This is a genomic window from Pseudoalteromonas sp. NC201 (genome assembly GCF_002850255.1).
Classification (GTDB): domain Bacteria; phylum Pseudomonadota; class Gammaproteobacteria; order Enterobacterales; family Alteromonadaceae; genus Pseudoalteromonas.
Window position 1 is genome coordinate 2,876,101 of the sequence record NZ_CP022522.1, and the last position, 115,343, is coordinate 2,991,443.

101 protein-coding genes (2 of these 101 only partly in view) are annotated in these 115,343 nt (G+C 43.1%); 53 read left to right on the top strand and 48 right to left on the bottom strand.

Features of this window, described 5'->3' with window-relative positions; all coding sequences use genetic code 11:
- Together PNC201_RS12465 and PNC201_RS12470 are read left to right on the top strand one after the other, a co-directional pair.
- Positions 1-138, top strand: the final stretch of a protein-coding gene (locus PNC201_RS12465; protein ID WP_010606597.1) for a hypothetical protein. The gene continues 300 nt to the left of window position 1, outside the view; 138 of the gene's 438 nt are visible here — the last part of the coding sequence; its start codon lies beyond the left edge, outside the window; it ends in the stop codon at positions 136-138.
- A complete protein-coding gene (locus tag PNC201_RS12470) occupies positions 122-376 on the top strand; it encodes a hypothetical protein (protein ID WP_045989359.1) in 255 nt (84 codons plus the stop codon). The genes PNC201_RS12465 and PNC201_RS12470 overlap by 17 nt, the downstream gene beginning before the upstream one ends.
- Positions 377-404: 28 nt before the next feature.
- Here the strand turns inward: PNC201_RS12470 and PNC201_RS12475 are convergent, their stop codons facing one another.
- The 6 genes from PNC201_RS12475 to PNC201_RS12500 form a co-directional block, all read right to left on the bottom strand.
- Entirely contained in the window at positions 405-2,357 is a 1,953-nt protein-coding gene (locus PNC201_RS12475; protein WP_102057238.1) for a response regulator, read from the bottom strand.
- 113 nt (positions 2,358-2,470) lie between these two features.
- On the bottom strand, positions 2,471-2,920 hold the full coding sequence (locus PNC201_RS12480; RefSeq protein ID WP_010606594.1) for a response regulator: 450 nt from the start codon (positions 2,918-2,920) through the stop codon (positions 2,471-2,473).
- Entirely contained in the window at positions 2,910-4,394 is a 1,485-nt protein-coding gene (locus PNC201_RS12485) for a sensor histidine kinase (RefSeq protein ID WP_102057239.1), read from the bottom strand. The genes PNC201_RS12480 and PNC201_RS12485 overlap by 11 nt, the downstream gene beginning before the upstream one ends.
- Positions 4,391-4,606 (bottom strand): histidine kinase, encoded by a 216-nt coding sequence (locus PNC201_RS12490; RefSeq protein ID WP_010606592.1) that lies wholly within the window; start codon positions 4,604-4,606, stop codon positions 4,391-4,393. The genes PNC201_RS12485 and PNC201_RS12490 overlap by 4 nt, the downstream gene beginning before the upstream one ends.
- Before the next feature lie 15 nt (positions 4,607-4,621).
- The gene (locus tag PNC201_RS12495) at positions 4,622-6,025 is read right to left on the bottom strand and encodes a sigma-54-dependent transcriptional regulator (protein WP_029215868.1); all 1,404 of its coding nucleotides are present in this window, start codon (positions 6,023-6,025) and stop codon (positions 4,622-4,624) included.
- Between the two features lie 80 nt (positions 6,026-6,105).
- Positions 6,106-7,716: a diacylglycerol kinase family protein gene (locus tag PNC201_RS12500; RefSeq protein ID WP_102057240.1), complete on the bottom strand. Its 1,611-nt coding sequence runs from the start codon at positions 7,714-7,716 to the stop codon at positions 6,106-6,108.
- A gap of 360 nt (positions 7,717-8,076) precedes the next feature.
- Here PNC201_RS12500 and PNC201_RS12505 point away from each other — a divergent pair, with 360 nt between their 5' ends.
- A complete protein-coding gene (locus tag PNC201_RS12505; protein ID WP_102057241.1) occupies positions 8,077-8,316 on the top strand; it encodes a hypothetical protein in 240 nt (79 codons plus the stop codon).
- A 108-nt stretch (positions 8,317-8,424) separates the two neighbouring features.
- On the top strand, positions 8,425-9,006 hold the full coding sequence (smrA, locus tag PNC201_RS12510; protein ID WP_010606588.1) for a DNA endonuclease SmrA: 582 nt from the start codon (positions 8,425-8,427) through the stop codon (positions 9,004-9,006).
- Between the two features lie 27 nt (positions 9,007-9,033).
- Here the strand turns inward: smrA and PNC201_RS23625 are convergent, their stop codons facing one another.
- Both PNC201_RS23625 and PNC201_RS12515 read right to left on the bottom strand, forming a co-directional pair.
- The gene (locus PNC201_RS23625) at positions 9,034-9,168 is read right to left on the bottom strand and encodes a hypothetical protein (protein WP_010378895.1); all 135 of its coding nucleotides are present in this window, start codon (positions 9,166-9,168) and stop codon (positions 9,034-9,036) included.
- A gap of 136 nt (positions 9,169-9,304) precedes the next feature.
- Positions 9,305-10,231, bottom strand: coding sequence for a 2-hydroxyacid dehydrogenase (locus tag PNC201_RS12515; protein WP_102057242.1), 927 nt, complete (start codon positions 10,229-10,231; stop codon positions 9,305-9,307).
- A gap of 116 nt (positions 10,232-10,347) precedes the next feature.
- On the opposite strand from PNC201_RS12515, the gene PNC201_RS12520 reads away from it, so the two are divergent.
- From PNC201_RS12520 to PNC201_RS12550, 6 genes are all read left to right on the top strand, one after another.
- Entirely contained in the window at positions 10,348-12,069 is a 1,722-nt protein-coding gene (locus PNC201_RS12520; protein ID WP_102057243.1) for a GNAT family N-acyltransferase, read from the top strand.
- Between the two features lie 83 nt (positions 12,070-12,152).
- A complete protein-coding gene (locus PNC201_RS12525) occupies positions 12,153-12,635 on the top strand; it encodes a TlpA family protein disulfide reductase (protein WP_102057877.1) in 483 nt (160 codons plus the stop codon).
- Positions 12,636-12,744: 109 nt separating this feature from the next.
- Positions 12,745-14,808: a TonB-dependent receptor plug domain-containing protein gene (locus tag PNC201_RS12530; protein ID WP_102057244.1), complete on the top strand. Its 2,064-nt coding sequence runs from the start codon at positions 12,745-12,747 to the stop codon at positions 14,806-14,808.
- 60 nt (positions 14,809-14,868) lie between these two features.
- Complete coding sequence (locus PNC201_RS12535; protein ID WP_010378882.1) at positions 14,869-15,147, top strand: peptidylprolyl isomerase; 279 nt, start codon at positions 14,869-14,871, stop codon at positions 15,145-15,147.
- Positions 15,148-15,437: 290 nt separating this feature from the next.
- Positions 15,438-15,701, top strand: coding sequence for a GrxA family glutaredoxin (locus PNC201_RS12545; RefSeq protein WP_010378880.1), 264 nt, complete (start codon positions 15,438-15,440; stop codon positions 15,699-15,701).
- Positions 15,702-15,830: 129 nt separating this feature from the next.
- Positions 15,831-17,645: a DEAD/DEAH box helicase gene (locus tag PNC201_RS12550; RefSeq protein WP_102057245.1), complete on the top strand. Its 1,815-nt coding sequence runs from the start codon at positions 15,831-15,833 to the stop codon at positions 17,643-17,645.
- 67 nt (positions 17,646-17,712) lie between these two features.
- On the opposite strand, the gene PNC201_RS12555 is transcribed toward PNC201_RS12550, so the two are convergent.
- Entirely contained in the window at positions 17,713-18,543 is an 831-nt protein-coding gene (locus tag PNC201_RS12555; protein WP_102057246.1) for a M90 family metallopeptidase, read from the bottom strand.
- 303 nt (positions 18,544-18,846) lie between these two features.
- Here PNC201_RS12555 and PNC201_RS12560 point away from each other — a divergent pair, with 303 nt between their 5' ends.
- Positions 18,847-21,183 (top strand): helicase-related protein, encoded by a 2,337-nt coding sequence (locus PNC201_RS12560; protein WP_102057247.1) that lies wholly within the window; start codon positions 18,847-18,849, stop codon positions 21,181-21,183.
- Between the two features lie 296 nt (positions 21,184-21,479).
- Here PNC201_RS12560 and PNC201_RS12565 read toward each other — a convergent pair whose 3' ends face one another.
- The 3 genes from PNC201_RS12565 to PNC201_RS12575 all read right to left on the bottom strand — a co-directional run bounded on the left by PNC201_RS12565 (position 21,480) and on the right by PNC201_RS12575 (position 30,474).
- Positions 21,480-24,395, bottom strand: a complete 2,916-nt coding sequence (locus tag PNC201_RS12565) for a TonB-dependent receptor plug domain-containing protein (protein WP_102057248.1) — start codon at positions 24,393-24,395, stop codon at positions 21,480-21,482.
- Positions 24,396-24,888: 493 nt separating this feature from the next.
- Positions 24,889-27,756 carry a TonB-dependent receptor domain-containing protein gene (locus tag PNC201_RS12570; protein WP_010606579.1) on the bottom strand — a complete coding sequence of 956 codons (2,868 nt, stop codon included), beginning with the start codon at positions 27,754-27,756 and terminating at the stop codon, positions 24,889-24,891.
- Between the two features lie 381 nt (positions 27,757-28,137).
- Positions 28,138-30,474 (bottom strand): DNA polymerase II, encoded by a 2,337-nt coding sequence (locus PNC201_RS12575; RefSeq protein ID WP_102057878.1) that lies wholly within the window; start codon positions 30,472-30,474, stop codon positions 28,138-28,140.
- Between the two features lie 167 nt (positions 30,475-30,641).
- Between PNC201_RS12575 and dinG the strand changes: the two genes are divergently transcribed.
- The 7 genes from dinG to PNC201_RS12610 all read left to right on the top strand — a co-directional run bounded on the left by dinG (position 30,642) and on the right by PNC201_RS12610 (position 36,347).
- Positions 30,642-32,711, top strand: coding sequence for an ATP-dependent DNA helicase DinG (gene dinG / locus PNC201_RS12580; protein WP_102057249.1), 2,070 nt, complete (start codon positions 30,642-30,644; stop codon positions 32,709-32,711).
- A gap of 2 nt (positions 32,712-32,713) precedes the next feature.
- Positions 32,714-33,493 carry a TSUP family transporter gene (locus tag PNC201_RS12585; RefSeq protein ID WP_010606576.1) on the top strand — a complete coding sequence of 260 codons (780 nt, stop codon included), beginning with the start codon at positions 32,714-32,716 and terminating at the stop codon, positions 33,491-33,493.
- Positions 33,490-34,089 carry a primosomal replication protein gene (locus tag PNC201_RS12590; protein WP_010606575.1) on the top strand — a complete coding sequence of 200 codons (600 nt, stop codon included), beginning with the start codon at positions 33,490-33,492 and terminating at the stop codon, positions 34,087-34,089. Before PNC201_RS12585 ends, PNC201_RS12590 begins: the two co-directional genes overlap by 4 nt.
- On the top strand, positions 34,089-34,994 hold the full coding sequence (locus PNC201_RS12595) for a histone deacetylase family protein (RefSeq protein ID WP_102057250.1): 906 nt from the start codon (positions 34,089-34,091) through the stop codon (positions 34,992-34,994). Before PNC201_RS12590 ends, PNC201_RS12595 begins: the two co-directional genes overlap by 1 nt.
- A 27-nt stretch (positions 34,995-35,021) precedes the next feature.
- Positions 35,022-35,294 carry a late competence development ComFB family protein gene (locus PNC201_RS12600; protein WP_010606573.1) on the top strand — a complete coding sequence of 91 codons (273 nt, stop codon included), beginning with the start codon at positions 35,022-35,024 and terminating at the stop codon, positions 35,292-35,294.
- Complete coding sequence (locus PNC201_RS12605) at positions 35,291-35,452, top strand: DUF2496 domain-containing protein (protein WP_010606572.1); 162 nt, start codon at positions 35,291-35,293, stop codon at positions 35,450-35,452. Before PNC201_RS12600 ends, PNC201_RS12605 begins: the two co-directional genes overlap by 4 nt.
- 100 nt (positions 35,453-35,552) lie before the next feature.
- On the top strand, positions 35,553-36,347 hold the full coding sequence (locus PNC201_RS12610; protein ID WP_010606571.1) for an NPP1 family protein: 795 nt from the start codon (positions 35,553-35,555) through the stop codon (positions 36,345-36,347).
- A 62-nt stretch (positions 36,348-36,409) separates the two neighbouring features.
- Here the strand turns inward: PNC201_RS12610 and PNC201_RS12615 are convergent, their stop codons facing one another.
- A complete protein-coding gene (locus PNC201_RS12615; protein ID WP_102057251.1) occupies positions 36,410-36,874 on the bottom strand; it encodes a hypothetical protein in 465 nt (154 codons plus the stop codon).
- A 285-nt stretch (positions 36,875-37,159) separates the two neighbouring features.
- On the opposite strand from PNC201_RS12615, the gene PNC201_RS12620 reads away from it, so the two are divergent.
- From PNC201_RS12620 to PNC201_RS12635, 4 genes are all read left to right on the top strand, one after another.
- On the top strand, positions 37,160-40,270 hold the full coding sequence (locus PNC201_RS12620) for an efflux RND transporter permease subunit (protein WP_102057252.1): 3,111 nt from the start codon (positions 37,160-37,162) through the stop codon (positions 40,268-40,270).
- 14 nt (positions 40,271-40,284) lie between these two features.
- On the top strand, positions 40,285-41,358 hold the full coding sequence (locus PNC201_RS12625) for an efflux RND transporter periplasmic adaptor subunit (protein WP_102057253.1): 1,074 nt from the start codon (positions 40,285-40,287) through the stop codon (positions 41,356-41,358).
- A gap of 138 nt (positions 41,359-41,496) precedes the next feature.
- Complete coding sequence (locus PNC201_RS12630) at positions 41,497-42,252, top strand: Nif3-like dinuclear metal center hexameric protein (RefSeq protein ID WP_102057254.1); 756 nt, start codon at positions 41,497-41,499, stop codon at positions 42,250-42,252.
- 21 nt (positions 42,253-42,273) lie between these two features.
- Positions 42,274-43,077 (top strand): methyltransferase domain-containing protein, encoded by an 804-nt coding sequence (locus PNC201_RS12635; protein WP_102057255.1) that lies wholly within the window; start codon positions 42,274-42,276, stop codon positions 43,075-43,077.
- Positions 43,078-43,089: 12 nt separating this feature from the next.
- Here PNC201_RS12635 and map read toward each other — a convergent pair whose 3' ends face one another.
- From map to PNC201_RS12660, 5 genes are all read right to left on the bottom strand, one after another.
- Positions 43,090-43,860 (bottom strand): type I methionyl aminopeptidase, encoded by a 771-nt coding sequence (gene map / locus PNC201_RS12640; protein ID WP_017216249.1) that lies wholly within the window; start codon positions 43,858-43,860, stop codon positions 43,090-43,092.
- Position 43,861: 1 nt separating this feature from the next.
- Positions 43,862-44,062, bottom strand: a complete 201-nt coding sequence (locus PNC201_RS12645) for a ParD-like family protein (RefSeq protein ID WP_010606564.1) — start codon at positions 44,060-44,062, stop codon at positions 43,862-43,864.
- Between the two features lie 381 nt (positions 44,063-44,443).
- Positions 44,444-46,717: a TonB-dependent siderophore receptor gene (locus PNC201_RS12650; protein WP_102057256.1), complete on the bottom strand. Its 2,274-nt coding sequence runs from the start codon at positions 46,715-46,717 to the stop codon at positions 44,444-44,446.
- Between the two features lie 396 nt (positions 46,718-47,113).
- A complete protein-coding gene (locus PNC201_RS12655) occupies positions 47,114-47,488 on the bottom strand; it encodes a rhodanese-like domain-containing protein (protein WP_102057257.1) in 375 nt (124 codons plus the stop codon).
- Positions 47,485-47,973, bottom strand: coding sequence for a hypothetical protein (locus tag PNC201_RS12660; RefSeq protein ID WP_102057258.1), 489 nt, complete (start codon positions 47,971-47,973; stop codon positions 47,485-47,487). The genes PNC201_RS12655 and PNC201_RS12660 overlap by 4 nt, the downstream gene beginning before the upstream one ends.
- Before the next feature lie 113 nt (positions 47,974-48,086).
- On the opposite strand from PNC201_RS12660, the gene PNC201_RS12665 reads away from it, so the two are divergent.
- Both PNC201_RS12665 and PNC201_RS12670 read left to right on the top strand, forming a co-directional pair.
- Positions 48,087-48,605: a hypothetical protein gene (locus PNC201_RS12665; RefSeq protein WP_010606560.1), complete on the top strand. Its 519-nt coding sequence runs from the start codon at positions 48,087-48,089 to the stop codon at positions 48,603-48,605.
- 415 nt (positions 48,606-49,020) lie between these two features.
- Entirely contained in the window at positions 49,021-50,649 is a 1,629-nt protein-coding gene (locus PNC201_RS12670; protein WP_102057259.1) for a methyl-accepting chemotaxis protein, read from the top strand.
- 124 nt (positions 50,650-50,773) lie between these two features.
- On the opposite strand, the gene PNC201_RS12675 is transcribed toward PNC201_RS12670, so the two are convergent.
- Complete coding sequence (locus PNC201_RS12675; protein ID WP_010606558.1) at positions 50,774-52,201, bottom strand: serine hydrolase domain-containing protein; 1,428 nt, start codon at positions 52,199-52,201, stop codon at positions 50,774-50,776.
- A gap of 138 nt (positions 52,202-52,339) precedes the next feature.
- On the opposite strand from PNC201_RS12675, the gene PNC201_RS12680 reads away from it, so the two are divergent.
- Positions 52,340-53,857, top strand: a complete 1,518-nt coding sequence (locus PNC201_RS12680; RefSeq protein WP_102057260.1) for a winged helix-turn-helix domain-containing protein — start codon at positions 52,340-52,342, stop codon at positions 53,855-53,857.
- Positions 53,858-53,882: 25 nt separating this feature from the next.
- Here the strand turns inward: PNC201_RS12680 and PNC201_RS12685 are convergent, their stop codons facing one another.
- Both PNC201_RS12685 and PNC201_RS12690 read right to left on the bottom strand, forming a co-directional pair.
- Positions 53,883-54,728, bottom strand: a complete 846-nt coding sequence (locus tag PNC201_RS12685; RefSeq protein WP_102057261.1) for a PD40 domain-containing protein — start codon at positions 54,726-54,728, stop codon at positions 53,883-53,885.
- A 114-nt stretch (positions 54,729-54,842) separates the two neighbouring features.
- Entirely contained in the window at positions 54,843-55,385 is a 543-nt protein-coding gene (locus PNC201_RS12690) for a hypothetical protein (protein WP_010606555.1), read from the bottom strand.
- 216 nt (positions 55,386-55,601) lie between these two features.
- Here PNC201_RS12690 and PNC201_RS12695 point away from each other — a divergent pair, with 216 nt between their 5' ends.
- The 5 genes from PNC201_RS12695 (at position 55,602) to PNC201_RS12715 (ending at position 60,287) form a co-directional block, all read left to right on the top strand.
- The gene (locus PNC201_RS12695) at positions 55,602-56,351 is read left to right on the top strand and encodes an SDR family oxidoreductase (RefSeq protein ID WP_010606554.1); all 750 of its coding nucleotides are present in this window, start codon (positions 55,602-55,604) and stop codon (positions 56,349-56,351) included.
- A gap of 116 nt (positions 56,352-56,467) precedes the next feature.
- Positions 56,468-56,815, top strand: coding sequence for a phasin family protein (locus tag PNC201_RS12700; RefSeq protein WP_102057262.1), 348 nt, complete (start codon positions 56,468-56,470; stop codon positions 56,813-56,815).
- 62 nt (positions 56,816-56,877) lie between these two features.
- On the top strand, positions 56,878-58,644 hold the full coding sequence (gene phaC / locus PNC201_RS12705) for a class I poly(R)-hydroxyalkanoic acid synthase (protein WP_102057263.1): 1,767 nt from the start codon (positions 56,878-56,880) through the stop codon (positions 58,642-58,644).
- A gap of 360 nt (positions 58,645-59,004) precedes the next feature.
- Complete coding sequence (locus tag PNC201_RS12710; RefSeq protein ID WP_102057264.1) at positions 59,005-59,685, top strand: glycine-rich domain-containing protein; 681 nt, start codon at positions 59,005-59,007, stop codon at positions 59,683-59,685.
- 113 nt (positions 59,686-59,798) lie between these two features.
- Positions 59,799-60,287, top strand: a complete 489-nt coding sequence (locus PNC201_RS12715; protein ID WP_029215865.1) for a hypothetical protein — start codon at positions 59,799-59,801, stop codon at positions 60,285-60,287.
- A gap of 3 nt (positions 60,288-60,290) precedes the next feature.
- Here PNC201_RS12715 and PNC201_RS12720 read toward each other — a convergent pair whose 3' ends face one another.
- A complete protein-coding gene (locus tag PNC201_RS12720; protein WP_010606549.1) occupies positions 60,291-60,761 on the bottom strand; it encodes a DUF4920 domain-containing protein in 471 nt (156 codons plus the stop codon).
- Positions 60,762-60,899: 138 nt separating this feature from the next.
- Here PNC201_RS12720 and PNC201_RS12725 point away from each other — a divergent pair, with 138 nt between their 5' ends.
- A complete protein-coding gene (locus PNC201_RS12725) occupies positions 60,900-63,128 on the top strand; it encodes a TonB-dependent receptor domain-containing protein (protein ID WP_102057265.1) in 2,229 nt (742 codons plus the stop codon).
- A 75-nt stretch (positions 63,129-63,203) separates the two neighbouring features.
- Here PNC201_RS12725 and PNC201_RS12730 read toward each other — a convergent pair whose 3' ends face one another.
- The 4 genes from PNC201_RS12730 to PNC201_RS12745 all read right to left on the bottom strand — a co-directional run bounded on the left by PNC201_RS12730 (position 63,204) and on the right by PNC201_RS12745 (position 69,337).
- Positions 63,204-64,934 carry a hypothetical protein gene (locus PNC201_RS12730; protein ID WP_102057266.1) on the bottom strand — a complete coding sequence of 577 codons (1,731 nt, stop codon included), beginning with the start codon at positions 64,932-64,934 and terminating at the stop codon, positions 63,204-63,206.
- Between the two features lie 256 nt (positions 64,935-65,190).
- Positions 65,191-67,155, bottom strand: a complete 1,965-nt coding sequence (locus tag PNC201_RS12735; protein ID WP_102057267.1) for a pre-peptidase C-terminal domain-containing protein — start codon at positions 67,153-67,155, stop codon at positions 65,191-65,193.
- Between the two features lie 11 nt (positions 67,156-67,166).
- Positions 67,167-67,838, bottom strand: coding sequence for an Lcl C-terminal domain-containing protein (locus tag PNC201_RS12740; RefSeq protein WP_102057268.1), 672 nt, complete (start codon positions 67,836-67,838; stop codon positions 67,167-67,169).
- A complete protein-coding gene (locus tag PNC201_RS12745) occupies positions 67,835-69,337 on the bottom strand; it encodes an ethylbenzene dehydrogenase-related protein (RefSeq protein ID WP_102057269.1) in 1,503 nt (500 codons plus the stop codon). The genes PNC201_RS12740 and PNC201_RS12745 overlap by 4 nt, the downstream gene beginning before the upstream one ends.
- A 184-nt stretch (positions 69,338-69,521) precedes the next feature.
- On the opposite strand from PNC201_RS12745, the gene PNC201_RS12750 reads away from it, so the two are divergent.
- The gene (locus PNC201_RS12750) at positions 69,522-71,360 is read left to right on the top strand and encodes a di-heme-cytochrome C peroxidase (protein ID WP_102057270.1); all 1,839 of its coding nucleotides are present in this window, start codon (positions 69,522-69,524) and stop codon (positions 71,358-71,360) included.
- Positions 71,361-71,426: 66 nt separating this feature from the next.
- On the opposite strand, the gene PNC201_RS12755 is transcribed toward PNC201_RS12750, so the two are convergent.
- Together PNC201_RS12755 and PNC201_RS12760 are read right to left on the bottom strand one after the other, a co-directional pair.
- Positions 71,427-72,536, bottom strand: coding sequence for a GNAT family N-acetyltransferase/peptidase C39 family protein (locus tag PNC201_RS12755; RefSeq protein WP_102057271.1), 1,110 nt, complete (start codon positions 72,534-72,536; stop codon positions 71,427-71,429).
- Positions 72,536-73,984 carry a RimK family protein gene (locus tag PNC201_RS12760; protein WP_010606541.1) on the bottom strand — a complete coding sequence of 483 codons (1,449 nt, stop codon included), beginning with the start codon at positions 73,982-73,984 and terminating at the stop codon, positions 72,536-72,538. The genes PNC201_RS12755 and PNC201_RS12760 overlap by 1 nt, the downstream gene beginning before the upstream one ends.
- A 334-nt stretch (positions 73,985-74,318) precedes the next feature.
- On the opposite strand from PNC201_RS12760, the gene PNC201_RS12765 reads away from it, so the two are divergent.
- Positions 74,319-75,146 (top strand): hypothetical protein, encoded by an 828-nt coding sequence (locus PNC201_RS12765; protein ID WP_010606540.1) that lies wholly within the window; start codon positions 74,319-74,321, stop codon positions 75,144-75,146.
- A 985-nt stretch (positions 75,147-76,131) separates the two neighbouring features.
- Positions 76,132-76,269 (top strand): class IIb bacteriocin, lactobin A/cerein 7B family, encoded by a 138-nt coding sequence (locus PNC201_RS12770; protein ID WP_102057272.1) that lies wholly within the window; start codon positions 76,132-76,134, stop codon positions 76,267-76,269.
- Between the two features lie 1,111 nt (positions 76,270-77,380).
- Here PNC201_RS12770 and PNC201_RS12775 read toward each other — a convergent pair.
- Positions 77,381-78,349: an AraC family transcriptional regulator gene (locus PNC201_RS12775; RefSeq protein WP_102057273.1), complete on the bottom strand. Its 969-nt coding sequence runs from the start codon at positions 78,347-78,349 to the stop codon at positions 77,381-77,383.
- A 121-nt stretch (positions 78,350-78,470) separates the two neighbouring features.
- Between PNC201_RS12775 and PNC201_RS12780 the strand changes: the two genes are divergently transcribed.
- Positions 78,471-79,319: a sterol desaturase family protein gene (locus PNC201_RS12780; RefSeq protein ID WP_102057274.1), complete on the top strand. Its 849-nt coding sequence runs from the start codon at positions 78,471-78,473 to the stop codon at positions 79,317-79,319.
- Between the two features lie 2 nt (positions 79,320-79,321).
- On the opposite strand, the gene PNC201_RS12785 is transcribed toward PNC201_RS12780, so the two are convergent.
- Positions 79,322-80,233, bottom strand: coding sequence for a LysR family transcriptional regulator (locus tag PNC201_RS12785; protein WP_102057275.1), 912 nt, complete (start codon positions 80,231-80,233; stop codon positions 79,322-79,324).
- 96 nt (positions 80,234-80,329) lie between these two features.
- Here PNC201_RS12785 and nfsB point away from each other — a divergent pair, with 96 nt between their 5' ends.
- From nfsB to PNC201_RS12805, 4 genes are all read left to right on the top strand, one after another.
- On the top strand, positions 80,330-80,989 hold the full coding sequence (gene nfsB / locus PNC201_RS12790; protein WP_102057276.1) for an oxygen-insensitive NAD(P)H nitroreductase: 660 nt from the start codon (positions 80,330-80,332) through the stop codon (positions 80,987-80,989).
- Positions 80,990-81,376: 387 nt separating this feature from the next.
- The gene (locus PNC201_RS12795) at positions 81,377-82,489 is read left to right on the top strand and encodes a M35 family metallo-endopeptidase (RefSeq protein ID WP_102057277.1); all 1,113 of its coding nucleotides are present in this window, start codon (positions 81,377-81,379) and stop codon (positions 82,487-82,489) included.
- A gap of 133 nt (positions 82,490-82,622) precedes the next feature.
- Positions 82,623-83,684 carry an endonuclease/exonuclease/phosphatase family protein gene (locus PNC201_RS12800; protein ID WP_010606244.1) on the top strand — a complete coding sequence of 354 codons (1,062 nt, stop codon included), beginning with the start codon at positions 82,623-82,625 and terminating at the stop codon, positions 83,682-83,684.
- A gap of 129 nt (positions 83,685-83,813) precedes the next feature.
- On the top strand, positions 83,814-83,993 hold the full coding sequence (locus tag PNC201_RS12805; RefSeq protein WP_199539707.1) for a hypothetical protein: 180 nt from the start codon (positions 83,814-83,816) through the stop codon (positions 83,991-83,993).
- Between the two features lie 293 nt (positions 83,994-84,286).
- On the opposite strand, the gene PNC201_RS12810 is transcribed toward PNC201_RS12805, so the two are convergent.
- The 4 genes from PNC201_RS12810 to PNC201_RS12820 all read right to left on the bottom strand — a co-directional run bounded on the left by PNC201_RS12810 (position 84,287) and on the right by PNC201_RS12820 (position 88,277).
- Positions 84,287-86,155 carry a DUF885 domain-containing protein gene (locus tag PNC201_RS12810; RefSeq protein ID WP_102057279.1) on the bottom strand — a complete coding sequence of 623 codons (1,869 nt, stop codon included), beginning with the start codon at positions 86,153-86,155 and terminating at the stop codon, positions 84,287-84,289.
- A 255-nt stretch (positions 86,156-86,410) separates the two neighbouring features.
- The gene (locus tag PNC201_RS12815) at positions 86,411-87,097 is read right to left on the bottom strand and encodes a transposase (RefSeq protein WP_102057280.1); all 687 of its coding nucleotides are present in this window, start codon (positions 87,095-87,097) and stop codon (positions 86,411-86,413) included.
- A gap of 410 nt (positions 87,098-87,507) precedes the next feature.
- Positions 87,508-87,681 (bottom strand): hypothetical protein, encoded by a 174-nt coding sequence (locus tag PNC201_RS23265; protein ID WP_157782802.1) that lies wholly within the window; start codon positions 87,679-87,681, stop codon positions 87,508-87,510.
- 131 nt (positions 87,682-87,812) lie between these two features.
- Positions 87,813-88,277: a CreA family protein gene (locus PNC201_RS12820; RefSeq protein ID WP_102057281.1), complete on the bottom strand. Its 465-nt coding sequence runs from the start codon at positions 88,275-88,277 to the stop codon at positions 87,813-87,815.
- Between the two features lie 339 nt (positions 88,278-88,616).
- Here PNC201_RS12820 and PNC201_RS12825 point away from each other — a divergent pair, with 339 nt between their 5' ends.
- The 3 genes from PNC201_RS12825 to PNC201_RS12835 all read left to right on the top strand — a co-directional run bounded on the left by PNC201_RS12825 (position 88,617) and on the right by PNC201_RS12835 (position 93,726).
- Positions 88,617-91,064, top strand: a complete 2,448-nt coding sequence (locus PNC201_RS12825) for a TonB-dependent receptor (RefSeq protein ID WP_102057282.1) — start codon at positions 88,617-88,619, stop codon at positions 91,062-91,064.
- 54 nt (positions 91,065-91,118) lie between these two features.
- Positions 91,119-92,603 (top strand): tetratricopeptide repeat-containing sulfotransferase family protein, encoded by a 1,485-nt coding sequence (locus tag PNC201_RS12830; RefSeq protein ID WP_102057283.1) that lies wholly within the window; start codon positions 91,119-91,121, stop codon positions 92,601-92,603.
- Positions 92,604-92,667: 64 nt separating this feature from the next.
- A complete protein-coding gene (locus PNC201_RS12835) occupies positions 92,668-93,726 on the top strand; it encodes a hypothetical protein (protein WP_102057284.1) in 1,059 nt (352 codons plus the stop codon).
- A 6-nt stretch (positions 93,727-93,732) separates the two neighbouring features.
- Here PNC201_RS12835 and PNC201_RS12840 read toward each other — a convergent pair whose 3' ends face one another.
- Positions 93,733-94,314 (bottom strand): YqaA family protein, encoded by a 582-nt coding sequence (locus tag PNC201_RS12840; protein WP_102057285.1) that lies wholly within the window; start codon positions 94,312-94,314, stop codon positions 93,733-93,735.
- A gap of 156 nt (positions 94,315-94,470) precedes the next feature.
- Here PNC201_RS12840 and PNC201_RS12845 point away from each other — a divergent pair, with 156 nt between their 5' ends.
- On the top strand, positions 94,471-95,067 hold the full coding sequence (locus tag PNC201_RS12845) for an acyl carrier protein phosphodiesterase (RefSeq protein ID WP_102057286.1): 597 nt from the start codon (positions 94,471-94,473) through the stop codon (positions 95,065-95,067).
- Positions 95,068-95,240: 173 nt separating this feature from the next.
- On the opposite strand, the gene PNC201_RS12850 is transcribed toward PNC201_RS12845, so the two are convergent.
- Positions 95,241-96,686 carry a serine hydrolase domain-containing protein gene (locus PNC201_RS12850; RefSeq protein ID WP_102057287.1) on the bottom strand — a complete coding sequence of 482 codons (1,446 nt, stop codon included), beginning with the start codon at positions 96,684-96,686 and terminating at the stop codon, positions 95,241-95,243.
- 104 nt (positions 96,687-96,790) lie between these two features.
- A complete protein-coding gene (locus tag PNC201_RS12855; protein WP_010606234.1) occupies positions 96,791-97,174 on the bottom strand; it encodes a rhodanese-like domain-containing protein in 384 nt (127 codons plus the stop codon).
- 232 nt (positions 97,175-97,406) lie between these two features.
- On the opposite strand from PNC201_RS12855, the gene PNC201_RS12860 reads away from it, so the two are divergent.
- Positions 97,407-98,288, top strand: coding sequence for a LysR family transcriptional regulator (locus PNC201_RS12860; protein ID WP_102057288.1), 882 nt, complete (start codon positions 97,407-97,409; stop codon positions 98,286-98,288).
- Here the strand turns inward: PNC201_RS12860 and PNC201_RS12865 are convergent.
- Positions 98,266-98,652 carry an MmcQ/YjbR family DNA-binding protein gene (locus PNC201_RS12865; RefSeq protein WP_010606232.1) on the bottom strand — a complete coding sequence of 129 codons (387 nt, stop codon included), beginning with the start codon at positions 98,650-98,652 and terminating at the stop codon, positions 98,266-98,268. The genes PNC201_RS12860 and PNC201_RS12865 overlap by 23 nt on opposite strands.
- 132 nt (positions 98,653-98,784) lie before the next feature.
- The gene (locus PNC201_RS12870; RefSeq protein ID WP_102057289.1) at positions 98,785-99,795 is read right to left on the bottom strand and encodes a hypothetical protein; all 1,011 of its coding nucleotides are present in this window, start codon (positions 99,793-99,795) and stop codon (positions 98,785-98,787) included.
- A gap of 155 nt (positions 99,796-99,950) precedes the next feature.
- Here PNC201_RS12870 and PNC201_RS12875 point away from each other — a divergent pair, with 155 nt between their 5' ends.
- From PNC201_RS12875 to PNC201_RS12890, 4 genes are all read left to right on the top strand, one after another.
- The gene (locus PNC201_RS12875) at positions 99,951-100,268 is read left to right on the top strand and encodes a hypothetical protein (RefSeq protein WP_010606230.1); all 318 of its coding nucleotides are present in this window, start codon (positions 99,951-99,953) and stop codon (positions 100,266-100,268) included.
- 32 nt (positions 100,269-100,300) lie between these two features.
- Positions 100,301-101,035 (top strand): helix-turn-helix transcriptional regulator, encoded by a 735-nt coding sequence (locus PNC201_RS12880; RefSeq protein WP_102057290.1) that lies wholly within the window; start codon positions 100,301-100,303, stop codon positions 101,033-101,035.
- 117 nt (positions 101,036-101,152) lie between these two features.
- Entirely contained in the window at positions 101,153-101,707 is a 555-nt protein-coding gene (locus PNC201_RS12885) for a hypothetical protein (RefSeq protein ID WP_102057291.1), read from the top strand.
- 312 nt (positions 101,708-102,019) lie between these two features.
- Positions 102,020-102,307 carry a hypothetical protein gene (locus tag PNC201_RS12890; RefSeq protein ID WP_010606223.1) on the top strand — a complete coding sequence of 96 codons (288 nt, stop codon included), beginning with the start codon at positions 102,020-102,022 and terminating at the stop codon, positions 102,305-102,307.
- Between the two features lie 128 nt (positions 102,308-102,435).
- Here the strand turns inward: PNC201_RS12890 and PNC201_RS12895 are convergent, their stop codons facing one another.
- Positions 102,436-103,392, bottom strand: a complete 957-nt coding sequence (locus PNC201_RS12895) for a GlxA family transcriptional regulator (protein WP_010606222.1) — start codon at positions 103,390-103,392, stop codon at positions 102,436-102,438.
- Between the two features lie 94 nt (positions 103,393-103,486).
- Here PNC201_RS12895 and PNC201_RS12900 point away from each other — a divergent pair, with 94 nt between their 5' ends.
- Together PNC201_RS12900 and PNC201_RS12905 are read left to right on the top strand one after the other, a co-directional pair.
- Positions 103,487-103,894, top strand: a complete 408-nt coding sequence (locus tag PNC201_RS12900) for an MAPEG family protein (protein WP_010606221.1) — start codon at positions 103,487-103,489, stop codon at positions 103,892-103,894.
- Positions 103,895-104,074: 180 nt separating this feature from the next.
- Complete coding sequence (locus tag PNC201_RS12905; protein ID WP_233525173.1) at positions 104,075-105,556, top strand: sensor domain-containing diguanylate cyclase; 1,482 nt, start codon at positions 104,075-104,077, stop codon at positions 105,554-105,556.
- Positions 105,557-105,559: 3 nt separating this feature from the next.
- Here PNC201_RS12905 and PNC201_RS12910 read toward each other — a convergent pair whose 3' ends face one another.
- On the bottom strand, positions 105,560-105,742 hold the full coding sequence (locus tag PNC201_RS12910) for an alternative ribosome-rescue factor A (RefSeq protein ID WP_010606219.1): 183 nt from the start codon (positions 105,740-105,742) through the stop codon (positions 105,560-105,562).
- A gap of 212 nt (positions 105,743-105,954) precedes the next feature.
- Here PNC201_RS12910 and PNC201_RS12915 point away from each other — a divergent pair, with 212 nt between their 5' ends.
- Together PNC201_RS12915 and PNC201_RS12920 are read left to right on the top strand one after the other, a co-directional pair.
- Positions 105,955-106,962: an alpha/beta fold hydrolase gene (locus PNC201_RS12915; RefSeq protein ID WP_102057293.1), complete on the top strand. Its 1,008-nt coding sequence runs from the start codon at positions 105,955-105,957 to the stop codon at positions 106,960-106,962.
- 249 nt (positions 106,963-107,211) lie between these two features.
- Positions 107,212-108,756 (top strand): basic secretory protein-like protein, encoded by a 1,545-nt coding sequence (locus tag PNC201_RS12920; protein WP_102057294.1) that lies wholly within the window; start codon positions 107,212-107,214, stop codon positions 108,754-108,756.
- An 87-nt stretch (positions 108,757-108,843) separates the two neighbouring features.
- Here PNC201_RS12920 and PNC201_RS12925 read toward each other — a convergent pair whose 3' ends face one another.
- The 5 genes from PNC201_RS12925 to PNC201_RS12945 form a co-directional block, all read right to left on the bottom strand.
- Entirely contained in the window at positions 108,844-109,161 is a 318-nt protein-coding gene (locus PNC201_RS12925; RefSeq protein WP_010606216.1) for a hypothetical protein, read from the bottom strand.
- A 9-nt stretch (positions 109,162-109,170) separates the two neighbouring features.
- Entirely contained in the window at positions 109,171-109,893 is a 723-nt protein-coding gene (gene bla / locus PNC201_RS12930) for a subclass B1 metallo-beta-lactamase (RefSeq protein WP_102057295.1), read from the bottom strand.
- A gap of 120 nt (positions 109,894-110,013) precedes the next feature.
- Entirely contained in the window at positions 110,014-111,144 is a 1,131-nt protein-coding gene (locus PNC201_RS12935) for a sodium ion-translocating decarboxylase subunit beta (RefSeq protein WP_102057296.1), read from the bottom strand.
- Between the two features lie 10 nt (positions 111,145-111,154).
- Positions 111,155-112,936 (bottom strand): sodium-extruding oxaloacetate decarboxylase subunit alpha, encoded by a 1,782-nt coding sequence (gene oadA, locus PNC201_RS12940; RefSeq protein WP_102057297.1) that lies wholly within the window; start codon positions 112,934-112,936, stop codon positions 111,155-111,157.
- A 12-nt stretch (positions 112,937-112,948) separates the two neighbouring features.
- Positions 112,949-113,197 carry an OadG family protein gene (locus tag PNC201_RS12945; protein WP_010606212.1) on the bottom strand — a complete coding sequence of 83 codons (249 nt, stop codon included), beginning with the start codon at positions 113,195-113,197 and terminating at the stop codon, positions 112,949-112,951.
- Between the two features lie 311 nt (positions 113,198-113,508).
- Here PNC201_RS12945 and PNC201_RS12950 point away from each other — a divergent pair, with 311 nt between their 5' ends.
- Positions 113,509-114,150, top strand: a complete 642-nt coding sequence (locus tag PNC201_RS12950; protein WP_233525174.1) for a YcxB family protein — start codon at positions 113,509-113,511, stop codon at positions 114,148-114,150.
- Positions 114,151-114,227: 77 nt separating this feature from the next.
- Here PNC201_RS12950 and csrA read toward each other — a convergent pair whose 3' ends face one another.
- The gene (gene csrA / locus PNC201_RS12955; protein WP_010375935.1) at positions 114,228-114,413 is read right to left on the bottom strand and encodes a carbon storage regulator CsrA; all 186 of its coding nucleotides are present in this window, start codon (positions 114,411-114,413) and stop codon (positions 114,228-114,230) included.
- Between the two features lie 90 nt (positions 114,414-114,503).
- Positions 114,504-115,343, bottom strand: the 3' portion of a protein-coding gene (locus tag PNC201_RS12960) for an aspartate kinase (RefSeq protein ID WP_102057298.1). Its footprint extends 384 nt past the window's final position; only the last 840 of its 1,224 coding nucleotides appear in the window; its start codon lies off the right edge, out of view; its stop codon occupies positions 114,504-114,506.

Consider the following 115,343-nt stretch of genomic DNA (forward strand, 5'->3'; position numbering starts at 1 on the left):
CTGACTATCAATATCGCGATGATTTATTACCTAATCATAACAGGGCTGAAGCTCTTTAATAATAGTATTAACGACCTGACGTCTGGGTTTTATACCCCAGTTGCGAAGCAGGAGGCTAGCAATGACGAAGCTCGCTGAATTCATCACTGATAAGTTGCACCAAGAAGTGGTGATTGAGAAGAAAAAGCTCATTACCGCTAAACATTTTAATCAACTTACCCAAGTGAAAGCCAAGAAGGTATTCACCGGCGCGATTAGCTCTCCTCAAGGGTTGGGCTTCATGTTTATGTTTGGCGCACTCAGCGCTAAATATGGCAAGTTTGGCGCACTAAGAAAAATCGTACTTTTACAAAGAATAGCTCAAGGTATCATTTAACTCCTTGAGCTATTCTTTGGCTCTCTATCTAAACTAGCTTTTCTTTAATTTCTTTCAAATCCACAAGTGTAATTGGCTTTAATAACACTTCATCCACTTGCGACTCAGCCAACTTTTCCGGCTCTGGATCAAAACCACTAGCAATCACAATATGCTGATTAGGATCTTGTGCTTTAATTTCTCGAGCAAGCGTAAGCCCGGACTTATCGGGCAGACCTATATCCAGTAAAATCGTGTCAAAGCGCTCAGAACCAACAAAATGCTGCCAACAAGTTTGCGCGCACTCTGCCGTAACCACATTCACTTGCAGTGAATTAAGTAACAGCTTAAGCAGATTGCGTGTATCTGCGTCGTCTTCTACCACTAAAAACTGCAATGTGCCGCTAGCTTGCTCTACGTCATTGCTAGAAGCTACCAACTCCCCGCTCAAGTAGTGTGTTAAACATTCTCCTAACTCAGAGACATTAACAGGTTTGCTCATCATATCGCTAAAGCCTAATGCCATTAACTCCTCTTTTGTGCCTTTTTGAGCTGCTGCTGTCAGTGCGACAACAGGTAAGTCAATACCACGCTCTCTGAGTGCAACAATCGTGTCTCGGCCATCCATTCTAGGCATATGCAAGTCCATAAAGACTAAGTCATACTTATCAGGGTTATCCTTTAGCATCGCAAGCGCTTCAATACCATCACCCGCAATTTCAGCGGTTGCGCCAGTTTGACCAATCAAGGTACGCATTAACATTTGGATCTCACTGATATCTTCAACGATAAGGATATGCCCTTTCAAATCAGATGGAAGCGAGTTATTAGCCGCGTTGTGGGTCTTATCAAGCATTAATGGCGCCAGAGTCATTTCATCGATAGTATCAAGGTCAATACTAAAGCCAAATTCACTCCCCTCTCCCAAAGTCGACTCAACCGCCAGCTCCCCCCCCATCAATTTAATGAGTGCCGAGCTAATAGCCAAACCAAGACCTGCACCTTCGTCTGTACGAGTCGTAACATTTTGTACTTGTTCAAAAGGTTTAAATATACGTTTTAACTTCTCGCAAGGAATACCAATACCCGTGTCAATCACCTTGAATTCAAGTTTTGCATCCGCTTGTAGTGTTATCTCAACCTTCACAAAACCGGAGCTTGTGAACTTAATCGCATTATAAATAATGTTGATAAGTACCTGCTTCAACCGCGTCTTATCTACTTTTACATCCTGCGGCAATGGCGTTTTAGCCTCGATACTAAAACTCAAGCCTTTCTTAGCTGCGGCCATTTTAAACAAACTATACAAATCACTTAAAAAGCTACTCAAACACGTGTTTTGTTTATTGAGCTGTAACCGATTTTCATTTAGCTTGGATAGGTCAAGCACATCGTTTAACAGGTTAAGTAAGTGCTCACTATTATTATTGATAATAGAAAGCTCAGGCTTAACATTCTGCAATTCTTCCCGAGATAGGAGGAGATTAGTGTAACCTAAGATAGAAGTTAAGGGTGTTCTCAACTCATGGCTTAAATGGGCCAAAAAGCGGTCTTTTGCTCGACTATCAGACTCTACACGCAATCGCTCTAGGCGCTCACGTTCAAGCTCTTTGCGTGCCAAAGCGTAGCGAATGGAACGAATAAATCGTGCGCTACTGATCTCTGACTTAAGTACAAAGTCTTCAGCACCAGCTTTTAGGGCTTCGTTATCTAACACTTCGTCTGATTGCCCCGTCAGCATGATTATCGGTGTATGGACCTGTCTTGCTCGCGCTTCTTTTAACACGCTCAAACCGGTTTGTGGGCCTAATTGATAATCCAATAAGCAGAGATCGAAGCCATTGCTCTCAAGTGCTTCTAGCGCTTGATGGTATTGGCTTTGCCAAACGAGATTAAATTTAAAGTTAGGAATAGACTGTAAATAATCTAAGGTTAAAATATAATCGTCTTCGTCATCTTCAATGAGTAGCACATTGACTTCACTGACCGACTCCTTTGTCATACTGGCCTCCACAAATGAAGTGATACTAATTCGTTTAGGTCGCCACGTTATGTTGATACAGATATAGGGCGACTTGGGGTGAGGTAGCGCTTGCTTGCACAAGCGCGATAGGATTAGTTTGGCAACTCTACTATTTCAATCCAGTACTTGCCTAAATGTTTCATCAAATCAACTAAACCATCAAAATCAACAGGTTTAGTAATATAAGATGCAGCGCCTGAGTCATACCCTCTCAATTTGTCCTCTTCTTCCTTTGAGGTCGTTAAAATCACCACAGGAATAGAACGTAGTATCGGGTCTTTTTTGATTTCTTGTAGTGCTTCTCTACCATCCATTCTTGGCATATTCAGGTCAAGTAAAATAAGGTTAGGTCTTGGGTACTGTTGCTTATCAGTAAACTGGCCCTCATTTCTCAAGTATTCCAAAAGCTCAACCCCGTCTTTAACAAACTGAAACGCATTGAGTACTCGGCTCTCTTCTAGAGCATCTTGAGCCAATAAACGATCATCTTCGTCATCATCCGCCATCAAAATATGGATCGGCTGAGTTTTCTTATAGTTCATTCTTCAATTCCTGAATAATTGGTGTTGGTTCAGCGAGTAGTGTTATCGTGAATTTAGCACCTTTACCATCTTCACTGGTCGCTGAAATCGTTCCGCCGTGTCGCTCAACAATACGTCTACACACGGTTAAACCAATGCCAGTACCAGCATATTTTTTTCTGTCATGCAGTCGTTGAAAAGGCGAGAATATTTTCTCAGCGTATTCAACGTCAAAGCCAACGCCATTATCTTCCACTACAAAGGTATAGGCATCTTGACTCATCAATTGACTGTTTTCAACCGCGATTGTAATAATCGGATTGCGCCCTTCTACTCTGAATTTAATTGCATTGGAAAGTAGATTTAAAAACAACTGATGTATTTGACTGGCATCACATTTTATTGTCGGTAACACATCCGAGTTTACGCTCGCTCTACTGTCATGAACTGCTATTTCTAAATCATCCAACACAAACTGTAAAACTTGATTAAGATCCTGATCTTCAAAAGGCTTTGCTCTGGTGGTAACTCGGGATAACTCAAGCAAGTCAGTGATAAGCGTTGACATCCGTTGCGCGGCGCTCGTCATTCGAGCCAGATAATCTCTGCCCTTATCATCAAGGTGTTCGCCATAATTCTTTTCGATGCGATCGCCAAAAGCACGGATCTTTCTCAGCGGCTCTTGCAGATCGTGAGAGGCAACAAATGCAAAGTCTTCTAGCTCACGGTTACTACGGTTTAACTCTTCAGCATAATGTTCTAACGCTTCGGTACGCGCTTGTACCTTTTCTTCCAGGTGATCGTTCGCTTTTTCTAACTCATTCTTTGCTTTCTTTGCGCTGCGTAGATTGACAACTAAAAGTACCAAAATGGCAAAAATCATCACGGCGCTCAGCAAAGTAAATACAACGATATTCATTTGTGCTTCTTTGCGGACGCGTTTTAACTGATTAAGCTGAATGGTTCGAATATCCACTTCTGCGGCCATGATTTGAGTAAACTCTTCTCGTAGGTCGCCACCAGAGTCCGCAGCTCGGTCAAGTAATAAGTTTTCATTACCTGTATCGGTGTTACGCGCAACGATTACCGTACTTTGTAAAGTTTTAAATCGCGCTTTTACACCTTCAACATAACGATTGATTTTTTGCTGCTGTACTTCACTTTCAGAGTGATTACGATCAACCCTAGATAGACTTTCATCAAGGTTTTGCAACGCCTTTCTAAAAGGTGCCAAATCGCTTTCTTTATTTGAGATTAAAAATGCTCGTTGTCCAGCCTCTGCATTTAGCATCGCAATATGCAGCCTGTCCAATGACATCATCACTTCGCTGGTGTTACGGATACTCTCTTGAACTTGGTTTAATTCTTTAACATTGTTAAAACCGATTAGGGCATTGGACGCGACAAGGCCAACGCTCACAACCACCGCAAACCAAATAAAATTAAGCTTACTACTCAAATTCATAAAGTAATTCGACTTTGTTTCATTGTTCACTCATCATTTCCTTGCTCCACCAGCGTTTGTAACAACTCGCTGCACTCTTTGGTTGCCTTAATAATCGTATTCGCTATCTCGATCACCTGTTGCTGAGAACCAGGCTGTTCAGCAATAAGCTTAATCAACTCTGAGTTCATTGAAATTTGATTCAAAGGTTTGCGTGCATCGTGTACTAGCTTCGCGAGCTCACCTTGATCATGTTGTGTCATTGTTCCTCCCCGAAATTATGACTGTGTTTCTCCCTCATAGGCGTTTAAACGGTTGTAGAGCGTTTTTGTACTGATCCCAAGCATTCGCGCGGCCAGCGTCTTATTACCTTCTACTGATTCTAACGTTTGATAGATCAATTCTCTTTCTACTTCTTCAATCGTTTTACCAGGCTTCATTTCAGGCGTTGGTACTTGAATCGCATTTGCTCTGCTTGAAGTCCCCACCTGTGGTGGAATTGGAGTACGATTAAGCTGCGCATGCTCCATCATACGTTTAGCCTGTGCGAATGGTGAAGCGAAGTTCGCATCAAATACTAAGCTATGGTCATCGTGATCTGCCATAATATAGGCACGATGAATTGTGTGCTTGAGTTCACGCACGTTACCAGGCCAGTCATATTCAACCAAACGGCTCATATCCGCCGCCTTGATCACATATTGGCTATTACCTTTTTTATTCAAGCCTTGGAGAAAATGCTCGGCAAGCAATGGAATGTCTTCTTTTCTCTCTCTCAGCGGTGGAATATGGATTGGAAATACCGCCAATCGGAAATAAATGTCTTCTCGCAGTACATCATTGGTAGCAATATCTTCAACGCTACGGTTAGTCGCTGATATTACCCGACAGTTTACTTTTATCGGCTTTGTGCCACCGACCCGTGTCACCGTATGCGTTTCAAGTACACGTAACAAGTTTGGCTGTTGCTCTATTGGCATTTCGGTTAATTCATCTAAAAACAAAGTGCCATTTTCTGCTTGTTCAAATACTCCAACTTTTTGAGCATTTGCTCCCGTAAACGCGCCTTTTTCGTGACCGAATAGTTCGCTACCGATCAAGTCTTTCGGAATTGCACCACAGTTTACGTTAACCAAGTCCCCTGTCACTGTGCTGGCATTGTGAATTGCGCGGGCAAACATTTCTTTACCTACACCGCTTTCCCCCATCAACATCACATTAGCATCAGTACCCGCAACGCGCTCTATCATCTTATATAGATGTTTCATTTTGGCAGACTCGCCCAGCAACACACCAAAATGTGCTTGACTCTCGGTTCGCTTGGCTTTGTTCTTAGAAGGGCTTAATGCGTTTCTAAAATCGTCTGCATCAACTGGTTTAGTGAGATAATTTAACCCATCATGACAAAGCTGCGACAATGCTGATTTTACTGATGGATGTCCCGTAACCATAGTTATTGGTGTACGGATCCCTGCAGCTCTGATTTCATCAACTAAATGTAAACCACTGCCATCTGGCAGCATAAAATCAAGAAAGATATGATCAAAACTTTGTGTTTCTAGCCATTGTCTGGCCGACGCTAAGTCATTCGCTAAACACGCGTCATGGCCTAAGTATTCGACAATGCGACAGGCCAGCTCTGCAAAATCATGATCATCATCTACTAATAAAACGGTTTTCAATTGAGTCCCTCTCTCAATACTCCAATAGTGTTTCCACTTTTGATTTTTATCTCGCACACTAATGAATGGCCGCAAAATACCTAATTCGGAACCATTACGTTCAGCGCGTGTTTCTGGATCACTATCTCAATACTTTTTGCACTAAGCACTTCACCATCTAGTGCAAAGTGTTGTTCTTGTTCAAATTCTATGTTTATCTTTTCGCACTGCTCGGTGCGAATATTAGAAGGTTTGCCGTCCAATTTAGGTAAAATAAGTTCGGCTACCGTAAGATTCTGCGCACCATCCGGCTCAACCGGTAAAATCGTAATATCTAGTTTGCCATCGTCATAGATTGGCTCTCCATGACCTTGAGCAAGAATTGTGGTTTTTGGTGCTGCATTCGCTACAACCAGACTAACACATTCTATTTGAGATTGCTCAGCGCCATCAAAGCTCACTTTAAAATTAAGAGGCTTATTCTCACTTACCGCCTGCCAAAGGCCTCGAATATAGGCTAATTGCCCCGAGTTATTCTTTTCTTCACGCCCAGCCTTTTCGATCATTTCCTGACCAAAGCCAACGGCTGCTGCTAAAAGCGCGGTGCGGCCATTACAGTTCATTATATCAATAGGCTTAGTTTTACCCGCTAAAATTGCTTCACAGGCACGGTTAATGGGATCTATTTTGGACAGTGAACCAAGTAACACGGTCGCTAAGGAATTGGCAGTACCTAAAGGCAATATACCAAACTGTACATCACTTTGATGAACACCATGAGCAACACTTGCTAATGTGCCATCACCACCTCCTGCGATGATGATATTTGGCTGTTTATCAGACATGATTTGTTTAGCCAAAGCCGCGACATCTGTCTCTTTCTCTGTAAAGTGAATGGATAAGTTATATTTTTCCGTCAGCATACCCACAATGTCGTTTTCATAGGTAAACCATTTACCCGATCCTGATACAGGGTTAATGACTAATGCCGCCTGCTCACTATGGGTAAAATTTTGACTGTGATGTAGCTTTGTCAGCCCTTTTAGCTGATGCTTGTTTAACCTTGCTGTTTCACGGCGGTTTTGAATTTTTTCAAGTGCTTCACGGACGGTATAATCGGGGTTGGTTGCAAGTAAATAAGCAGTACAAAAGAACACTGAGCGTCCTCGACCTAACGCACAATGCACCACAACCTTTCGCTTTAATTCGTGCTGCGCCGCTATCCATGCCATGCCATGCGCTAACTGCTCTGAGGTAGGCGCTTGATGATCTAACACTGGAATATTGAGGTAGTGTAAGCCTTGCTGTTCTGCTGACCAGTTTAACCCATCAAACTCCGCAGTTACGTCTAAAATGGCTTCAATCCCTTCCGCCTTAAGCATATCCACATCGCTTGGAAATAACCGACAAGCAACAAATAAATCATCGGTAAGCGGCTGAAATGCATCAACAACATCTCTACCTCTTTCAATTGCATTGTATAAATGTACACAGCCTAAATAAGGCCAAAATAGCCAAGTTATATACCAAGGAATTTTGCCTGTACCGTGCTTTCTAAATATGTGCGGATAGTTGGTTGCATAAGCAAAAGTAACTAAAGAAATAGAGACGGTAAACCACGCAAGCGGCAACATTAGCCAAGATCCAATACTGTGGATCGTGAGTGCGGCTAAACAGAGACTTGCAAACAGGTAGTACTTGAGCATTTTCATTGCCTTTCCTTAATTATTTTTGTCGCCTACGGCTTTTTATTATCGCCTTATGCGGAACTCTCTTAGGTTTGTACATATGTAACTAAGTATAGGTATGCATTTCTTAATCTGCGCTGATTCATCAACTTGTTTATGATAATCATGAAGATACTTAACTATAGCTGAGACTATTCACAAAGAAATAAAAAGTGCGTCTGGGTATTTGTAACGACTTATGCAAGCGCTGCTACATAAGTATTCAGCCACCATTAATCCATTAAAATTTCTAATGTGAAAATCATAAAATTTATCAGTTGAATGAAGCATAAATGATCACCATAATGGCGATCCTTTAAACGCATTTGGAGAACCAAACAGACAATGGCAAACGAGCTCGACTGGCTACTTAACTTAATATTACTTACTTTAGGTTTTGGTGCCTTTTTTATTAACCATAAAATGCTACTAAGAATAGCTGCTGTGTGCGCATGTGGCGTACTTTTTATCTCGTTTAGCCTTGATCTGATGAACACCAGTGTAATTTCTAACCTTAGCTTGATTTTGATAAATACTTTTTATCTATTCAAAGTCTATACCTTTGGTCAGCTGGAAGTTCACTAGTTCTTTGCAGTAACTCGTTCATAGCGACTAGTTCCCAGCGACTAGTTCCCTATTTCACTTCGGTGCGCTAAAATCATGGCCATCATTGCTTGTTAATGGAGAAGCAGTATGGCCATGACTGATGAAGAGCTATTTTTAGCTTCAATGGGCGACGTCACTCCGCTCGCCCAAGACAAAAAAGCAGAATTACGCCGTCACAAAAACGAACCTACTATTTCGCAACTCGCAAAACGCGAGGCCGCCGAGCAAGAACTTGAGTTTGATCCTAATTACTTATCTACAGAGTACGTCGATCTATTAGATCCACACGATCTACTCGCCTATAAAAAAAGTGGCGTCCAAGATGGTGTATACAAAAATCTCAGATTAGGTAAATACCAAGTTGATGCTACCTTAGACTTACATGGCAAACCCTTTCATGATGCCCGTAAAGCCTTGTTTGACTTTGTTACCGATTGCCATGCGAAAAGCATCCGAGTGTTGTTATTAAGACATGGTATCGGTTTAAACAGTAAACCCTTTCCCGCTGTATTGAAAAGCTATACAAATAAATGGCTGCAAGAAATGCCGCAAGTGTTGGCATTTCACTCTGCATTAAAATGCCATGGTGGTAGCGGCTCTACTTACGTACTACTAAGAAAGAGTGAAGAGAAAAAACAAGAGAATAGAGAGCGTCACGCTAAACGCTAAAAAACAAAAAGCCGAGTAAAACTCGGCTTATTTGCTATTTGCGGTGGGTGTCGTCCCCTGAAGTTCACTTGCACTAGCTTGATTAAACCAAGCTGATACACCTAACAAAATAACCGAAACCACAACAAGTGATAATTTCGCGCCACCTTGACTTTGCTTCATGGGTTAGACCTTTTTATTATTGTTTTTTTGTTAAATTAATGCATCATTCATAAACACTCAAGATGTTTTTTTATACAGTAGTTTATTCTATTCTCTTTACACTCTGCTCTGTGGCTAATTACAATCATTTAATCAATTAGTAGCCCTGTTTTTTCTGGACTGAGTGAACGAGTGCTTTGCCCTCCTGCATCGCTAAATAGTTGTTAGCAATTTGCTGAGCAGCCGTATTCAAACTGGTTAATGCGGCAACATGTGGAGTAATACTAATGTTTGGCTGCTGCCAAAAAGCATGTGATGCAGGGAGTGGCTCAGTGTCAAACACGTCTAAAATAGCCCCGCCAAACGTCTCAGCCGCTAATGCATTGAGTAAATCCGCCTCGTTAAGATGACCTCCTCTTGCGACATTGATGAGTACGCAATGATCTGGCGCGAGTGCAAATAGCTGGGCGTTCAATATCCCTTTTGTTTGTTCAGTCAATGGCAGAAGGCACACAAGATAATCGATGTCCGAAAGAAAAACAGCTAGCTCATCTTGCCCACTGAAGTGCTCAATATTGTCGAGTTGTTTTGCAGAGCCGGACCAACCTTTGATGTTAAATCCATTTACGTGTAGCTTGTGCGCGACCGCAAGGCCAAGTTGCCCCATCCCCATAATACCAACCGTGCGACCTGCTCTTGCGCGCCTTGGCTTCCATATTTGCTGAGATTGATTGTGCCCGTACTCTCTAACTCTAAGCTTATGACTTAATAGTTGGCCTAATACATATTCAGCCATATCATTCGCTAAATTTGGGGCAACGATACGCGCAACTTCCACATGTGGTGGTAATAGCTGCATCGGAATACTATCAACACCGGCACCGTAAGAATGCACAACTTTTAAATTAGGAAGCTGTGACCATAACGTCTCTGGCGCATTCCATGCCAGCACAAACTCGACCTCCTTTAATAAGCTAACATCATCAACGGGCCATTCAAGCAAGGTTTGCTGCGGCAGCAGCGCCGCTAGCTTAGCAACTAACTTGTCATTATTACGACCAGTAACACAAATAAGTAAAGCCATATCGTTCCTTTATTTTCGCTATACGCTATCACTGCAAAATAAATGACATACCAATGCAACATGCTTGTCATTAATAGTTTTTACTCTTGCAAAAAAGCGCCAACAGGTGATGAAAAATGATCAGTGTAGATAAAGTCATTGAAGCAAATCTTCCACAACTTGAAAACTCCCCAAAGGTAAAAGGGTTAGTAAAAAAAGGACTTGGTTATCTCTTGCATGAGCAAGAGTTTGTCGCGTTTGCTGACACCTACCCCCATTTGCAGGGGCTCGAGTTTGTTGAACAAGTGCTCGATGAGTTAGATTTTGACGCTCGCTTTAAACCAAAGCAAATAGAGCATATCCCAAGCGAAGGTCCGGTGGTGATCGTCGCAAACCACCCTATTGGCTCTTTAGATGCACTGGCACTAATCAAAGTGCTGGCGCAAGTACGGCCTGACTTAAAGGTTGTTGCTAACCGGATGTTGATGTCGGTTACACCAATGCATCCACTATTACTGCCTGTTGATAACCTCTCAGGGACCAGTAAAAAGCAAGAGCTGGCAAACATTCACAAGCATTTAAAATCTGAGGGGGCGCTACTTATCTTCCCAGCAGGTGAAGTTTCTCGCTTAAGCCCAACCGGAATTAAAGACTGCAAATGGAACTCTGGCTTTTTAAGAATGGCTAAAAAAGCCAACTGCCCCATTCTACCCATTTTTATCAAAGCGAAAAACAGTCCGCTCTTTTACGGCACCAGTATGATTTATAAGCCTTTAGCCAGTTTATTATTGGTCAAAGAGATGTTTAAACAAAGGCAAAAGTCGCTAGAATTTGAAATAGGCGCCAGCATTCCTCCAGAATCTTATCTTATTGATAACCTTAAAGACAAAGAGATAGTCGCGCTTATTCGCAAGCAACTTTATCGCCTTGCCAGTAAAAAGCCACTGCCACTCAAAACACAAACCCCCATTGCAGTTCCAGAAAATCGCAAAGAACTTAAAAAGGCAGTGGAAGCGTGCGAATGTATCGGTGAAACACCCGATGGCATGCAAATATACGTTTACCAATACACCGGCAGCTCGGTGATATTTAGAGAGCTTGGACGCCTTAGAGAAATTGCCTTTAGGGCCGTGGGAGAAGGGAGTGGTAATCGTCGCGATATCGATAAATACGATATGCACTACCACCATTTGTTGTTATGGGACACGAAACAGCTTGAGTTGGTGGGCGCCTACCGCCTTGCAAGTGCCAAGCAAGTGATAGAAGAACATGGGCAAGCCGGGCTTTATACCGACAGTTTGTTTTCGTACAGTGAAGCCATGGCCCCATACTTCGAAAAAGGCCTCGAACTTGGTCGCAGCTTTGTGCAGCCCAAGTACTGGGGTCGCAAGAGCCTAGATTACCTGTGGTATGGGATCGGTGCATTCGTAAAGCGCTACCCAGAACACCGTTATATGTTTGGTGCAGTCAGCCTCTCAAACGCGTTACCGGATGAAGCAAAAGCCATGTTGGTTTATCACTACCAACATTACTTTTCAAACCTTGCAGGTATCGCCACGCCGAACAACGAAATGAAGCTAAGTAATGATCAGCTTAACCGTTATCAACACATGTTTAGTGGCGATGACATCAGAGAAGATTTCGCAGAGCTCAAACATATTCTTGCTAATATGGGTGCTCAAGTACCAACCTTATTTAAACAGTATACTGAGCTTTGCGAAGAGCAAGGCGTGAACTTTCTGAGCTTTAGTATAGATCCCGACTTTAATAACTGTATCGATGGTCTGGTACTCGTTGACTTAGCGAAATTAAAAGAGCAAAAAGCGAAACGTTACCTAGGCGACAACCCCTACGGTTAAGCTCAAATACATTGATCCGCTGCAATAAAGATCGCTACACTGCGGTCTTTATTGTTGCCTATTGTTATCACGGGATCATTAGTATGCTCAAGCTACTTGGCCAAGCTTTCATCATTGTGCTGGTGTTTTTCGCCGTTTCAGCCTATCAAGAAAGAAACATGCTTGCCGATTCGGGAGAGCAAACGGCGCCGCCATTTCACCTACCCATTTTACAATCCAAGCAAACTTATTCGTCTATTCAGCTTAAAGGTCAACAAAGTGTCGTGTATTTTTTTGCGCCTTGGTGCGGCGTATGTCGAGTGAGCATGCCAAATATTGATAAACTACATCAGCAAGGCAAAGTCAAAGCGGTGGCGATTGCGTTGGATTATCGTTCCACTGAAGAAGTAACAAAGTTTGTCAGCGATCTACAATTAGACATGCCCGTATTGCTCGGTAATCAGACCACAGCACAAGCGTATAAAGTGCAGGCTTACCCTACATATTATGTACTGGATGAAAACTTCAAAATAACCGAGCGCTCTGTTGGTTACTCATCTGAGATAGGGATCCGAGCGAGATTGTAAGAAACCTCAGTATACCGCTTACAGTTAATTACAACTCTCTGAAATTAATCAACAATTATTTCGTTTAGGCTGACGCACATCTTAATAAAGGATGAATAGGAAGCCGACCATGCGCCACGCCCCACACTTTACGCTCAGCAAAATTTCACTCCTCGTGCTCTGCACTACCCTTACTAATCATGCATTAGCCGATGAGAAGAAAATTGAACACATCGAAGTTATCTATAAACGCAGCTCAGTTATTTCAGAAATTACCGAAGATGCGCAAAAACTCGTAGACATGCCAGGAGCCATGGGCGACCCGCTCAGGGCTGCTTTTGCTCTACCTGGCGTTGTTGCTGCGGGTGGATCTATGGGCGCACCTGCCGTGCGAGGCTCTTCTCCTGACGACAATATCTTTGAAGTGGACTTTATGCCCGCAGGATATATCTTTCACGATTTCGGCAGCTCTATTTTCAACCGCAATACAATTCAAGATTTTCAGCTAAATTCTGCTGGATTTGGTACCAGTTACAGCAATGCCACTGGTGCCGTGTTTGACGTCACGCTGCGTAATCCAAAATACCAAGATATTGCCACCACACTTGATTTAACCATGTTTAACGCAGGTATTTTTGTTGAAGGTAAAGCAACTGAAAATTCTGCATTCTATGTGTCAGCAAGAAAAAGTACCTTACCGCTGTTTTTCAGTGATGGCGAGGAGCTTGAGGATGATGATGGCAAGCCAACAGGGATCACCATTAACGATCCACCGGATGATCACGACTATCAAGCCAAGTGGCTGTGGGATATCAATGCAAATAATACCTTAACGGTAAATATCAATGGCGCGGAAGATTCGGTTGCGGCTGGGTTTTCAGGCGCGTCAGATCTTGCCCTTAAAACCCCAGAATATCAGGGCGATGCTCGCTATATTCGTAAATTTAATAGTCAGAACATTTTGTGGGACCACTACGCCAAAGACTTACATATTCGCGCAGGCGTCGGTTATCTCAATCACCAAGCCACCATGCGCTACGGTCAACGCGCGACTTTATCTGATGGCTACTTTGAGAATTTTGAAGAAGAACAACTCAGTTATAAAGTACGAGCCAGTTATAAGCTAAATAAAGAGCAACGTGTCATTGCAGATGCCGGCTACTACGACAAAAAATCCACCTACCGCTACGACGCTTTTAATTATGTTTGCACTGAGTTTGACCCCGACTGTGATCTAAATAAAGGTGAAAGGATTAAGGGCACATCGAGTGCTGGAACAGATTCTGCCTTTATTGGGGTTAATCACGTTTGGCAATTTTCACCAAACTGGCAAAGTGAATTAGGAATAGTAGGCGAATATTATGACTACAGTGACGAGACGATTGTCCATCCACGCCTTGCGCTCAATTACTTCTATAACGATGACACAGTGATCTCAGCCAAGGCTGGCACTTACAGCCGCATTCAAGACCTTGAATACATTTTACCTGTTGTTGGTAACCCGGAACTTGAAGCACAGCGTTCAACTCACTATACCTTAGGTTTTAAACAGGAGTTAGAAAATGAGTGGTCATATTCCGTCGAGACCTATTATAAAACCATGGATGACCTGCCAAAAAGCGCCCCCTTATCTCAAGTAAACTACATCAATGGGACTTCCGGTACAGCCTACGGTGTTGATTTTATTGTTAACAAAAACAAAACCGATGACTGGTATGGTTGGATTGCGATAAGCCTTGCAAAAAGTGAACGTGAGGATGAGCTAACCGGCATTAAGCGTGACTATTATGCCGATACCCCTTTTATTCTGAATGCCGTGTTTCACTATGACTTTGGTGAAAAGTGGTCTGGAGGCTTTAACTTTACCGCTCGCAGCGGTCAAGCCTATACCCCAATTGTGGGTGTAAAAGAGAACCCTGAATTTGCAAACCGCTACTTGCCTGTGTATGGCGACCCATTCTCAGAGCGCTTTGATACTTATCATCGCCTAGATATTCGCTTTGAACGCAAAACAGAATTATTTGGTCTCAATGGCAAGCTAATTTTGGAGCTAATGAATGCATATGGCCAAGACAATACAGCCTATGTTGACCTTGACTATGATAGGGTCAAATCAATCAATGATTTATATATAGAAGAGGAAAGCGATGACTTTGAAATGCGTCCTTCTATTGGCTTCAGCGTAACATTTTAACTTGCCATAGGCGCGCAAGCTCTGCATGATCGCATTTATTTTTATAATGAGAGTCCCTTCATGCCTAAAGCGTGCGCCTATCATATTTTAGTAAAAACCGAAAAAGAGTGTTTAGACATCAAAGCCAAACTAGCCAAAGGTGCTGACTTTGGCAAATTGGCTAAACAACATTCCCTTTGTCCTTCAAAAAAGCGCGGTGGCGACCTTGGTGAGTTCAATAAAGGGGATATGGTGAAGGCCTTTGACGATGTGGTATTCAAAAAGCCGTTATTTGAAGTGCACGGCCCAGTAAAAACCAAGTTCGGCTTCCACTTGATCAAAACCGTCTATCGGAGTTAATCGCTTTTTTTGATTAATCTCATCATTTTAATTCAATTTACCTTCATGATTAATCCTCTATACTAAAGTTAATCATTTAACCTGAGGTTTGGATAAGGAATGAGCCAACTCATTGTTTTTAAGCTCACATTAAATTATTTCCTTATCTAGCCAGAGAGTTTTGGAGATAATCAGGCGAATTCACTTCCAATAGCTGGCTATTGGAAGTGAATTCAACGCAGTTAGCGCTAAAACTGGCTGCTAGAAAGGCATTAATTATCCGAAGTTCAGGTTCATTTAGGAGAAAGAATATGTTTACTGTTATTTTTGGTCGTGAAGGTTGCCCGTTTTGTGTTCGTGCAAAAGAAGTGGCAGAGCGTTTAACCCAAGAGCGCGATGACTTCAATTTTCGCTATGTTGACATTATCAAGGAAGGCGTAAGCAAAGCCGACCTCGAAAAGTCAGCTGGCAAACCTTGCCCTACCGTACCACAGATTTTTATCGACCAAGATCACATTGGTGGCTTTACTGAATTTGAAGCCTATGCAAAAGCAAATTTAGGCCTTTACCAGTAAATTAGCAAAACCTTGCAGATTAAATTTTAACCAATATCAGGCACATATAAAATAGTGTGAATTTATGCAAGCTTTTGTTTTATCTTTCCTGTACAATTCGCGCCTCTTTAAAATAGTTGAGGCGCATTAATGTCAGAACCAGTTACGTTTGAATCTTTAGACCTTTCACCTGCAATCTTAAAAGCAGTCGAAGAGCAAGGATATAAAACACCTTCTGAGATCCAAGCTCAATGTATACCGTTATTGCTAGAAAGAAAAGACGTACTGGGACTAGCGCAGACGGGTACAGGTAAAACGGCAGCATTTGCACTGCCATTGTTAAACCAAGTAGACGCATCCGTTAAACAACCACAAATTCTTGTGCTTACGCCAACGCGTGAGCTGGCTATTCAAGTTGCTGAAGCATTTCAGCAATATGCTAAATATACTAAAGGCGTTGAAGTACTAGCGCTTTATGGTGGTCAAAGCTATGGCATTCAGCTAAGTGCTCTACGCCGTGGTGCCCAAATTATTGTGGCGACACCAGGTCGTTTGATTGATCACATCAACCGCAAGACGATTGACCTTTCTGGTCTAAACGCACTTGTACTTGATGAAGCTGATGAAATGCTACGCATGGGCTTTATCGATGATGTTGAAAGCATCATGGAGAAAACACCGGAAGAGAAGCAAACTTGTTTGTTCTCTGCGACTATGCCTAAGCAGATCCAATCAATCTGTAATAAATATTTAGACAATGCTGAACAAGTTAAGATCACTCCGCGTAACTCTACAGTATCTACGATCGAGCAAGTTTACTGGCGTGCAACTGCACACAAAAACAAAGCTATCGTACGTTTCTTAGAAGCGGAAGATTACGACGGTGCTATCGTGTTCGTACGTACACGTAATGATACTGTTCAGCTTGCAGAGCTACTAGAGCGTGAAGGCTTCTCAGCTGCACCGCTCAACGGCGACATGAACCAACAGGCGCGTGAGCGCACAGTAGACCGTCTTAAGAACGGCTTGCTAGATATCGTTATCGCAACCGACGTTGCAGCACGAGGTCTTGACGTAGAACGTCTAAGCCTTGTTGTTAACTACGATATCCCACAAGACTGTGAAGCTTATGTTCACCGTATCGGTCGTACCGGCCGTGCTGGTCGTCAAGGTAAAGCAATCTTGTTCGTTAAGAACAACGAGCGTTATTTACTTAAGAACATCATGCGCCATACGCGCTCTGATATTGCACAGGTTGAATTACCAAGTGCGAAAGTCGTTGAAGAAAAGCGTATTGGTGCATTAGAGACTAAGATCTCTACAGCGCTTGAGCACAAAGACATTGAGTTCTTCTCAAAAGTCGCATCAGGCCTTGCACAAAAGCTAGAGCTGAGCCAAGAAGACTTAGCAGCAGCGCTATTGTGTCTTGCACAGCAGCAAACGCCGCTGAAAGTTGAAGATATTCAAATTCAACAGCGTGAGCGTAGAGAACGTGACGACCGTCGTGGCGAGCGTCGCGACAGAGATGGTAGCCGTGGCGAGCGTGGTGAACGCAAATCTCGTAGTCGTGACCGTGCATCAGGTCCAATGGATACTTACCGTATCGAAGTAGGTCGTGATCATGGTGTTCAGGTTAAGAACATCGTTGGTGCTATCGCAAACGAAGCGGATATCTCAAGCAAGTTCATCGGTGAGATCCGTCTGTTCAATGAACACAGCACGGTTCAATTGCCGCAAAATATGCCAAGTGATGTACTTAGCCACTTCAAGAGCGTCCACATCTGTCAACGCCCTATGAACATGACTAAGAGCACTCACCCTGCCGACCAAGGTCAAGGCAGAGGCGAAGAGCAAAGAGACCGTAAGCGTAGCTTTAAAGACCCACGTAGTGGCGGTGGTGATAAACGCCGTCCTGAAGGTCAAAGAAGAGAAAAACGCGAAAGAAAAGAAATTAGCTTTTCTTAATCGAAGCTCTTAAGAAAAAGCCGCTCAACCGAGCGGTTTTTTTATTTTAGCTAGCGTCAGTTATGCTTTAATGTTGTTGCCAATCTCTTGGTTCAAACTGATAGTAGTCTTTTAACAAATTATATAGTTCTGGGTTTTCCTGTTTGAGTTCATGGGGCTTTTCAATAAAGGTTTCTGTTACCACGGCGAAAAACTCCGCTTCGTTTGTTGCGCCGTATGAATGAATAGCATGGGGCATATTGTAAGACAGCTGCATTTTTAAGTGCTGGTAAGCCTTTGATAGCACCCTCCCCCAGTCTTGGTAACTCATTCCTACAGGTAACGCAGGCGTTCCATTCGTCGCACCAGTTTGTTGGTCAAGTTGATGGGCAAACTCATGAAACACCAAGTTGTGGCCATCCTCAGGCAATCGATTTCCCTCAAGTACATCGTGCCAACTCAGCACTAAAGTACCTCCAGGCCAAGACTCTCCTTGACGAACTGTTTGGTGAAAACTAACCAAACCTGCACCATCTCTAGAAGTTTGTGGCGCGTAATAGCTACTGGGATAGAGTAATATTTCTTTGACGTTGGGATATAACGGCCAAGCTTGCTTAAGAACCAGTAAACAGGCATCTGCGGCAATAATTAAAGTCATCGAGCGTGACACCGTTAATCCATCTCTACCCAACACCCGTTTCTCGCCAAGAAACCAGACAATATGTTTTTCCAGCTGTGCGCGGTCAGCATCTGTCATCTTACGATAGATAGGCATGTATTTTAGCAATACTTGCTTATCTGAGGCGCTCAGCGTTTGGTCTTGGTATTTCCTTTGCCACTGCAGTCTTTGAATTTTTTCCCAGTTCCAATACAGAGAAACAAATAGAATAAGGCCGATAATAAGCACTATTTCTATCATGACTGTTGGCCTTTATAAAATAACCTGAACTAGGAATAATAACTTGTTCTCTAGCAGTTGTTATCCCTTACTACTGCGTTAAATTTGTTTGCAATAGGCTAGCTATTGACGCACAAATTTGCCTTGTATTAAGAAAGAACATCTGGCTAGAGTTGAATAATGTTAGAAGGCGTATTTTATATCAGTTCCCTAACTTCTTATTCCGAGTTCAGGTTGAATAATCCGTCAAATATTAATTGGTACTGACTCCGACTTTTTCAAGCAAACTTTGTTACTATGGCGAAAAAATGCAAATGAACTGCTATGTCTTTACCCATTGAATCTTTACAGCCTCAGTTTACTCAAACACTAAGCGAACAAAATGCGATTGTTGTATGTGCCACAACAGGTTCTGGCAAATCAACCCAACTTCCGCTCTGGGCCTCACAACATGGCAGAGTATTAGTCATAGAACCTCGACGTATTGCTTGTACCTCTTTAGCTGAATATGTCGCGGCTCAAAGTGGCTCACCGCTTGGTGAAAAGGTGGGCTTTGCTATTCGGTTTGAGGGGAAGTTTTCACCAGACACTCAGGTAGTTTATGCAACGCCTGGTGTGGCATTAAGGTGGTTTTTTGAGAGCAAACTTGCAGAATTCAGCGTCGTTATGTTGGATGAGTTTCATGAAAGACGCTGGGACATGGACTTATTATTAGCGCTCTTAAAGCAGGCTCAATCACACAAACTAATTGTTACCTCGGCGACGTTAAACAGCCAAAAATTAGCCTCTTATTTAGGCGCCCCTATCTTCGAGTCAGAAGGATTCATTTACCCCGTTGAAGAGTGTTTTCACGCGCCCGATCCAAGAACTATGCCCCAAAAAGAGCAACTCGATACTCGAGTTTTTGCAGCTTGCCAATACGCATTGGAATATTGCCAGGGCGATATTTTGGTCTTTTTACCTGGCAAGGCCGAGATCCAAGCAAGCTTAGCTAAAGTAAAAGCGCTGCCAGCGACTATCGTTGGTTTATATAGTGGCTGCAGCCCAGAAGCTCAGCGCATTGCATTAACCGCACAAAGTACACGTCGAATTATTCTCGCAACCAATGTTGCCGAAACCTCGCTCACTATTCCCAATGTCACTTGCGTGATTGACTCAGGGCTTGAGCGTCGTACTCATTTGCGCCTTGGAAAAACCGTATTAGGCTTAGATGCGATTGCAAGAGATTCGGCAAAGCAACGTCTAGGACGCGCAGGACGCACGCAACCGGGACTATGTATCCGGTTATATGGCCAATACGCGCCATTGATAGACAGCCCCCCGCCTGAAATCCAAAGAGAATCATTGACAGAGCTTGTACTTGCGGCGGGCTGCGCAACAACAGGCGTCTCGTCTATTGATTTTATTGACCCACTTCCTGAAAGCTCACTAAATAAAGCTACACAACAGCTAATTACATTAGAAGCCATTGATGAACAAAATATAGCAACTCCGCTTGGCAAGCTGCTGTACCCGCTACCAGTCGATTTTGAGTTTGGTTATGTGATCCATAAATTGGCTTCAAACACGCTACGCCAAGCGGCTATTGACCTTATTTCGCTACTGTCTGTGCCAGCCCGAGTCTACCAGCTACCTAATGATGTAGAGCGTTTAACAAGATTAAATAGCCGATTTACTCGAGGCTCAGATATAGAAATCGCTATCGCGGTGGTGAGAGGACAAACTGAAGAATTAATTGATATTACGCCTGAGGCGCTCACAGAAGCACAGCAATTTAGCACGCAATTGCGTGAAGCATTTGCACTACCACCTTTAGATAAGGCAGCCAGTTTTGACCATGACAAACTGGTCATTGAGTTAGCTAAGCTAATGCCACACTGGGTTTATATTAATAAGCAAAACCGTCGCAACGGCTTTAACAATGGCCTAGCTGAAGTCATGCCTTCAAACCATACTCGCGTCTCGGGACAGGCTGAAGCATTACTGGTATTAGATACTTTTTCTCTCGCAGGTAAAGGTACCAAACAAGCCAAGACGCTCGCGATGTGTAATGCGCTACTAACGAAAAAGCAATTACTTGAAATGGGCCTCGGCAACCAAACATTGCACTCTGCCCATATTGATAATGGTGAGCTTTGGGGTGAGTTTATTACACATTACAGTGACGAGGTTTTAGGCCAACAAACTAAGCGCCTTGAAAAGCCTAAGGATGTTGTTTATGCCTTAGTATTTCTTATCCATAATAATACGCTCTTTTCAGGTTTGGCCAAGCAAATAGAAGCCAGTATTGAGCAAACTGCATTGTTCTACCAATTTCATGAGCGCGATGAACTTGTGCCCACACTCAACTCCTTTTTAAGTGACAAACTAACGGCCCTTGGTATAGAAAGCTATGACGATATAGAACTAATCAGCGAACAAGACTTGTTATTCAAAGAAATTGAAGCGTGGGAATTAACACCGTTTATTGAAAAGTTTCCGCTAACCTGGTCAATTCCAGAGCTGACTATGGCGGTAAGCTATAACTTTAAAGGAAAAAGAATCGAGCTTACTCATATCAACGGTACAAGGAAAGGCGCACCAAAGAGGTGGGAATTGCCAGCCTGGAGTGGTTTTAAAATACGCTATCGTAAAGCGAGTAAAGTAGTCGATGTGACTTAACTTAACCTGAACTCGGGATAGTAACTTGTTCTTTAGCAGCTGTTATCTCTTACTACTGCGTTAAATTTGCTTGCAATAGGCCAGCTATTGACGCACAAATTTGCCTTGTATTAAGAAATAGCTTCTGGCTAGAGTGATATTACGCTTTTGAGCTTAGGTATTTTAGTTTAATAACTAACTTCTTATCCCAAGTTCAGGTTAACGTATTTTTGTCCAACCTCCACAATATTATGGTTGGGATACTGAAATAAAAAAGGGCTAACCGAAGTTAGCCCTTTTTGTATGTTAATTCATTTTTAGAATCGGATATTAAGACCAACGTTTAGACGACGGCCGTAAACATCAAAGAACTCACCTTCATCATATGTTCCTGGATTTCTCGGTGGTGTAATATCAAATAGGTTAGCTACACCAGCACGGACCTCAATCATTTCATTAACTGTATAGCGAGCATTCAATGTCCACTCAGTATATGAAGGAACGTCATTGTAGTTATTGACTTCAGCAGTCCACTTTCTATCGTTTACTGTCGAATGACGATACTTACCAATTAGACCAACATACAAATCATCGTATGTGTAGCCAATCGTCAAGTTACCTTGCCAGCGAGGGTATCTAATTTCGCCAACTGTTGGGTTAAATTCATACTCTTCGTTCGCAACGTCAGTATTAAACTCACGGTGCTCTAAGTATGTAGCAAGTAGACGGAAATCAAATGAACCAAACTCAGTTTCATACTTATATGTTGACTCGATATCAACACCTTTAAGTGCATAAGACGCTAAGTTATATGGTGCATTACGTACAATTGAGATCTCTTTGGTCGCTGGGTCACGGTCTACTAACTCGCAAGATGTGTTATCAAGGCTCGATGCCTCGTAACAATCGTCTACCACACGCTGCGGACCTAGAGATGCAATAGCGTCTTCTACATCGAAGCTCCAGTAATCAACAATTAACGTTAAGTCTTCTGTCGGTGTATAGATAAAACCAAACAATGTATCGTCAGAAGTCTCTTCTTTTAGATTTGGATTACCAGAATTCACACTTGGAGGTGTAACACCACGCCAATCAACAGATGGTCTCCAATTTGACTCTAAAGGACCTGGGTTAGGGATACCCGCGGCTTTACAGTTTGCGATAATATTCGATTTCTTTTCAGCATCAGCGGTTGCAATTTCAACTTGGTCACATGGATCTCTATACGACCTAAATGACTGAGTACCTGCTGCATGAATTTGTGATAATGAAGGAGCACGAACTGACTGCGATTTAGTCGCACGGAAACGTAACTGGTCATTTACCGCATAGTTAAAACCAACCTTCCAAGCAACATTATCACCTACAGACGAGTAGTCCATGTAACGAGCTGCAAGCTCTAGGCTCAACGACTCAACAAATGGCGCGTCTGCTAGTAGAGGGATTGAAGTCTCTAGACCAATCTCATCAACCGTGAAAGATCCTTCCCAGCCATATACAAAGTTACCAAATACTAGGTTATTTTGCATCGCTGCTCCTGGTTTGTTAGAACCAGTTTCTTTCCTGTGCTCTGCACTAAGTGCAAACGATACGCCACCGGCTGGCATTTCGAACGCATAGCCAGATAGTACACCACCGATAATTTGCTGTTGTTTCACTTTCGAGATTGAAGCCGATGTAGTCACATAATCCATCGCTTCTTGAGAAGCACCGTTTAAGCCAAACAGACTAAGCGGTTGACAACCATCCAACGCACCTAAAAGTTCACCTTCTTCATTACGGTTAGCACAACGAACAACACCATCAATCAACACAGCATCGATCGCGTTATTGTAATTTTCTTCTAGGAATTCACCATTCCAAACTGTGTCGTTTTTATTACGACCATAGCTGAAATAGACTTCATAATCATAGTCATCTAGCAAAACACCTTGGAAAGAAAGCGTCGTGTTTAATGAAGTACGATCATCTTCATAAGTACGGTTACCAAAGCCCTGAGCTAGTTTATAGACTCCGATTGTGTCGTCATCTTCGTAGCCTGCCTCTGCAAACTGTGCTTTTGCATCTGGGTGCCAAAATGCGTTATCCGCACGTAGGGTACTATATAAGAAAATTGGGCTACTTTCAGAATACGCACTCGCCTTAGAGAATGAGATCTCAAAGTTCATTGAGTGGTCTTCATGGTAGTTATTTACAACATTTGAAAATACGTTGAAACGTCTCAGTGGCGTTGCCAAATATTGGTGTTCAATAAATTTATAACCATTAGCAAATTCATCACCGAAATAACGGTGTTGATCGTTAGGAGCTGGCTGTGGACCTCCACCTGTCGCAAATGGAGTTAGCTCCCCGTTGTCACCAAATACAAAGTGACCATCAGGTAGAAAAGCATCACCAGCACGGTCATAAATACCTAAAGTTTGAAGTCCACCGTATTGCGCCCATTTACCATCGGCAAGTACACGCTCTGGCAAGCCATCTTTGTCACTTGTGTTGTCTGGGTTACGTAAAGTCGTTACTGGGTTACGTAAAAAGTCACGCTGTTCTGCTGACAATTGCTCTGTTTCTGAGTATGACAAACTTGTAATAAAGCTTGTTTTCTCACCCTCATCACCAAAAGTGAATGAGAAGAATTCTGAACCACCGCCACTTTGTTCTGGAGTAGATTTTTTATAGTTAAAATCGATTGTATCTTGAGACTTCTTCAAAATAATGTTTACAACACCTGCAACCGCATCAGAACCGTATACTGCTGATGCACCGCCGTGTACAACATCCATACGTTCGATCATTTCTGTTGGGATACCATTTAAGTCTACAGCAGGGTTATCTACAGAAGCACCAACATAACGACGACCATTTACAAGTACAAGTGTGCGACCCTCGCCCAATTGGCGTAAGTCAGTGGTATTAATACCAGCACCGAAGATAGAGTTTGTAGTAGTTGTTGGAGATGAACCAACACCTGAAGCTGGAAGTTTTTGAAGAAGGTCTGCAACGTTAGTAATACCTGCGTTTACTAACTCAACACCTGTAATAGAAGTAACTGGAGTAGGTGCAACTTCTGAAAAACGCTTGATACGCGAACCAGTTACTTGGATGCGCTCAACGCTCTCGCCTTCTTCGGCTTGCTGTTCTTCAGCTGAAACAGCTGTACTGGCGAATGCTGCTGTTGATGCAGCTCCGAAAGCTAATGCTAAGCGAACAGCTTTGCTTACTTTATTATTAAACATGATTGATCCCTGATTTTATTTTTATATATACAAAAACCATATGAAAACAATAATTTAATATTAATCAAATCCTGTTTCCAAAGTTGGTCGATTTATCGTATCGAAGGTTATACTACTTTTAGTACCAACATAGGGTCAACAATCATTTCATAAAATAAACGTAAAACACCACTACTTTAACATAAAATATCAAATTTCTCCTTATAACTCATGAAGTTATAAAATTAAAAATAAGTTCACTTTTTTTACCCATTTTGTTATTCATCGCAAACTTTCCTTCTTTGCGCAACAATATGGGGACAAAAATCGCACTAGACCATCAAGTGTTGCTATATATCAGTTGTTCATTGTAAGCATCACTGTGTAAAAGCAATCAATACGCTGTTGGAGTTGTTAAGGAAAAGTGTTTAGTGAGATCGGACTCGGACTTATTTTTGAGACAAAAAGTCGGCCTCGATTTGAGGCCGACTTGAGTCGAAATGCTAAACTTTGTTTAGAACTTTTGAGTTACACCCAAGAAGAACTGACGGCCGAATAGCTTGAAGTTACTTTCATCAGTGTTCGCATTGAACGCTGTTTCAATATAAGGAGGTAGCTCGTCCGTTAGGTTACGAATACCGGCTTGCACCGTTGTGTTCGTGTCAAATGAGTATTGTGCTGTTAAATCGTGATACACATATGAATCAACTTTAGCAACTAAACCTGCTAGTGAATCGTAATTATCACGCTTAATGTAAGTTAGATCACCGTACTCAAGACCAGACTGATAGTTTGCAGCCCACACAACACGTAGGTTGTCTAGGTCATAACGTAGATTGAATAAGATTTTGTCTTCAAAGTAAGACGTGTCATCTTCAAATCTGCCAACGAGATCTTCAACGATAAATGTACCTGTTTCACCATCAAAGTTTTCTTCTCCACGCTCTAAGAAGTGAGTCCATGATACGCTAGCAACAAATGCACCGAAGTCTGTGTCAAATGAATAATTCACATCAAGGTCGATACCGCGAGCAGTCATACTTTGTAAGTTTGTAGTGCGACTGTCTACACGGTCAACTGAACCATCAAAGCCACGTGAGATTTTTGCACACATATCTTCGATAAGACCAGCATAACAACCCTGCAGAATATCATCAGTTGCTAGAGAACCAATTTTACCCTCAATGTTGATATCCCAGTAATCAATAGTGACACCTAAGTTTTCAACAAAATCAGGAGCCCACACAAAACCAATAGTGAATGTTTCGCCTTCTTCAGATTGAACACCTGTGTTGCCACCTAAACGTGTACGAACTTGCGCGTCAGCACTGTTGTGACCGCCTGCTGGAGCCCCCATTTCAAGACATTTAGCCTGACCGGCTGCAGATAAACCACCAATGTTTGCCGCAGAACACGGATCTGAAGCGCTTTCAAATGAATCAAGCTCTGGCGAATACAAATCGCTTAGCGTTGGTTCACGGTATACTTCGGAATAGTTTGCACGGAACTTTAAGCCATCAAAAATGTTTGACTCAATTTTAGCCATCCAAGAGAAGTTTGAACCAGTTGTGCTAAAGTCGTCATAACGTGCACCTAGCGTTAAATCTGCAGATTCAACACCTAAATCACGAACTAGTGGGATCAAGAACTCTGCCGATGCAGCTGTGTAGTTCTTAGATAGACCTGTTAGTGGCTTACTGGTGTTACCAGTCACTGAATCAAAGAACTTACCAGAATCATTTACTTGTTCAAACTCAGTGGTGTAATACTCAAGGCCAAATGCACTTGAAACATAACCTGCTGGGACTTCAAATAGCTCACCAAACACGTCAACACGAACTTGGTGGAATGAATCATTATAGTGATCGCCTAGTGGAGCAGTAATGTAGTCAAGCATCTCTTGCGTCACAGTTCCTGGGCCACCAAATACATTTAACGATACACAATCAGAAATAGGTGCGTCAGGCGTACCACATACCACATTGCCAGCGTCATCTTTGAATGATGGGCCTAAAGCTTTTGCTAGGTGTGGACCGTATAGCTGACCAAAGTCAGTATCTTGAAGGCTATTTGCACCATAGTTGTAGTAAGCATCGAACTGCCAGTTATCGTTAATTGCGCCCTTTAGACCTGCAACTTGTTGGAAACGAACATAATCTTGTTCAAAGTAACGACCACCCTCTAGCATACGACGACGAGAGCGATAAACATCTTCACCGAATGGGTTATAGTAGTTATCAGCTGATACACCGTTAGCCGTCGAACCATTTGACAGTGTAACTACATAGCCTGGGTCATAGGCTGTGTCGAAAGGTACAGCCGCAAGTTCCTGTTTTGAGGTACGCTTATTGATGCGTGTTTCTGTATATACAACAAGGTCATCGTTTAACTCAAATGAAGTATCAACAAAGAAGTTAACGACTTCAAAAGGTGTTTGCATTAAGTTTACTGGGTTGTAATTGTAAGTATCGTTTACCTCTCCACCGCCGACAAATGGACGCATGTCGCTTAGAGAAGGCTTACCGTCACCACCACTTGGGCATTTGTCGTTGGTAAAGTTACCTTTACCTTCAACGTAGAAATTACCACAAGGAGTCGAACCAGACCCTAAAATGAATACGTTCGCATTGTCACCATCTGGAATTAAACCGTTCTCGTAAAAGCTCTTAGCACCTTCTTCTGAGAGCACCTGCCAAGGGTATTGGAAGAAGTTAACATCTTTCACATCACCCTGATAGATTGGATCCTGCTTGGTATAATCGAAACCTACTGTGATATGACCTGCATCGAACTCTTTACCACCAACTAGTTGGAAGCTTTGCTCTTTACCACCACTAAACATGTCATACCAAGACGTTGTTGCTTTAACTTCAACACCAGTAAGTTCTTTTTTGGTGATGATGTTTACAACACCAGCCATTGCTGACGAGCCATACGCAACCGAAGCACCATCTTTTAGAATTTCGATACGGTCGATCATCGCAGCAGGAATATTCTGGAAGTCTGCACTTACAGGCTTACGACCATTGATAAGTACTAGCGTACGCTCTGAACCTAAACCACGTAGTTCTACAAATACACCACCACTACCGCCGTTGTTACGCGTTGTTGTTGCTGGTGATCCAGACATAACTGGGTTTGATTGAACAAATTCACCAACGTTACTGATACCCATATCGCCAAGCGCTTCGCCGCCGATAACAGTAATTGGGGCAGTAGATTCAAGGTCGGTGCGCTTTAAGCGAGAACCTGTAACTTCAATACGCTCAACGCTTTTCGCGCCTTCTTCTTCTGCAACTACATTGGTTGCAAACACGGCAGCGCTAGCGCCACCAAACGCGATCGCTAAGCGAATCGCCTTAGTTAACTTATTGTTTAGCATGTGAATCACCCTGGATTGTTTTATTGTAAACAGCTTGTATTAATTATTATTTTGTCGCCTTGTTAATTTCTAAATTGGCAACATTAGGGGCAAGATATTAAACAAACACCCGAGTAATGATCAAGGTTAATTATACCATTTTTTGCAATTACCAATTGCAGGCACAAAAAAACCACAACGTAAGATATTGAATTAAAATAACAAAACCACACAACCGTGAGCTTGATAAAAATAAAAATCCACAAAAACGGGACTAAATATGAAAACAAGGTGAAACACACCATTTTAGTTAACAAAAAAGGAACTTCATTTTAGTGTGTTTTTGCTGATCAATTAATTTTGAGACTTGAAGGTGGCTGCAATTTGAAAGCACGATCCCTATTAAATCAAATCGAAACTTTGTTGCCCATCGGAACGAATTGATAGCTTAGATGCATTTGGAAGCATCTGATATATAGGAAGAATTTGTTTTTCAATGTATTGATAATAATCAATATCTACGAGCTTGCCTTGCTGCGCGAACTTGGGTCCATCGGTACTTAAATAATACGGTATTTGCGCCCCCTTTTTAGCAGTTTGCAACAATCCATCTTCGATAGCTTGTTTCGCCGCTTTTACCTGAGGAGGGATATTTTTTGTATATAACTCAACAGACTTACCAAGCTTCTTTTTATAAATGAGTTTTTCGTCTACTTTTCCAGCGAAAATCTCATTTATGTATTGATGAGTGATCTCAACGGTGTCGAGCCCGTCAAACAGCGCGCGAATAATTGCTTGTTGATATTCCTTTGCAATTTCCGTCCAATCACTACGCACGGTCTCCATTCCTTTAAAAACCAGCTTTTGCTCGCCAAGATCTGTGATCTGCCCAACATATCGCTTTTTAGAGCCGACTTCTTGACCACGAATGGTGGGCATAAAGAATGGGCTATAATGTGTTTCAAACTCTATTTCTAAATAACTGTGAAGACCAAAGCTTTCCGTCAGTAAAACGCGCCAGCGCTCGTTAATTTCTATCATCAGCTGCTTGCCTATTGCTTGGCACGCTTCGCTACGCAAAGACTCGGGTAAACAGACGAAAGTTGAGTCGGTATCGCCGTAGATCACTTCATATCCAAGCTGTTCAATCCAGGTTCGCGTTTGTTGCATTATTTGATGACCGCGCATCGTTATTGAACTCGCAAGACGAGGATCGTAAAAGCGACATCCCTTAGACCCAAGTACGCCATACAAGCTATTCATGATGATTTTAATCGCCTGTGAGAGCATCATGTCTTTGTCTAATTTAGCTTGTTCACGTGCGCTGGAGAGCGCGGCGACTAAACCCGGTAAATGATGTTCTGTGCGGCTAAATTTACCTTTATTAAAGCCCTCTATGGCATGTTCTGGATGTTGTAATCCTTCTATTAACCCCATAGGGTCAATACAAAAAGTGCGGATAATTGAGGGGTAAAGGCTTTTGAAATCGAGTACCAAAATATTTTGGTAGAGGCCTGGCTTTGAGTCCATGACATAACCGCCGGGACTGTCAAAGTTAATGCCATGCTCAGATAAATTTGGTGCAATGTAACCGCTTCGGTGCAGTAACGGTAAATACAAGTTGGTAAACGCGGCGACTGAGCCACCCATTTTCTCGAGTTCCAAACCCGTCAACTGAGTTCGAGCGAGGGCAAATTCAAGTAAGTTTAGTTTACTAAAAATGTCGAGCACCAACTGACAATCTTGTAAGTTATACGCTGCGAGCGCCGGTTTATCATGATGAAACTGCCTGATGATTTCCTCAAGCCTGTCATCCTGTGCGATAAGCTTGGTAGTACCCAAAATCTTCTCAGCCACAAAGCTCAGTTTAAATGTTTCAAAGTGATAGGTCGCATTTTTCATCATATCGATGCCATCTAGCATCACTCTCCCCGGAATAAACACCCGGGTATAGTTACCTTTGAAGGTCGACATCGCTCCGCCATCTCGCCCTATCGCAAGTGCGACGCCGTTAGCCTGTGCGCGTTCCACAAGTATTGCGGCATCGAACTCAATCACATTCCATCCGATTAACACATCTGGGTCTAAACGATTCACTTGCTTGACCAGCTCTTCTAATAACGCAATTTCATCTTCAACCCAAACGACATTGACGGCAGCATGCTGCGCCTCACCTATCATGATCACCAGCTTTTTGGTATCGGTCACTAAACCCACCGAAAATAAGACCCCCTCGCCGTTACATTCTATATCGATAGAAAGCATTTCAAGGTGTGGCCTATAATCATCACAAGCCTTAAATTGCGCCTGAGTAATTTCGATATAGCCCGGTTTTTGCGTGGCTTTACCTTTGACCCAAGCAGCTCCGCGAATAAAGCGCTCCATTAAATAGCGGTCGGAATGGCGAATATCCTCTTCATATAACGCGATTTTATTTTCAAGTAGCTGTTTTGCCTCATAGAAGTGATTCAAGGTGCGAAATTTCACAACACAAACAGGAGCTTGATCGAAGTGCTTTAGTTGACTTGGCGAGATGCTAAACTGCAACTGAGCGCGACTTAGCAGCAGCTCTACTTCCGTTTTTTTATCTTGTTTAATGAAAAAGAGTGGCTGCTCATCCTCTACCCACACCTTGAGTAACTGATGTTGCGATTTGAGCCAATAACACAAGCGCAGTTGGCCATTTACCTGCATCTGCTGTCTCGATAAAATAAAGCCCTGATATATCGCTTGTGCCAACTCCAATACCACCCTAAAATAGACGAATCACTGTAATTATATCCACCTGTTTATTGAACATAAAGTCACAAACAGAATAAAACCTATCCATTAACGCAGTGATTAACTAAAAATCGAGACTCAAGTGGTAGGCTTGCTTCATATCAGAACTCTAGGCTAAATAGATTATGCTCTCAGACAAACTAAAAAAAACCATCCGCCAAGCACATCAAAATGTCGCCTCCGCTTTAGATGGCTTTCGTCCTCGTCCGAGTCAAAATTATCTGGTCGCCGAAATCGCAAAAACACTCTCTGGTGATTATCACCGCACTCAACGTATTTGCGTGATTGAAGCAGGAACAGGTACTGGAAAATCTTTAGCCTATCTACTCGGCGCGCTTCCTGTTGCACTCTCAAGTAAAAAGAAACTCGTCATCTCGACTGCAACCGTCGCTTTACAAGAACAGCTGATCAACAAAGAGTTGCCATTTTTAAAAGAACATTCAGGCATAGACTTTAAATTTGACCTCGTAAAAGGCCGTCAACGCTACATCTGTGTACAAAAACTGATGGCCGCCGTCAGCGATGATGAGATGCAAATGTCGATGATGCCGACAACCAGCAGTCCGCTTTCTCAAATGGAGCAAAGGTGTTTAAGAGAGTTAGCACTTGCTTACCAAGAAAAGCGCTGGCAAGGTGATAGAGATAGCTGGGAAGACACAATTCCAGATAAAGTTTGGAATGTTATCGCTTGTGATAAACACGCCTGCCAACGGCAACTAAAATCTCATCACTTATGCCCTTTTCATTTAGCTCGACAAAAGATTGCACAAATGGATGTGTTGGTGATTAATCACGCTTTGTTACTGGCCGACTTAGAACTAGGTGGCGGAACGATATTACCGGAACCAGAAGAAACATTTTACGTAATTGATGAGGCGCACCACCTGCCTCATATTACCAGAGATTTTTCTTCTGCAGCGGCAACGATTAAAGGCACTATCGAGTGGCTTGAAAAGCTACTTAAGTTTAGCGGAAAGATGGCAAACACCGTGGTTTCGCAAAAAGCCATTGGGCAGAATTTCAAACTGAATGATGCAGCCAATGACGCTGCGAAGTACCTTAGAGCGGTAAGGGATATACTCGATCAGAGCGACTTTACTTATAACGATGACGATACCTACCGCTTTAGTCATGGCGAAGTACCTGAAGCGCTCACCGTAAAAGCAAAAGATATTGCGGATGCCACGCAAGATGCACTGCGTTGCCTTACCAAGATGCATGATGCTCTGTCGGGCGATGTTTCAGACGGCGATGTACAAGCTTTTTTAGCCGACCCATTATTGGTTGAAAGCGGTCAATATATCAACCGACTTGAGCAACTCAACAAACTCTGGTTTAGCTATGCTCGAAAAGGCGACAGCGTGCCACATGCAAGGTGGATAAAACGCTTAGAATACAAACACCATCACGACCATTTACTTTGCGATTGTCCGATTGAAGTCGGCTATTATTTGAAGGATCACCTCTGGCGAGAGTGTGCAGGCGCGGTGCTCTGCTCCGCAACCCTCAGTGCTTTGGGCACATTCGATCATTTCGCCCACGAAAGTGGGTTGGCAAAAGAGCCTGGTGTTAAATATATCAAGGCTGATTCTCCGTTTGATTATCCCAATCAAGCGACATTGCATTTGCCAAAAACCCAAACAGATCCAACGGATAAAGCCTTTAGCGATTATTTAGCGGATGCCCTGCCAACCTATTTAGACACCAGTAAGGCTAACCTTGTACTGTTTGCTTCTTATTGGCAAATGAATCATGTGGTAGAAAAATTAAGAGGTAAAAATCTCAATATTTTGGTACAGGGTGAGCTTTCCCGTGACGCCCTACTCACTCGTCATAAAGCAAATATCGACTTAGGTCGTGGCAGTATCTTATTTGGTACACAAAGCTTATCCGAGGGACTAGATTTACCCGGAAAATACTTAGAGAACCTCGTGGTGACTAAGATCCCTTTTGCCGTGCCAACGTCCCCTATTGAGGAAGCCCAAGCGGAATTCGTGCAAAGTAAAGGGGGGAATCCATTTTTATCTATCACGGTACCCGATGCTGCAAAGAAATTAGTACAAAGCTGTGGTAGACTGCTGCGTAAGGAATCAGACTCCGGCCGTATCACCATCTTAGATAGACGTTTAGTTACAAAACGTTATGGCAAAGCCATGCTTGATACTCTGCCACCATACAAAAGGCAAATTGATTAATAATGTTTGAACTCGCTTTAGATCCCACAACTTGGGGGTTACTTTGCTTAGTCGCACTGGCTGCTGGATTTATTGATGCAATTGCAGGTGGTGGTGGGCTGCTAACCGTACCAGCTTTGCTTACTGCTGGCCTTCCTCCGCATTTAACCTTAGGTACCAACAAGCTCGCCGCGAGTTTTGGCTCCTTAACCGCGAGCTTTACCTACTACAAAAAGCAGTTATTCAAACCTAGCTTTTGGATTGGCTCTATTATTGCCACTGCGATAGGTGCCGTATTGGGCACATTACTTGTCGACTTTTTAAGTATCGAGTTTTTAAATAAACTTATCCCCGTTATTATCATCGCTGTCGCAATTTATAGCTTAGTCGGTAGGCTAAGCCCAACAGATTCCCATACTTTGCCAGAAGCGAATCGAGCACTCAAAATCAAGCAGTGGGCGCAAGGTTTATCGTTGGGATTTTTTGATGGTATGGCAGGGCCTGGTACTGGCACGTTTTGGACTGCGTCTAACAGTATGCTCTATAAAATGAGCTTACTTTTAAACTGTGGTCTTGCTCGTTCAATGAACTTTGTTTCCAACTTTATCTCGCTTATCACCTTTGTAGCCTTGGGTCATGTTAACTTTATGCTGGGTATCACCATGGGCGCCTTTTTAATGTTTGGAGCTTGGCTTGGTGCGCATTCTGCGATTAAGTTTGGCAACAAACTAATCAAACCACTCTTTAACACTGTGGTTATTGTACTTGCTGGCAAGCTCATTTTTGAGGCTTATTTCTCGTGAGCACAGGGCTTATCAAGCTTGAGCAACAAGTCAGCCGCTTAAAGCAACAAGCAGCGCAATTTGACTCCGCGAAATGGTTTGATAAGAATCGTTATATGCAGGCACAGCCCAGCTTATTTGATGCCCGTGTATTTCGAACTAAAAGCTTAAAGCTCAGCGACTATGTTGAAGAAATAGCAGAAGCAATGTCCCACCTACCGCCAAGTGCGCAGCGCCACGCCTTTACATTTGCCATCGAGCGGATAGGTTCACAAATGGAAGCCGTGTTGAAGGTGTTAAAATCAACCCCGGTCTGGGCGAAAGAAAACAAACTGAATACACCAAAAAAAGCCAAAGTGTATAAGAAGGCAGTGCAGAAGATTATGCAGTCGTCCCATGAGTTATATCAGGAGCTGTCACAAAATCATGAATTTGAGCGTCGACTGCAAGAAATGATTGATCTCAGAAGACTACAGATGGACAAAGCAGATCCCACTCAAGCTGCCAAGCTCAATGCCGAAATATTAGCCCTTCATGCCCGCCTTGGCCGCTGTAGAAAAGCCATTTCCGCCACCGAGCAAAAAATTCAAGAAGTTGAGAAAAGTCAGAGCCGTTAATGCTGTACTACCACCCTATTTATAGCGAGTTGAGCCTGCCTGAAAAGCATCGCTTCCCTATCAGCAAGTATAAAAAATTATACCAACGAATAAACGCCAGTAAATTTGCTAAATTTATCAAAGAACCCGAGCAAAAAATCACAGCTGATGCACTGCAACTTTGCCACGACAATAATTACGTTGATGGCTTTCTAAACGGCACGTTGAGCGAAAAAGCAATTAAAAAAATGGGCTTTCCTTGGAGTGAGCAACTAGTTGAACGCACTTTGATTTCTCTAGGTGGCGGTTTAGCGGCAGCAAAGTATGCGCTCGAATATGGATTTGGAGCAAACTTAAGCGGCGGCTATCATCACGCACATCGCGATTTTGGCAGCGGCTTTTGCATATTTAATGATTGGGCGGTGGTCGCGGCAACGCTCATTGCCCATCAACGGGTTGAGCGAGTGCTGATCTTTGACTGTGACGTACATCAAGGCGATGGCACAGCAACGATCGTTGCAGATAGAGACGATATCATTACCTGCTCCATCCACTGTGAAAGTAACTTTCCTCGCATTAAACCGCAATCCGATTTGGACTTTGCCTTACCTGTGAATACACAGGATGCGCAATATGTGGCAACCGTCCGCAAAGCCTTACAACTGGCGGTTCGATTATACCAGCCAGACATCATCCTCTATAACGCTGGTGCAGACGTCTATCAAGGCGATGAACTAGGACACTTTAGTGTTTCAAAGCAAGGTGTTAGAGCTCGAGATTCGATTGTTTTTGAGTATGCTCATCACCTCAATATCCCATTAGCTTTTGCTCTTGGTGGGGGCTACCAGCGCGACGTTGATCATCTTGTAGATATACATCAACAAACCTTTTTGGCTTTGTTCGATAACCCCGCTATTATGATATAAACTTAAAAGGAATGTGCAGGAGGCTGTATGAAGTTACATGATGATATTCATAATTATTATGAGAAGCTGGTCGTCGAACATATCGTCCGTCGTAAGTTAGATAAAATTTATGATGAAGACGTAATGGCTGACTTTTGTTGTACTGTATTGAACCAACTACCATCGCGTTATATTCGCTACGATGTCGACATGGAGTTTTACCTGCCTCAGCCCGAGCGTGTAAAAATGGAACAGGCGGTAGAGCGTGCGATTGATTTTGCCATTTCACAAATCGCTAAAAAGGAACAATTTCAAGTATGAGTACCCCTTTAGAACAAGCGCCAACTCATGTAAAGCTTGCCGTCGACCTCATTATGTTGTTAGAGGAGCATGATCTTCCTGCGGAGGAAGTCATGGCTGCACTTGAAATTGTCAGATCTGACTTTCAAAACAAGCTGAATAACCAACAAAAAACTTAACATTAAATATACATTTAAGTCATACTTAGTTTTTAACCTTAGATTCTAATCAATAGCGGTTGTGCAAAACAGCACAACCGCGTTTATTAAGGAAAGCTGTATGACAACAACACAACTCCCTTTATTGTCCCTCGCGATTATTGCTGCGTCTGCACAATATGCTTACGCCAATGACTTTGCTGCATTAGACGAAGCCCTCCCAGCACCCTACATTATCAACGGTACTGAACCTGTGTTTGATTTTGATGGTGATGGTTGCCTGCCGAGTGCTGGGATCAGTAGAACTGGCGCGCAAAATTCAGGGCTAAAAACATCGGGCCGCATCACAGGAGATTGCAGAGATAATCAATTTTTAAATACTTCTAATACTGTGCACCGCTACGCCTGTAAAACAACAACTAACGGCGAGTATTGTGGACACTTCTATGCACTTTACTTCAAAAAAGACCAAGTGTTCGACTACTTTGGTGGTGGTCACCGCCATGACTGGGAATATGCAGCGGTATGGACTCGAGATGGGATAGTTACACATGGTAGCTATAGCGCACATGGCGACTTATTCACTAAACCTGCTAATGAGCTACCATTCGAAAATGGCCACTTAAAAATTGTCTATCATAAAGACGGCATTTTGACCCATGCACTGCGCTTTGCCAAATCAAACGAAATCGCTGAAAACAACTATCACCGCTTTGTCACACCCGCTATCATCAGTTGGTACAAAATGGCTGGAGATGGAATTTCGAACACAGCATTACGAGAAAAGCTCAATCAATATGATTATGGCTCCGCCACCTTGCCCGTTAAAGACAGTCGTTTCCTCAATAACCTCAATCGCTTTAAACCAAGTGACTACCCAACTTACGCGCAAAGTGATATAGACAACGCTCAGTAATTGCTTAGACAAACTCACCTCATCAATCGATGAGGTGAGTCGATATGCTATACCAATTGGTATTAGCCTGCGTCTTGCTTCTGCCTAAGCAACCTTGCTCGCTCTAGTTTATATTGTGCAAAGAAAATACTATCCATTTCACTTGTTTGCGGATCAATAAAATAAGCAATATCGCTTCGATATGGCTCAGGTGAGAAGTGTTTGCCATCTTCCCAATAGAGCACAGCGTGCTTTACTAATTCACCGAGATAGGTGTGATCCCACGCATAGTGACAAAAGCCATGGTGCTCCCCCAAATTAGGTGAGTATTTTTTTTCAATATCCGCCATTTGCCCGGTATTTTTGTAATCCGCAAATTGTTTAGCATCTTGCTCCGCCGATTGAGGATCAGTGAAATAGGCAATATCACGCCTAGGTGGTAAGGCTTGAGGTAATCCAAATTTATCCGATATACCATTGCACTTTACGACAATCCACTGCACAAAATGTGCCCCGATAATATGGTCCCATTTCAACGCAACGTACATATAACCTCCTTTTGAACATCATTTATCAATTATTGCAAAGAACTGATCATGCCCAGCTAAGTTTAGCCACTTCTATTGATCTTACTAGTGCAAGTTCAATTGCCTTTAATTCAGATCAAAAAGTTTTTCAAACTATAAAAAAGCGTTACAAGGTATTACAGAACCGCACTTTATCGCTTATTTTTGCCAATTTAGCGCTAGCTTTAGCAAACGTAAATTTCACCTTACTGGCACTTTTTTTACATCACACTACAATGCAGAAAAAGCAAGATTGGAAACGTACCGATGAATGTGACACGCAGTTCGCTAAAAAACCCAGCGAGTGTAATTGTCATCTTGGTGTTGATTATTTTATTTGGGCTGTTAAGTATATTTAAACTGCCCATTCAGTTGACGCCAGATATTGAGCAACCACAGATCACGATTTTCTCGGGATGGCGCCAAGCCGCCCCAGAAGAAATAGAATCAGTGATCATCGAACCGCTAGAAAATGCGGTAAAAAACACACCTGGCGCACTTGAGGTTAATACCAACATCAATCGTGGTAATGGCTCTATTACGCTAACATTTGCGGTGGGTGCAAATATGCAACAAGCGATGCTAGATGTGCTAACAAGCTTAAATCAAGCCCCACCGTTGCCACTTGATGCGCTAGACCCAGTCGTATTCGCCGGCGGTAATAACGGTGAAGCAGCAGCCACTTTGTTGGTCACGCCCAAAGACTATCAGGCAAATAGTCTCGATTTTGATATGGCGCAGTTTCAAAAGCAAATCGACGAGTTTATTGAACCAAGACTTGCACGTATTCCCGGCGTGGCACGTGTCGATCTAGCGAGTGAGCGGCCAAAAGAGCTGCGTGTTACTTTTGATCCGCACAAAGCCGCCGCGCTTGGTATTAGTTTAGATCAAATCAGTAATGTACTTGCAAGCTCTCGCGATACTTCTGGAGGTCTTGCCAACGTTGGGCGTCGTCAATATACCGTGCGATTCACTGGCCAATATGACCTTTCCAGTATGGCTCAAATGCGTGTCGGCTACTCTGGGGACAGGCCAATCTACTTAGGTGATATTGCAAGTGTTGAGCGCACCTTTTCAGACCGTTTGGGCATGAGTGGCCGCAATGGTAAACCGGCCTATTATATTCGGCTCTCTCGGGTCAACGAAGCAAATACCGTTGCCTTGCTTGATGAAATCAACCTTGCAATTGATGAATTAAACCAAGGGCCGCTGGCTGAAAATGGCTTATCGATTGAGCTCAGCTTTGATGCCTCCGTCCACATTCGAAATGCACTTTCTTTAGTAAAAAGTAACTTAGGCCTTGGGGTACTCTTATCTTGTTTAATTCTGTGGCTATTTTTTAGAGGCTTAAAAGCAACCTTGGTGATTGCAGCTACAATCCCCATTTCATTGATGGTCGCCTTTCTCGCACTTAATATCTTTGACCGTAGTCTAAATGTGATCTCGTTGGCGGGATTGGCATTTGCAGTGGGCCTTGTACTAGACGCCGCTATCATAGTCCAAGAGAATATCTCACGCTTAAGAGCTGAAGGATTCGATAACAAAAAAGCCGCCTTAAAAGGAGCTGCCCAAGTGACAGGAGCATTATTTGCTTCGACAACCACCAGCGTCGCCATCTTTTTACCTATTCTCTTTATGGCGGGTATTGAGGGACAGCTATTCTCTGATTTAGCACTGACACTCTCGATTGCCGTTATTGCGTCAATGTTGTGTGCTATTACCCTTATTCCACTGGCAAACCATTTGTGGCCAGACTCTGAACTAAAACCAGATCCTTATCATCAATACTGGCAAAAGCTCACCAACTTCATCATGAAGTTGACCAATAACAGAGTAAAGCAACTTACTTGGATTGGCGTATTACTGGGTGGTTCGGTGGTTGCAACCATGACCATGCTGCCAAAAACTGACTTTATGCCAAGAGCCCCCACCGATGGCTTTTTCTTTAACCTAGTGACACCACCTGGTGGCAACGTACAGTTTATGGAAGAAGAATTGCTGCTGCGCGTGAAAAAACGCTTAATGCCCTATTACCAAGGCGAAAAAGAACCTGGTATTAAAGACTTTAATTTCTATGCGTTTGGCTCTAATGCTGGCGGTTTTATCTATTCAGCCGACCCTCAACGTGTTGAAGAACTGATGAAAGTGGCCAGAGAAGAAATCTTCGTTGACCTTCCCGATACTCAAGTGTTTTTCTTTCGCGGCTCGATGATCCAAGTCGCCAATGGCGGCGATGGTCGCGATATTAATATTGACCTCACAGGTCCCAATATGGACGACTTAATCTCAGCAGCTCAAGTGGCTTTACAGGCAGTACAAACCGTGCTACCAGAGGCAACGGCCAGACCTCAGCCGCGATTGGATATGGCAGAGCCAGAGCTTAGATTAACGCCTAACGATCGCAGGATCACCCAAGCGGGATTAACGCGTCGAGATGTGTCTCAAGCGGTACAAGCTTATACCGGTGGATTATTCGTCAATGAGTATTTTGATGGTAACGAGCGCATGAATGTTATCCTTCGTGGTATCCCTTGGCAAAGCCCTGAGGAACTAAAAGCTTTGCCCATCGTAACACCTCAGTCAGGAATTCAAACTCTCGGCGAGTTGGCAAATATAGAGCGTACAGTTGGCCCGACGCAACTGCGGCGTGTCAACGGTCGCCGTACGGTCAGCATTGTTGTCACGCCTCCGGCTGATATGAGCCTGCAGCAAGTGCAAACCATCTTGAGTGAACAGGTAATGCCAAAAGTGCGCGCAAGCCTGCCGGCCAGTGCTGGTGCTATTTTGGCGGGGAATGCGCAAAAGATGAATTCCGCAATGGAAGAAATGGCGTTGAATTTTGTCCTCGCATTGTTCATTTTATTTTTGTTAATGACCGCGCTGTTCAAGTCCGCCAAAGACAGCGCCTTGGTATTGTTAGTGATGCCACTGGCTATCGCAGGTGGCGTGCTGGCTCTGTATATCTTAAACCTCTTTACCTTCCAGTCCTTGGATTTACTGACGATGATAGGCTTTATCATCTTGCTCGGGCTGGTCGTTAATAATGCCATTTTGCTGGTGGATCAGACTCGCGTTGCGATGGCATCAGGCATGAGCCGTGAAGCATCGGTCAGACAAGCGGTGTTACTAAGAGCAAGACCCGTTTACTTAAGCACCTTGACCAGTCTGTTTGGCATGCTGCCACTCATGCTCATGCCAGGCGTAGGCTCAGAAATCTACCGCGGCCTTGCGACTGTCATCGTCGGTGGTATGGCTATCAGTGCTTTATTTACCTTAGTGTTGATGCCGAGTTTATTGCAACTTGGGCGGCAAACTCCGCCATCCGAAACAAACAAATCAACGGCCAAAGCCCCGCTCAGCCTAGTTGCCAATCAGTAAGTAGTGAGAATAGAATGAAAAACCCAATAAAACAGACACTTCAGGCCCTAGCACTATGTGCTGGGATCGTTGCGCCACAAGCCATCGCCGTGGTGCCAGTCACCGTCGCAGAAGTGACAAAAGCCCCTCTCACGAGCGAAATTGAAGTTAGTGGCACACTGTATGGGAAAGACGACGTGACGCTGACCGCCGGAGTTAGTGGCCGTTTGTTGTACGTAGCAGAACCCGGTACCAGTGTCGCAAAAGACGAAATCTTAGTACGTATGGATACACTTCCGCTGGAACTCGATAAGGCCCGCCAAGCCGAATTATTAAATCGAGCCAAGATCAATTTACGCTTATATCAACAAGAATTGACTCGATTAAAGAAGCTCGCAAAAACCAGCAGTGCGGCAGAGAGTCAAGTCGATGAAATGCAAAATAAACATGACCTAGCGCTGTCGGATATCGCCTTAGCAGAAGTCGAACTTAAGGTTATTGACGATAAATTGACTCGCGCAACGGTCCGTGCACCATTTGATGGCGTTATCAGTGAACGTTTTAAGCGCGCGGGTCGAGAAATAAACCGCGCCGACGAACTGCTCACCATATTAGATATCCATCATCTAGAAGTTCGCCTATATGTGCCCGTTAAATACTTAAAGTTTTTGCAAAAAGGCATAGCGCTGTCAATCCGTTCTGGTGATTTATCGCAGCCAGATAACACGTCAGCAAAAGTCACAGCGGTGATCCCCTCAACCGATCCGCGCTCACAAACCGTTGAAGTGCGTGCAACACTCGCAGCAGATCAAACCCATAGGTGGGCAATTGGTCAATTAGTTGATGTAGCGGTGCCGCTCACCAGCAAACAAGCCGTATTGCTGGTTGACCGGGACGCCTTAATATTACGTAAACAAGGCACCCATATCGTCAAAATAGATGAGCAAAATAAAGCCGAACAAATTCCTGTCACCGTCGGCAATGGCAAAGGCCAATGGGTGGAAATTACTCCCCGCACCAGCGATATCTTACATGCCGGTGATAGAGTCGCCGTTCGCGGTGCTGAGCGCCTGCAAACAGGACAAGACGTCGAGGTGACAAACCCTTAATAACAAACCAGTTACTAGCCCAATGAGCTCACTCATGGACGAGCGGCTCATTTTTCTTTTCCACCCCCACGATATTCTCCCTTTTTGATCTATCGTAAAACCAGTTAAACTAGCGCTATCTGAGAGTTAGGGGGTGTTATGAAACGAACCAAATTAGTGAATCAATTAACGGAATTACTGAAGCCATTTCAAATTAACGATTACTGTCCAAATGGTCTGCAAGTAGAAGGGACAGACGAAATCCAAAAAATCGTCACAGGTGTTACCGCCAGCCAAGCTTTAATTGATGCCGCTATTGAACGAGGTGCAGATGCCATTTTGGTTCACCACGGCTATTTTTGGAAAGGGGAAGATCAATGTGTCACGGGCATGAAAAAGCGCCGCCTACAAGCCCTGCTTGCCAATGACATCAACTTAATCGCTTACCACCTTCCACTGGATGTTCATCCTGAACTCGGGAATAACGCACAGCTCGGTAAGCTACTTGGGCTTGAATATGAAAGACCGCTTGAACCTTGGAATAAAAATAGCGTAGCGGTAAAAGGTAAATTAACGACGCCAATGACTGCTGTTGATTTTGCCGCTTTAGTTGAAGAAAAACTCGGTAGAAAGCCGCTCTTAAATGTTGCAGGCGATCATCCAATTAGCACTATTGCTTGGTGTACAGGTGGTGGGCAAAGCTTTATCGATCTCGCAGCAAACCAAGGCATTGATGCCTACTTAACGGGTGAAGCATCAGAGCAAACCATTCATTCATCTAACGAGCAACAGATCCACTTTATCGCGGCGGGACATCATGCCACAGAGCGTTACGGCGCGAAGGCACTTGGTGAATATTTGGCAGCGCAATATGGTTTGGATGTTGAATTTATTGATATCGACAACCCGGTTTAACCGTTTGGTGTGATCTCGCATATGGCTAGAAAAAAGCAGCAGCAAAAACCGGCACCGACAGATAGAAACTTTGCTGAACTGACGCACAAGTTTAAAAACAATATCTATGGCACCAATAAAGGCAAAATCAGAGAAGCTGTGCTCAAGCGTGACTTGAGCGCACAAGTTGACTGGTTAACGCAATCAAGTGGCAAACGCATATTAGATGTTGGCGGCGGACAAGGGCAATTGGCGCTCTTTCTAGCATCGCTTGGCCACCATGTCACTGTGATTGATATTTCAGAAGAGATGCTTGAACTTGCCAAAACGCGCGCGCATGAAGCCGGACTAAATGACCTGCTGCATTTTATCCACGCGCCCCTGCAAGCACTCGATACGCTGAACTTAGGACAATTCGACTTAGTATTGTGCCATGCGGTGCTTGAATGGCTGGTTGAGCAACAAAGTGCGCTTATGCTGCTAAAGTCGCAACTAAGCGAAACTGGCTTGCTTTCGCTAATGTATTTCAACCATGAGGCGCACCTGATGGCCAATATGGTGTACGGTAACTTCGACTATGTGCAAAAAGGCCTTAAAGTAAAGCAAAAAGTAGGTCTCAGTCCCAATAAACCAATTAGCCAAACTGACATGGCAACTTGGCTTGATAAGGCAAAACTCAGCGTTATGCAAAAAACCGGTGTTCGCTGTTTTCATGACTATTTAAGGGAGTTGAGTAAGGCGGATGAAGATTTTGACGCTTTGCTCGCCTTAGAGCTTAAATACAATCGCCAAGAGCCCTATGCATCTCTAGGTCGTTATACCCACTTGATGCTAAAACAAGCGTAAGTACAGCACTGCTTACGCTTCTTCCGCTCTTAGGGTTAACACTTCAACGCCGTCATCTGTTACCAACACAGTATGCTCCCACTGCGCCGATAGCTTTTTATCTCGGGTTACCACAGTCCAGCCATCTTTTTTGGTTTTAATTTTTGCGCTACCCTGATTGATCATCGGCTCAATGGTAAAGGTCATCCCAGGCTTTAGCGTCATCCCGGTATTTGCTTTGCCATAGTGCAATACATTTGGCGCTTCATGCATCTCTCTACCGATCCCATGACCACAATACTCGCGTACCACAGTGTAACCGGCTTTTTCAGCCACTTGCTGTACAGCCGCACCGATGTCCCCAAGCTTTGCTCCAGGTTTAACCATTTTTATTCCAGCCCACATCGCTTGGTAAGTCGTTGCCACTAATTTTTTGGCTGGGAGTAATGCGTCTGGCATCACATACATTTTGCTGGAGTCGCTGATAAAGCCATTTTTCTCAAGCGTAATATCGATGTTTACAATATCAGAAGACTTTAAGATTTGTGATTTACTCGGCACACCATGGCACACGACCTCGTTCACAGAGCTATTAAGGACGAACTGATAACCATATTGACCAAGGCTGGCAGGACGCGCTTTAAGCTCATCAACAATAAAGTTGTGCACTTTGTCATTAATCTCTAGCGTAGAAATTCCGGGTTCAATCCAACTATCAATATAGTCAAACACTTGCGTAAGCAATCGCCCGCTTTCGCGCATCAATTGGATCTCATCAGCGGTTTTGAAGGTAACCTCTTGCATCTCAATTTCCTTTTGGCTGTTGTGACTTCACTCGCGTCATTTCTGCCGTAATGATCTCTGTAAACGTAAGCGTTGGATTGCGCTCGGCAAGTCGCCCAATTTTAATCCAAAACTCAGCCTGTGAATTGATTGAGCGCGACATCACAGTGCTTGCTTCACGGATCTCATCGTGTAGTTCATCTGAAATTTTTACGATACCCATTTATATAAACCATATACATATCATATATAATTCATATAATAACGGAGTTGCGGAACAATGCAAAATCTAATGCCAGTTTGCTTATTAACCTGAGGTTTGGATAAGGAATGTTCCAACTCATTGTTGCTAAAGTACAACTTAGTTTTTTCCTTGTCTAGCCAGCAAGTTTTAGGGAAAACAAGGCGAATTTACGCACCAATAGCTGGCTATTGGAAGTGAATTCAACGCAGTTAGCGCTAAAACTGGCTGCTAGAAAGGCATTAATTATCCGCAGCTCAGGTTTATTATGTTGAAGCAAAAAAATTTAAGGCAAAAAAATGCACCGCCTCGGCGGTGCACTCCGTATTTTAAGCTTAAGTCACCCAAGCTTAGGTTGACTCACTAAAAGCTATAGCGCATCCCTAATTGCCAATTGAACGGTTCGCCGTGCATTACATAGCCGTCCCAAGATGAAATACTGTTGTAGTAACTTTCATCCAGTAGGTTGTTGAAGTTAAGCGACACACTAAGCTGTTCACTCACTTCATATCTTGCCATTAAATTAAGTAACGCTCCGGAAGATTGTGTGATCTTATACGCCTCGCTACCGCCGCCCGGCAATGGCCTTTGTGGTATTGCATAAAAGCTACCTTGCCAATTAATTCCAAGCCCCGCAGTCAAGCCGTCAACAAACTCGCTAAAGTCATAGGTGGTATACAGGTTTATGAGCTCTTTGGGCTGATCCGTTAACAGCTCTTTGCCATCTTTTGATTCAGTTTTGTGTTTTGATAGCCCTAAGCTGATATTCCACTGCTCATTGATAGAGCCTGTAAATTCAACTTCAAAGCCTTCTGTCGTATCGCCTTCACCGCGCTGAATATATGGCCTATTGCCCTGCGGAGTTAGATAGCTGTCTGGGTAGTTTGGATCGACAATCGCAAGCCCATTTTCAACATTACGATACACCGCCGCCGTAAAGTTCAAGGTGTCATCAAGTAACTCACCTTTTACCCCGAGCTCATAGCTTTCGCCGGTGCTTGGGTCGAGCATTTTATCATTGATATCAAAGTAGGCTTGCGGCTGAAATGCCTCTGTGTAGCTCGCGTAAACACTATATTGCTCATTAATATCAACCACGAGCCCGGCATAAGGGGTGACTTCTGTATCCACCTTTTCATGATAGCGGTTACGAAGAAACTTACCGTTATTAGGATCATAAAGGTCAATATCGTACTCCCAATTGGTGATCCTAGCGCCAACAATAAGTTTAACATCATCATGCGGGTTAACACGCACGGCCACAAATCCACCATTAGAGTCTGTTACCGTCAAACTATCACGGCCTAAATCTTTAAATGGATAGCGCGGCACGTCACCTGTCCAATCGTGAAAATTTAACCCTTCTAATGAAATAGTAGTCTGGTCGGCTTCATTACCAAATGACGTACGCTCCCGCTTGAATTGGTTATAGCTGAAAATGACATCATGCGTACGACCAAATAACTCAACCGGGCCTTGGAGTGACAAGTCTATTGTCTTTTGTTCATCTTCGGAGCTACTTATTACAGCACTGTAACCGAATCCATTATCGCTGCTACCATCTGGGTTAATAGGCCCATCAGGATAAACGAAAAAGAGCTGCCCACCTTGCATCTCAATGGTATTGTATGTCGCGATGGCATGGAGTTGCCAATCGTTTTCAAACGCGTGATCAAGCCCAACAAAATAGGTGTATTCTTCGATTGGCCAGCTACTCCATTTTGCCGTCATCCCGGTGTCACCACGGCGTCCCTGATAGCGACTACCATCAGCGTAAAAGTAAGGTTGAGAGTGGCTATTTATCGCCCCTTTTGAAGCAGTATCAGCATATTCCACACCGAGTCGCAATAAGGTGTAATCGGTCAGATCAGCCTCAACGGTAGAATATATAGACGTTTTCTCCTGGCTATAACGCTCAATGTAGGAATCTCTTTCATAATGTGCAGCAACAAAGCGGCCGCGAATACTGCCCTCTTGGTTTAACCCACTCGCCACATCCACCTCTGCGCGGTAATTATCCCAACTACCAGCCGAAACCGCCACACTGCCCTTAAACTCATCGCTTGTTGCACGTTTTCTTACTAAGTTGACGGTCGCGGTTGGGTCACCAACGCCAGTTAATAAACCATTTGCACCACGTACAATCTCAACACGCTCATAAGCAACCGCATCACCATTTACATTTGGTCTTCGGCCACCTGGGAACTGTTGCACACCGTCTATTTGGATTAAATTGACATCACCGCCACGTACAGAAAAACGTGTCCTATCAAGACTGGCTCCCCGCTTTGCATAAAAGCCCGTTGCATGTTCCAAGATCTCATCAATGTTAACCGTCTGCCAATCTTGCATCATTTGATTTGTGATAACGGTCACCGCTTGAGGCGTCTCACGCTGTGATAAAATCATTTTTAATGCCGCTTTGTTCGAAGACTCGGTGTAATTTTTTACACTCGTACCAGTCACATAAATATGCTCTAGTTCTTGAGCCCTACCATCACCCGCGGCATCAGCAGCTAACGTATCATCAGCAACTTCAGCGGCATGTGCATTGCCGTGTAGTGAGAACAGCACAAAAGTGGCGCAAAGAGAGAGTTTTAAAGAATTATTTATTGTACGTGAAGATGAAGAGCACATCGTTTTTCCCTAAATTAACTTCATTATGAAAACGATAGTGATTATCATTTATATTACCAACTCTTTCAAGTCCCTTTTTTAGTTATATGCCGTTATTTGAAGCGCAATTCAAGTGTGGTAGTGACCAAAACTTATTAAGCTTTGCCGTTTACCTTTTGTTTTTACCCGCTACTATTTAACCTGAGCTGCGGATAATTAATGCCTTTCTAGCAGCCAGTTTTAGCGCTAACTGCGTTGAATTCACTTCCAATAGCCAGCTATTGGTGCGTAAATTCGCCTTGTTTTCCCTAAAACTCTCTGGCTAGACAAGGAAAAACTAAGTTGTGCTTTAGAAACAATGAGTTGGAACATTCCTTATCCAAACCTCAGGTTATTTACTCAAAAAGTAGGGAGCCCCTATTTCTTCACCACAGGTAAAGACTTCGCCAGCCACTTATTCATATCACCTTCTAGGTGTTTTAAGGTGTAGCCTTTTGGCGCTAGTGCCTCAATAAAGATGCCAGCCCTACGCCCAGAGCGGCAGTACACAACGAGTGGTGTATCAGTCAATTTAGTCAGTTCTTCCTGATGCGTCTCAATCTCGTTAAAAGGAATGTTTATTGCCCCTTTGATATGTCCTGCGGCAAACTCTTCAGGGCTTCGTACGTCCACTATGGTGTAAGCGTCTGCTGACATTTGATTTACCATCAGTGCTTGCTGTGTGATCGTTTCCGATTGGGCATAGCAAATACTGCTAACAAACCACATAAAGCTAATAATCAGTTTTCTCATTTTTCAGTCTCCTTTTTGTACAATCCATCAAATACTATTTGCCACTTTTCAGCCCCTTGCTTACTCAGCCAAACCTGACGTACCGTACCATCTGGGTTCGCAGTCCATGTTATCTTATCCGTCACCTTAATACCTGCTGCATTTTTCCTATCCCCTTGTAATACCATTTTCCCTTCATGAAACTCACCATCCAACCGCAACAACAGTCCGCTATTATCCACCCAAGTTTGATGCCAACGATGAGTGGATGCATCATAAATATTTATACTCTCACCACGATACCCAAGTTCAGTGGTATAACTTTCTTTAATAACACAGCCATCATACTCACGGGTAATGCGATTACGCCCAGACTCAAGGCCTCCTACACTCGTTACCGACCAATCTCCAAGCCAAAAATCAAACTGTCTAAATCCTTGATCTTCACATTTAGCTAAGCTATTACAGCTAAAAAACAAAATACTAATAACCAACCATACCTTCATTTCACTGACTCCTTATATCCAACCTTGTTAGCTTAGCGGGGTTTAACCAAACAGCTAAAGAAATCAGGAAATACTCCGATACAGTTAGAAATAGAGATAACAAGGATAACGTTATGGAAATTCAAATGAAGCCACATCACTTTGCCGGCGCACCAAACGCAAACAACGAAACACCTACTGCCACGAGTAATTCCACAGAAGAAACGGAAGAAAAACCTACAAATGAAGCCATATTGACTGAGTTTATGGACAAACAGGCAAAGAAATACAAAGGTAACAACCCAAATTTTAAGCAACAATATGAAATGTTAGAGCAGTCAGAAGCCCTAATGAAAGAGCAAATCCAACATTTACAACAGCTTATTAGCGAGTTAAAAAAAACACCTCTACAACGAGCCATAAAAGTATCCACAGTAAGCGATGCTGATATCCCAACAACACAAGAAAATATCCTGAGATATGAGCATACCGGCGCAAAACAGTATCGCGATAATGAAACAGAAAAAGAAATTGAGATTTTAACCCAACAACTTGATGAACTTAAATCACAGCATGCTGATATAAAGCAACAGATGATCCAAATGGTACTTGATGAAATGACTAGGCAACGAGATAAAAGGTATGAAGTCTAAATAGCTCAAATACTTCTATTACTTCATAGCGAGTTAACGAAATCAATATTATGCAGTTTTTTACAACTTCAGTTTAGGGTGAATTTTAATTCACCTATAGACCACACTTCAACCTCATAATTAAACACTATCCATAAAACCCCATAACACTAAGACTTTAAACAAAAAAACAAAGTAATTTAGCAAATTTTAAAAAAGCGTGCTTTTCGAAAATAAAACCACTAAAAGAGAATAAAAAACCATATTAATTTTTCAATAAAAAACCACAATCCCAAAACACCAAATTTAATCAACAAATAATACAAACTGAAAACATTCGCAAAAAATATTTAATTACTAATACCACCCACTTTTCAAATACAATACCGCCCCTTCAAATATCAATCACCACTAATGGTTTCGTTGAGCTCCAATAATGCAGTTAAAAAAACTATCTATATCTAACCAAATAACGTTAAGTTTCACCTTACTTTTTGTCATTTTCATTAGCGTAGGCCTGATGAGCTACCAAGGAATGAAAGAAGTGAATGCCAATCTAAACTACATTGTCAGAACCAGCATTCCATCTATGGAAACCATTAAAGACATTAAAATTGACTTAGCAACCATACGTAAAGATGAGTTTAGTACTGCATTAAACCCTGAAGACCCAGAGGTGCACAACTGGCTTGCTATTTTAAGAGATCTGAAGAAGTCATTGAATGACAAGATAGCATTTTATCAATCATTGCCAGTCAGCAAAGAAGAAAAGGCACTGTTCAATGCGTTTATTACCGCTTGGCAGCGATACGTCAATGCGACTTATCATTACGAAAGCCTTATCCTAAGTGGCAACGCAAATGAAGCAAATCGTATTATTTTGGATAGCTATCCAGTGTTTGCCAACGCCATGTCTGAGCTTAGTGAACTGGAAGCATTAAATGATAGCAGTGTTGAAAATTCTGAGCGCTCGGCTATATCAGCAGTTAATAGCACCCTATTTACTTTAGCGATTTCTGGATTACTCGTTGCAGTAACCATAGTCATTATCTGCATACTTTTGAGTAAAGCGATTAAGACACCGCTTGCTTTATCCGTGGATCTTGCGAGTAAGATAGCCCGTGGCGAGCTAAATCACGCAATTGCACTTGAAGATACAGGTAAGAACGAGCTCGGTTTATTGACCCAATCTTTAGAAAAAATGCGTTCACAGTTACACGCCTTGATCACCATGATCAATGACTCAGCCATTCAATTAACTGCGGCAGTAGAAGAAGTAAATGCCATTTCTTACCAGAATGCACAAGGTATGAATGTACAGCAAAATGAGCTGCAATCCGTCGCATCCGCGATGACACAGATGCAAGCGGCGATTAGTGAAGTGGCTAAAAGTACAGAAATGGGCGCTGAATCAGCAAATCAGGCAAGTGAAAAAGCCAGAGAAGGCAGCGACGCACTTAAATCAAATATCAATCATATTTCAGACGTTGCACAAACAGTCACATCTGCAGGTGAACTTGCCAATAATCTCGAAAAAAACTCACACAACATTAATGTGGTTGTTGACGTAATCAGAGAAATCGCGGAGCAAACGAATCTATTAGCATTAAATGCTGCTATTGAAGCTGCTCGTGCAGGTGCTCAGGGACGTGGTTTTGCTGTTGTTGCGGATGAAGTCCGCTCACTGGCCCAACGTACCCAAGATTCAACCACGCAAATTGTCGAAATTGTCAATGACCTACAAACCAAGTCGAAGGAAACCGGCGTGGCAACCAAGAGCTGTGAGCAGGGTATTGCACTTTGCGTTGAGCAATCAGAAGTCGCCGGCAATATGATCCATCAAATTGAATCTCAAATTGATAGCATCGCAGCCATGAGTACACAGATCGCGTCAGCTTGTCATCAGCAATCTGTGGTTTCAGAGGAGCTGAACAAAAATATCGAGACTATCAATTACTCGGCTGTTGAAATGACCGAAGGCGCCAACCAAACCGCGACGGCGTGTAATGAAATGAGTAAACTTGCCCACGACTTAAAGTCGCAAGTCGACAAGTTTACGCTCTAAAATACCGCCATAATGGATAAATAGCGCCTAAGCCTAGGTACGGCTAGGCGCTATATAATTGAGGCACTCTATCATCAAAAAAACAATGCTCGGTAACAGACATAGCAAAAGTTGATTGCAGCGCTCACTTTAGGACGGATTCTACAAATCTCTTAGCCGCCTCATGGTTACTATCTAGTTGCAATAGCTGCAGGTAAGTAACACGTGCATTGGTTTTATCTCCTTTAATAAGATACGCCTCAGCGAGACTGTCATAGGTATTCGCGCTTTTTGGGTGTGCCGCAACATTCAATTTGAAAAATTCAATTGCGGCGTCGTAATAACCGACTTCCAATAATTGATACCCAAAGCGATTTAGTTGGCGCTCACTTAATCCCTTCCCCGCACGAGTTTGGTGCTGATAACTTTTAATCGCAACTTCAACACCGTCAGATAAAATCGTTGCAAAAAGCAGCCGATATGGACTTAACTTGGGCGATGCTGCAGCTTTACCTGCAAGGATTTCAAGTATGCCATCAACCATCTGTGTCAATGGTGCGCCGCCTGTATTATCCAGTAAAATAATAACCGTTTTGTCCTCCAATACTCTTGCAATCTTTGCCCCAAACCCTGGGATTCCACCGCCATGGTGAACCAGCGTTTTAATTTGACTGTCATCTCCTTTGTTGGTGATTTCCCAGCCAAATCCGTAATTTCTGTGTTTGGAAGGGGTAAATAACAATCTCTTGATTTCAGGCGTTAATAGTTTATCTGTGTATAATGCACGCTCCCACTTATACATATCTTGCACCGTTGAATACATTGCGCCCGCGGAAAAAGGCACTGTCATGTCAATAAAATCGGCATGTTTGAACCCCTTTAACGTGGTATCGTAACCATTCGCTAGGCCCTTAATTACCTGCTTATGATCGGCAAATCCAGTTTCTTTCATATCTAGCGGTGCTAATATTTGCTTTTCAAGTAGTTGCCAGTAGCTGTTTCCACTCACAAGCTCAAGGATACGTCCAAGTATAGTGTAGCCGGCATTGCTGTAACGAAACGCAGAACCCGGCTCAAACAACAAGTCTCCTGAGCAAAAATGGTCGATAAACTCATCGCGATTATAAGGGTTGTGACTTTGCACCTGACGAAATTCGGGGTGTTGAAACACATCTGGTAAGCCTGACGTGTGATTAAGTAACTGCCTTATGGTAATTTGGCCTCCCGTATCCTTTCGGTATGTGGGTAAATAGCTGGAAATGTTGGCATCAAGCTCAATCTTTCCTTTCTCAACCTGTTGTAATACCAAAAGTGCCGTAAACTGCTTGGTCACTGATGCTAGCTTAAATTTAGTGTTGGGTTGATTTGCTATTTGCCACTCTACATTGGCAAATCCATAACCTTGCTGCAGTAACACCTCAGATCCTCGAGCAACCAAAGCGGCACCATCAAACTCTTTAATTTGGTGATACTGCGCGATATAGTCATCTAGTTGTTTTTGCAGTTGAGTCGTCGCCTGAGCGGGCATAGAAAACAGGCATAAAAATAACAGTAAATGGGGTAATGCTTTCATGTAAATCCTTGTTTATTGTTATGACGAGTCTTACTCTACGTGTCTAATGCTGGCTTGCCAGTGCGCTTTGGTGACATTGCGTGACAGAACAATTAAAAGCATTTAAATCAATAAAATAAAAAATACAGGATTTATGACTTGCAGTATCAGTTGAATCAAAAATGGGATTTTGATGTATCTTCTCGCACCATCAGTCATCGCGATGTATCTCATGTACTGACACCGCTCGCACATAGATTGTTGCTGAACCTGATTGAGCATGCACCTCACCTTGTGAGCCACCAGCAATTAGAACAACAAGTTTGGCTTGGTCGAGTCGTGACTCATGATGCGATTAAAAAACAAATAGCAAGGCTACGAAAGCTCCTTGAAGATGATGCCAATAAACCAGAATATATCGTGTCTGAACGCAGCTTCGGATACCGCTTTAGCGCAACCGTTAATAAGATAAATCATGAACCGCAAGCGCCAGCAGTAAAGCGATTTACGACTCTAGCCGGCGGAAGTATCGGCCTAGCTCTGGCGTGTATAATCGGTATATATCACTCCCCTTTTACCTCACCATTTTCTTCAACAAGCTCTGACGCAACATTGAGCATCGCCCAGCAGCACTTTACCCGACAAACTTTAGAAGATAATTTACGGGCGATAGCGCTGTATCAGCAAAGCATCACAACATCACAAGACGTAGATGAGAGTTATAAGGGCTTGAGTCGAGCATTATTGAGTGACTATAGCTTATATAATCAGGTTGCAGACGCGCTGACGAAAAGCCGGATCAATACAGAAAAAGCGCTGGATTTAACACCCGATAGTCCATCGGCAAATCTGCTTTTGGCTCAAGCACATACGCTTCAAGGGCATTACCATCAAGCACAACAACTTCTAAATGACACCATAGCGAATACACCTAATTGGCCTTTGTTAAAGTCACACCTAGCCGAGACCTATCTCTTGCAAGGCAACCCCATTGAAGCATACCCACTAGCACGCCAAGCTTATGAGGCTTCTCCCAGCGAGCCTAAGGTAGTTGCTAGCTACCTCCACTGCCTGCGCAAAATGCATATGGCCAACTGGTTTAACAAGGTACTTATCAACGCCAGCCCTGAAGTAAAGGGATCTCCTTGGATACAACTAGAACACGTCCAGTTTTTACAGCAACAAACGCAGCATAAAAAAGCCATCCAACACCTTAACTTATTAGCCAAAGCCGCGCCAAATACTCAGACATTAAACTGGTTCGCAGCCCTTTCTTATCTAAGTAACAATCATCATGATAAAGCGACCAATGTTTTAGCGCTGACTGTTGAAAAGCACGGTAGATATGCATTATTCAGTCAATTATACTTGTCATTTCTCACTGCTAAGCATCAATCAATAAGTAGATATACCGATGATATTGCCAACCAGATAAAGGCCGGCAACCAAAACCCTGAATTGGTCTTTAGCCTCGGCCTCATCAGCCTTTACCATCAGCAAAATGACAAGGCTCAGGACTATTTCAAACAGGCTATTCAACAGGGATTTAGTGACGAGTTTAGGTTTAAAGCATTACCTTTCAACATCACAGAAGATCAAGCTCATTTTGTAGATAACATTGTTGAGCAGCTTGCTCTGACTAACTTAAAGAAAAGAATAAAGCGCACACCGAAGTAATCACTGTGCGCTGTATGCCAATAAGTTAATTGGCAGGTCTTAGCGTTTCGATGACCTGAGCATCAACCCAAAAAATATCAGCATCTCTTGAAGGTGTGGTACGGTTAAAAAACAGATATTTGCCATCGGGCGTTACACTCGCTGACGCCTCCCGAGCACTCGTGTTTACTTTGTCTCCCAAATTAATCGCTTCGCCCCAACTACCGTCTTTCAAACGAAAACTGATATAAAGATCTGAGTTACCAAACCCTGAATCTCGAACCCCGTCCCATATAATGTAAGAATCATCGGGCGCGATAAATGGATGCGCATTATATAGACCAGTGTTAATTTCAGGACCTAATTTAACAGGTCTTTGGCGTTGACCGTCTTTCACCTCAGAGATCCTAATAACATCGCCACTTTTATAATCGTCAAACACATACGTACCACTCGCAGATGCACTTAACCGCATGATCCCCCAGCTTTCTTTATCAAACATAGGGCCTAGACTTTTGGCTTCAGACCAGCTCCCCTCTCGACGCGTCATAACATATTTCCCCATATGCATGGTCACGCCATCTGGTGCTAGTAATGGCCTGCCAACCCTTGGACCAACAACCGTTTCATACCACTGTTCACCTCGCTGCTCGTATGCAATTAAACTCCAACGGTTCACGTTCAGGTCCTTTCGCGTAAAATAAAAAGTTTTCATGTCGGGAGAGAAAAACGCATTGTGATCTCTGTGCTCTGTTGACACCGTGCCAAGCGCAAATACTTGAGGTGTGTCCCCAGGTGGTGTTTGCCCAAGATAAGGACCGGATGTAAGCTGCGCATAACTCTTAGCAGACATTGATATCATCAACAGCGCTAAACCAATGTTTATTTTCATTTTTATTACTCACTTTCTTCTGTTAGAGATTATTTTATGAGAGTGGGTAAGGTAACAATTTCAGCAAAATTCTCTTGAATTTCTGATGATTTATTAATGACCTTTATCTGATTTCTACCGTTTTCCTTTACGTTTAAGCTCCTCTAATCGCTCCCGCTCCGCTAAAATCATCTTTAACATCTGGATGCGAAGTTCCGCTTCTTGCTGTTTAAATTCAGAGAGCTGCTCTTCAAGCACTTTCACTTCATCTACTTTTGTTTGGTCACGATACTTTTTACTGCCTACATGTTCGATTAAAGCTTGCTGCTCATCATTAGTCGCGTCTGGGAGTTGTTCGACCCGTAAAAAACGCTGCTCTTGGGACTGCATTAGCTTATTAATTCTCTCTTGGAGCTTACGAATTTGCGCTTGAATGAGGTCCATTGCCTTTTCTAAGTTTTCATAATCCTCTTTAAATACAGGGTTATCTTCCTTATAACCAGCCGCTTCGTCATCGAGTTCTTTGGAAAGCATCGCGGGTACCTCTTGCTTTTCCTCCACATCGCTTTGGGATTGCGATTCTAACTGGTTGGAAGCAGCTTGAGCCGAGCCCTGTGATTTCAACTCAGCTAGTTGCTTTAACGGTGATAAGCCACCTTGATGTATTTGAATATCCATTTTCACTCCTTGGGATAGACACTGATTGTTATACATATCGGAAAAGCTGGAAAAAACTTAATTAAATTTATGTTGTGCGTTCCTAATTTCGTTTCCGCTGTCTTCAAACTGACATCAACTCGCGACCAATTTGTCATAAATACCAGCAAAAATACTCGATAAGCTAACTCGGCTAGGAAGTATGTTGGTATAGCCTCTTTTTTTCGCGGGAGCGTTATGGAAAACAAGCAAATTGCAGTGGTAACTGGTGCCTTTGGTGGGATTGGTTCTGCTATTACGAAAACACTCATTGAAAAAGATTTTTTTGTTATAGCGATAGCAAGCGAAAGGCGTAATGAGGCCGACTTTGATCTCTGGCTTAACACGCTACAAATAAATCCAGCTGCAGTAAAACCTTTATTCTTGGATGTGACTAACGCTGAGCAATGCCACGCAGCGATGACTCAGGTCCTACAAGAATTTGGTAATATCGATTTACTCGTAAACAACGCCGGGATCACACGCGACTCAGCGTTTAAAAAAATGACCCACGCGCAATGGAGCGAGGTGATCAACACCAATCTAAATTCCCTTTTTAATATGACCAACCCTGTCTTTGCGGCAATGTGCGCTAATAAGCAAGGTCGTATCGTTAATATCTCTAGCGTTAATGGCCTAAAAGGTCAATTTGGGCAGGCAAATTATTCCGCTGCGAAAGCGGGCATGATTGGGTTTACTAAAGCGCTAGCCTATGAAGGTGCGAGAAGCGGTGTCACCGTCAATGCAGTAGCTCCAGGCTACACGGAAACGCCTATGGTAAGCGCCATGCGTGAAGACGTATTAAATAGCATAAAAGCACAAGTACCGATGCAACGTTTAGCCACGCCTGACGAAGTTGCAGCCGCAGTTGCTTACTTAGCATCAAATGCAGCCGGTTACATTACTGGGGAAACCCTGTCGCTCAATGGCGGCTTATATATGCAATAACCTAAATAACCTCAGGTTAAATACCACCGAGGGAGCGAGCTGTCCCTGATGTTCGGTGGTGCTAACTGATCACTATCATCCATTGTGTTAATTTAATCGATAACAAGGAAAAGACCATGTACAGCGATTTATTCAAAACATTCAACGAACAAACTGAGCAATTCTTTGCACCAGCGGTACAGTTTAACCAAATCGTAGCAAAAAACATCGAAGCACTCTCAAAAATTCAGCTGCACTCGGCTGAACAGATCACTAAAACATCCATTGAGCAGCTAAAGCAAGCGACTGAAATCAAAGATGCAAAATCTATGGTGGATTTTAACGCAAGTCAGTTGAACGCGTTAAACGCTCTAAGCCAACAGATGATCCAAGATGGTCAAAAGCTTTCTCAATTAGGTCAAGAATTTAAAGACAGCTTAGAATCTCTTGGCAAAGAAACCCTAAAAACCGCGAAAGCGCAATAACCTGCAATTTTGGGCGACTTAGGTCGCCTTACCCGTTCAAACAACACAAAGGATCTACCTGTATGGGCACTCAAGAAAATATTGAGCAAGGGTTAACTGCGTGGTGGCAATATAACCAAGAATTGTGGCAGCTCGCAGCGACACATTTTGGTAAAGAGAATCCATTACAAAATGCATTAAATGAGCAAAACCAAGCCGACTTACAAAGCTGGCTCAGTGCACTCAATCAACAACCGGAAACCTTTATTAAACAGCAAAATGCGTGGTGGCAGACTCAGTTTGCAATTTTTCAAAACAGTTTTATGCCACAAACTACCGATGATAAAGAAGACATTATTAGCCCAGAACGTGGAGACAAACGCTTTGTAGACCCTGATTGGCAAGAAAATCCTTGGTTTAACTACCTTAAACAAAGCTATCTTTGGTTTGGACAATCACTACAAAACACCATTGAAAATACTCCAGGCCTCGACCCAAAACTTAAAGAGCGATTAGCGTTTTTTGCAAGACAGTCCGTTAATTCAGTATCACCGAGCAACTTTGTTTCAACCAACCCTGAATTACTTAAGCTGACGTTAGAAAGTAACGGACAAAATCTATTCGATGGACTGGCGCGCTTAAAAAAAGATCTAGCCAAAAGTACTGAAATGCTCCGAGTCAGCATGACCAATGAAAATGCGTATACACTCGGGGAAGACCTAGCTTGTACACCGGGTAGAGTGGTATTTCAAAACCACTTGTTTGAATTGATCCAATATCATCCGACTACGGAGCAAGTACACAAGACTCCCCTGCTTATCGTGCCGCCATTTGTTAATAAATACTATATTTTGGACTTGAGAGCAGATAACTCCATGGTTAAATGGGCACTTGAACAAGGCTATACCGTGTTAATGATGTCATGGAAAAACCCAGATCCAAGCATGGCAAATATTGCGTTTGACGACTACGTCGTAGACGGTGTGTTATGTGCTTTAGAGCAAACTGAAAAACAAACAGGCGAAACACAAATCCATACTGTGGGTTATTGTATCGGCGGTACTCTACTCACCTCATGTATGGCCTATATTGCTGCTAAGCGCATGAAACAAAGAGTAAAAAGTGCAACCTTGCTGACCACGATTTTAGATTTCTCACAGCCAGGTGAACTTGGCGCATTTATAAATGAGCCCACCATTAATGCGCTAGAACAGTATAATAATCAAAATGGCGTGATGTCTGGGCATCTGCTCGGTACTTCTTTTAGTATGCTGAGAGAAAACAGCTTGTATTGGAATTACTTCGTTAATAACTACCTCAAAGGCAAAGCGCCCGCTGACTTAGATTTACTCTATTGGAATAGTGATAGTACAAATCTAACAGCGGCCTGCCACAACTTTATTTTGCGGGACTTATATCTTAATAATCAGCTTATTGAAGACAAGTCTGTCAGTATTCGTGGCACTAAAATTGACCTCAGTAAAGTAAAGCAACCTGTCTACTTTCTCTCTACCCGTGACGATCATATTGCGCTGTGGCAAGGCACTTTTGAGGGCGCCAAAAGACTCAGCAGCCCGCTCACTTTTGTGCTTGGGGAGTCAGGTCATATTGCCGGAGTGGTCAACCCGCCAAGTGCAAACAAATATGGTTATTGGTTTGATGGACAAGACCACGAGAACCCCGCTGAGTGGCTTGCCTCGGCAAAGCATGAAAGCGGGTCATGGTGGTCGCATTGGGCACAGTGGTTACATCAAATAAACCCAGAGCAAGTTCCAGCCCGTGCCGCGCAAAGTGATGAACAACCGGGGATTTACGATGCCCCCGGAGAATACGTCAAACAGAGTATTTAACCTGAGCTGCGGATAATTAATGCCTTTCTAGCAGCCAGTTTTAGCGCTAACTGCGTTGAATTCACTTCCAATAGCCAGCTATTGGTGCGTAAATTCGCCTTGCCTACAGGATGTAGGTACCTTAGCGAGAGCAGGACGCGGAAGCGGTGTTTTCCCTAAAACTCTCTGGCTAGACAAGGAAAAAACCAAGCTATTCTTTAGAAGCAATGAGTTGGAACATTCCTTATCCAAACCTCAGGTTATTTAAGAAACTTACAATCAAATCAATTAGAGGCAAGCTATCTTGCTTCTAATATTTCCCGTTATTGACACACGCTACACATTCGGTCAGTCTAGGACGCAAAAATATAGGGAAATAACATGATTGGATTTCTTCTACTTGTTGCGGTATTTGTGGTCTTTGTTGGTGTATTACAATATCAAAAAGTAAAAACGACGGCGCGTAGACGTAGTTTTATTCAAGATTACGATCTCACGCATTTAAGACCCAAACTCAGTCAACATTATCCTGAGCTTACCAATGAGCAACTTACACAGGTTGAATTGGGCCTTAAGCAGTTTTTCCAAGCGAACTTATTGCTCGAAGATCAGTCCTTAGCTATGCCCTCCCAGGTTGTCGATGCGCTGTGGCATGAATTTATTTTACACACACAAGAGTATCATTCCTTTTGCTATGAGGCTTTTGACCGTTTCTTACATCATTGTCCATCTGAGGCAATGAAAGGGAAAAACAAAGCTCAACTCAGTCTGCGTAAAACATGGAGAGCCTGCTGTAGCATCGAAGGAATATCTCCTCGCAGACCGGCTACTTTACCTATATTATTCGCAGTTGACGCTTTACTTAATATTCCAAATGGCTATTACTACTCGGCAACTGATTTTCGAGAGCCCATTGCCAAAGGCGACTCCAGCAGCACAACCTATGCGGGGCACATCGGGTGTACGTCAATGGACAGTGGCGACAGCAGTACCTCCTCGTCGAGTTCTTCAAACTCAAGTTGTAATAGTGGCTCAAGTTGTGGCAGCGGCTGTAGCAGTTAGTCTTAATAATTGATGAAGTAACCTTTTACATTCGTTAACGTTAAGACCTTATATTGACGCTTAAGATTAGCTACTATTTGTACCGGTTTAACTAGTTTTCGTTTGGTGATCCGGTGCCTATTGTTAACAAATATTACAGCTTAGTATTTTCAGCTTTACTGGTGTCAGGGTGTCATCAGTTGGGTGAAGGCCAACCTTTGTGGAAAATAGCCTCTGAGGGCATTATCTTTGACGGGCAGCTGCAAACACATCTTTCCGCTGCTTCAATTCAATGCGAACAGTGTGAAGTCAAGCGCCAGTCCGATATGCGCCCTTCTGGTCCCGCGGATTACACATTGGTGTCGGAAAACCACAAACTAAAAGCGATTTGGGGTAAAAGTAGTAATGCCGCTTTATATATTCCAAATAACGCCGGCAGAACCTTAATAAATTTAGCACCAGATACCGAAACTGGTGTCTGGATAATGGATTTAGATAGCACACCAAAACCCCTAAAGGTGGGTAAGGTGAATTATGTGATGCTTGGTGCTGACACTTACCAAGTGGTGATCAGCCCAAATTCACAGCGTACAAACTTCGAGTACGCCGTCCTTGTGAAATAGCTTTTATTTCGTTTCTAAAATCGTTACTGCATCCGGTTTGAGCCTAACTAGACTCATCCCCTCAGTGACTTTGCTTGCATCAAACGCTTCACCGTTTTCGTGCGCTCTATGGGCCAAATAACGCTTCGTTTTCTCAATATCTAGCTCGAACTGTTCAAGTACACCAGTCGCATAAGCGCGCTTGCCAATGGCTGACATTGGAAAAACCATATCGCCATCCCGTACCTTTACGTTTATTTCCTCACCATTATCTACCTTCAGTGTCATCCAACAGCCACGCTTTTTGCACACTTTTACCACTTCACCTGACAGCGTGATCTCACTTCCCGTAAACTGCTCCGAGTTTTTCAATACATCTGCGGCCGCAACAAGCTTGTTCATGTTCGCACCGCCGCCAAACTCAATTGTTTTAGCATCAGCCGTTGATACTAGCAGTGTGATAACTAAACCACAGAGTAAATTGTTTATCTTCATATTTTTCCTTAAAAGTCAGAATAGTAACGCCTTTATCTATATAACTATAAGTAATTATTTATTGCAATTAGATCTTATAACAACTAACACCTTCGCCGCAATTGCAAATGGTAATTATTTTTATTAAGGATTAATAATATGAAACTCTCTACTCTCTCTTTATCCATTCTTGCAACCTTCAGCGGCTGGAATGCATATGCTGAGCCGTCTTCCCCAACCAATTCCGAAATTGAAAAAATAGAGGTGTTGGGACACAAATTATCGACCTTAAACCATGATGTAGCGGCTTCAGTTTCAGCGCTAACGGAAGAGCAAATAGCGCGGCAACAAGCATCCGATTTAAACCAATTACTCAAGACTCTCCCCAATGTTGAACTATTTGGTAGCGTGACGCCGCTCTCTGGACAACCCGCCATTCGAGGGTTGTACGGTGAACGAATACACATCTCTGTAGACAATGTGAAACGTAAGATTGATTCGGATGGCAGCCAAAATATCGCGCAAATTAATTCCTTGGGAATAAACCCAGATCAATTAAAGCAAGTGCAAGTATTGCGAGGTGCCGATTCTTTAACCGTCGGTTCTGGGGCCATCGGAGGGAGTATACGACTCGTAACCAAAAACGCTGCAGATTACCTAAATGACCAGCATGGATTTGGCAGCAAAGCTTCGGTCACACATTTATCTGTATCGGATGCCAATGATATTAACGTCAGTCTATTTCACCTGAATGATCACAGTGATACGGTCTTGTCTCTTAGCCAAGTGGAATTTAACGATATTGATGTCGTGGCAGACACCAAAGCCGCAGAAGACGATAGTATTCAGCAGATAAGTAAAATAAAAAATCAGTCAAAACGTCAAAACCTCGCGCTTAAAAATACTTGGTACATCAACAAACACCATACTTTGAGCAGTAAAATTGATTACAGTAAAACCGAGTCAATCGATCAGCCGTATGCCCAGCGCATAGACTTAGCGTTGGCCTATCCGACACTTGCAGAAGATTACAAAAATGACTATCTGGAAGGAATGCTCAACTACACGTATCAAGGTGTTAGCGAGTTGCTTGACTTAGATATACAAGCATTCTTTGCACAAAAAGCCTATGATGAAATCACCAAAGGTTATATTGAACGCGGCAGCAACAAAATTAACTATGATGGAGAGAAAAATGGAGAAAGTACGCGCAAAGGCTTGAGAGTCGCTAACTTGGCTACATTCACTGGGAAAATAAAGCACAAGCTAGCCATTGAAGCGCAGTACGAATCCGAAAGCTTCGACCAACAGCAATGGGACGAAAACCCTGCTGATAAGTCAACCTACTATGGCGATAGCGACGCCTCCAATTGGTCAATTTCTGTTATCGATCAAAGTCAGTTTTTAAATGAGAGATTACTCCTTACAGGAGGTGTGAGATTCGATAAATACACCCGCTCAAGTAACCATTTTGTCGCCTATTCCGATAATGATGATTCTGAACTCTCTAGCGAGCTAGGAGTAACTTTTAAAGTCGCGGATTATCTTAATTTTTACGCTAAAGCCGCGGAGGCATTTCGAGCACCTTCGCTTCAAGAGTTGTATAAAAAAGATGAGTGGAGATGTCATATTGGTGGAAAAATTTGCTTTAGCGAACCGCAACCAGATTTAAAAGCCGAAGACTCTCAAAGCTACGAAGTTGGTTTTGGTTTGAGTTGGCAAGACTTATCCTTCGCTGATAACTTCAGTGTAAAAGTCATGTACTTTGATAGTGAGGTAGATAATTACATCGACAATGTACCTTTTATGTACTACATCGATGAGAATGGCAATAAACAGCTCGGCTCACCCGGTCCCAATCCCAGCAATGGGGTCCCTGTCGCCACACACCGTGATTATAGTGCGAAAAACATCGGCAAGTTATTCAGTCACGGTATTGAAATTGAGGCACAGTATTCATTTAAAAAATTAGACATCTACCTAGGATACGCCTCTATGAATATGGATGTCGTCGGTGTACCTAATTTCTTTTTAGGCACTATTGACCATACACGCCAGCCATATTCTGAAGCACCAGCAGATAAGCTTACTTGGAATACCAATTATCAATTGAACAGTAATTTAAATCTGGGTTTTCAATTGTTACACTACAGAGCTCAACAGCGCCTTAGCGAAGATCTCATCACACGCGGATACGGTACTGGGACCTATACTATCTACAACCTCAACGTAAAATACCAAGGTGAGGGAGTATTATCAGGCTTTTCTGCCCGACTGGGTGTAGACAACCTAACGGATAAGCGTTATTTGCGAGCGCCAGCAAGTGAAGCGAACGACCCCGCAGAGCTTGGCAGAAACATTAAAGCGACAGTAAGCTACCAATTTTGATAAAGTAAATGTGATTTTAGAACAAAAATGCCGACTTAAAGTCGGCATTTTTAACATCATTTGGGTTTTTGCTCGTTATAGTTTTTTCAGCTTCATATCAGTGCCAAATACAAGGCCATGATCTGCAACATCCATACTAAACTCAAACACCATATTTTGCTGTAAAAATGCATCAATACCTTCGGGCATTGGTTGACCAGTCGCTTTTGCCGCCTCTAACATTGGTGCTAAAAACGCTTGCATATCCATACTGAAATGCGTCATGCCATTAGTTTCTAGTGCTTGGCTTGCCATTTTCTCAGCAATAATTGTCGCCTTTTCACCCGTAAACAGCACTAAGTGATCGCCTTTAACCGCCAACTTGATATCCATACCCAATGGCTGCGGAGATGGAATGTACTGGTTAATTGAAACCGGAGTACCATCTTCTGGGATTTGAATTTGACCCAGCATAGGTGCAAGCCCTTTCACCGTATTAACAAGTACTAAAGGATCTTCGGCAGACAATGTGACTAGCGCATCAAACGTTTTAGGTTCTGGCATGCCTTGGTCGTTTGGCTCCATAACAAGATCAAAAACGGACGCACTCACGCCTTTAACCGAGTTCGCCATGCCTGTCATCATCGCAATAGCCATTGGACTGTTTTGTTTCGCTTGCTGCTGTAGTGCAACGAGTTCAGAGCACTTGAATTCAGCTTTAGTAAAGCGGCCCCAAAGGGTGTTTACAAGCGGTGCGACTTTTGCAACATCAACACCATAGCCAAACCCTAGAACTTTCTCTTCACCGTTGGTGACGTGCGCAGGAATAAAGCCACGGATCGACCCAAGCGCTTTCATCAGTTCAGCATCTTTACCCACCACAACAGTATCAACTTCAAAGTCGATTGCGGAATTAGTAAATTGAATGTTCTTGGTACCCAATACCGTTGCAGGCCACAGGTTGGCGATTTCACTGTAGTCCGCCTGACACTCAGGCGCACGTACCGCCGCTAATTTCTCAGTCCCACCACCTAGCTGCAATAGATTATTTAACATACGAGTCAAATCAGACTGCTTGTTTGCAGTAATACCATCGACGATAGCCACATGGTTCAGAAACGCAATTGACGAACCATCAAAACCAAACTGCGTATTGTATTGCTCAAGTTTGCCAGATTGCGCCAGTGACTGGGCTGGTTTGGCAATACCCAAAGCGACTTTTAAATCCGCTTCAGTATTAATTGGCGTGTTAAATGTTGTTGTTACCCATTGACCTTGCACGGATGTGATAAGCTCAATTTTAGCTTCTGGCGCGAACTCAAGCTGATAACGCGTTAATGCGACACCATCAAGCGTATCTTCTTGGTATGTGATTTCGGCATCTTTTGCAGCCATTTTTATCGTACGTTGAAAAGCCTCAGGATCCGCCAGTTCATAGCGCAATGTTGGCAGCAAACCAACTGTGTAGAATACACTTCTGACCGTATCACCCATGCCTAAGATAGCTTTCATTTGTTCAGGGGATGTCATCGCTAGATTGTATTGCTCTAGTAGCGTTGCTACAAAGTCCAAGTGCTTATCATTTTCTTTTCTAAGCAACCCAGTTATCTCTTCGATATTTTGAACCTGTCGAAGCTCTTCAGGCATGAAAGACAAATATTTTTGTTGCTCAAAAGGCGTTAATTGCCCCCAAAATACCGCGGTATCAGCCGGAACATATTCCAGTTGTTCCATCGCGATGCTTGAAGAAGATGATGATTGAGTGGTTACATAAGCACCAACGGCAATAGCCACAGCACCTAAGCCAACGAGAAGTTTTGTATTCATAATGTGATCCTTGTTATCACCACGGAACATAGCCAAACACGTGGTAAATTTATTCTTCCCTACGAACCGCAACGATTGCGCGCGTCAGAGGTCGTTGCATCAAAACACCTAAGTGTCCAAAAATGCAGCGCTATTGTACCTTGATTATTGTCTCAATTCCATTAATTGTGCGCAGTCAAGTTACTCTCAATATTCGGTCAGTTTTAAAGTGAGCTTGATTGGTACATCAATAACCACCAAGCTCTCATTTACAGGGTTATTGACTTTCTGCTTGTAAAGTCAACCCTGAAAAAGCAGCGTAACCATAGAGTCCAATATACCAAGTTCCCGCATTTGGATTGGTGATTGTGCACGTTTCATTATTGCCATTTTCATAAGGCCGACACTCGTAGGTATTACTATTTGGTTGTTGACCAAAACGCAGATATAAATCAGCATCTCCAGTACCACCCGATGCCTTTACTTGCAGGCTCTGTGTTCCCTGTGCCACGTCAAAAGTATAATACTGCCACTGACCTTTACTGGCGGATTGATCCAACCATTGCTGGCTATTACCTTGATCTGGAGGAGTGTCAGTATAAACCGTAGCCGTTAGCGCAACGCCCGAATAACGCTCATAGCCATCAAGCATGACATAGTAACGACCTGTTTGTACTGGAGTAATTGTACAGACTTCATTATTACCTGATTTATAGGGTCGACAATCGTAGTTTTGTGTCGTTGGTTCCGCATTAAAGCGCACATACATATCTACATCCCCACTGCCGCCCGCCGTTTCAACTTTTAGCTGCGTCGCTCCTGCAGGCACATCAATGTAATAAAGTGTCTGAGAAGACTTAACGCCAGTGACATTCGCTTGTGTTTGACCACTGATAAGTTCAATTGCAGCTGGCGGCTCAACAATGGGAGTTTCTATCACAGATAGATTATTGCTTGCTTTGATCAGATTCAGTTCATCACCAATTTCGGCGGCATACCACCATGTCATATTCATAGGTAACGCGAGCGGATCGGCATCTCGCTGCGCTTTAGATAAGGCAGTTGCATTGCTTGAAAACTCAGCAGTTCGAACAGTAAGCTTATCATTTGTCACACTCAACACTTTAAACTGTTGAATACTCGCAAGGTCGATAGTCCAGCTTTTTGGATCATTGGCGCTTCTTGCCGGTGCACCCCAGCTTCCCTCACCCACATAAACGGTGCCGCCTTGGGTCGTTGCAGTAAAGCCATTGCTGGTAGGCGTTAGTGCGTAAGTCAGTTTATTGATATGAGTATCGGACTCTACCACTAGGTTCATCGCATTATTATAGAAGTCTTGTGCCCACCAAGTGTGTAATATGGTGTTGTCTGACTTACCTGAATAGTGAGGATACATCGGCTTGTGATACTGAGCGATACGCCACGTTGCGCTGTTGCCCTGAGACTGTAAGTCGCTTTTCAGCCAATTGTTCATCGCTGTGGCATAGCTCGACCAGCCACTATTTTTAAATTGGCTGTTTAAGGTATAAACCCTTAAAAGCCCCGCCACGTTAAAAGCACCATAGGTATCTTTTGCTGTACACGCACCATCTTGGTCATAATCTACGCCAAATACTTCGCATAGCGTTTTGTAGTTATCGTCTTCGTGATTGCCATGTGTTGCTACAAATGGATAAATTCGCTTGTATGCAAGGCCATCAATCAAATCATCCGAAAAGGTTAATTGCCAATCTTTTAAGTATTCACGCATTTCAGAAACGGAGTTTGCATTGGTGTAATCGCCACCATGCATAATAAATAGCGGTCGAATTTTAGCGATCAACTCATTGCCTTTACGGCGTGTTGTCCAACCCGTGCGCGTATCACCACCAGCTACAGCAGTGATCCCTGATGCCGTTTGCGGCGCAGTTCTGAACCACAAACGCTGACCGCAACCTTGTGAATCACAAACACGATAATAAACCGCACTATCAGGGGTTAAGCCGGTTAATTTCACAAATGAACTTGAGAGGCCACCGTCAAAGGTATGCGTAGCGCTGACCGCAGCACTTTGCCAACTCTGCTCATCCGTTGTGCTGCCATATTTAACAATATGATTAGTGCCTGATGTAGGTGTAAACCCTATTGTTGCTGAAGTGCTTGGGCTGGTGTCCCACACAAGACGGTGGTAGTCACTCGCAGCAAAACTGCTGCAAGATAGACCTGCTGCAACCACAAAAGTTGCCATTTGAGTATATTTCATTTCCTTGGTTCCTAGTTTAGAGTAACAGGCTCAGCACGACTTTGAGCCAATGAGAGTGGTGTTGATGGCGTAGCCACCAACATGACAAATGCGGCGTTTGCATATGGGAGCGAAAGCGCCTCTGCAGATTGAAAATTCACAGCCGTTGCTCCTAACTTTTCACGCTTAAACGACTTGGGTAATGGCACGCCACCCTCACCACTCCAATAGTCACCATTTTTAATGTGTGGGAAAAAATCACTTGCGATATGGGGTTGTCCGGGACTATTTGGCGTTTGAATTAAAGAGCGTAGCTCATCAGGTGTAGGTAAGCGCCATTCGGCACTACCACATAAAGAAGCTTGGTTGGTTTTACGGATCAGATCTTGGCTATCGCAGTGGGATGCTTCGAAATAACAATCACCTTGATCAGCATGACCAAATTGACCGTCATACCAAGAGTAACTCCAATAGCCATCGTGGATAGACTCATCATCTCGTTTTACTTCCCAGAGCAGATTAAGCTTTTTGTCATAGACACAATGCCAAGGACCCTGCCAGACAGACAAAAACTGCATGTCATTAGTGACTTTAATAAAGCGTGCATGAGTTGGAATTTCTCGCTCAGAGGGGCTGAATAACAAGTAGCTAATCGCCACAGCGGCAATCGCTAAACTAAGTATTAAACGTGAGGCTACGGTCATAGCATATACCTCAATTGAATCGCTCTGTGGTGACGAGTATGCGCGATTTGTGCGTGATCAAATGCCGAAACCCACATGCAAACACCAGAGCGCAGTTCAACATCAAGGGGAGAATGCGTTTGGTGTTTACGTACCAGCTCTAGCGTCCAATAGCCATCGTGCCACTCTCCCCTAGCTCTAACATCGGCTCTATCTCCCTCAAAACGATTTGAACGGTACAACACGGACGGGAGCTGTTCGCCAATTTTCGCCATGTCTCGTTGTGGGTTGTAGGTTTCGCTGGCAAACCAGTCGAGGACTTTGCGCTCAGTGATATCCGGCGATGGAATTGGCATTCGCTTTGGCGTAACCTCAGTTGGTGAATACCAGCGCCAGTTCATCACATAAGCACCGCTTTCTTTGCCATCAGGTTGATATCCTGCGGTGTAACGCCTTTGCCCAAGTGCAACGCTTTGAGGTGGCCCAAAAAAATTATCATCGGCCAAGTACATGTCATTGGTTCTCAGCGCTTTCCAGTGCCATAAGTCTCGCGTGCGGCCGTCCGTACTTGCGTGATAGCCCTTGCCATGCCAGTTACGGGGCTTGCCTGCAAGCGGCGCATCGCCGTATTGAACGGTGCCATCACCTCCTAGTTCACAGGTTGTCGATAACATGATGGCAAACTTATCTTCGTAATAAGTGCGCTCGTCAAAGCGATAAAAGCCATTTTCTTGTACTTGCCAACCGTCCGAGGTTTTTTCCAGCGGCAGATGCTCTAGGCTTTCGGTCGGATCTTGCCAGCGGATCAGAAAGAAGGTTTCATCATGGTTGCTCAACGCTTTTATTTCGACCTCACTACTCCCATCCAAGAAGTTTGCACCACCAAATGTAGTTAACTTAATAGGCTTAGCACGCAACCATTCAGGCTCGTCTCCTTTACCGTCTATTTCAAGGTGACTTTGCCTTGATAGCGGCGCAACTTCTAACCGTAAATGCTGATCTGCAACAATAAGCTTTATGCCAAGGCCGCAAAAATACACCAGAGCAATACTGCAACTGAGCAAAATAAGCGCATTTCGGGGCAATAACACGCTCAGTACTTGCTTGCCCTTAAACACCGTGTGCTTTATGCCATGTAACACCAAATACAAAAAAATGGCTGTCGCTGATAACCCATGAATGACTAAACTTAGACTCTCTGGATTGAGCCAAAGTAACCATCCTGTGGCTATACTCAGCACAATAACAAGATACCCAATGTAGTTAACGGCTTTATCAAACTTGCTTGGTGCACCACGAAACGGTGCGCGAATGGTTGCCACAGTAAAAACAATCGCAATCAAGGTGAGTAAGCAACCAAATAACACATGTATTGACAGCAACGCGCCTTGTGGAAGCAAAGGCGAAAGAAACGCCAGAAAATCATGATTGATAATGCCCAAACGAGGACCTGTCAGTAACCCAACCAAGATAACTATTACCGCCATAACATGAAAAATGGCAAAACTACTTCGACGCACAACCGCTCCCAAACAAATAAAGTAAATTTAGTGTAAACAAATAAATTTACATAAATATTTCATATTTGGAAAGATGAGACTTTCTCATCTTGTGAATTAGCGGCAAGTGTAATGTCGTGTAACTTGATTGTTAATTAGTTTGTACTAAGGTAGTTGGTACTTCCACCGTCACGGACAGTTCAACATGAACAATAGACTAGTAATAAAATATGTAAGTGCAGCAGTGGCTTGCACATTGTTTCTCGCAAGTTGTAGCTCACCAAGTAAAAAACCTTCAGTGCCAAAAGAAACGCTCGACCCAGTTGCAGAATCTGGTCAAGTACCTGAGCGAGTTTGGCTCAATCAAGGATGGTCAGATAAACTTCGGCAAGACTTTTGGTTCACAGGCCAAGGGTCACAAATCATTCCCTATACTTGGTTTACTTGGTTAGAGCAACCTAACAGTAAAAAGCTCTTTCGCGATAGCGAACATATGGAAATGCTGCGCTATCTGCCCAGTAAAACCGCCGCCAATAACCCTTCAGGCTTGCCCATCGGTTTTGCCGTGCATAACAATCAAACCACGGGACAAGCTTGGGTCGGAATGACCTGTGCCGCATGTCACACTAACCAAATTGACTATAACGGCACAAAAATCTTGGTAGAAGGTGCGCCCACCCTCGCCAACTTTGTACTCTTCTTTAGCCGCCTTAATGCCGCGCTAGAAGCGACCCTTAACGATAATCAAAAGTTTAGCCGTTTCGCGATGCGCGTATTAAAAGAAGGGGCATCGCAAGAATTGATTGATGATTTACGAGACGATCTCAAGCATGTGGCGCTTGCAACCGCCGAGCGACAAACCGTTAATGACTTACCCGAAGACTATCCAGACGATTTTACCAGCTATGCTCGACTTGATGCGTTTGGCAATATTCAAAACGCCGGTACGGCATTTGCGCTTGACGACCTTAACAATAAAAATGCGCCCACCGCGCCCGTCTCCTATCCATTTTTATGGGGGACGCACCAGTCAAATGTTGTGCAGTGGAATGCTTCCGCACCCAATATTCCTGTGGTCGGCCCATTAGTACGCAACATTGGTGAAGTTGTCGGTGTGTTTGGTTCGTTATCCATTGAAGAAGCACCGGTTTGGCAGCGCGTTTGGGGGAAACATGCTCGATATAGCTCAACGGTAGACTTACATGCGTTAGGGCAACTAGAAGCGTGGGTAAAAACACTTCTGCCACCAGCTTGGCCTGAGCAATACCTTCCAGGGATTGACACCAATAAGGCGGCACAAGGAAAAATGCTATTCCAAGCAAATTGTGCTAGCTGCCATCAATTAATTGACCAAAAAAATCTACTTAAAGATTACGAAGCGGTAAAAGTACCGGTAAAAGAGATTGGTACCGATCCCACTATGTCTAATAACGCCAGCTGCCACATGGCAAAAACATTGTTCTTGGAAGGCACAAAAACCGACATTATCGCGGGAGACAAATTCCAAGCCGTGGATAGCGCTATCGATATCCCAGTAAATGGCGTGGTGGGTCTAGTGCTAAAAGATCCCATCAAAGCAATCGAAGCGGGCTTAATAGCAGAGCGCACTGGGCCAGATGGTAAGAAAACCACCGTGAAAAAATCCATTGAAGAGCGCCTCAAAGTCTATTTGGCAAATAGACAACAGTTAACCCCCAATACTAACGAAGATTGTGTGGATGGTTTTTACGACGCGGGTGTCTACAAAGCAAGGCCGTTAAATGGAATTTGGGCAACCGCGCCATATTTACATAATGGCTCGGTGCCAAACCTATGGTCACTACTACAATCACCAGAGTCACGCCCAGATACCTTCTGGGTTGGCAGTCGCGAATTCGACCCTATCAATGTTGGCTATATTACTCATCAAGGCATGAACGAGTTCAAAGTGAACAAAGCCAGCGGTGAAGTGATGCCGGGCAATGATAACAGCGGTCACGTTTACGGCACTACCTTGAGTGACAATGAAAAGTGGCAAATCGTTGAGTTTTTGAAAACGCTATAAACGCCATGTAGCGCTAAAAACAAAGGGCCGAATACAGGCCCTTTGACTTATAACCGAAAAGGTTATTTAAAATGACTCGTGCAACACCACCAGCGCACTTAACTTGCTTGCGCCAAACGTCATCATTTTTTCAAAATCCGACCTTGCGATGGGTACTTGCTGGCAGTCGATAGGGTTTTGGTCGTCCTCAACATCAGGGTCATTAAGATATAAGCACAACTCATCCAACCCCGTAATAAGCACCCAATGCGGCGCCTTTTTACCGTTTAGCCGATAAGTGCTGATCAAGGCCAATACCGCACTGCCCTGTAACAACCATTGTTCAACCTGTTCAAGCTTTACATCGGCTTGGTGAATAGCAATATCACGATATTCACACTCTTGACGGAATTGCTCATGAACTAAGGTCATCACCTGCTTTTTCTGCGCGCTTCTCACGCCATCTAAAAATAGCGGGCCTGCCGTATTCACCATCACCTCTGCCGCAAAACCACGGCGCTCCGCAGCCAATGCCAAACCAAATGGGTGACAGCCGCCGTGACCTGCGGTCATAAAGATGGTGGTCGCTTCACGCCATATCTCAAGCTCTAAGGCCTGATCGCCCATACAGCCTGGATCTATGCTTGCCATTGCCATCATCAGTGACGCCGGTCCGCAGGTAAAGTCTGTTGTTTGTTGATACCAAGGAGCCTGATGCAACACCGCCTTTTGCGACAGCTTACGCACACATTTTTGCATTCTTAGCGCGTCATCATGATCCGCATAGTAGTTTTGATACTCGCCAAATACACGATAACCCATGCGTTTATATAAGCCGATGGCCGCGTCATTGCGTTTAGCCACCTCTAAACGCATATATAACCAGCCCATTTCACCCGCTCTGGCCTCAAGCTCTGACATCAGTTGGCGTGCGATCCCTTTACCTTGATGATGAGGCGATACCGCCAATGAATAAAGCCTTGCTAGCCGCGTTCCTTGGTGCAACCAAAGCAGCCCATAGCCCACAAGTTCCCCAGCCAACTTTGCAGTGAGCAGCAGGCTATGTTCAAAACTGATGTAATGCTTGAGTTGGCGACGGCTCAGTCTATCTGCACTGAAGCAGTTTTGCTCCAGCGCATTCAGTGAGTTCAAATCCTGCAGTGTCGCCTTTTCAAGCACCAACGCGGCTTGCAACATTACTTTTTACCTCTCGCTTCAAGGCGTCTTGAAAATTCAGACATCACTTGCATGTACAGCTCGTCACCGAGATATTTGTCTTCAACCCCTTGGTCAATATTCGGGTTGTCGTTTACTTCAAGCACGTAGGCTTTGCCGTTGTGCTCTTTAATATCAATACCATACAAACCATTACCCACGACTGCCGCCGCTTTTAACGCTGCGCGTAACACCGCTTTTGGCACTTCAAACGTTGGTAGCGTGTCAAACCCACCCGAGAAATTACGTTTTGACTCGTGGTTATAGATTTGCCAATGGTTACGTGCCATATGGTAACGGCATGCGTAAATTGCACGGCCATTTAATACCCCAATACGCCAATCGTAGTCCGTGTATAAGTAAGCTTGCGCCAACACAATCGCAGAGACGCTCATCAGCTCTTGTAAACGCTCGCCAAGCTCTTCTTTGGTTTTTACTTTAAATACGCCTTTTGAGAACGAACTCTCAGGCATTTTAAGCACCATAGGTAGCGATAACTCAGCAATGAGTTTATCGATTACTTGTTCATTACACTGACTCACAAATCGCGTTTCTAAACTTGGCACCTTCTTGTAATTAAAGGCATCATGCAAAAACACCTTATTACAACAGCGTAGGATCGAGCTTGGGTCATCAATTACCACTAAATCCTTTTGCTCTGCTTCTTGCGCAAGGCGATAAGTATGATGGTCAATCGCTGTGGTTTCACGAATAAATAGCCCATCGTATTGGCCTAAGTTGTATAACTCGGCCGCTTCTAATGGATGTACTTTAATGCCAAGCTTTTCACCCGCTTTAACAAAGCGGCTGATCGCCCCTTTATTACTTGGCGGCAATTTTTCATCGTGGTCCACCAACATCGCAATGTCCCAGCGATACTTTTTGTGGCTCTTACGTTTGTTCCACTGAGTGGCATGCACATGACCTAATACTTGAGTACAAAACTCAAGCTGCGCCACCTGTAGTGTCGAAAAGTCGCGACGCTGCACCTGCACACGCACGCCTTTATCTTGCTGCTGTAATGTCACTTTTAGTAAAGGCGCTGGAAATTGCTGAAATAAATACGCCGCCAACTTACTAAATTCAGGCTGTTGGGTTTCGCCCATACAAATGATCAGCTCAGCGTCATCGGTAATCGCGATCCCACGCTTATCAAACCAAGCCTGCGATAAAAACAACGCATTATCGCCATCACGTAAACCATTAATAACCTTTAGACTCGGAAGCACTTGGTGATTACGCGCTTCAGCAAGTAAAGAGCAGTAATAACCTTGGCTTAAATAACGGTCACAGTCACATAAATTAATCACTCGAAGTTTTGATTCACCGAGCTTTGGGTACTCTTGCAAATACGTTTCAAACGTCACTACGTTATTTGCCAAAGGCAGTACATCTGCATTTTGATCAACAACGAATAGAGTAGATAGCATCTAAATAATCCTTAGGTGGCGATGCGTTAGCACATCAGTACATGATGGTTTAGGCACCCCACGATTTAACATAGGGTTAGTGGGCAAATTCAAGGGCCCACATAAAAGTGGAGTAGTTGTAATCTTAAATATAGCACTTAGCAATTGAGTAATTTTGATTCTCAAGATAAATCTTTCTTGCTGTCAGCGGCTGGAATAAAAACCTTTATTTTCAATCAGTTAAACAAGTTAAAGGTTCGATAAATAAGATTAATGCTAACGATGAAGAAAAATTGCATTATCAGTAAAGTTTACAATACTTAATTGATCAAAAATAAAATAACAGGACTTCCTCATGCAAAGGAAAGCAAATCTTCTGGCCCGACTTCGTATCGCGTATGAAACGACTAAAAAAGAACTACTAATATTATTGTTGTTACTTGCAGTCGTTGTTGACATGCTGCCAACTGAATTATTTTTTAGAGTTGAAGTAGCCAACACCATCAAAACAGGGTTGATGTTACCTATTGCATTTATCTTGCTGGAGCTTTTGTTCAAAATATACGATGCTGTTTTGCACAATCGTAGAGAAGTAAAAATAATTAAATCCAATGACTTGTTAGGAGACATTGGTCGACTATGTGAATCTGAACGAGAAATAAATATCAAATATATCGGTGTCGCAGGAAGACATGGCTGGAGTACTGTAATTGCCAGATTTTTAGATCCAAGCTCAGAGATGTGTCTGTTGAGTAAAAAGCAAATAGTCATAGAGATAGCTTTATTAGCGCCGCAACAAGTCGGCTCAATCGATGGTGGTACGGAAAGATATTCTGTAGTCCAATCAGTATTAAAGGAAATAGAATTTACCAAGCAAAGGTTGCAAGCCGAGGGAATGAAACACGTCACGATCAAAACCTACCTTTATGAACATACTCCTAATTTTCTTGGTTTTTTAGTTAATGACAATTATTTATTCACTTCCTTAACCTATTGGGAATATGTTGGCACCGGAGAGAAGTACCTTAGAGGTGGCGGCACTGATTACATTGTTTATGATAAGAACGATGGATTCGGAGGAGCTTATTATCTCAAACGTTTTGAAAGCTGGTTTTGTCATTGCGTAGAAAGCACGCATCAAGAATCATATTGCTCTGAAGAAGCAAAGCATAAAAAGGACTAGCGGTTTAACATGATTAAAGAAGAACAGCCACTACTATTCGACTTTCAACATAACGTTGCCGGTAAATTTAGGTTTAAAAAGAGAGCGAACAGATAATACCCATCCCATATTTTCACCGATACAGGGAAGCCCGAATATATGTCAGAGCAGCACCTTATTTAGAGTGACTCAAAGTGACTGTTTATCAATACATACAAATAGTAAGTGAGAGATAAATAAAAGAAGCAACAAGGCTGTTAAAACAACCTTGTTGGATGAGTATTACTTGACTGCAGCTGAGCGTCCATATATGTCAGAAACCTTAGGTGGGTGTCAGAAACTTTAGGTGGGTGTCAGCACAAACTGAAGTGGAATCCCACCCTGTCGGCTACATACCTGAAAATAATTATTATGATTGGCAAATCTAGTTGTTATTGCTCTATAACAAACACAACTAACACTATGATATAATGTGATAAATTTTATTTCATTGATTTTTGTTCTTGTGAATTTTTATGGTAGTTTTATCAAGTCGCATCTTAGGACTCGTACACAGCGAGTCCCCGACTGGAATTGACTAGATTAATGTAAATGGCTCTATACTCGCGGAAGAAAAATATAATGTGAAAGCTTGCAGTCGCAGAAATAACACAAAAAATAAGAGTAAGATTAACAAAGTAGCAAATGCAAGCATATAAACAAAAAGTAAAGTGACATTTGAAGCTGGTACTATGTAAGAGCATGGGGCTTTAATTGAGTGGTTGTTAGAACCCATTTATAGCCTAAAAGGAAGAGTGAGTTAATACCTTACTTAGAAGAACCGAAATAAAAAGATTTTTCTATTGAGGCAATATCGAACAGCCTTGTTAGAAAATAAAACGGCTGACTTTAGTCAACTTTAGACAGAAAGCTAAAGCCAGCCTAATATCCGCTCAACCCTAAGGGAGATTGAGCAAACTAATCACCCGACAAAAAGAAAGTTGGATAGATAAATGGAGTGTAAATTATGCGCGAGTTAAATGTAAATGATATTGAAGAAATAAATGGTGGTGCAATTCCAATTGCAGCAGCTCTTGCTATTCATTTGGCTGGGAATGCAGTATCTATTTATAGCTGGTATTCATTTGCTAAAAGCATGAAATAAAGGATTTTAAGATGAGAGAATTATCAACAAAAGAAATTGTAGCCGCTAATGGTGGTGTTTTTGCGTGGCTCGCTACTAGAGCTTTATCATTACGTCATTTGTATGCGTTAGATCATAACTCTAGCAACCGAAGCGCTGCTACAAATAGGCTATAAATATCAGCTCTAATAGGCAGTTACTAAAACTGCCTCTTCTTAACTCATTACGCTAATTAAAGGTTAAAGATATAGACTGTATGAATAAAATTGAGATCAGGGCAACTCGTGTTCTAGTTTTTTGGCATTACAGCGTACTTACGTTTCATTGCTTATTTATATAGTTTAATGCTGGATTTATAAAGTCTAAAATAGATTTATAAAATAATTTCATGAGTCAATATGGACTCTTGTAAAATATATTTTTTCCAATCTTTATGGGCACTTTCGAGGAGCGTTCGCATTATTAGGGTTTTTAGTTGTTTAAATGTGATAAAACCCTTAAATTTATCAACAAAAATATTTACTATGCGATATTTTAGTGAAACCTATTATTTCTTCATTGAAGCTTTCATGTTGAATTTTAGTTGTTTTAGGTATTTGTAAAAACTCTATACCTAAAAAAACTTAAAAAAACTAGACATTTAATTTCGAGTAAAAACATGATTAAAACCCTACTAATTCCGTTTTTTTCTTTTTCCATCACAAAGTTATCTTTAACTTTAGCAGCCACATACAAAGCCTTAAACTTGATAACCATTAGTTTATTTTTACTAATTATAGGTTTTAACCTTTATTTTTTAATACAACTAATTAGAGGAAAAAGTTTAATTCCAAAAACACTTAAATCTAAACTAGAAGGATAAAAACAATGAAAAAAACAAACCCTAAATATTTCTTTAAAAATTTAGCACAACACCAAGTTGAATTTTCTTTTCTCTCATCTTTATTTAGATCTAAAACATTGTTAATAATAACCATCATATACCTATTGCTATTTATAGGATTTATTAATTTATTATTCAAATAATTAAGAATTGAGGAATCGATGACGCCCACTATAGTATTCCCACTACATATTTGCACCGAAGCTGGGAATTTGACTAACAAACCAAAACTTACCTACCTTCGGTTCTTCACTTTAGCTTTGACGGTGGTTTCCCATACCATTTTAAACAAACTTTATTCAGCGCACTTTGCTCTGTAAAACCGAGTGCGTCTACAATATCGAGCAATCTGGTGTTGTCGATGAGTTGTTCAAATCTATGCTTTCGCTCTTGGTCGAATAAGGCTCTAAAGCTGGTATGTTGTGTTTTTAGCTTACGCTGCATCGAACGCACACTCATGTTTAATGCCTTAGCCATACTTGCTTGGTTGACTCCAGCCAGTGAGTGCTTTGCCGCCAGTAAATTGGCAACACGCGTTTTTAAGTCATGATTATCGCAGAGCGCTGATACGCTTTTTGCAACCGCTTGCTCAATATGTTCGTGCATTAGGCTGTCGACGGTAGCGACTGGCATGGTAAGAAAGTCTAACGGAAACAACAGTGCATTGTCAGAGCAGTTTTGTGAAACGGGGCAGCCAAACCACGTTTGCAAACGCTGCAATTCTGGGTCACACACGCTAAAGCTAAGCTGGAGTTGGTTAGGCGATAAAGTTGATCGCAAAAGCTGCCTTGCAGCGCTCACCCAAGCGGTCATATTACGCAAAATGGCTTGCTTACCCAGCGGGGTTTTTGGTTGCCAAGTTAACTTGGCATTGTCGCTATCACTTGTGAATACGGCGAGGCCAATATCGGCAACAATGGCGTCGTAATGCAATAATGAGGTTATAGCCTGCTGCAAGTCTTTACTGGTTTCGACCAAGTAACCAAGCGCTCCATAATCATGCAGCTGAATGGCTTTACCCAGTTCAAAACCAATTAAGGGATCGCCGCTCAGCTCCCGCCCTACCTCAAGCAACCGCTCGTACTCAACGAGTGTTACACGTTCAGGCCGTGACGCTACCAGCTCAGCAAACTCGCCTTGCAGTCTCTTGTCATTGGTAAAACGGTCATGGAGATATACCCACGCACTATAAAAATATACAAACGAAGTGGAGTGCATTGCAGTTCCTTTTGTCGTATTTGGACAAATTGTTGGCGCAGTTTGGCAGGATTGTCAATGACTAACCCGTTACGCTAGTGCATATAAAATACCAAAGCTTTGGCTAAAGAAGGAGCTGTATATGGTTGATGTATCGCTAATTTTACTGGCACTCAGTCCCATCTTTTTACTTTGTGTTGCTTGGGAGTATATCAAGCACCACGAACACTATGATTGGCGAGATTCATTACTCAATGCCCTACTCGCCTTGCTCCATCAAGGCAGCGACGCGCTGGCTTTGCTTGTGCTGATGCCGCTCTTTTACTGGCTCCATCAATTTGCCTTATTCACAATCGAATTAAATCTCCTCACTTTGCTTTTTGGGTTTATTTTGCAAGATTTCTTGTATTACTGGTTTCACCGGGCATCACATTGTATTCACTGGCTTTGGAGCGCACACGTGGTCCATCATAGTTCTAATAACATGAATTTTACCACTGCATTTCGCCAAAGCTTGCTTTACCCTATTGTCGGTATGTGGCTGTTCTGGCTGCCTATGATACTGCTTGGATTTACCCCGACCTTGGTATTTGCCATCGTCGCAATCAACTTGGCTTTTCAATTTTTTGTCCATACACAAACGGTTAATAGGTTAGAAGTAGTAGAACGGATCTTTAATACGCCTTCCCACCACAGAGTCCATCACGCCAGTAATCCTGAATATATAGATAAAAACTTTGCCGGAGTGCTCATCATTTGGGATAAGCTTTTTGGCACTTTTGTGGAGGAGCGGGAAGACATAACAATTTGCTATGGAATAAGAGGTGCGGCACCAAAGCAGACCCTTTTAGATGTTAACTTTGCTCAGTGGCGTCATATGTTCCACCGCTTTTCACAAGCAAACACCTTAAAGAGCAAATGGTTGGCGTTATTTGGTTATCCAACCCACTTACCCGACAAGCTAAAAAATACGGACTCTGCCAAATCCTAGAGCTATTTATACCGCTCGGCCTTTTCTACAAGCGCTTGGCAGTACTTTCTTAGTTTATCGCGCAGCACTCTCACACTTGGGTTGATCATTTGCTTTGACGGGCAGATCAACCACAGCGGCTTACATTCAACGCGATAGTCATTTAATATACTTTGCACCACACCTTGTTCTAGTTGGTCTGCTACGTCTATCGCGGATCGCAATGAAATACCCGCTCCTTGCGCACACCAGCGCTTTACCACATCCGCATCATTACTGGTTCTACGCCCTTTAAGCACCGCTTTGTAAGTTTGTTCATTTTTCGTCAGTTTCCACGTATCAAACTTACTGCCTCTGATCAAAAAGAATAGCCCTTGGTGCTCGCTTAATTCCTCATGATCCTTTGGTGTGCCTTGTTTTTCTAAGTATTCCGTAGAGGCACAAAGCAGCAATGGCACATCACAAATTTTAAAGCCGTAGAAGCTACTGTCTTCAGGCGCACCATAGCGCAGCGCGATATCAACACCGTCACGATAAAAGTCGAGATTGTGATCATTAAGAATAAGCTTCAGGGCAAGTTTAGGGTATTCATCCAGTAATTCGTCTAGCCAAGGAAGGAGGATATTACGGCCAAAATCTGACGGTGCGGTTAACCTTAGCTCACCGTCAATTTCGTTGTCGTTGTCGAGCACCTGCTTTTTGCCATCAGCCAAAAGCGCAAGTGCCTGCTCGCAAATTGGCAAATAGGTTTCACCTTGCTTTGATAGCCTTAAGCTACGCGTAGAACGCACAAAAAGTTGAAAGCCAAGGTGCTTTTCCACTCGCTTTATCGCAGCGCTCGCCGTGGCAACTTGCATATCTAACTGCGCAGCCGCCGCACTAATATTGCCAAGTTTAGCCGTTTTCATCACGACGATTAAATCTTGTGTATTCATTTTAAAAAAATTTTTGAAACTATTTAACTCATTATCATCTTTTTATTGATTATGTAAAACCCTATTATCTCTTGAAAGCAATTTTAGGAGTCTGTTATGTACACATTACGCGATGCAATTCACAATCGTTATTCCACAAAAGCCTTTGATCCTAATAAAAAAATTAGTGATTCAGATATTGAGCTACTTAAGCAAGTACTAAGGCTGAGCCCATCTAGTACCAACGTTCAGCCATGGCATTTTGTCATCGCTAGTACTGAGGCTGGCAAAACTCAAGTGGCTAAAAGCACACAAGAGAATTACAAATTTAATGAAGCCAAAGTACTTAACGCATCACATGTTGTTGTATTTGCTGCAAAACAAAATATAGATGATGCACATTTAGATAAAGTGCTTGCCAAAGAAAGTGCCGACGGCCGATTTGAAAAAGGCTCTGAGGTAGAAGCACAAATGAATAATGGCCGTCGCTATTTTGTCGGCTTAAATCAAACCAGCGATGAAGCAATCAAAGCATGGACTGGCAAACAAGTTTACTTAAATCTTGGGCAATTTTTACTAAGTACCGCACTACTCGGTATAGATTCTGTGCCCATTGAGGGTTTTGACGCTGAAATTCTCAGCAATGAACTTGGGTTAACTGAGCAAGGCTTTGATGCCCTTGCCATTGTCGCGTTGGGCTATCGAGACGAAGGTGATTTTAATGCTAAATTACCTAAATCTCGCTTTGCTATCGACGATATCATTACCGAAATCTAAGACCCAGTTTGGCACTGATAATGGCTAACTAGATAACATCAGTGCCACTCCAACTTCGGTTGGAATACCATTTCAAACACCACAATGTAAATCAATGTGAATGAAACAATAAATTCACAACTACCCGCTCCCCAGTTTTGTATTAAATTTATCCATACTTTTCAATAACATTACAGTTATTTGAAATTATTGGTAATTTTTTAATGTAAACTTTTTAGCTCTATTGTGAAAATTCTGCTTGAAACATCGAATATATTATTGTTAATTAAAAGTGAAGAGTGAATTCACCTTTAAAAATAACGAAATGACAACAAGTAAACTCAGTCCTCACAACTGGTTTTGTACCTGCCAGCCGAGAGACTGTAGCAACCTCAACAGGAAGAAATAATGAAGCTACTATCACGCACACTATCTACCGGGTTACTCGCAGCAGCCGTAACCGCATCACTGAATGCTCAAGCAATGAATAAAGACCTAGCGGTAAGCGTTGATGTCGACACAAAAAGCAATGGCGATGTTATTGCGACGCTAAACATCACCAATCAGGGTAAAGGTAACCAAAAAATCTTAAGCTGGTATACAGATCTCGAAGAAGAGCATATTTTTAAAATTACGCGTGATGGTAAAGAAGTTAATTTCTTCGGCCCTCACTACAAACGCCCAGCTCCTACCGAAGCTGACTTTATCAAGCTAAAGTCTGGCGAAACGCTCACTAAATCATTTGAGCTTTCGGGCCTTTATGATCTTAGCCAGCCAGGTAACTACGAAATTAGTTATGATGTTGAATCATTTGACCTTTTCGGTAAAAAAGAAATCCCTAGCATGACTACAAGAACGATGGGGCAGCAATCGATGATGCGTGCCGATGTAGCAGAACTCAGCTCAAATTCGGTCAATCTTTGGCTTGAAGGTGTAGTATTAAGCAAAGGTAACCTCCAAGTTAACGCAAAACCAGTCGCCGGTGCAGCAGACTGTACTGATGGCACTTGTTTTACAGGTCGTTGTAGTAACAGTGAAAAAACCAGTATTTTGTCAGCACTGAATGCTGCGGACCAAATTACTAATGACTCTGTTGCTTACTTAAATAGCCACTCAGCGAGCAACCCGTCTACGCGTTATCAAACTTGGTTTGGCGCAGCGACAAGCAGCCGCTATGCAACCGTGAAATCTAACTTCAACGCAATCAATGATGCAATCGACAACCAAGATCTCACTTTTGACTGTAGTTGTAACAAATCATACTTTGCTTATGTATACCCAAATCAACCATACAAAGTATATCTATGTCGCGCATTTTGGAGCGCAAATGAGCTAGGTACGGATTCACGCGCAGGCACGATTGTTCATGAGCTAAGTCACTTTAATGCCGTTGCAGGTACAGATGACATCGTTTATGGCCAATCTGGTGCGAAAAACTTAGCAAACTCAAATCCAAGTCAAGCAATTCAAAATGCTGACAGCCATGAATATTTTGCGGAAAACACTCCGTACCAAAACTAATCTCGACTTATTTGGTATAGATATCCCTGACGAGTATCGGGTTTAGGCAAGCGCCTAGACCCGATGCTATTCACAGCGATTTCAGCTAACATGAAATATACTTCTTAAATTCATCTATTTGCTGAGGAATTTCATGACTTGGGTTATCGTCGCGCTGTGTGGTTTTATCCTACTAGCTACGCTATTGCCACTTGCTAAACATCCGCATTGGAGTGTGAGAGCAATGGAGTTCCCGCGGCTTCAGCTCGTTGTTATTACCGCATTTACGCTACTGCTGTCCATTTTCTATCTTAATCTTCAAAGTGTAGCCGCGCTTGCTGCCATTTCTCTATTAGGTTGTTTAAGTTTTCAACTGTGGTGGATTTTACCCTACACCCCGCTTTGGCCTGTCGAGGTAAAAAAAGCGACAACCAATACTCACACAATTAGTTTGATCACCGCCAATGTACTGCAAACCAATCGACAGTTTAATTTGCTGCTGGAGCAAGTCCGGGTACATCAACCTGATATTTTAGTCACGTTAGAAAGTGATGAGATATGGGAGCAACAATTAGACTCATTGCTGGACATACTGCCCTACAGCGTTAAATGTCCACAATCCAATTTATACGGCATGCACGTTTATTCTCGCTACCCGCTAGACGAGGCAAAATGTGAGTATATCGTTGAAGAAGGCGTACCTTCGATACATGCAAAACTCAGGATCGCTCCCCATATCATGCTCCAAACCCATTTTTTGCATCCGGCACCGCCAAGCCCCACCGAAAACGAAACGGCCATTGAGCGAGATGCGGAATTGGTGGTTGTCGCTAAACGCGTCATAAATGAGCCTCTGCCCACCATTGTCACTGGCGATCTCAATGATGTTGCTTGGTCACCAACCACGAGGTTATTTAGGAAAATAAGTGGGCTTCTTGATCCGAGAGTTGGCCGAGGCATGTTTAACACTTTTCATGCACAGTACCCGTTTGCACGTTGGCCGCTGGATCATTTGTTTTCGAGTCACCATTTCACAGTGATCGATATTAAAAGGCTCAACAACATAGGGTCAGATCACTTTGCGCTTTATGCAAAACTCGCTTATCAACCGGTCAAAAATGAAGATGAAGCAGGACTTGAGCTGAAAAAGAAAGATATACATCGCAGCAAAGAAATTATTGAAAATGCCGTGGCAAAGCCGAATTGCAAATTATGATAACCTGAGGTTTGGATAAGGAATGAGCTAGCTCATTGTTTTTTAATCACCTTAAACTATCTTCTTATCTAGCCAGAGAGTTTTGGGGATAACTAGGCGAATTTACGCACCAATAGCAGGCTATTGGAAGTGAATTCAACGCAGTTAGCGCTAAAACTGGCTGCTAGAAAGGCATTAATTATCCGAAGCTCAGGTTATGATAGCGAATTTAAGTACGGTAAGTGTGAACAAGTGCTAGGGCCTGTTGATCTTTCAAGTTTGTTTTTGCAGCAGTTTGATTGGTATTTATACAAGGCAGAGCCAGCGTAGCATAGTCATTCTATGTAAGTCTGGCGATAAAGACTTTGTGCTCCTGCAAAGTCACCTTACCCCACATCCTTGTGGGGCAACACAGAAGAAATGCTAATCAAGCGCTGCGCTTTGTTCATTGTTGCTCAACTTTTGCCTAGATTACTAGGCGGCAAGTCGAGCGTCGCGACCAAAACACACTCAGAAGAACAAAAATCAAACAGCAAAGGGCAACAGGCCCTAGAAATAGCGGTTTTAAAATAACGTCAACTTGAAGCCAGCATCGTTCACTGACTTCAAGCCGAAAAGTGTATTTACGACTTCAGAGAATTAATCCAAGTCTTGATATCTTCTTCAACAAGCGCCATTGGCCTTGCGCCCTTTAGCAACACCACGTCGTGGAATGCTTTAATATCAAACTTATCGCCCAGTTGCTGTTTAGCATGCTCTCTAAGTTCAACCAATTTAAGCATACCTAACTTATAACCAAGCGCTTGTCCTGGCCAAGCGATATAACGGTCGATAGCCGATACCACATCGCTCATCGCCGTACCAGTTGCATCAGCAAAATACGTGATCGCTTGGTCGCGTGTCCACTTTTTATAATGTAGGCCCGTATCAACCACCAATCGAGCCGCACGATATGCCTCAGCTTGCAGACGACCTAAGTCTCCAAATGGGTCGTCCTTATACATCCCCATTTCGTATGCCAATAGCTCTGAATACAGCGCCCAGCCCTCAACATAGCCATTAAATGAGGCATTTTGACGCATCAAACCGATTTCTGTTTGCAACATATTAAGCGCAATTTGGAAGTGGTGACCAGGAACAGCCTCATGATACGTTAAGGTTTTCATGCCAAAGCTTGGTACTGCTTTCATGTCTTTTAGGTTGATTGAAAATACCCCTGGGCGACTGCCATCAAGCGATGGACCGTTGTAGTAACCACCTGGTGCCCCTGCTTCCACGGCTTTTGGTATACGTTTAACTTCAACAGGTTGTGGTGGAATAGTAGAAAAATAATCTGGCGCTTTTTGTAAAATTGTCCCTATTTCACCACGCAAGAACGATAATAACGCTTCACGACCTTCGCCAGAATCCGCATATAAGAATCTCGACTCTTCATTGAGCTGCTTCATCCGGTCACCAACAGTACCTTGTGAATAGCCATTTTGCTTAAGGATTTCGTCCATGCGCTTTGAAATACGCTCCACCTCAGCAAGGCCAATTTGGTGGATCTCTTCCGCGCTCATATCAGAATCCGCCAAATAGGTGATTTCATGCTGGTAGAAAGATTCGCCATTTGGTTGGGCCCAAATACCGACATTTTCAGGCGCTTTGCTCTCTAGCGCGTGCATAATCGCAGACACATTTTTAAACTCAGGATAAAGCTTTTGCTCAACTATTTGTGTTGCCTGTGCAACATAATCAGCGGCGGCTTTATCCGTAATACCATCAATATTCGCAAGTTTATCTTTAAACGACGCAACCAAAGGATGTTCTGTACCACTTGGCGCCGTGAAGTTATCTAAATAACCTAGCGTGTTTGGAAATAATACTTTTGGTAAAATTACGCCTTTATTGGCATCCGCTTTTACCTTGCTTGCAACTTGCTTCGTGACTTCAACAAAGGCATTTAGGCGCGCAACATAGTCTTTTGCATCTTGCTCACTTTCAATTCCATGCTGATCTTTTAGCACATTAGGAATATCCAACAATGGGCCAGACAACTGGTTAACAATGTATGGCAGGTGTCCGCCCCAAGTATCAATATAACCTGCAGAGAAGCCTTTATCGCCGGCATAATAACGGGCAATAACTTCATTTACTTTAAGGTGCAACAAGTCATCAGAGTTCGCCACGCCCGATTGTAATTGTTTTAATTTATCTGCGGCTGCGTTCATATCCACCTGTAGCGCCTGCATACCGACAACCGAGTAATCTGGCAGTCTATTGGCGTAGTGACCATATTCACTGCTTGATAATTTGAGCGAAGTGGCAAGTGCGGGTTCGTGGTTAATAAACTGCTTGGTGTACTGTTCTACGACTTTGTCGATTTCTGCACGAGAGAGAGTTGATTCAGTGGTTTTAGCAACAGATGTAGTTTCTGTTTTTGGCTTGTCTTGAGCACATCCGCTCAAACCTAGCACAACAGAGAGTGCTACCAAGCTTATTTTATTCATTATTACGCCGCTCCATTAAGGTTGTTGTCAAAGCTAAAATACCAGTGCAGATCTGGCTGCTGATGGAATAGTCATACCAATTTGAAAAAGCAAATGGATATAAGCACTTTATTAAGAATATGAGACTGCAATAAAGTGCTCACGCTATTCTCATAGATGCAACTACAAGTAACATATTTGCGTTTTTGTTACAGCTATAAAAGACGGAAAATTGCGAATTAATTGACTTTTCCGAGCTTTTTCCAACAAACTAGCTTAGCTTTCGAGCACTAGGGGCTTTGGCGTATTAGCGCATTGCGACGGTAACTCAACGATAACGCGCTGCACGCGACCAGATGACTTGTCAAACACAAAGCAAGCATGTGGCCTTTGCTCTAACTGTAAGCTGATGGTGATACTCAAACTTTTGGGTAAAGCTTGGGCTATGACATCTCTCGATGCTTCGGTAAAGAGTACAGATTCAGGGGTAAATTGATAAAACTGCCCAAACTGCAAATCACAGTGGTCGCCTTGCTGTAAGTCCTTTCTATATTCATATTGATAGAGCTTGCTGCCACAACCGGGGCCAAAATAACAGGTCGTCAATGCCGTAAAATTGTAGTCCCGCACTTGTGGAATAAAGCAGCGCTGAGTTCCCCGCTTTGGCGTTGGATGCCAAATCTGTGCACATACTTTAAAAAATGGTCGTTTATTTTCATAAAGTACATATAGATCATCATTGTCCACCATCCCTCGCGCATGATGTTGGTAATTACTACTACCCGCAACTCGTGCCGCGAGAAATTGCTTATTTTGCGATAGCCGATACAACATTTCAGCTAGCAGCCTCAATGTACTGTCATCCAAGCAAGCTGGACCTGTATATAAGCTAGAAACACAATTAACAAAGTCACTAAAGCTAATTGCCCCATGACTATAAAAGTTATCAAATTGGCGTGCCATATTTCTTCCTTGTTTGTAAGCGTTTTAGTCAGACGAATAGCGAGTGCGTCAGCTAAAATTCGAGTTTTTTTAAAACAGAAACTTGCAAATATCCGATTGCAAACTGCGCTGCTTTTTTCTTAGTCCCTAATTAAAGCTAATGCAGACTGAGGAGAACGCAACAAATTAATTACAATTTTGCTGGCAGCCTAGCTAAGACTATTAATGAGATGAGTCAGAGATGGCGGTTTAGAGCTTATACGCTATACAGCGCGTAAGTGAAGCATGAATGTATGTCATAAAAACTTCATGCAAATTTATGCACTTAACACCACGCGCGACAGAGACTGAGCCGAGCGTAATATTTATATTATATTTTCATCGTTTCGAATGACATTAATCAGCAAAACAAGATAAATCACGGCCCAAATTTACTTAGATTTGGATTCAGAGATTACCTCGTCTTGGCTAAACATCTCAACCTGAGCAGCTTGAGATGAGATGCTATGAGCATCAGTTGTTAACGTTAAAATAACAAACAATACAGTCATCACTGCAAATGCAATATTGACCGTTTTCCCTAAAAAGCGTGTTTTTAACATCACGATTTCTCCTAAACTTATCACTACTAAGCTTAGTCGAAATCGTGAGCAAAAAGGTTTAATTCAAACAAAAAAATAACTCATTAAATGCAATTATCGAAGCGTGTGGGTTTATGTGCTAGCGAACATTCGAGTTAATTGGTTTTATCGCCTTGATAAGCCTGAGTTCCCCATAGTGGCACAGTTGATAAGCTATGCTTAAAACTGCCAGAGGTTTCCTTGGTGGTATAGGCTAAGTACATTAAAGTTTGATTTTTTGCATCAAAGATCCTTCTCACTTTCATTGCTTTAAAAAACACACTTTTTGATTTTTTGAACACCACTTCACCAGAATCGCTTTTGTCTATATTTGCTAGCATTGCCGGTGTTATTTCGCTCGTTTGACGACAAGAAATAGAGCTATCGCTAGGATCTGAAAAACTCAAGTTATCTTCAACACTCGCGACATGGCAGGTCACGCCCGTTACAACAGGGTCAACCATAGAGTCTAGTTTTATATCTTTGAGCGTAAATAGACCAAGAGATACATCACCAACTTCACTGTCAGAGCAACCGAGTAACGAACAAGATGCCAACAATGCAAACATCAGCTTTTTCATTGTTTTTCCTTAATATTATCGATGTATAAAAGAAGTATACGGAGCTAATACTCTAAGCTATTTAAAAATTTTCGCAAATAGCCGTCTTCCATAAAGAAATAACCATTCAAAAAATCAAAATAATTATTCACAAAATACGAATAAGCATGTTAGCATGCGCCGCAGTTTCAGGGTGGTTAAATTACCTAAAGTAAATACAAAGTATTGCCCGTCTATTTACCGCCAGCTGTATGAAATTTTCTCTAAACTCGGGACTAAAATGTGCTACCTGCATACTTACCCATTTATAAATATTGAAATTTCGTCACGTTTAATTCTAAATTTGAGGTTCCACCATTTATGAGTAAGCTCCATCCAAGCTTAGTCGCACTAGCTGTTAGTTCGAGTTTTTTTGTTGTTAATCAATCACAAGCAGAAGAAAGTAAGGCTCAAGAAAAGTCAATTGAGCGAATTCAAGTAACAGCAACTCGACGCGCAGGCACAGTTCAAGAAGCGCCATTAAACATTACCGCCGTCGACAGCGATGTAATGAGCGACCAAAATATTGGCGACCTTGAAGACGTAGCAAGATGGGTCCCAGGTTTGACAATCACAGAACAAGGTGGCCGTGAAGGTTCACCTATTATTGTTCGTGGTTTGAATACTAATTCGTCAGAACGTGCCTCTGACTCGGGAACCGTGGCAACTTACCTCGGCGAAATCCCAATCAATGTGGATTTGCGACTAACCGATATCGAACGTGTTGAAGTCTTGATTGGCCCACAAGGTACGCTTTACGGTGCAGGCACGCTAGGTGGTGCGATTAGAACCATGCTTAAAGCACCAGTGCTTGACGTTATTGAGGGTAAACTAAGTGGTGATTTATTCAGTATCAATGATAGTGACAGCCATGGTCATGAAGTGGGTGCTGTCTTCAATATGCCTGTAGTGATGGATGAATTAGCCGTTCGTGCAAGTATTAACCGCTATCACAACCCCGGCTTTATGGATTACAGTTATGTGGTTAAGCAAGCTGGCGTTTCAAACCCAGATCCTGATTGGTCCAATGCTGAGGATGTAAAAGCAAACATCAACGCAGTTGCGGATGCAAATGATGAGACCATTACGACCACACGGGTTTCTCTACGTTGGTTGGTGAGTGAGAATATCGATACCACGCTGAACTATTTTCACCAGAAGCAAGAAAATGGCGCTAACTCAATTTCACAATATCAAAGCCTTGCAGCACAGCACTCGCTTGCCGATACGATCAAACCATACGAGTCAGCCTATCGCGTGCTTGAACCTAACGAACAAGAAGACGACCTGCTTAGCCTTGAAATCAACGCCGATTTAGAGTTTGCTGATTTAGTTTCGGCATCCGGTTGGTCAAGTAAAGAACAACAAGGCCAACGAGATCAAACCGATCTACTTTATGATATTTGGCCGGGTTATGCGGATTTTCCTAGTTTCACCGCGTTGACCAAAGACACCACAGATCAAGACACTTTTACCCAAGAGATCCGTTTAGTCTCTAAAGGGGATGACGCGCTAAATTGGATTGCTGGGGTATATTACAGTAAACAAGAAATTAGCTCGGACGATAGAGAGTACACGCCAGGACTCACGGCGTTTTGGGGCGATGAAATCGACAATATTGAGCAAGACCTTGAGTATATTGCACTTACCAATGCCACCAGCAAAGAGTCTGCATTGTTTGGCGAAATCGGCTACGCATTTTCAGATGATTTTAATATCACAGTGGGCGCTCGTTTCTATCGCTATGATGTTAAAACTGAGTCAGCGGCTGAAACCCCGCTCTATTCTGGGGGCCTGCCAAGCCTCGAACAAATTTCATTTGAACAAGTCAGTGCCAAAGACAATGGTAGTTTGTTTAAGTTTAATGCCAATTACACTTGGCAAGATGGACTGCTGACGTACTTCACTGTCAGTGAAGGATTTAGGTTAGGCGGTGGCAACGGTTTGGAGTCCTGTCCAGAAACACTACCAGAGCAACAGATCATCTGTGCACTGCCGCATGAGCTTAGCTATAAACCAGATACCACCACTAACTATGAGCTGGGATTAAAATCTACATGGCTGAATAACAAGCTGCATTTCAATGCCGCATTATTCAGTGTTGATTGGGAAGATGCACAGATCTCATCCGTGACGGTAAACGGTCAAGAGATCATTACCTCTAATGCTGGATCTGCGAACTCTAGTGGGATTGAGTTGTCAACCCGGGCTATGTTGAACGACCAGTGGACGGTGTATGCAACCTATTCTTATGCAAAAGCACAGCTAACTGATGATGCACCAGCCCTGTTTGCGGTATTCAAAGAAGGTGACTATAGCGCAGAAGAAATTGCGCTTTACCAGCCGTACTATGACGGTACAGATGGCGACCGCCTACCTGGCGCGCCAAAACAGCAGTTTTCATTCGGCTTAAGCTACGAGCAGGAAGTGTTCGACGACAAAATGCTTAACGTTAATTATGGGGTCACCGCGCAGAGTGACGTATACACGAAAGTCGGACTCAAAGCTGACGGAGAGGTATTGCCAGGATTTGCCTTGTCTAACCTCAGTGCTAAGCTTTCAAGCGAGCAATGGGCCGTCACTTTTTATGTCGACAACCTGTTTGACAAATTTGCTTTCACCTCGGTAAGACGCGACAAGTCTTGGGCTGGTGAAGCTAAATTCGCGGCGTTAAACAAAGCCTTGCCTGAGCAGCAGCGAGTGTACGGACACTATGTCACAACACCTCGTACCGTTGGGGTCAAGCTTAACTACCAGTTTGAGTTATAATCAGCAAAAAACTAAAATAGAGAGTGAAGTTACCTTCACTCTCTTTACGTTGCGATGACATCATACAATCAGATCCAAAGCTATATTCAACAGCGTCAATTTCAAGCGGCGCATCACGCATTAGTCGCTCGCATTAATACCAATGCCAACGATCACCACGCGTACGCCTTATTGGCCGAATTGAATATCGCTCTCGGTAATCTCAGCAAAGCACTAAAAATTTACGACAAGTGCCTAAGTTTATTTCCCTGCGCATTTTACTCATTGAGCGCTGCCAAACTTGCGCTTTTTACCCAAGCACCATTAGTGGCAAAGCGTTATATTCTGCATTTGCTAGGTAACACACAGTTGTCGGGATCTGAGCACGATACCCTCGCAAATATATTACTGAGATTAAATCAATATACTGGCGCTGGTTGGCATTTTAGCCATGCCTATACACGCTCACCACACTGTCCTGAAATCGCGCTCAACTATGCAATGCATTTAAAGATGTCTGGTGAATTAGCACAAGCGCGGACGCTGCTTGCCTCTTTAGTGCAAGCAAACCCAAGTAATGCAAAGTGCCAGTTAGCCTACTCAGAGCTTACTCCTGTAGAATTAGCATCGACTCGCATCGCTCAGTTAGCAACTGAAATAACAGCGCAAACTACACCACTTGCATTACAGCGGCTTCACCATGCACTGGCACTCGAATACGAAAAGCAGGAAAATTATCCCAAGGCATGGCAAAGCTTTGTGGCCAGTAAACAAGCGGTCAGTGCTGAGGTTTCCTATTCATCTAAACAAATGACTGGCTATTTTCAAGCACTTGGCAAACTTCTAGACAAGCCTATTGATTTTGCTCCAGAGCAAACGCTTGCACCTGTATTTATCATTGGGCTACCACGCTCAGGCACCAGTTTAATGGAGCAGATCTTAGCGCAATTGTCGCTACAACCGCTGGGAGAAACCAGTGTATTGCCCCAAGCACTTAGGTTTTCTCGTGACTACGACAGTAATATTCAATATATCAGCCACGCCTATAAAGAGGCTAACGCCATTGGGCAATACCGTCTCTTCACCGCGCAGTCCTTTGCTGGTGCTCAACGTTTTATAGACAAACAACCATTTCATTTTTTCTTTATCGATTTGCTTGCAAAGGCGTTTCCACGCGCGAAATTTGTCGTGATGAAACGAGACAGAACAGATACTTGTATCGCAAACTTTCGTCAATTATATCAAACGAATAGCCCCTTTCATGGCTACTCATACCGGATGCAAGATATTCAAGCTATGTATGATAATACTTATGCGTTTTTGCAAGATGCCGCACAAAAACATCCGACTCAAATTAAGTTTGTGAATTATGAATCGCTGGTAGAAATGCCTCAGGCTGTGATGAAGGAAGTCTGTCAATTTCTCGAGTTGGATTGGCAAGACAATGCACTTCACTTTTATAAGCAGGGTTATTACTCAGCGACAGCCAGCAAAATGCAGATCAGACAACCATTGAACAATGCAAGTGTGGGCAAATATCGAAATGTATACCCAATATAGGAATATTGCCCCATTGCAGTGATGATGCTAACGTTAAGCAAAAGGAATACAAAACGATAACGATATGAAGCAACTATTCCCTACTCTCTGTTTCGCAACACTTGTGGCTTGTACACCGGTCGAAATAACAAAAACCGAGCGAGCACTCACACAAGCTCAACAGCAAAGAGACATAGAAGCACAAGCACAGGCGCTCAAGACACTCAGTGAATACGACAGCGCCACATGGCAAAGCTTATATCAAAAAACACAAAATGCCTCAGCTTTACTACTAGACGCACAAATTGCTTATGAAAACGCTGATATCGTTACGGCTCAGATAAAAGCCGCGCAATCAAAAGCACTTAACAATTCAGTGCAAGCGGATACATTGCTGCGCACCTTATCTGCCGACTATCCTCTGACGGAGCTGATTAATACATTGGTAAAGTTACATTCTGCATCAAACCGGCATGAAATTGCACTCACGAGCTTCTTTAACCAACCTCCTAGTAAATGGAACATAATCGACGTCAATCAAAAATTGTCGCTGATCAACGCTCATATTCAAGCGATTCGAAAGCAGATTGCAGCTATTCCTGAAGGTAAAAAGCACAATGCAGTCTACCAAACTGTACTGACGGTGGCTGAATCTCAAATTGAACAACTAGGTAAGCAGGAAAGTTTGCTTTTGCGCAACCTTCAGCAGCAGTTAAGTACCATACATGCGGAGCAATTTATACAGCTTCATCACACAGTGACAGAGCAACTGAATAACTTTGAAGAACGAGTAGTAGCCTCAATGATCCGCCAAGATCAAAATAAATTAATTGAGACAATGCAGCACCAAAGTGAGCTGCTGTACAACATTGATCTCATGTTAAAGCAGACAGGCTCTGCAAGACATGCTGAGTTTGAGCTTTTTTACCTTGCTTATATTCAATTGCTGAATAAGTCCAAAGATTACAGAGGGTATGCTCGACAAGGGAAAGCAGCCCTCGCATTATTTGAGCGCGCCGGAGCCCCTAATAACTTTTATCAACAGTATCAAATGCTGGTGTCAGAGCCACTAACACTGAGCGATGATTTACTCGCTTTTGCACGCTCACAAAATGAATCAAAATTTTTGTATAGAAAATACTAGGCCCTACTAGCGACTAGTTATCCACCATGCGAGCAGCACAATTGCCGTTGTGAGAATAACGGCTTTTATTTTATGTTGTTTAATTAGCTTTTCAGCCTGATCACCAGCAAAGTAAACGACCGCCGCCAAGCCAAAATAACGTAGTGAACGGGCAATACAAGTTGCAATTAGAAATTGTAATAGTGAAAACTTTGTGGCGCCAGCTGCTAACATGGCAATCTGAAAAGGTACTGGCGCAATACCTAAGGTCAACACAAACCAAAATCCCTGACTTTGCATCTGCGCTTTCACTTGCTCAAACTGAGACTGGCTCGACAGCAGCTCAATAGCGGAATCCCCCACTGCATCAAATAAATAGTAACCCAACGCATAACCAAATAAGGCACCAATCACACATCCAACCGTCGCCATTAGCGCAATTAGCCATAGTTTTTCTCGCCTTGCCTGCATTAGCGGCACCATCACAGCTTCAAGCGGAATAGGCACGATGGTTGACTCTAAAAAAGAGGCAACCGTGATCCCTTTGAGCATATTTTTTGATTCTACTAATCGCTTGGTCTTTTGCTTCAATTCAGCCGTTAGCGCCATCACACTTCCCCTGATGTTCTGAGTAATGGAGACAAGCATAGCCTAAGCTATGTTTCTCCTTCCTGAATTAAATGGTTATTCATATATGCTGGTATTTGTATGTGCGGACAAATGCGATACTCTGTTTTAGAGTGAATTATTGGGGGGGATGTTTCTGTGAATTATTTGGCGCATTTGTACTTTGCCAAACCAACTGCCGCATCGCACTTTGGCAACTTGCTCGGTGACTTTCAAAAAGGCGTGAATATACAAGTACTGCCCAAACCTGTGCAACTTGGTCTACAAACACATATGCAAGTCGATAAATTTACTGATAGCCACACGATAACAAAATCTGCTAAACAACTTTTTTCGCCCGCGCGTCGCCGCTTTGCAGGCATTGCACTGGATGTGTTATATGACCACTTTTTGATTAAGCACTGGCAGCAATATCACAGCACCTCGCTTGATGACTTTAAACGTCAGAGCTTTTCATTGCTGCACGATAACTTGCACATCATGCCTGCGCACATGCAACGAGTCGTTAGCGCAATGACACAAAATGATTGGTTTGCCACCTATAAATCCGTAGCTGGTGTGGGTCATGCACTCGATAACATCGCCCAACGTATTCGTTTTCAAAACCAATTTTCAGGCACTGAAGTGGATATAAAAGAGCACTACCACCAGCTTGAATCTGGATTTCAAACCTTTTTTCCGCAGTTGGTTGAGCACATAAGGCAGCAATCCATAGAGCACCAGAAAATAGAGTAAACTGTCGCCGTGTTACTCAATACCAACTCGATTGCAAGGTTGCCAGGAAGGGCTGCCCCACGCTGGACACCTGTTCTTTGGCTGCTATCTAACCAGTCAAAACGGTACATAAACGCTAGGTGTATTTTATACCAATACCAGAGACAGACTACTCGTTGACGTGAAGTTTCCGATTAAATCCGCTCAAAACGATATAGGCCTCGCCAAATCACCGCGCTGATCTCACCTTTATCATTCGTTTCAATGGTGACATCCGCCCCCCCTTCAAGCTCAATCAGAGTGTCTTCCTCTGTAGCAACAAACGCCATCAGGTTGTCACGGGCCATATCTAAGACGTTAAATCGCGTCCCCTCTCGGGTGATTTTCATTTTAAACTGATGATCTTTCTCATAAGCATACAGACCTTCCAATTGCTTTGCGCGTGCCTCAGGTAATGTAATCGCGGTTATCTTTTTACTGCGTATAAAATTCCAGCCGTAATGTTCGCTGATGGCAATGCGAAGCTCACCAAATACGGTACTCGCTGAGTCGCCATTGGACATCAACACCATACCCTCATCTTTTTCCACAAATGCTTCAAAACGATTGCTAAAGCCTTTATTTTTACCACCATGGGTGAAAACAAGCCCTTGCTCTCGCTGTTCAAGCTCTGGTCCCAAGCCCCATACGTCATGATGAACTTCAAGCATTTGCTTCGCCAGCTCTGGTGTGATGGGCCCCACGGTATTGCCTGCATACGCTTGTTGTACGGCCATAATATATTTAGCGAGATCCACCGGAGTGGTCCAAAGACCAGCTGCGGCTTGTTCTGGATAAACATGCCAGTCCCCTTCGACTTGCTCGCCTTTATCGTCAAACGCAGCACTGGCTTTTGACCATAAAGTTTTCGGTAGTGGTTGCGCATAGGTACTGTTGTGCATCCCTAGCGGAGTTAAAATTGCCTGTTGGACATACTCTTCAAATGGCATTTTTGTCACATCTGCCACGAGCAATTCCATTACCGTGTAGCCACCGCCAGAATAGCGCCAAGCTTTATCAGGCAAAGTGTCAACCGTCACTAAGTCGGTATTGCCTTTACCCATTAAGACTTCAACATCAGTTGGAATTTTACTGCCACGCACATAGCCCGGAAAACCATGTTGAGTGAGCCCCGAGGTGTGAGTCATTAACTGTCTCAAAGTAACAGGATTGGCTTTGGTAAATTCGTTCGTTGGTACTTTCCAAGAGGTGAGATATTGATTAACGTCAGCATCTAAATCGACTTTACCATCTTGTGCTAGCTTTAATACCGCAAGCGCTGCAACGGGCTTACTTATTGACCCTGCCTGAAACAGCGTTTCAGTGGTCACTTTTCGATTTTGCTTTTTATCTGCAATGCCAAAACCCTCAGCCCACACCACTTTACCATCTTTGATCACGGCAAGGCTTAAGCCCGGCAAATGCGTTTCTTGAAGACGCGTCTGCAAATCTACAGGTTGGTATTTTTGGCCTTCTAACTGAACTCTAGGTAAAAGATTTTGTGCAACTTGTTGAACTTGATGTTGGGCCGAGTCAGTGGCGAAGGATGTCTGACTTAGCAAAGACGAGCAAAATATGGCGCAGTACAATAGTTTCGACATGATATTTCCCTTGTTATTATCGTTATTCACTCACTTTACACATTGATAAATGTGCCGTGAATGAATAACAGTATAATCATGAGATAAAGAAAAATGCACCTAAATCAACTTTGTGCCTGAGACACTCGGCGATTAACGGGGTAACGCTCAAAATCCTCCCAGTAATGAATTCCACCTATCATCTCTTTTACTTGATAGCCCATTTTTGCAAGCTTATACGCGGCCTTTGTCGCGCCATTACACCCAGGACCCCAACAATAAACCACGATTGGTGTGACCTTGTCATACTTAGCCATCGTCAGTTCGCTTATGTCTGCGCTTGGCATATTAACTGCGCCTTGAGCATGACTTTTGGCAAAGGCTTCATTCGACCTGACATCAAATAGCACAAAATCCTGCTGCCCCGTTAACATCGCCTGATAAACATCAGCACAATCCGTTTCGCAAGCCAGCTTCATTGCAAAATACTGTGATACTTCTACTTTCATCTTCTAACTCCTATTTAAATACTCTGGGTCCTAAATAATCTGAGCTGCGGATAATTATTTAACCTGAGGTTTGGATAAGGAATGAGCTAGCTCAGGTTATTTAACCTCACCCGAGGTCAACTACGTTACGCACTTGATAGGCGTTAATGAATTCATATTTTTTGAAGGCGATGTTCATCATTTCAGAATAGGCAATCGCAGCAAGCTCATTTAAACTGGTGGTATTCAATACGTGATTGAGTTTAGTGCAATGGAGTTTTACCATTTAAGGTCGTTTGTTGCGGTTGCAGAGGCCCAAAATCTAACAGCAGCAGCGAAACGACTGTACACCACACCACCTGCTATCAGCGCCCATATCAAAGCGCTTGAGGAGGAACTCAATACCGTATTGTTTCATCGTTCTAGCAAAGGGATGCAGCTCACAGAACAAGGTAAGATCTTGCTAGACAAAGCTAAGTTAACGCTTGCAAGTGCAAATGATTTAATGCACACCGCATCGCAAGCCAAAACACTGCTCACAGGCGAGTTCAGACTTGGCTTGAACCACCCTATTGGCACCTCGAGCGAACTTGGCACACTAATAAAAACCCTCAACCAGCACTTTCCAAGTCTTTCTTTTTCGCTGGAATTACTCTCAAGTGGTGTCATCGTCGACAAACTCAGTGATGGGCTACTTGATGGTGGGGTTATTTATGGCGAAGTACCTGCACATTTTAGTGCGGTACCGCTCACAGAAGTTGCAGTTACCACCGCTTATCCTGCATCTTGGCCTACGCCATCACATAAAGCCGAATTGGCACAGATGACGTGGATACGTATGGGAAAAGGCTGCCCTTTTGATAAGCAACTTGATCAACAGCTAAGCGAAGTAAACGCGGTAAATATTAATGCTGCGGATGAGCGCTCCCGCTTGGCTTTAGTTAAGGCAGGACTCGGCGTGAGCTTTATTGAAGCCAACGCCATTGCAGATCAAGGAGCAGAGGTTGCCTTGTCTAGTTTGCTAGACTTTTCGCTCCCAGTACATTTTGTTGTGGCAAATCAAGCGCTCACAGAGCCTAAAGTGAACGCCGTGTACCAAGTGGTTTGTGCATCTATTGATGCTGCGCAAGGATAATCCCCTGCTGCTTTTTCGGCATTTTTTCGACTACAAGGCGAAATGAGTTATCCATCATCCGCTCAAGTTCTCCTGTAGGAATGGAGCCATCGAGCACCACCGTGTTCCACAGCTTTTTATTCATGTGGTAACCCGGTAACACCGCACTAAAAATGTCCCGCAGCGCTTGCGCTTCATCAGGATCGCATTTGAGATTTACGCGCCAATGGGGATGCTCGTCATCTTCTTTGCCCATTTTACCAAGCGCCAACGTCGCGAACATTTTGTCTTTCACTTTATATACATCAACGCCTTCACCAAAAGGTTGACTTACGCTGGTATAGGGTTTTGCAAGCAAGTAGTCGTGTACTTGTTGATGATCCATCTTATTCTTCTACCTTTAGATTAATCGTTGCCGCTTAGTAGTAAAGCATAATACCAAGCGGCGTAGTAGCATAAATTACTCAACCTGAGGTTTGAATAAGAAATACGCTAACTCATTGTTTTGAAGCTCAGGTTACTCAGGTTGTGGTGCCTGTCCTTGCCAACTCCAACTTGGAAATAGTTCGCCATTCACGACGGCATTATTACCAGAAAACAGCGAGTGCGGCCTTTCTTGCGTTACCCAATTTGTCGCAGAGGAGTGCTCCAACTCAAAAACCACGTTACCAAAGAAGCTGTAAGGCCCTGACAAAGTCGAGTTTCTATAAGCAGCAAACAAGGTTTGGCCGCCCATCATCAGTTCGCCAACACTACTTTGCTGGTCGATTTCGGCGGCGCCTTTACTCCAGATCATCAATAGATTTATATGCGACTGCCCATCTGCTAAAAAGTAGCCATTTCCAGCAACTTGTACTGCGTCGAACTGGTTCCCTTGGGTACTTCTAGCATTGGCGGTGTCAAACACATATGCTGTCATTGCCTGATTGCCGGCTACAAATTCAGCAAAAGCCCCCCCTGCTATTTTCACTTTAGCTTGGTTTAGATTACTTAAGTAAAGATTACTATTATCTGTCACGATATAGTGATATTCAGGCTCAGTGCCTTGCACTTGAGTCGCGACATTATCCAATCTTGCCATTCCCTGCGCCGTCACCGTTACGCTACTTTGCTGAGCGGTACTGACAAGCCCTAAGTTATTGAGCTTAGCCGAGCCAGACTCCACTAATATGGTCGGCTGTACGCCGCTTAGCGCCGCAGTGATAACATCTTGGGTATTATCAGACCCAGTAATGGTGATACCAGGTCTCGTGATCTTAATTGGGCCCTGACATTGTCCTTGAATAGCAAAGGTAATTTCATCGACAGGCCAACTTACTTGCTCAACGGCACGTTTCAGTAAGCTGGGGTTAGTATGACAGTTGATAGCAAAAGTATACGACCCACTGACGCTTTGTGATGCGACTTGCTTTGCCAAGACATACAGCCTTTTGACATCGCTGTCATTTGTATCCTTTGCAAAAACATGGGAAGCGCAGATAGCGGATGCAACCAAACTGGTTGCAAATATGCTTGTACTTAATTTCATTTCCTTATCCTTTACACGTTTAATCCTGCCAATTGCAGTACCCTAAATCCTAATACAGATCTAGATATAAAATGCACTGTATATTTAAACACTACTGACACTCCCTGACACAACATCGTGGTTTACTCTTTTTGAACTCAAAAAGGAGAAAGACCATGCAACAAAATGTCGTAGAGATTGTAAAATTTAAATTGGCTCTTGGTGCTACAGAGAGTGACATTATGGGTGTAAACCCAGCTTTTACCGAGTGGGTTGAACAGCAACCTGGGTTACTATATCGTTCGTTGACTAAAGACAGTCAGACTGACGAGTATTTAGATATTATTTATTGGCAATCGATGGAGCATGCTAAAGCGGTTTCGGCACAATTCCCAACAACCGAAGTATGCCAAAGATTAACGCAATACATAGACAGCGAGAGTGTCACCATTAGTCACAGTAATGTGCTCTCTCAAACCCCATGTAGCGGTTAATCAATCTGAGATTTGAATAACAAGGAAAACTCGTGCATAAATCAGAACGTCTCTTTCAGTTAGTGGATCTGCTCAAGGGTCGACGATTAGCGGTTACCGCTAAGTCATTGGCCGATCACTTTACGGTATCTGAGCGTACGATTTATCGCGATATTCAGGACTTACAAAGTTCTGGCGTGCCAATTGAGGGGGAAGCAGGTGTCGGCTATATTATTGGTGACTACCCACTGCCCCCTATGATGTTTAGCTATGATGAACTCACCGCATTATTACTTGGCAGTAAAATGGTTGGAGCATGGACGGATCCCGAACTAAGCGCACATGCAAAAGCAGCCATTGCCAAAATAGAGGCCGTGCTACCCGCTCACCTCAAACAACAGCATGACCACTCCCCTTATTTGGTTTCGAGTTTTAAACACGGACCACAACAACAATCCTTTAGCGCTACACTCAGGCTCGCCATTGCGGCTAAGCAGTGTGTACAACTTGAATATCAAGACGTTGCAAAGCAACAAACCCAGCGTATTATCGAGCCTCTCGGATTGGTTTATTGGGGTGGAAAGTGGACGCTGGTCGCATTTTGTCAGCTCCGCAGTGATTACCGTGAATTTCGCTTGGACCGTATCACCGCGATACATAAAAGTAAGCTGACCTTTACCGTAAGTCCTGATAAAAACCTCAACCATTACGTTGAACTAGTTAAGGCCAAATACGCAGAAGAAATTGCACAGCACCAATGCCAAGCGCCTGATAAAAGTAGCAACTAATTCTAAGCTCACTGCCCGATTCATATTTTGTTACTAATACTTGCGCATCTAAAATCAACCTTTTCAAACTGCACCGCGACTAATTTTGTAAATCAGACTTATTCCTTCGAGGTGCTTATGAAAACCACAAAATCAATACTCATTATTTCGGTAACACTGGCTTTGAGTGCCTGCATTGGCTACTCCAATGCAAATACAACCGAGCCGCAAACACAAGGCAGCTACCGGCTTATCGCTTACCAAGACTGTAACCCAATAATCAAACACACCATGGACGCCGAACAGGTGGCCGCATACAAAGCACTCAAAGCGGCAGAGCTTGATATCTCAGCTTCTGAGTTACCAATGAAAGATATTGAAGACAAGCTCGCACTGCTCAGCAAAGAAATGGAAGCCATTAGTAAAGAGGCGATACAAGAAGACGACGATCGACTTGTGATCAATAAAGCGCTACTGGCAAAACAAGAAGAGAAGGCCAAGCAGATTGAGGCAGTAATTGAAAGTCACGCAGCTAATTTTGATGCCATTGACGACTATGCCGAAAAAATCGAAGCCGCAGCAAATCGTTTTGATAAGGCGTTAAAACCCATAATCGGTGACTTAAAAGAGGTCAATATTAATATCATCGAACCCGGTGAAACCCCGAGTGCCCGTTGCCTCGCGTCAAGCTAAGCAAGTTGAACTGATTGAATGGAGGAAAATATTCCTCCAACTGTATTTGCTCATCACTTGCCTTACCATTTAGACAAATTGATATGGACTTTGACTGACAGGCGACTTTGAGCAAAATATGGCTACTTCATTAAATGCTTTATGCGTATTAGTTCACATATAAAGTATGTTATGTTTGTTCATGCTAGCCTCAGCTGTTTAGTTATTTAACAAATTAATTATGGCCTCGCTTTGTATTAAGCTAACCCACGAAAAAGAGAAGGCTAGCACAGTGTGGGAGTCATTATATCTATATATTTCGGAAGGTCGGCAGTGAATGATATTGAAAGGAATAAGTTAATCAAAACTAGCTGGGATTTGCATAGTTTGGTAGAAAGTAGCTACCTTGGCAATCCCGCTACCAAAGGCGATGAGGAATGGCTAGAAAAACAGCGTATTCTATTAGCTGACATGGCCATTCATTTATTACAAACGGCTATTCAGCCAGGTAACATAGAGCTTGATAAATTAAAAAATAATCTGCACTCGATTCTAACAATCACAGATCAATTTTTACCCCATTCAGGACTTAAAGAAGCAACAGAGAAACTTTACAAGTAAACATACAATACATGTCCAAGTTAGTATTTCCGTAGTTTGGTTTCCTGTAGTAGTCATGTTTTGCAGTTAACAATAGCGATAACAGCCGATGTTATTTATTGCACAAAGAGAAAGGTTAACACCCACTATTACGACCCTCTCACTCGATTAAGCGATTGGTTATAGTGCTTTTTGTATTGCTTCGCTAAAGCCTGACTGTCTTGGTAGCCAACCTGATTGGCTATCTGCTCCACACTCATATTAGTGCTATGCAATAGCTGTTTGGTGCGAACGAGTCGCGCAAGTCGCACGTACTCAAAAGGCGTCATACTCGTGTGCTGTTTAAAGCGTCGAATTAACGTACGCTCTGACATACAAGCATGTTTCGCAAGGCTCTGTAAGCTATGCGAAACATCGAGATTATCGCTGATATGATACTGTGCCTTAAGCAATTGCGCATCTCTATGTTGTAAAAAGCCACTGAGCTGCACAAACTCATTTTGACTCGCTTGCTCGTTTGGTATCGCCAGCCACGCGGCGATTGTTTTTGCCACTTCTGAACCCAGCACGTCGGTAATAAACCGCAGCATCAAGTGCAAGTAACTATGAGCTGCGCCCGCGGTATACACCATACCGCTTTGCTCTGTTACCTTTTGGCTGTTGGGCTTTAAAACGGGATAATATCGTGTAAAAAAAGGCGTAAGCCACCAGCTACACGTAAATTGTTTTTTATCCAACAATCCTGCTGTGGCTAAAAATGCGGTACCGCAACATCCGGCAAGTTGATAAGTCGCGGGATGAAATTCAATACCATGCTTGTTTAATTGTGCTTTGACTTGTTGGCATTGTTGCCACAACAAAGGCTCTGATGAAAAGTGACTGCCGAGCCAGATAACGACATCAGCATCAGCCAATGCGCTAAATTCAGCATGACAAACAAATTCTAAGCCTTGACTACTCATCACCGACTTTTGCCCTGAAAGCGCAACCGTCTGCCAGCAAAACACAGCCTTACCAGCGACTTTGTTTGCCACGTTCAATATATCAATCACGCCAGTTAATGCGCTCGCAAACACATGTTCAGGACAAAGCAAAATCACCTTCATGGCAATATCAAACCAAAATTAGTCATTATTGACACGATAAGTTAGCAATCAATCTAGTTAAAGTAAAACCTCTTTCAAATTCAGGAGCTTTACGATGTGGATCCATATTCCGGTTTTATTTTTGCTTAGCCTAACGCTGCTATTATTTCTTTTAACCGCAACGAGTAGAATTCGCGCAGTCAAAAATGGTGATATTGCACTTCAAGATATTCGCTATGTTGAAAAACACGCCTTCCCCGAGCGCATAAGATTATTAGGTAATAGCTATGACAGCCAGTTTCAACAGCCGGTGTTATTTATCGCATTACTGATACTTTTGCATATTGAGCAAATGACGGGACAATTTTGGTTTGTGCTTAGCACCGTGTTTGTCGCAGCAAGATATTGGCACAGCTACGAGCACGTGCTAGGCAGCAATTTACGGTTACGAACCCTAGCATTTGGATTAAGTAGCTTTTGCTTGTTTTTTGCCTGGTTTAGCTTCTTGTTCGATAGAATGTAAAAAGTCACTGGTTAAAGGGATTTTACACTGGCTAAGTTACGTACAAGTTTGTTACATTAACCACAACAATAACCTTAGGTTTTGGTTGTGCTGCAGTCTAGGTTGAATGGCGTCAAAATACACAGCAACTTTAGTGGGAAGCTTACGCTCCTACTCGCTGTTATTTACGGCGCCGTATTTTTGTTTAGCCCCTCAATTTTTGCGCTTGATGACAATTGCTCGCTCACGACCGCTCACGACGACTCAATTTTGCTTACTATCAATACCACGTCTTATAGCAAAATTGAACGCGGCAACAATACCGTCTCGATAGCCTGCAATTTACATGAAGACAGCGTTTTTTCATTTGTAGATGTTGGCCTTAATCACTATCAGTGGCGAGTCAACGCCCCTTTGCCCGTTAAGTTCTCACAACCCGCATTTATCATTCCAAAAGGTAAGTACACAGCAACCTTAAGCTTGGATTCTATGCAAATTCATACGCCAAGATTTGGGCTGATGAGCATGGGGAAATTTATTTGGGAAAGTCAAAAAAGCAGCCTAGTCATGGGCGCATTTTATGGCCTTTGTTTTACCTTAATTTGCTATGTATTGATCATGGGTAGTCGCCTCAATGATCCTATATTTAGGCTTTACGGCGCTTATATCTTCTGCCTTTGTGGATTTGTATTATTCCAAGAAGGGCAATTAAATCTTTTTGTTTCATCTCAGTATAAGCCATTACTCAAACACGCATATTTACTTAGTATTGGTCTCACTGTGGTTTCGGCAACCTGGTTTATGTTGAGTATCCTACTTGTTGACAAACAGTGGCCAAAACTCGTGTTGTTACTTAAAAGTGCCGCGGGTATCGTGATGATCCTGAGCATACTTAAAATTCCCACTCAACAAGCACAAGTGTCTTACTTATTAAGCCAAATAATGGCCTATATCACCCTCGTTATTGTCGCCACTATCTTTGTGCTATCTGCTCTTCAAACCAAGCGTAAAATTGGCGAAGCAAGTTTGGTTTTTACGGCACTGAGCCTAGTATTAGTCGGTATGGTATTTCGCGTGCTGTTAGTGGGATATAGCCCATTTATGCAGCGGTATGCACTTATTTTTGCGTTTGCCATTGAGTCTTTACTGCTTGCCGTTGCGGTATCTAAACGCATTGGACGGCTCAGACAGCAAAAGCAACAAGCTGAAAATGAAGCAAATTATGATCAATTGTGCGCCATTTTTAACCGTCGAGGCTGGTACAAACAAGCCAACGTACTAGTCGAGCAATTTAATAAGCGTGGTGGTGTTTTGGCATTATTTTACATTGACTTAGATAAGTTTAAGTTGATTAATGACCAATTTGGTCACGATGCTGGAGATAAGGCGCTTGCCCATGTTGCGACGTTTTTGTCATCAAGTATCAGAAAACAAGATATTGTAGGACGCCTAGGTGGCGATGAGTTTGCAGCCCTGTGCTTATTTGACGACACACAGTCTGCAGAAGAAAAAGCACAACAGCTGCAACAACAACTCAATACCTTGCAATTTAGTCATGGGAAACAAAAAGTAGCAATTCAAGGTAGTGTCGGGCGAGCATTTTCCCAACACCCGATAACAGATATCAGCGATTTAATCGCACAAGCTGACAAGCAAATGTATCAGCAAAAAACCTTATCTTAAAGCTTAGGCTGCCTTAAGGTAAGGCTCTTGGCCTTTGTGCTTTACGCTACGTTGATAACTACCTTTGCCTTTTTTGCTTTTTTCAACTTTCGCCTTAAACAACGGGCTGGTTACCAACGCTTTTAATGCGTTGTCTTTAATTTCACCACGCTGATGAGCATGCTGAAGTTTGCTTTTTTTAGTCATGACTTACTCCAAATAAGAATCATATAAATTGATAGTGTTGATGCATAATTTCAGACCATCAACAAGCGCGAATATTAACCTAAATGTTTTAAAGCGCAATGGCTTTTAGCAATAAATTTTCGTCTTTTTTGACTGCTATTTTAAAGTTAAGTTCATACCTACGCTCTATACTTAAATGCAGCCCTTTCAAGTCAAGCTAAACATTCGCGACAATGACCGATATCGAGATTGCAACCGGGATCAGCATACATTATCAGGATGAGGGGGTGCCTCACGCCCCCGTTATTATTTTGATAATGGGTCTTGGGGCACAAATGACGATTTGGCCCGATGAATTGTACTTTGGGCTAGTCAATAAAGGTTTTCGGGTGATCCGTTTTGATAATCGCGACACGGGATTGTCGAGCCACTTGGACCATTTAGGTTCACCGAGTGTGATAAAAACCATGCTGAGCAAAAAACTTCCTATTCGCGCTTCTGTTCCCTATACCCTAGAAGATATGGCCGAAGATGTTGTCGCTTTGATGGCAGGACTTAAGATTAAACGCGCCCACCTTGTTGGTGCTTCTATGGGCGGGATGATTGCACAAATCGTTGCTGCTAAGCATAAAAAGAAAGTGGCAAGTTTGACCTCAATTATGTCAACCTCAGCGTATCCCAAGTTTACCGCAGCAAATGTAAAAGTCATGCTGCAACTAGCAAAAGCACGGCCAAAGTCAGACTGCCACCAATCTGCTATTCAATACAATATAAAACTCAACCAGCTGATCGGCAGTCCTGCTTACCCTCAAGACGAAGGGACGCTACATCAACAAGCCAAACACAGTATTGAACGCGCGCATAACCCGCAAGGATTTAAGCGTCAGCTTGCAGCGATTGTCGCAAGCCAATGTCGCAAGCACACGCTGGCAAAGATAAAAACGCCTACACTTGTTATCCATGGTACCGACGACCCTATTTTCCCCGCGGCCGCTGGCCAGCAAACCGCCGCGACTATTCGCAAATCCAAACTAAAACTGGTCAATGGGATGGGTCATGACTTCCCTCCAATGCTCATGCAGAAGATTGCCAAATGGGTGGCAAAACACGTAACTAAAGCAGAGCGAAAGCGATTAAAAAAGAAACAGCGCAAACAAAATGCTGTCCAGGAGACTACAGATAAAAAAGTCCCGAAAAATCAATCAAACACGCCCCAACAAAACACAGTTCAAAATAAATAACATTCCCTAACATCACGCCCTGTAAAGCCTGAAAGTGCTAGCCTTCGCATCGTAATTCAACCTAAATCAGGAACACCAATTCTATCCTTATCGTTAAATTAAAGTAAATTTCCATTTGACAAACGCACATAAAAGCAACAACAATTAAACCGTTCCAAACTTATTTGGACGCCAAAATAAAAATAGCCATGGATACAACATCAACAGATATCTACCCACAAAAAGTGGAACGATACAAAAGAGGTCAACATGAACATCATTATAGCTAAAACGCGATTCCAACGTTCTTTTATAGCAGCCGCTTTAGTGAGCCTGGGCTTAAGCTCGGCGCACGCAAACAGCGATCTGACAACTGCCAATGCCGCTGCTATCAGCGTTTCAGGAGAAAACCAACCCTATGAGGGCAAAGTCAACGCATTTGATAATAACCACTACAGCAAATGGCTTACTTTTTCAGCTTCCGGTTGGATAAGTTATGCGTTTAGCGAAGCGGTGAATTTAACAGCTTACACCCTCACTTCTGCGAACGATGCGCCACAAAGAGATCCCAAAAATTGGACGCTTCAAGGCTCTCAAGACGGTCAAGTGTGGTTTACTATAGATTCGCAAAACAATCAAAGTTTTGCTTCGAGACATCAAACTAAGCAGTTCAATGTCAGTACCAATCAAGCGTACCGCTTTGTGCGCTTAAATGTCACCGCAACGCAAGGTGCCAATTTATTACAGCTTGCAGAAATCGAATTTATCGGTGCTCCGGCAAACGGTGGTACAACCTTGCCATTTAACCAAAATGGCAGCGTTACCCCTGGCCAATGGGCACATTTTGGGCCATTTACAAGCTCAGCTCCTATCACAGCAACCTTGACTGGCAGCGGTGATGCAGATCTATACCTAAAAGCAAATAGCCAACCGACCACCACAAGTTATGACTGCCAAAGTATCAATGATGCCAGCTCCAACGAGCGCTGCGATATAAGCTCAAATGCGCCGGTTTATGTTTCTGTATACGGTTTCCAAAGCGCCAATTATGAATTAGCCGTCAGTAGCGATAGCACACCACCAAACGACACGTGGCAACGTCCGGAAGTAAACTTTGTTGATGTAAATCCTGAAACACGAGGCTCAGCATTATTTAAACGGATCATACCAAACCCAGCTGCACACATGGCCGAACGCTGTGTGGATGTAGCAAAAGTGCTATACCGCGACGCCAGTGAATCCCAGCGTTTTAGAAAATTGCAGTTTGAGTTGAGAGCCAAAGATCATTGGGGTAAGGATTTCGTTGCCTATAAGATGGGGCAAGACGGTTCGGGTGAGATGACTATCGTCGTTAGCACCGCGCACTTAGAACGTATTTATCGCGATAATAATAACAACGATGCCGTGATCCGTGATGAAATCGACGGCATTTTATTCCACGAAGTCACCCATGGTTACAATAACTCGCCGCTGACTCATGACAGCTATGGTGATGGCAAGGCAAACTGGGCATACACCGAAGGTCTAGCTGATGCCGTGCGGATCGGTGCTGGTTTTCATAAGTCACGCTCACCAGATATCATCAACGCTAAACGCTGGCTTAGTGGCTACACCACAACTGGGTTTTTCTTGCATTACGTCAAACAACAGCACGACTCTGAGTTTATCTACAAGTTTAATAAAGCGGCGAAAGATATGGGTAATTATACCTGGTCATTTGATGCTGCATTTCAACATATCTTGGGCCGAAGTGTTGAAGATGTTTGGAACGAATATGTCGCCTTTATCCAAAATGGCGGACAGCTGGAGTATTAATTTTTAAAATAGTAACTCTGCCACGTAAAAGGGTCTAAGAAATTTCTCTGAGAAACTCCTCTATGAAACTCCTTTACGTGGTATTCGTTATTTTTGTAACGCCTGCTCGTGGGACATTGTTTTTAGTTTAATCGCGAGGCCACAGGAGAAGTAGATCTTCACCACTCCAACAATGATCAAATGAAAGTTTGGGTGGGAAAGCAAATCTAAGTCATAGATATAGGCTGCTTTTATTGGCGCGTCGCCATTTTCTATCATGGCGATTAGCCAATGATAGATTGCAATCCCCTCTTTGATAACCCCAAGCACTATCAAGGCTACGCCCGTTAAAAACAACAAGCGACAATACCACAGCGCAGTTTCTAAACCCGGACAGCGTAAATTACGAAATGGAATAAATTTCATGTCAGTCCTTTATTTACCTTTTGATTGCTCGATTTTGATTAGCTTAACGGTATGGTGCAACAAAGATAAATCCCCTTCTTTACCATGCCCTGGAATAACCATGTTTGCTTCCGGATATCGGCTCAATACCTTGTGTATAGACGCTTGCCACTCATCAACCGAAGCATCCTCCAAGTTACCTAAATTTTTACTCACCACACTTTTCACAAAGCATCCTGCGAATAAAATCTTAGATTGTGGCAGCCACACGACAATATTATCTTTCGAGTGTCCTGCACCTGGGTAATAGGTTTCAACGACACCTGACTTTATTGCTGCTGAGGCTTGCGGCAAATTATGTGACGCGATAGCGCTGTGTTTTTGGGCTAATAGATGGTTAGTTTGGGCTGATGCATAGGTTGGGATCTGATGTTTATTTAATACCGCTAGGCCACCGCTTGCATCTTGATGATAATGCGTGACCACCGCCCCTTTAATATTGAGCTTGCGGTCCTCGGCCCACAATAGCAGTGCTTCTGTGTCTTGCTCGGTCCAAGGTGTATCAACAATGTAAGCATCTTGACCGTCGACCACAATCAGCCCAGAGCCTGCCACTAACCCCCAAGGTTCAACGTGTAGCGAAGATTCATGTTTATAAACATGCTCTGCTATCGGTGTTACCACTAAAGTCGATGTTTCCGTTGCAACTGTCACACAGGGTAACAAAAATAAGAAAGGAGCTAAAAACTTCATCTGAAGTTGTTCGTGTTAATTAAAAGTGACGAAAGACTATCAAGTTCAAGAATATAAAGTCCAGAAATAAAAATGCGCGGCAACCTAAAATCGCCACGCAAATGGTTGGAGAAGTGTAAATTAGCCTACCAGTGCAAGCAAAATACCAGCAGCAACCGCACTGCCTAATACACCCGCGACATTGGGGCCCATCGCATGCATTAGCAAGAAATTATGCGGATTGCTTTCAAGGCCAACCTTATTGACCACACGCGCCGCCATCGGGACTGCGGATACCCCAGCAGCGCCAACTAACGGATTAATGGGGGTATCACTAAATCTATTCATGGTTTTAGCCATTAATACACCTGCTGCGGTACCAATCCCAAAAGCCACGGCACCTAGCGCTAAAATCCCCAACGTCTCAACCGTTAAGAATTGCTCAGCTGCCAACTTTGAGCCCACCGCCAACCCGAGGAAAATAGTAGTGATATTAATCAACTCGTTTTGCGCCGTTTTACTCAAACGGTCTACTACACCGCACTCTTTCATCAAGTTACCCAAACAGAACATACCAACCAAAGGTGTTGCAGCAGGTAAAAACAGTATCGTTAGGCCCAGTACCGCCAGAGGAAATAGGATTTTTTCGGTTTTTGATACATGGCGCAGCTGTGGCATCGCAATCTGGCGCTCTTCTTGCGTCGTGAGTGCTTTCATGATTGGTGGTTGAATAATTGGCACCAACGCCATATACGAATAGGCTGCCACCGCAATTGCCCCTAGTAACTCTGGTGCAAGCTTAGACGCGAGGAATATCGCAGTTGGACCATCTGCACCGCCAATAATGGCGATTGCAGAGGCGTCTTGTAGGGTAAATTCAAAGCCCGGAATATAGTTCAGCAATATGGCCCCAAACAAGGTGGCAAAGATCCCAAATTGAGCTGCGGCACCAAGCAACAGCATCTTGGGGTTGGCTATCAAAGCACTAAAGTCTGTCATCGCACCCACCCCCATAAAGATCAGTAAGGGGAATACTCCGCTGTCTATGCCAATGTAATACACGTAATATAAAAGCCCACCAGGATCGGCAAGCCCAGCAACAGGAATATTCGTGAGTATGGCACCAAAGCCAATAGGCACCAATAGCAACGGCTCAAAGCCTTTGGCGATCGCAAGATACAAAAGTCCGCAGCCCACAGCCATCATGCAAAGTGCAGGCACGGTGAAGTTGGCAAGCCCTGTTGCTTGCCATAAATTAAGTAACCCTTCCATCACGACATCCTTATGCTAAAGACATGATGGCATCGCCAGCACTGACGGAGTCGCCTTCAGAGACGAGTAGCTCCGCGACTTGCCCACTGTGTGTTGCACGCACCTCGGTTTCCATTTTCATGGCTTCCATGATGAGTACCACATCGCCTTCTTGCACCTCATCTCCTGCGCGCACCATAAGCTTAAATATGTTGCCAGCAAGTGGCGCATTCAAAGTTTCACTGGAGCTTACCGAGGTTGACTGAGGAATAAGCTCACTGTCTTTGACTTGTACTTCTTGTAACTCTCCACCCGGCGCAACCACCACATCGTATACTTTGCCATCCACTTTTACGCTGTAACGCTCACTAGTTGATGACTTGGCTTTAGCAGGCGTCGCTGCAGCTTTTTGCTCTTTGCTTTCAACAAGCGTCGGTTTTGGCTCAAACGCATCTGGATTATTGCGATTTTTCAGGAATTTAAGGCCAATCTGCGGGAATAATGCATAGGTAAGCACATCATCAATAATCTCGTCGGCTAAGGTAATTTGCTCCTCTTTTGCCGTCGCGACTAACTCGCTTTGTAAACTATCCAGCTCAGGTTCAATTAAGTCTGCAGGACGGCAGGTAATAGGCTCTGCGCCTTCAAGCACGCGTTGTTGCAAAGCTTGGTCGACTTGCGCTGGTGTCGCTCCATATTCGCCTTTCAGCACGCCAGCAGTTTCTTTGGTTATAGACTTGTAACGCTCACCAGTAAGTACGTTTAATACCGCTTGCGTCCCGACAATCTGTGAGGTTGGTGTTACCAGCGGTAAGTAGCCAAGTTCTTTACGCACACTTGGAATTTCTTTTAGTACTGCGTCAAGCTTGTCACCTGCACCTTGCTCTCGCAGTTGATTTTCCATATTTGTTAACATGCCACCAGGCACTTGTGCAGATAGAATACGACCATCGACCCCTTTCAAGCTGCCCTCAAAAGCTGTATATTTCTTTCTCACTTCACGGAAATAGGCTGCGATCTCTTCAAGCTCAAGTAAGTCCAGCCCGGTATCACGTTCTGTGCCTTCCACAATCGCCGCGATAGTTTCTGTTGCGCTATGACCATAGGTCATACTCATCGAAGAAATCGCCGTATCGAGCATATCGATACCCGCATCTATGGCTTTTTGATAAGTTGCAGTACTGAGCCCTGTGGTTGCATGGCACTGCATTGCGATAGGAATAGAGACGGACGCTTTAAGCCCAGAGATTAACTTTTCGGCATCATAGGGTTTCAGTAATCCAGCCATGTCCTTGATACAAATGGAATGACAGCCTAAGTCTTCGAGCTGCTTGGCCTGCGTGAGCCACATTTCCAGCGTATGAACAGGGCTTACGGTGTACGAAATCGTGCCCTGCGCATGCGCGCCCACTTTGATGGCCGCTTTAATAGCCGTTTCTAAGTTGCGCACGTCGTTCATTGCATCGAATATTCTAAATACATCTACCCCGTTATGGTGGGCACGTTCAACAAACTTTTCGACAACATCATCAGCATAATGACGATAGCCCAATAGATTCTGACCACGCAGTAGCATTTGCTGTTTGGTTTTTGGCATTGCAGCTTTCAGTGCACGGATCCGCTCCCATGGATCTTCGCCTAAATAGCGAATACACGAGTCGAAGGTTGCTCCCCCCCATGATTCAACAGACCAGTAGCCCATATTGTCGAGCTTCTCAGCGATAGGAAGCATATCTTCCAAGCGCATTCTGGTGGCGAGTAATGACTGATGCGCATCGCGCAGCACTAATTCGGTTAGCTTTAACTGTGACATGCAAAACCCCTATTAATTGTTTTTTCTGTAGGCTGCAACGGCAGCGCTAATGGCTGCAATATGTGCCTGTGGCACACCCTGTGACGATGTTGCTCTGGTTGTTTTTGATCTTGTGGTACTTGGCTCTACTTCTTTAAATTGAGCAGCAAAGTTGGCCAACAGTCGCATCGCAAAAATCAAAATGGACAGAAAAACAAAAACACCAACCATACCGGTCAGCATAAGATTTCCTGCTTGCAGTAGCTGCGCTCCAATATCCATTTTTACCCCTTACTTGCTGTTTGGTTTTCCTATTCGATGTTAACGAACTGGTATAAACCTTCACTTTTTATAGATATTTATTCACCTTATAACAAAAAATGTTCCACTGTAAAGCCTGCTGTAAATTGGTATTACCAAAACACTTAACTTACAAATAATCAGTTAGTTAGCTAGGAAAGCACTAATAAATATGGAAAACCAACGTAATAAATATGAAAAATATTCAAAATAGCGCCAACTAATACTGAGATCCTAATGAATATAGAAAGGATTTTTGATTACGCAAGATAAATTGTAAATTGGACTGACCAATGGCTAACGTTTACGTAAACGTCATACTGTATAGCGCGTATTTCGCTGGATATAGCAAAAGGGAACTGCAAACAATTTATTCGCGTTACAGCTTTTTCAATATAGATGGGTATAATAATGGGAAATTTTTACCACAACGAACGTCTATGCCCTCCCTTGAACAAAATGAAAATTTATCTTTTCAAAGCCAATTTAAGTTAGATAAAGCCTATTATCGAGAGTGTTTTGAAGAATCTGAAGCCAATGGACTTGCTGTTAAGCCGAAATATGGCTTGCTTGTACTGCTAATTGCATTGGGGCTGTTTGCTATTTACGGGTTGCAGGAGCACTACGTCGGGAACTTTCTTATTCTATTGGCTGTGGTTGAATGCGTCGCTTTCTATTATCGTAAAGCTTGGTGGGTGATAAGACAGTCGTATTCTCGCGCTGCTGGCAATGTCGTCAAAGTTTCAATCACTAAAACTGGTATTAGCACCAAAGCGACACATGCCGAATTTTCTTACCCATTTGACGACTTAGATAAACTCGTTGAAACGAGTAGAGGTTTTTTGGTATTTCACCAAAACAAACCGAGCTATATCAGTAAATCTGGACTTAACGAAGAAGCGATTGCTTTTTTGTCTGGGCAAAGCCAGAAATAAGAAACCCCGCAGTGGCGGGTTTTTTTTTATGCCAGTCAAACTATGTTAACTAACATCGTAATTCAATATTTGGTCAATTACATATTGCCCGGGCTAGATTTCTCAGCCTGAATTCGCATGTAAATTTCTTCACGGTGAACTGAAACATCTTTAGGCGCATTTACACCAATACGTACTTGGTTACCTTTAACACCTAGTACTGTTACAGTCACTTCATCACCAATCATCAGGGTTTCACCTACTCGACGAGTTAGTATTAGCATTCTCTTGCTCCTGTTATTCCAAAATTTAAAAGATTCCGCGTCAAATCCATTTTAAATAAAAGTTCCTAGAAAAGTAAGCAAAAACTTCTTTTACTCAGTACTTTCCAATTCGAATTTGGCATGTAAAGCCCGTACAGCTAGCTCTAAATATTTTTCTTCTACCAGTGCCGAGATTTTTATCTCTGATGTAGATACTAATAGAGTGTGAATATTTTCTTCGGCCAATGCCATAAAAAAGAGACCAGCAACACCTGAATGAGATTTCATCCCGATGCCAACCGCTGAGATTTTTGCCACGTTAGCATTAACCTCTACGATTGCGCCACCTAAATTTTGTGCATGTTGCGCTAAAACTTCTTCCGCCAGAATACAATCATTTGTGTGCACAGTAAAAGCATAGTCTATTTTTTTCTCACTGTGGTTCAAATGGTTAATCATATCGACTTCGATATTATGCTCACCAAGAAGAGAAAGTATATTGGCAAGATTACTAGGTTTTGCATCTACATTGTTAACTAAGATAAGCGCTTCGTCTTTGACACTCGCTACCCCAGAGACCACTTTAGTATTTTTCATCTTACCTTCCTCATAGCTAATTAAGGTGCCGTTGTCAGGAGAAAACGAAGAAAGTACACGCAGTGGTACATTATATCGACCAGCCGCTTCAACCGAACGGATCTGCAAAACTTTAGCGCCCACACTGGCCAGCTCCAACATCTCAGGAAAAGTAATATGTGATAAACGCCTTGCATTTGGCTCTATGCGCGGATCGGTAGTATAAACGCCATCGACATCAGTATATATCTGACATTCGTCTGCTTGCAAAGCCCCTGCGATTTCAACTGCTGAGGTATCTGTACCACCACGCCCCAACGTGGTGATATTGCCTTCTTCATCGCGCCCTTGAAATCCGGCAATAATGGTTATTCG

Bases quoted from the DNA above. Each gene is read 5' to 3' on its own strand.
- PNC201_RS12675 (WP_010606558.1), bottom strand. From the start codon at position 52,201: ATGAAAGCATTACCCCATTTACTGTTATTTTTATGCCTGTTTTCTATG.
- PNC201_RS12915 (WP_102057293.1), top strand. From the start codon at position 105,955: ATGACCGATATCGAGATTGCAACCGGGATCAGCATACATTATCAGGAT.
- PNC201_RS12615 (WP_102057251.1), bottom strand. From the start codon at position 36,874: ATGTACGTTGCGTTGAAATGGGACCATATTATCGGGGCACATTTTGTG.
- PNC201_RS12850 (WP_102057287.1), bottom strand. From the start codon at position 96,686: ATGTCGAAACTATTGTACTGCGCCATATTTTGCTCGTCTTTGCTAAGT.
- map (WP_017216249.1), bottom strand. From the start codon at position 43,860: ATGCAAGAGGTTACCTTCAAAACCGCTGATGAGATCCAATTGATGCGC.
- PNC201_RS12695 (WP_010606554.1), top strand. From the start codon at position 55,602: ATGGAAAACAAGCAAATTGCAGTGGTAACTGGTGCCTTTGGTGGGATT.
- PNC201_RS12645 (WP_010606564.1), bottom strand. From the start codon at position 44,062: ATGGGTATCGTAAAAATTTCAGATGAACTACACGATGAGATCCGTGAA.
- PNC201_RS12720 (WP_010606549.1), bottom strand. From the start codon at position 60,761: ATGAAGATAAACAATTTACTCTGTGGTTTAGTTATCACACTGCTAGTA.
- PNC201_RS12560 (WP_102057247.1), top strand. From the start codon at position 18,847: ATGTCTTTACCCATTGAATCTTTACAGCCTCAGTTTACTCAAACACTA.
- PNC201_RS12665 (WP_010606560.1), top strand. From the start codon at position 48,087: ATGGAAATTCAAATGAAGCCACATCACTTTGCCGGCGCACCAAACGCA.
- PNC201_RS12670 (WP_102057259.1), top strand. From the start codon at position 49,021: ATGCAGTTAAAAAAACTATCTATATCTAACCAAATAACGTTAAGTTTC.
- PNC201_RS12730 (WP_102057266.1), bottom strand. From the start codon at position 64,934: ATGAATACAAAACTTCTCGTTGGCTTAGGTGCTGTGGCTATTGCCGTT.
- PNC201_RS12700 (WP_102057262.1), top strand. From the start codon at position 56,468: ATGTACAGCGATTTATTCAAAACATTCAACGAACAAACTGAGCAATTC.
- PNC201_RS12685 (WP_102057261.1), bottom strand. From the start codon at position 54,728: ATGAAAATAAACATTGGTTTAGCGCTGTTGATGATATCAATGTCTGCT.
- PNC201_RS12925 (WP_010606216.1), bottom strand. From the start codon at position 109,161: ATGAAATTTATTCCATTTCGTAATTTACGCTGTCCGGGTTTAGAAACT.
- PNC201_RS12610 (WP_010606571.1), top strand. From the start codon at position 35,553: ATGACAACAACACAACTCCCTTTATTGTCCCTCGCGATTATTGCTGCG.
- PNC201_RS12750 (WP_102057270.1), top strand. From the start codon at position 69,522: ATGAACAATAGACTAGTAATAAAATATGTAAGTGCAGCAGTGGCTTGC.
- PNC201_RS12635 (WP_102057255.1), top strand. From the start codon at position 42,274: ATGGCTAGAAAAAAGCAGCAGCAAAAACCGGCACCGACAGATAGAAAC.
- PNC201_RS12625 (WP_102057253.1), top strand. From the start codon at position 40,285: ATGAAAAACCCAATAAAACAGACACTTCAGGCCCTAGCACTATGTGCT.
- PNC201_RS12480 (WP_010606594.1), bottom strand. From the start codon at position 2,920: ATGAACTATAAGAAAACTCAGCCGATCCATATTTTGATGGCGGATGAT.
- PNC201_RS12945 (WP_010606212.1), bottom strand. From the start codon at position 113,197: ATGGATATTGGAGCGCAGCTACTGCAAGCAGGAAATCTTATGCTGACC.
- PNC201_RS12765 (WP_010606540.1), top strand. From the start codon at position 74,319: ATGCAAAGGAAAGCAAATCTTCTGGCCCGACTTCGTATCGCGTATGAA.
- PNC201_RS12555 (WP_102057246.1), bottom strand. From the start codon at position 18,543: ATGATAGAAATAGTGCTTATTATCGGCCTTATTCTATTTGTTTCTCTG.
- PNC201_RS12530 (WP_102057244.1), top strand. From the start codon at position 12,745: ATGCGCCACGCCCCACACTTTACGCTCAGCAAAATTTCACTCCTCGTG.
- PNC201_RS12595 (WP_102057250.1), top strand. From the start codon at position 34,089: ATGCTGTACTACCACCCTATTTATAGCGAGTTGAGCCTGCCTGAAAAG.
- PNC201_RS12760 (WP_010606541.1), bottom strand. From the start codon at position 73,984: ATGCTATCTACTCTATTCGTTGTTGATCAAAATGCAGATGTACTGCCT.
- PNC201_RS12630 (WP_102057254.1), top strand. From the start codon at position 41,497: ATGAAACGAACCAAATTAGTGAATCAATTAACGGAATTACTGAAGCCA.
- PNC201_RS12660 (WP_102057258.1), bottom strand. From the start codon at position 47,973: ATGAAGGTATGGTTGGTTATTAGTATTTTGTTTTTTAGCTGTAATAGC.
- PNC201_RS12840 (WP_102057285.1), bottom strand. From the start codon at position 94,314: ATGGCGCTAACGGCTGAATTGAAGCAAAAGACCAAGCGATTAGTAGAA.
- PNC201_RS12755 (WP_102057271.1), bottom strand. From the start codon at position 72,536: ATGTTGCAAGCCGCGTTGGTGCTTGAAAAGGCGACACTGCAGGATTTG.
- dinG (WP_102057249.1), top strand. From the start codon at position 30,642: ATGCTCTCAGACAAACTAAAAAAAACCATCCGCCAAGCACATCAAAAT.
- PNC201_RS12825 (WP_102057282.1), top strand. From the start codon at position 88,617: ATGAGTAAGCTCCATCCAAGCTTAGTCGCACTAGCTGTTAGTTCGAGT.
- nfsB (WP_102057276.1), top strand. From the start codon at position 80,330: ATGTACACATTACGCGATGCAATTCACAATCGTTATTCCACAAAAGCC.
- PNC201_RS23625 (WP_010378895.1), bottom strand. From the start codon at position 9,168: ATGAAGCAAAGTCAAGGTGGCGCGAAATTATCACTTGTTGTGGTTTCG.
- bla (WP_102057295.1), bottom strand. From the start codon at position 109,893: ATGAAGTTTTTAGCTCCTTTCTTATTTTTGTTACCCTGTGTGACAGTT.
- PNC201_RS12895 (WP_010606222.1), bottom strand. From the start codon at position 103,392: ATGAAGGTGATTTTGCTTTGTCCTGAACATGTGTTTGCGAGCGCATTA.
- PNC201_RS12725 (WP_102057265.1), top strand. From the start codon at position 60,900: ATGAAACTCTCTACTCTCTCTTTATCCATTCTTGCAACCTTCAGCGGC.
- PNC201_RS12550 (WP_102057245.1), top strand. From the start codon at position 15,831: ATGTCAGAACCAGTTACGTTTGAATCTTTAGACCTTTCACCTGCAATC.
- PNC201_RS12800 (WP_010606244.1), top strand. From the start codon at position 82,623: ATGACTTGGGTTATCGTCGCGCTGTGTGGTTTTATCCTACTAGCTACG.
- phaC (WP_102057263.1), top strand. From the start codon at position 56,878: ATGGGCACTCAAGAAAATATTGAGCAAGGGTTAACTGCGTGGTGGCAA.
- PNC201_RS12795 (WP_102057277.1), top strand. From the start codon at position 81,377: ATGAAGCTACTATCACGCACACTATCTACCGGGTTACTCGCAGCAGCC.
- PNC201_RS12785 (WP_102057275.1), bottom strand. From the start codon at position 80,233: ATGAATACACAAGATTTAATCGTCGTGATGAAAACGGCTAAACTTGGC.
- PNC201_RS12815 (WP_102057280.1), bottom strand. From the start codon at position 87,097: ATGGCACGCCAATTTGATAACTTTTATAGTCATGGGGCAATTAGCTTT.
- PNC201_RS12810 (WP_102057279.1), bottom strand. From the start codon at position 86,155: ATGAATAAAATAAGCTTGGTAGCACTCTCTGTTGTGCTAGGTTTGAGC.
- PNC201_RS12690 (WP_010606555.1), bottom strand. From the start codon at position 55,385: ATGGATATTCAAATACATCAAGGTGGCTTATCACCGTTAAAGCAACTA.
- PNC201_RS12525 (WP_102057877.1), top strand. From the start codon at position 12,153: ATGCTCAAGCTACTTGGCCAAGCTTTCATCATTGTGCTGGTGTTTTTC.
- PNC201_RS12900 (WP_010606221.1), top strand. From the start codon at position 103,487: ATGTGGATCCATATTCCGGTTTTATTTTTGCTTAGCCTAACGCTGCTA.
- PNC201_RS12570 (WP_010606579.1), bottom strand. From the start codon at position 27,756: ATGCTAAACAATAAGTTAACTAAGGCGATTCGCTTAGCGATCGCGTTT.
- PNC201_RS12920 (WP_102057294.1), top strand. From the start codon at position 107,212: ATGAACATCATTATAGCTAAAACGCGATTCCAACGTTCTTTTATAGCA.
- PNC201_RS12710 (WP_102057264.1), top strand. From the start codon at position 59,005: ATGATTGGATTTCTTCTACTTGTTGCGGTATTTGTGGTCTTTGTTGGT.
- PNC201_RS12910 (WP_010606219.1), bottom strand. From the start codon at position 105,742: ATGACTAAAAAAAGCAAACTTCAGCATGCTCATCAGCGTGGTGAAATT.
- PNC201_RS12775 (WP_102057273.1), bottom strand. From the start codon at position 78,349: ATGCACTCCACTTCGTTTGTATATTTTTATAGTGCGTGGGTATATCTC.
- PNC201_RS12655 (WP_102057257.1), bottom strand. From the start codon at position 47,488: ATGAGAAAACTGATTATTAGCTTTATGTGGTTTGTTAGCAGTATTTGC.
- PNC201_RS12835 (WP_102057284.1), top strand. From the start codon at position 92,668: ATGAAGCAACTATTCCCTACTCTCTGTTTCGCAACACTTGTGGCTTGT.
- PNC201_RS12520 (WP_102057243.1), top strand. From the start codon at position 10,348: ATGATCAGTGTAGATAAAGTCATTGAAGCAAATCTTCCACAACTTGAA.
- PNC201_RS12780 (WP_102057274.1), top strand. From the start codon at position 78,471: ATGGTTGATGTATCGCTAATTTTACTGGCACTCAGTCCCATCTTTTTA.
- PNC201_RS12855 (WP_010606234.1), bottom strand. From the start codon at position 97,174: ATGAAAGTAGAAGTATCACAGTATTTTGCAATGAAGCTGGCTTGCGAA.
- PNC201_RS12865 (WP_010606232.1), bottom strand. From the start codon at position 98,652: ATGGATCATCAACAAGTACACGACTACTTGCTTGCAAAACCCTATACC.
- PNC201_RS12650 (WP_102057256.1), bottom strand. From the start codon at position 46,717: ATGTGCTCTTCATCTTCACGTACAATAAATAATTCTTTAAAACTCTCT.
- PNC201_RS12535 (WP_010378882.1), top strand. From the start codon at position 14,869: ATGCCTAAAGCGTGCGCCTATCATATTTTAGTAAAAACCGAAAAAGAG.
- PNC201_RS12620 (WP_102057252.1), top strand. From the start codon at position 37,160: ATGAATGTGACACGCAGTTCGCTAAAAAACCCAGCGAGTGTAATTGTC.
- PNC201_RS12470 (WP_045989359.1), top strand. From the start codon at position 122: ATGACGAAGCTCGCTGAATTCATCACTGATAAGTTGCACCAAGAAGTG.
- PNC201_RS12505 (WP_102057241.1), top strand. From the start codon at position 8,077: ATGGCAAACGAGCTCGACTGGCTACTTAACTTAATATTACTTACTTTA.
- PNC201_RS12475 (WP_102057238.1), bottom strand. From the start codon at position 2,357: ATGACAAAGGAGTCGGTCAGTGAAGTCAATGTGCTACTCATTGAAGAT.
- PNC201_RS12605 (WP_010606572.1), top strand. From the start codon at position 35,291: ATGAGTACCCCTTTAGAACAAGCGCCAACTCATGTAAAGCTTGCCGTC.
- PNC201_RS12565 (WP_102057248.1), bottom strand. From the start codon at position 24,395: ATGTTTAATAATAAAGTAAGCAAAGCTGTTCGCTTAGCATTAGCTTTC.
- PNC201_RS12830 (WP_102057283.1), top strand. From the start codon at position 91,119: ATGACATCATACAATCAGATCCAAAGCTATATTCAACAGCGTCAATTT.
- PNC201_RS12490 (WP_010606592.1), bottom strand. From the start codon at position 4,606: ATGACACAACATGATCAAGGTGAGCTCGCGAAGCTAGTACACGATGCA.
- PNC201_RS12500 (WP_102057240.1), bottom strand. From the start codon at position 7,716: ATGAAAATGCTCAAGTACTACCTGTTTGCAAGTCTCTGTTTAGCCGCA.
- PNC201_RS12585 (WP_010606576.1), top strand. From the start codon at position 32,714: ATGTTTGAACTCGCTTTAGATCCCACAACTTGGGGGTTACTTTGCTTA.
- PNC201_RS12875 (WP_010606230.1), top strand. From the start codon at position 99,951: ATGCAACAAAATGTCGTAGAGATTGTAAAATTTAAATTGGCTCTTGGT.
- PNC201_RS12770 (WP_102057272.1), top strand. From the start codon at position 76,132: ATGCGCGAGTTAAATGTAAATGATATTGAAGAAATAAATGGTGGTGCA.
- PNC201_RS12515 (WP_102057242.1), bottom strand. From the start codon at position 10,231: ATGGCTTTACTTATTTGTGTTACTGGTCGTAATAATGACAAGTTAGTT.
- PNC201_RS12950 (WP_233525174.1), top strand. From the start codon at position 113,509: ATGGCTAACGTTTACGTAAACGTCATACTGTATAGCGCGTATTTCGCT.
- PNC201_RS12935 (WP_102057296.1), bottom strand. From the start codon at position 111,144: ATGGAAGGGTTACTTAATTTATGGCAAGCAACAGGGCTTGCCAACTTC.
- PNC201_RS12735 (WP_102057267.1), bottom strand. From the start codon at position 67,155: ATGAAATATACTCAAATGGCAACTTTTGTGGTTGCAGCAGGTCTATCT.
- PNC201_RS12820 (WP_102057281.1), bottom strand. From the start codon at position 88,277: ATGAAAAAGCTGATGTTTGCATTGTTGGCATCTTGTTCGTTACTCGGT.
- csrA (WP_010375935.1), bottom strand. From the start codon at position 114,413: ATGCTAATACTAACTCGTCGAGTAGGTGAAACCCTGATGATTGGTGAT.
- PNC201_RS12885 (WP_102057291.1), top strand. From the start codon at position 101,153: ATGAAAACCACAAAATCAATACTCATTATTTCGGTAACACTGGCTTTG.
- smrA (WP_010606588.1), top strand. From the start codon at position 8,425: ATGGCCATGACTGATGAAGAGCTATTTTTAGCTTCAATGGGCGACGTC.
- PNC201_RS12600 (WP_010606573.1), top strand. From the start codon at position 35,022: ATGAAGTTACATGATGATATTCATAATTATTATGAGAAGCTGGTCGTC.
- PNC201_RS12870 (WP_102057289.1), bottom strand. From the start codon at position 99,795: ATGAAATTAAGTACAAGCATATTTGCAACCAGTTTGGTTGCATCCGCT.
- PNC201_RS12740 (WP_102057268.1), bottom strand. From the start codon at position 67,838: ATGACCGTAGCCTCACGTTTAATACTTAGTTTAGCGATTGCCGCTGTG.
- PNC201_RS12545 (WP_010378880.1), top strand. From the start codon at position 15,438: ATGTTTACTGTTATTTTTGGTCGTGAAGGTTGCCCGTTTTGTGTTCGT.
- oadA (WP_102057297.1), bottom strand. From the start codon at position 112,936: ATGTCACAGTTAAAGCTAACCGAATTAGTGCTGCGCGATGCGCATCAG.